Here is a 107,898-nt window from a genome sequence, read left to right on the forward strand (position 1 = left end):
AGTGATACTGCATATATTGATCCGCTTCCTCCTGATATTCCTACCACTATCTTCAATATTATCTCTCCTTATATGTACCTATAGGCGGTCAAAGACCGCCTAAAAATATATTATTTTACTTTGTTCTCTGGATCTCCTCCGCCTGTCCATGGATCTAGACCTTTTTCCCAAGCTTCTTTATATTCGTCGAAAGTCATCAACTTTGTGAATATACTTAAGTCTCTTAAACCATTCTCATGCATTTCTTGAGTCTTTGAGTGAATAGCATCAGTAAGTGAAATAACTTTATATGCCCTAGCTAAAGCATCTGTAGCAGTTGATCTTACACATACATTAGTCCAAGTACCGGTTACAACAACTGTATCTATATTTTCTTCTCTTAAATAAAGGTCTAAGTCAGTATAAGCAAATCCACTATGTCTTCTCTTCTTTACTATATATTCATCTCCCTCAGGCTTTAACTCAGTAACAAAATCTGATCCCCAAGTTCCATCTACTGCATGAACTGGTCTTACTTTAAAGTCTGCATCATTTTTTCTATGAGCCTCTTGAATATGAACTAATTGTACGTCATCTTTACCTTCAGCATTTCTTTCTCTTACCCATTTAAAAATCTCTTGTAGCTTTGGAGTTATTATTGCTGTTCCCTCACAAAATAAAGCTCCCTTTGGATTAGCAAAATCATTCAACATATCTATTATTAAAATCGCATGTCTTGGCATTGTTAAAACTCCCCCTATTTTTTTATTATTTTTCGTTTTTTATTAGAAAGTTATCTTTCTAGGTAAAATTTGTATGCTTTGTCTCTTAATAAATTGACCAAATCCTGGTTTTGCCTTTATTCCTTTAATTTCTCTTATATGCTTATCTATTACTTCTGGATGATTTATTCTATAGCTATTTTCATATTCTGCACTGTGTAAGTATGGATATTTACTAAATTCGTCAGCATATTTTTCATCTATTCCTTCTGGGAAATTATGAACTATCGTTTTCAATTCTTCGTCTGTTAATCCTGCTAGGACACTTTCTTCTATATCTTCGAATACTAAATGTCCACGTACTATAGTTTTTGCAACTTTACCTTTTAGTTTCATTCCTTCAAGTGGGGAATATCCGCACATTGAAGCTTGCTTCTTAGGCTCAATAACCCATTCCTTATCTAAGTCGATTATTGTAAAGTCTGCATCTGAACCTATGTGCATAGCACCCTTCTTTGGATATAATCCATAATGTATTGCTGCATTAGTTGATAATATTTCAACTAATTTGCTTAGAGATATTCTTCCTTTATTGTATCCTTCACTAACTATGATAGGTACCATTGTTTCTACACCTGGTATTCCTGGAAATGCTGTCCATATGTTCATTCCTTCTCTAGCTTTTTCACTTTCTATTTCATAAGGAGCATGGTCTGTAGCTATAAAGTCGATACTACCATTATTTATTCCTTCCCATTGCTCTTCATTATCTTTCTTAGTTCTTAATGGTGGAGCTATTTTAGCAAAAGCACCATATTTTGTCATAGATTCTTGATAATTTAAGGTTAAATAGTGAGGACAAGATTCAGATGTTACGTTTAACCCTCTTTTCTTTGCTTCCCCTACTAGTTTTGCTCCTATTCCAGTACTCATATGAACTATGTGAAGTCTAGCTCCTGCATCCTCTGCAAAAGATATACCTAATTCAATTGCAACTTTCTCTGCTAATTCCATCCTTGCTTCAGCCCAAGCTGGTCCGTCCATTCTACCTTGTTTTTGGAATTCCTTTACATAATAATCGCACATGGAATAATTTTCAGCATGGATTCCTACTGGAAGTCCAGTTTTAGCTACTGCTTTAAATGCTTCATACATTTCTGGATCTGTAACTCTTGGGAAAGTAGGAACTGATGGTGTCATATAAGCCTTAAAGGCAACAACTCCATAATCAGCTTGTTCTTGCACATGATCAAGCCATCCTTCTCTTACATCCTCACCTGTTACTCCACCCCATAAAGCAAAATCTACTAATGCTTGTGGTTGTATTAAATCAACTTTCAATTGCAATTGTTTTGCACTTCTTACTGATGGAACAGAACAGCAAGGCATATCAATAATTGTAGTTACTCCACCAGAAGCTGCAGCTGCTGTACCTGTTAGGAAATTTTCTCTGTGAGGAAATCCTTGATACATAAAGTGAGTATGTGAATCTATACAACCTGGTAATGTTAAATGTCCTTCTGCATCAATTATTTCCTTTGCCGCTATGCCCTCAATATTATCTAAAAATCCAGCTATCTTTTCATCTTTAACTAAAATATTAGTTATTATAGTATCGTCGCCTTGAGGAATCCTTGCATTTTTCACAATAATATCATACATACTTAGCTCTCCCCTTTTTAATTAAATTTGTACTAATAATAACATATTGTTTAAAAATATGCCTTGTTAGTTTACTATAAAAATACATCTTAAGATTAATTATTATGACAAATCTTTTGTATATTTTATATAATATTTTTGTATATTTTCCATATATCTTTTTTTGAATAACTAGTTATAATAGTGACTAAATAATATACATATATTTATATGATGTAGTAAATTATTTAAATAATATTGGGGAGGGAATTAAATGACATTAAAACTAATTGACCTATCTCAAGAGATTTATCAAGGCATGAGTGTTTTCCCAATGCATCAGAAAACATTTATAATGACTAATATGACACATGAAGAAAATATGAAAGCTACTGGAAGTAAAACCTTAGGATTTTCTGCAAGAAATCTACTTATTAGTGAACACGGTGGCACTCATAGTGATGGTGTATGGGAGTTTAATCCAGAAGGCCCAACTATAGACAATATGCCTTTAGAATACTTCTGGGGCTCAGCCATATGTCTTGATTTATCTCATATAAGATATCCGAACTATTTCGAACCAAAGGATTTGGAATCTGCCTTATCTCGTTCTGGACAGGAGATCCGACCAGGCGATATTGTTTTACTATATACTGGTCATCATGATAGAACCTTTGGTACAGATATGTTCCAAACTGATTATTCAGGATTAAGCTATGAAGCTGCAAAATGGCTAGCAGAAAAGGGTGTAGTAAATATAGGTGTAGATGCTCCTGCAATAGATTTAACTCCAGATGATACAAACTTTTCAGCCCATCTAGTTTGTGGAGAATACCATATAACCAATACTGAGAATTTGTGCAATTTAGACAAATTGATAAATAAAAGGTTTTTATATATTGGATTACCTTTAAAAATTAGAGACGGCACAGGTTCGCCAATCAGAGCAGTTGCATTATTAGAAGAATAGAAAAGCGCCAAGGGGCAGCCCCTTGGCTTATTATTTAGCTTTCTTTAATCGATGCTTGTTTATTTTCAACAACTAAACTTTTTATTATATTCATTTTCCCTGTATTTTTGTTTTTCTTAGAACTTTTTATAAGAAAGGATAAGGTACATAAACTTTTCCCATTTCATAATCACACTCAATTATTTCACCAGGCGAAATCTTTTCTACATATGTCAATGTTCTTATAACCATTCCATGACATACCATAATCACTTTATTATAATGAACATAATATTATATTTATAGCCTTCAAAATAGCTTCTTAACTTGAATATTTCAATGGTTTAAGGTATAGTATATTTAAATAAATATACTTGATAAAGGAGGATTAACATGAATAGATTGAGATTATCTATCCACTAGCGATAGAAAGAAAATCGAATGGCCTCTTTCTGTTGCTAGGCATTTAAACAGGAGGCTAAGAATGAATATAGTGAGCATCAACAAAATTATAACTTAATATATAATACATTTTTAGCTCCCAATAAATATTATTTGAATTGGCTATTCCAAATCATATATTAAGGGGGCAGCACTATGTACGAATCAATTCGTGTTAAAAATATTGATCTTGAATATAATGGTAAAAACATTCTTGATATAACCGAGCTAACTATTTACGAAGGAGAAAGAATAGGACTTATTGGAAGAAATGGTTCAGGTAAGACATCTCTTCTTAGAATCCTTTCAGGTAATCTAAAGCCAACTGGCTGTGAAGTTATTCATAATGGAAATGTTGTAATGATCCCTCAAATTCTCTCAGACCAAAATCAAAACATTAGTATCTCTAATTACTGGACTTCATTATGGCAAATTAATGCTAAAAGTACAACTGTTATGAGTGGTGGAGAAGAAACACGCTATAGAATTTCAAAAGCGTTTTCAGAGCAGGCAGTGTGTATCTTAGCAGATGAACCTACTTCCCACTTAGATCAAGAGGGAGTCGAACTTTTAATTCAACAACTCAATTACTATACAGGTGCACTTGTTATTGTAAGCCATGATCGTTACTTCTTAGATTCCACTGTCCATAAGATTTGGGAAATTAAAGATAATGGGATTTTGGAGTATTATGGTAATTACTCTGATTATTTGAATCAAATTGAGTTTGAACGTAAACAACAAGAAAAACAATATAATATATATGTAAATGAAAGCCAAAGGTTAATACGCTCGATAGAAACTATAAAGAATAAAGCAAACAAGCTACAAACTAAGCAAGTTGGAAAACCAATAAAAAATAATACTCAACAAGATGGTAGATTAAGCGGTCAAAGACCTATTGGAAGTAAAGAAAAAAGTATGAATAGGATAGCAAAAAGTATGGAAAGAAGATTAGAAGACTTGGAAGAAGTAAATGCTCCGTCAGTACAAAGCAAAATATCCTTCAGGCAAAGCGAAGCCGTTAAATTATATAATGACTTTCCAATCATGGGGGAAAATGTTTGTAAAAGTCTAGGAAATACGCATCTCTTTGATGAAGCATCATTTGTCATTCCATTAGGCAAAAAAATAGCCATTACTGGTGATAATGGTGCAGGCAAAACAACTTTTCTCAAAATGATTTTATCTAATGATGAAGGTTTAACAATTTCTAAAAAGGCCAAAATCGGATATTTTAAACAACAAAATTATAAGTCAACCAGCAATGAATCTTTACTCCAATTTCTATCTCACGACTCAGATTATAAGTCTCATGAGTTAATTGCGATGCTGGTACAAATTGGATTTGAAATTCAGGATATTAGAAAGTCATTAAGCCAGCTTAGTGGTGGTGAACTTACTAAGGTAATGCTTGTTAAGATGTTATCCGGACAATACAATATACTTTTAATGGATGAGCCTTCCACATTTCTTGATACACAGAGTGTTGAAGCATTAGAATCCATGATGATAGCATATCAGGGGACCATCGTATTTGTCTCTCATGATATAAGATTAATAGATAATGTAGCAGATATTATTTATAAAATAAGAGATAAAAAGCTGAATAAAATAAAGGGTTAAATATAAATTGAAATATAGCTAAAGCCAGAGAACCACTTCTCTGGCTTTAGCTTATTCTTTCATCCGATCTATTTTTTCTCTTATATTCTTATAATCATCATCCCTAATAATTAAAAAACCTCTTTTAGACTTTAAATCCTGTAGTCCTGCACATGCTATATGGCATCCATTTATCACTATAATAAAGTCATATTCCTCACTCTCTATAGCATAACTAAATTCAAATTCTTTATAATCAGATTTTATTTTGTCTACAATACTAGTACGGTCAAATCTTGAGTTACAGCCACCACAGTATTTTATACCTACCTTCACCTATTCACCACCATTTAAAATCTTTCTAGCAAAGGATAATAATTCCTCATCGACTTGATTAACTAGAATCACCTTATCTATTGAATCTCCTAGTTTTTCTTTTAATATACTTTCTACGATCTCCTCAGTAGTAATCTGAGCAGAGGGACACCCATGGCAATTGCCAGTTAATGTTATCCTCACTATTTTCCCAATAACAGAATTGACCTTTATATCTCCCCCGTGCAATTTAAGCTGCGGTCTAATAAATTTATCTACCACATCTTCTACCTCTTTTAATAAGATATCCTTCAAAGCTAAACCCTCCACTTAGATTATTCCTTTTTATTTATTAAATACTATTATTTATCCTTGCTAGTATCTACTTGTGCAATTTTTCTCGCCATTTCCTTCTTAGCCTCAAGATTTCCTTGTCGTGCAATCATTATTCTCTGAGCTTGCGGCGAACCAGCACCATGCATGGATTCAGTTCTATATCCAACTGCTGCAGTACCTAGTGTAATATTTTCTATCAACCTTAATACCCTCATACGATTTTCTGTTGAAGTTCCAGTTTTTCCGACTAAATATTTCTCAACATATTTTCCTATTTCTGGGTCTTTGAAATCCTTTTCTGATGGCATCGTAACCATCAATCCACCTGCTATATCCTCTGCTAACCTTGCTATTTCGTATGGGAAACGGGTTACATTTTGCTTACATACATTCGCTAATAATAAATCAATTAAATAATTTCCTGAAGCTGTTTTACTTCCCTCTGCTGAACAGGCAACAGCACATGCCCATAGGGTTTCATTTAAATGCATCATCTCTATTAGTTTATCTTTTATATGACTAGCCTTATTTGCACCATTATAATCTGCCGCCAAAGCTGCTGCACCTATTAATACATCACCTACACCTGTTTTACATGCATAGGATTGTCTATGATATCCAGCAAACCTTTCCACTAGCATACCAGCATATTTTGCCTCTTTACACATAAATATCCTATCATTCGGAACAAATACATCATTGAATATGACCAATGCCTCATGTCCGCCAAAATTAGCATTTCCAAGGTCAACATCTGCACCTTCTTCTAACTTTCTTGTATCACAGGATTGGCGACCATAAATCATTATTACTCCTTCTGCATCAGATGGAACTGCAAAGGATACTGCATAATCTTTGTCCTCTTCTTTTAATGCAATAGTAGGCATTATTAAATGTTCATGGGAATTTACAGCTCCTGTTTGATGAGCCTTTGCTCCTCTTACTACTATCCCGTCTTCTCTCACTTCAGTAATGCGAAGATATAAGTCAGGGTCTTCCTGTTGAGATGGAGAAAGTCCTCTGTCTCCCTTTGGATCTGTCATTGCTCCATCTACTGTATAATCATTTTCCTGAATGAATTTTAAGTAGTTTACAAATCTCTCATGATAGTTTGTTCCATATTCCTTATCCATTTCATAAGTAGTTGAATAGATTGCATTAAAAGCATCCATACCTACACATCTTTGAAAACAAGAAGCAGTTTTTTGCCCCAATAGTCTTTGCATCTTTATTTTTTTGATTAAATCTTCAGTACTTTGATGTATATGACAGAATCTATTAATTACTTCTCCTGTTAAATGTGACTTTGTAGTCATTAAATCTTTATATTCTTCTTGCTGAGCTAATTCATAGGTCATTGCTACTGAATTCATAGATGGTCTAATTATTGGATGGTCCACAGGGTTTTCAATAAGTTCTCCAAACATATATACCTTTAAATTCAACTTCCTTAAACTTTCTATATATTCCTCCCTAGTCATTAATGCCATTTAATACATCTCCTTTTAAATATATTTATACACCTTTTCTAATATGAGAGTTCATCGCTATCTTCTCATATTAGAACTTATCAGCAAATCTACCTTCCCATTCCTTTATAAGTTCATCTCTAAAATCTGGATGAGCTATATTGATCAAGGCCCTTCCTCTATCTTTTAGGGTCTTTCCCTTAAGATTTGCTACTCCATATTCAGTAACTATATAATGCACATCATTTCTTGAAGTAGTCACTGCTGCACCCTCATCTATTATAGATACTATTCTTGAAACTGTTCCCTTTGCAGCTGTAGAAGGCATTGCTATAATAGATTTTCCATCCTTTGCCATAGATGCACCACGAACAAAATCTACTTGCCCTCCTACCCCACTAAATTGTTTCTTTCCTACTGAATCCGAAACCACTTGCCCCATTAAATCCACTTGAATACATGAGTTAATGGACACCATTTTATAGTTTTTCATAATTACACAAGGATCATTTACATAATCTACAGGATGCATTTCTATATTTGGATTGTTGTTTACAAAATCATATAGTCTTTCTGTCCCCATCAAAAATGTAACTACCATTTTATCCTTATGCAAGGTTTTCATTTTATTTGTAATTACCCCTGCTTCATATAGTTCCAATACACCATCAGATATCATTTCTGAATGGATACCAAGATCCTTTTTATCCTTTAGGAAAAGCAGTACAGCATCTGGTATTGCTCCAATACCCAATTGTAAAGTTGAACCATCTTCAATTAAGGATGCACAATGTTTTCCTATTAAACGTTCAACATCTGATATCTTTGGCGGATTTAAGATTGGTAATAGACTATTAGCCTCTACAATATAATCTAAATTCTTTATATTGATAAAAGAATCTCCTAAAGTTCTTGGCATTTCTTCATTTATCTGAGCAATTGTTATCTTAGCACATTCTACCGCTGCCTTTGTGTAATCCACAGATGTACCTAGGCTACAATTTCCATTTCCATCTGGGGCACTAACAGTAACTAATGCAACGTCTACAGGCAACTTTCCTTCTCTAAATAGTTTTGGTACCTCATAGAAAAAACAAGGAGTATAATCTGCTCTACCTGAATTTATTGCCTCTCTAGTAGATCCACCTGCAAATAAAGCATTATGTCGAAAATGTTTTTCCATACCTTCTTTTATATATTCGCTTTTTCCCATTGGAACCATATGAACTATTTCCACATTCTCATATTCATCTTTATTTGCCACCATGGCTTCAATAAGTAAAGAAGGTTCTCCTACAGCATGACCTATAACTACTCTATTGCCAGATTTTATATGTTTTACTGCTTCTTCTTTAGATACTAGTCTTTTATTATATTCTAATCTCCAATCCATCTAATCACCCCTAATACAATCTAGCAAAAATACCTTTTATTTCGTCTCTTGATAACTCTGTATAGTTATTTGCTAATAATCGTTGTTGTTTCTCAAGTACCGATACTGTAAATTCCTCAATCTCCTCTTCCTTCATACCATATTCTTTAAGTGATTTTTTCGGTAATAAATTATTCAATATTTTCTCAAGCTCATCATATACATTTTCAACTGTAGTTCCGATTAAACCTCCTAACATCTTATTTACATCTTTGATTTTTCCATTTGGATTCAGTCTATTGTATGTCTTAAATACTTCTACAAAGAATTGATAATTCACTTCTCCATGAGGTACATGATAAGTTCCTCCTACTGGATAGGATAGAGCATGAACTGCTCCTACTCCAGTGTTTGCAAAAGCAATACCTGCATAATTACTTGCAATTAGGAAGTCCTCTATTATTTCTGTTCTATATTCTTCGCCCTTTTCAATAATTTCTAGGTAGCCCTTTAATATGATCTCAATTGCTTTTATACTAAATAGCTCAGTATAACAGTTAGACTTTGGTGATACTAAAGATTCTATTGCATGTATCAAGGCGTCTATAGAACTGGTTACAAAGAATTTATACGGTAATGTTTTTACCATTTCAGGTATCATTATTGCATAGTCCGCATATAACTCATCTATTGCTAATCCCATTTTTGTTCCTTTGGATTTTAATTCAGCTATAGAAATATTAGTAGCTTCACTACCAGTACCGCATGTAGTAGGAATTATTATTAGCTCCTTGTCTTTTATCATTGGGATGGTTTTTTCAAATAGTTCCAATGTATTTGCTGCATCTTTAATTACAAATAATTTTGCAATATCAATTACAGAGCCTCCGCCGATTGCAATTATTCTATTAAATTTAATATCTTTTATATCATTAAATATTCTATCTATCATTTCATCTGACGGTTCTCCTAAACCGTATTTTTCTTGGTATACAATATGACATGGTAAGTTTAAATGTCCAAAATAAGGCTGATAAATATACTCATTAGTCAGTACTAGGTCTTTTTCGGTTATTGGAAACGCCTTTATAAATTCAGTACAGCTATTAAACTTATATATTTCAGGTTTTACAACTAATTGTCTCATTTAATCCACTCCTTTTTGATATTTAAGCCCAAATCTCCTCATCTGTAGGTGCAGCTATTCCTGTTTTTACAAAGGCTACTCTAGATACATTTATTAGATGTTTATAGTTTAAGTTCTCTGATATACTATTGTTTCCCCAAGTTCCACAACCTAAAGTAGTAGTAGGTGATAAACTATTAAACAAAGAACCACCTGCTGTAGTAGATGATGGTGCATTTACTACTAATCTTGAAACAGTAAGATTTAATCCAGCATATCTTATATGCTCCTGGCTATTTGAGTGAATTGCAGTTGTATGTCCTTTCCCTTCTAATTCAAGGTTAGTTTGAGCGATTGCTACTGCCTCTTCAAATGTATTATATGGCAATACTATCATTACAGGGCACATCTTTTCTTTGCAAAGCAAATCTTCTTTTCCAATACCAGTTGGTTTTAACAATATTACTTTAGTTTCCTTTGGCACTTCAACGCCTGCTAAATTTGCAATAAATTGTACTGATTGCCCTACTATATCCCCATTTATCATTCCATTTTTAAATAAAACATCTCTAAATTTACTTACTGTTGCTTCATCTCCAGCATAGAATGCTCCATTTACTTCCATTGCTTTTACGATCTCTTCATATTTATCTTGAGGCACTATTATAGATTGCTCTCCTGAACAAATAATTCCATTATCAAATATTCTTCCTGCTATTACTTTTTGAGTAGCTTCTATGAAATCTATATCTCTATCTATGATTACTTGAACATTACCAGCACCTACTCCAAAGGATGGTTTTCCACTTGAATATGCTGATTTAACCATGGCCATTCCACCTGTAGCTAATACAACATCAGATTTTTGCATTAATTCATTGGTTAATTCAATTGATGGTTCTTCAATTATTTGAATTAAACTATCAGGTGCACCTAGTTTTTTAATTGCCTCATTCATCAACTCTACTGCATGGGCACTTGATTTTTTTGATCTTGGATGAGGAGCTACAATTATTGCATTTCCACCTTTTAACGCAAACATTGCATTACACATAGGTGTAACAATTGGGTTTGTAGTAGGGGTAACAGCACAAACTACTCCTATAGGTTTAGCTATAGAAATCAATCCATTTTCATAGTCTTCATCTATTATTCCTATGGATTTTTTACCCTTCAAGCTATTCCAAATGGTCTTAGATTTCCCCCTATTTTTCGCAACCTTATCTTCATATACTCCCATTCTTGTTTCTTCTACTGCTTCCTTTGCTAAAATCTCAGCGTTATCATAAATTACCTTACCCATTGCTTTTACAATATTATCTACTTGTTCTTGAGTAAATTTTTCAAATACTTTCTGAGCTTCTCTAGCCTTTTCTACCATTACATCCACAACTGTTTTATCCACTGAACCATCCCTCTTTTCTTATTTATTCTTAGTTATTTAATATTGCAAGAAATGTGCCATTACTAAAAAAAATATAATGTTTTTCCTTCACCGCTATCTCCCTCGTTAAATAATTAACTATTCTATGCAAAAAATATCCCCAGTTAGAACTGTTGCATTATTGCATCATCTTTATTGGGGATATTTGATATTTTTTTAACTATATTGGCTAAAATAAGAACTTTCCTTTTCTTTATGCAACTGATGCATTTTCGCAACTAATTGCATTTTCGCAACACTCATCTGTATTTCTGTCTCTTTCGTACAAAAGTAGCAGGGTCAATTTCTAATACCTTTGCAGCATCACGCACGTTACCATATGTATTAAAAGCAATTTCTAGCAGATGTTTTTCAACTTTATTTAGTGCTTGTTTTAATGGCACTATCTCATTTTCATTGATCACATTCTGTACTTTATCCCAAGCCAATATGGACTTAGGAAGATCAGGTTTACTAATTATATCTTTCTCTGACATTACCATTATTCTTTCAATAATATTTCTAAGTTCTCTTACATTCCCTTTCCATTCATAAGCATATAATATCTTGAGTGCTTCACTGGATATGGTTTTTTTAAACCTATATTTCTTATTTAATTTGTTTAAGAAATAATGTATAAGAGGTATGATATCATCTCGCCTATCTCTCAAAGGAGGTATTGTAATTGGCACTATATTTAATCTATAGTATAAATCCTCTCTAAATAACTTTTCTCTTACCATTTCCTCAAGATTTCTATTAGTTGCTGCCAGAATTCTCACATCTACAGTTATCTCTTCTACTCCACCAACTCTAGTAAATTGTCCATCTTGGAGCACTCTTAGAAGTTTTACCTGCATATCAAGGGGCAATTCTCCTATTTCATCTAAAAATATTGTCCCTCCATCAGCTACTTCAAACAACCCTATTTTCCCTTCCTTATTTGCTCCTGTAAATGCTCCTCTTTCATACCCAAATAATTCTGCTTCTATTAATGTTTTAGGTATGGATCCACAATTAACCTTTATAAATTGCTTAGTTTCCCTATTACTATTTTTATATATTAACTTTGCTATTTCTTCCTTACCTACGCCAGTTTCTCCTGTGATCAACACTGTTGTATCAATAGGTGCCACTCTGATTGCCATTTGAATGATATCTAACATCTTCTTATCCATAGCAATTAAGTCGTTATTCTTTAACAATTCTATTTTCATAGCTTCTAATTCTACAGAATATTTCTTTGTCAAGTTTTCTTTTTCATCTAGTTTTTCTTTTAATTCATAGAGTTCAGTAATATCCCTTACATTTGTAACTACCATAGTAATATCTCCTGCACTGTTAAATACTGGAGTAGATGTGACTAAGGCTTTTTTTCCAGTCTTAAAATTTTGTTCAATTGTATTTACCTTCCTATCTTTTAATACAAGTAGAGTTGCAGATTGAGATATATATCCTTCATTTACAAGATCATTCATATTACGCCCAATTAGCTCCTCGATTTTTATACCAGCAATCCTCTCATAAGCCTTATTTACCATTATTGTATTAGCTCTTCCATCAGTTATGTAAATTCCATCATATGATGAATCCAATATATCACTTATCCTTAAATGTAGACCTTCTTCAGCAAACAAAGCAATCACCCCTTTCTGCATTAATTATACTATATTTTAACATAAATACGAACTACCTTTAAGTAGGGAAAAAACATTAAAAAATAAATTGCTTAAAATATTTTAAGCAATTTATTTTTATAACGTATATAAAATCTCTCATTTAATTTTGATTTTTAAAATCTCTGACATAATTGGATTTCAAAAAGTTCTAATGATTTCATAGAAACTTTTTCTAATTCCCCTGTTTAATCTTACTAATATTTTTTATTATTATAGATATAGTTCCATCTGGATTATTTACAAACTCAATTATATTTCTATCTCTATAAATATCAACTGGTATATCCAGTTGGATACCATTATCCATCTTGATCTTGTGTACAGTTAATTTCTTTTCTGGTTTTTTCCCTTCTAAATCTACAACTTTATTGACTCCTGCCTCTTCAACTCTTTCTATATATTCCTTTTTTATATCAGGATTATTTCTAAACATTGCATTCGCAACATTTTCCACTTCAATACTACCGCTATCAAGATTATCATAAATTGCTTCTTTTATTTCAGATACCTTATCGAAATCGTCATCATAATATCTCTTAGTTATATCTTTAGCTACTTCTCTCATGACCTTGATACTTTCCTTAATAGAAAGATCTGTATCACAACTTAAAAACATCTTAGAAAAATATAATATCTTTTCTCCCTCAATATCATATTCTCTTTCGAATATCTTTAGAGATAAATCTTCTAAGTTGATTAATGCTGCTTCGATATTTTTCTGTGTTTCTGATGGAAACATTACTTTATTTACAACTATTTTATTTAATGTTCCAGAATCACCATAATCAACATAATGAGTATATCCTTCCTTATAGTTAAACTTTATGATAATGAGATAATTATGACCTTCAATATTTAAGGAGGCCATTAACAAGTCGCCGCTAGGTATTTCAATATATCTTAACATAAGTTCATATAATTTCTCTGCAATAGATATACTAGCATCAATGAAATCTTCATTGATATTTTTAATCAAATCTTTTATCTGTGAGTTTTCAATAAATTTTCCTGACTTAACAGCTTGATCATTAAATATCCTTTCAATGTGTTTTCCAATAAATCCTTGTATTTTTTCATCGTCTAACTCTAATTTCTCTTTAGAATAAACAGGTAGTGCAGAAGTAGAGTCGAGTATGTGAAGTATAGCATTGTTTATTTTTATTTCCAATAGTATTCACTCCTTGAAATTAATCACTCTCTATCTTATCACTTATTTCCTACAATTAAAATCACAAAATTAAAGGATATACCTAAGTAAAGGTATATCCTCTTGGCTTATCATTGCATCATTTTCCTAATAACTCTTTAATTTTAATGGCTATCTCTAGATTTAACCTATGATTTGGATCTTCCAAGTCCATTCCTGTTATTTCACTAATACGAGTAATCCTATATAAAACTGTATTATAATGTGTAAATAACTGTTCTGATATTCTAGTTAAATTTCCATTATTTTTGAAATATACATCTAAAGTCTTAACTAATTCTGTAGATTTTTTCTTATCATAATCAACTAATGGTTTTAGTGTAGAGTTGTAAAAATCTTCTAATTCGTCTACTAAACTATCCTGAGATAAGATTTTGAATATACCCAACTCATCAAAGGTTACTATCTCTTTATATGTAATAACCTTTCCTATCCTTACAGTTCTGACTGCATCTTGAAAACTCTTATCTACATTACCTAAACCCTTATATGTTCTTCCTACTCCTATCTTTACATCTAAATTATCACATTTATTAGATATACATTCAACGATTTTCTTATTGAAATCCTTGAGCCGATCTGAAATTTGTTTTTTATCTTGAAAACTTAATAGGATTTGAACTCCATTAGCTTTAGTAGATACTATCCCCCTTAAGTTTAAGTATTGCATTAATTCTTCTATGGTATGAACTACTGGGTTTATAAAATCCTGTATGTAATCAATTAATGTATCAGTTTCATTCGATTCATTTTTGTGCTTAAAACTCATTACTTCTATCACATAATAATCTTCAATCTGTAAATTAAAAAATCTCGCCCTATCTAATGCCTTTTTCTTTCTCTTTGAATCTATAGAAATTAAGTCTTCAAAAAATTCTGACCTATATCTAATTTCCACTTCCTTAACTGATAGCTCCTGTAATATTGAAAGTGCTATAGTAGTTGAAGCCGACTCAATTATAGCTAGGTCAAAGCCTCCCAAGGGCATATCTGTACCCCAGGTAAATAGATGTCCATATATATGGTCTCTTAGTACTATGGGCATAATCATTCTTTTAATATACTTTCCATTAATAAGGACCTTATCCTCAATTAACTTTTTTAATCTATTCTTTGTATTATTGGATTCATAAAATTCTTTTACTTCTTTAGTTAATTCCGAGCTATATGATTCATTTGTTCCATTAACACATTCAATTATTTCGTTTGAAAAGCTTAAGTGAAGGATTACAGGATTTTTAATATTTTCTTGAACTATTTGAGCTAAGTCTTCTAATCCATTGCCCTCTAGCATAGCACCCATTAATCGTTCATGAACCTTTTCAATTCTTTCTAGTAATGATGCTTGTTTATTAAATATCTCTTTAAAAGTAGACATCATTATATCTGATAAAGGAATAGATGAGTGTATATCTATTATAGGAAAACTTAAATCATTAGCTAAATCAAGAACCTCTGAAGAAAGTGTCTCTATGTAAGGAGATATCTTTATGCCAATACCTGCTAACTTCTTTGATGCACACTCTTTTATAAGTTCTATTTGAGCGTCTATATTATCCTGTTTAAAAGAATAAGCAGTTGTTAGTAAAAATTCACCTTCCGCTGTCCATTCTAATATATCTGGGTCTGCCATTATGTTTACTCTAGATATGGTATTTCTAGCCCCCCTAAATCCTGCAATCAAACTAGAGGATTTCATTACATCAAGCTTTAACATGTCCTCTATACTGATACCATTTTGTCTAGCCATAGATAACAACTCCTTTTTTCAAAGTAAAGCAGTATGGTGCCATAAAATCATGGACACAGGCGATTATTTTTGCTTGATTTTTACAATCCATAGGAAAGTCCTTTCTTAATTTTTCGCAAAAAGAACTTGACCTAAATGGATTTTAAAAGCTACCTATAATCCTTTGATGAAAGCTTTTTTTGTATGTTGAATTATAAATTGATAATCATTAATTACATAAATACTCTCTGGATATTAATCAAATGGTTTTTCAATCCTTCTTCCTTTTACATATCTTTCTACTATATACCTATCATCACCTATATAGATAAACTTCTGGAGCCTTTCTTCTATTGACAACTCATTTATATCTGATAAAGAACTATCATCAATTACTAGAGCATCAAATTCATAGCCCTTTTCGAAACTTCCTACCTTGCCAAAGAAACTTCCACCGCCCTTAGTTCCAAGGAAAAATCCTTCACTAAATGTAAGTGGTGCCAATTCCTTATTTGAATTTATCCAAGCCATTTTAGAAGCCTGAATAGTTCCTGCTATGATATTTGGTATGCTTAAACTATTTCCACCAGAAATATCTGAGCCTAATCCCACCGGTACTCCCTTGTTCAAAAATTTCCTAACTGGCATTATACCACTTGACAAATTATAGTTTGAATAAGGGCAATGTGCCGCATAGACCCCATTTTTAGCCATTAAATCAATCTCTTCATCAGTGTTATATATGCAATGTGCCATTATGGTACTAGTTTGACCAAATAGATTAAAGTCATCATAAACAGAAGCGTAATTTTCAGAATTAGGAAAAAGCTCTTTAACCCAAATGATTTCAGATTTATTCTCATTTAAGTGAGATTGAACAGGTATTTTATAATCAATAGCCAAGCCTGCTAAACTCTCAAGTAATTCTTCGGAACAAGTAGGGATAAACCTAGGTGTAACAATAGGTTTAACCCATGATGATTTATTCATATATTCTTTTATTATTTCTTCAGTATCAACTATAGATGCTCTTGTATTTTCTGTAAGATAAGGAGCAGTATTTCTATCCATATTTACTTTTCCTACATACGCTCCTAAACCAGATTCTATAAACATATCCAATAAGAGTTTAGTACTTTCTTTATGAATACTTGCAAAAACACCTGACCTAGTAGTTCCAACTCTCCATAGCTCATTTATAAGTCTAGAAAACACTTTTCTAGAATAATCTAAATCACTATATTTTCCTTCCTCAGGAAATGTGTAGGTTTCAAGCCAAGGAATAAGTTCCTTATCTAATCCTAAACCTCTGTTAGGATATTGAGGAGCATGAAGATGTAAATCAACAAATCCCGGTATAATTAATTTATCAGAAAAATCTTGAATTGTATAGTTTTTGTAAGATTTATCTAACTCGCTACAAATATCTACTACTTTTCCGTCTTCTACTATTATGTACGAATTCTTATGAATTTGGAATTTTTCTTTTGTTGGAGTAAAAGCTATATTACCCTTTAGTACTATTTTACTCATAATTCAACACCCCTTATATTATTATCTAGACTTTCAACGGATATTAACCAACATAACTTCTCATTTATATTATAATATTATCTAGATAACAATCCTATGTAGATATTATACAAATTCAATAAGTTATTCTACACTTTCCTAATATAACTTTTCCAAAATGTCTATCTCTTTATAACGACGGATTACTTCTATAACTTCTTCCATTGTCTTATCTATAATTTTATCTTTATGATATACAATACTAAAATTTCTCTCCCATTTAAATTCTGGATTGCTAATTAACTTCATTTCTCCATTTTTGATTTCTTCTTCTACCAGACGAACGGAAAGCACTCCTAAACATTGATGTTCTATTATTGCACTCCTCATAGCACCAGGACAATTAGTTTCCCATCGAGTTTTTATAGTAACACCATTATCCAGCAAATAATCTTCAAATAATTTTCTTGTACCACTACCTTTTTCTCTCATAACAAAATCCATATCTTGTAAATCATATAGATTAACTTCTTTTCTTTTGCTAAAAATATGATCTTTACTACAAACAAGAACTAAATAATCATCTACTGCTGGAATACAAATTAAATTAGGATTTGTAATCTTTCCTTCTACTAAGGCAATATCTAATTCTGATTTTAGAAGCCTTTCCTCTATGGTACTTGTATTATTTACATAAGCATATGGTTCAATTTTAGGATTATTTTCTTTGATTCTCTGAATTATATTAGAAAGAAGACAATTTCCTATAGTTATTGTTGCTCCTATGTATATCTTATTAACCCCACTTATTGAAAACATTTTTTCTTCTAAATCATCATATTGTTTTACTACTTTTCTAGCATAAGAAAGTAGTTTTTTACCTTCTGGAGTTATATGTAATCTTTTACAAAGACGTTCAAATAAAAGCACCTCATAATACTCTTCTAACTCTCTAATAGTTTGACTTACAGTAGGTTGAGAGATGAAAAGTTTTGATGCTGCAACACTCATTTTTCCACTATCTGCAACTTCAATAAAGATCCTTAAATGTCTTATTGTCATACTTATTCCCCTTTATTTATAAAGATTTATTATTATAAATCTAAAATGTTTATAGGTTTTACCTATGATTATGATTAGATAATATCACTTTATTAATAGTTAAACAAGTGATATTATAATACCATAACGATCGTTAAAAATACTACAAAGGAGTGAGGATTGTGAAAGTCCTTATCATCGGTGGTGTAGCTGCTGGAACTAAGGTGGCTGCAAAATTAAAACGTGAAAATCGGGACCTTGAAGTTACAATATTAACAGAAAGCAAAGATATTTCTTATGCAGGTTGTGGTCTACCTTACTATGTAGGTAATGTAATTCCTGATAAAGATAAATTGATTGTTAACACTCCAAAAAGTTTTTTTGAATTAACTGGATCTAATGTACTAACAGAGATGAAAGTAACTAAAGTTAATCCTAAAGAAAATACAATAGAAGCTTTAGATTTGAAAACAAATGAAACTTATACATACGAATATGATAAGTTAGTCATTGCTTCAGGTGCACAACCCATAAAACCTCCTCTAGAAGGTGTAGATTTAGATGGTGTCTTCTTTATGAGAACTCCAGAAGATGCAATTTCATTACGGGATGCTATTGAAGCAGATAAAATCAAACGTGCTGTTGTAGTTGGTGGTGGATTTATCGGACTGGAAGTTGCTGAGAACTTAGCACTCCAAGGAATTAATGTTACTGTAATCGATATGGCTGAAATGGTTCCACCAGGATTTGAACCTGAATTTACCGAATATATTGCAAATCATTTAGCAGAACATGGAATTATGGTTTTTACAGGAACTAAATTAGAAGCTATTATCGGTGAAAACAAAGTGGAAAAAATTAAAACAGATAAACGTGTTATGAAAGCAGATGCAGTTATTCTTTCAATAGGTATACGTGCTAATACAGGATTTTTAGCTGATACCGATATTGAACTAATGCCAAATAGAACTATAAAAGTAAATAATTCTTTCCAAACTAATTATGAAAATATTTATGCTATTGGTGACTGTGCTAGTGTAGCAAATAAAATAACGGGAGAACATGCTTGGTCTCCAATGGGATCTACTGCAAATATCACAGGCCGTATTTTAGCTAAAAACATTAATGATGAAGGGATTAATTATGGTGGAGTTCTTGGAACAGGGATTGCCAAATTGCCTGAACTTAATATTGGTAGAACAGGATTAACAGAAGCTGCCGCTAAATACGCAGGTTATGATGTAATAAGTGTGGTAACAGTTGTAGATGATAAAGCACATTACTATCCAGATGCATCTTTCTTTATAGTTAAGATGTTAGCAGATAGAAATACTAAAAAGCTGTTGGGTTTACAGGTTTTAGGAAAAGGTGCTGTAGATAAAATGATAGATATTGCTGTAACCGCAATTACCATGGAGGCGACTTTAGAGGATCTTGAAAATATGGATTTAGCATATGCTCCTCCGTTTTCAACTGCTATTCATCCTTTTGCACATACTGTAAATGTCTTATTGAATAAAATAAGTGGCAATTTTAATACTATTACACCTTATGATTTTGCAGCCGGTAAAGCAGAAGGATATAAAATAATTGATGCATCTATCGTTCCATCCCTAAAGGGCATTCCTTATGTTGATCTTTCTAAGGTAGATGGAGAATTACCTGAGTATGGTAAAGATGAAAGGTTATTATTAGTATGTTCCAAAGGTAAGAGGGCCTATATGCTACAAAATCGCTTAAAACACTTTGGCTATACTAATACATTAGTTCTTGAAGGTGGTTCGATTTTAAATCAAATATAAATATAAAAAAGTAGGGGGTAAATAAATTATGGCAAGTTTAACAATTAGTCCAGAAAATCAAAAAAAAGTAAAAGCATTAGGTTTTCTTGCTAACAAAGGTACTGATAATTTCTCTGGTAGAATTATTACTGTTAATGGAAAAATCACTGCAGCTCAAAACAAATGTTTATCAGAAGCAGCAGAGCTTTTCGGCAATGGTACTGTAACATTTACATCAAGACTAACAATAGAATGTCCTGGAATTCCTTATGACAAAATTGAAGACTTTAGAGCTTATATAGCTAAAGAAGGCTTAAGAACAGGTGGTACTGGTTCTAAGGTACGTCCAGTAGTTTCTTGTAAAGGTACAACTTGTCAATATGGTTTAATTGATACTTTTGATTTATCAGAAAAAATTCATGAAAAATTCTTCAATGGTTATGCTGATGTAAAATTGCCACATAAATTTAAAATTGGTGTAGGGGGATGTCCTAATAACTGTATGAAACCTAGTTTAAATGACCTAGGAATCGTTGGACAAATGGTACCTAATTATGATAGTGAATCATGTAATGGTTGTAGAGTATGTAGTGTAGAAAATACTTGTCCAGTTCACGCTACTAAAGTTATTAATGATGTTTTAGAAATTGATAAAGAAATATGTAATAACTGTGGACGTTGTATTGGTACTTGTCATTTTGATGCTATACCAAATGGCCAAGTAGGATATAAGATATATATAGGCGGTAGATGGGGTAAATTAGTAAATCACGGAATTCCTTTAAATAAGATATTTACATCCGAAGAAGAGGTTATGGATATAATTGAAAAAACTATACTCTTATTTAGAGAACAAGGTGAAACTGGAGAGCGTTTATCTCAAACAATAGAAAGAATCGGTTTTGAAAATGTTGAAGCTCAATTATTATCTAATGAACTTTTAGACAGAAAAGAAGAAATTTTAAGCTCTGAACTTCATTTAGCTGGCGGCGCTACTTGTTAGTTAAATAAAGAAATTATCCAAAAGAAAGTTTTCAATAAAACTTTCTTTTGGATAATAATTATTTTTTAAATTCACTCGTCTTTTTTTTCACATTGTTTGACATAATTTTTACATTGTTTTATAAGGGGGAGAAAAATGAATAGTAAAAAACTCTTTGGTATTATCCTTTGTATTGGAATTGCTATTTTAGCCACATTTATAGGTGGATTACAAAATATAGTCGGTGCTCCAATGATTGGCTTATTCATAGGTATGCTTATATTAAATATCATGCCATCCATAGATAAAGACCTTAAATCTGGTACGTCTTACGCTGGAAAGAAATTTCTAAAATGGGGGATTATCTTAGCTGGTGCAACTCTTAATTTTAATCAAGTCTTAGGCTATGGGGCTAAGGCATTACCGTTACTTCTCTTTAATATTTGTTTATCCTTTGCTGTAGCCTATTTTGTGGGTAAAAAATTGGAATTATCAACTAATACTTGTACATTAGTTGGTGGTGGTAGTTGTATTTGTGGTGGTACTGCAATTGCAACTTTGGCTTCAATTATTAAGGCCAAAGAAACTGAAATTGCATATGCTATGACTGCTATATTTTTATTTGATATCTTAGCTGCTTTACTTTATCCTTATTTAGCTGGATTTATGGGATTGACTCCTAACCAATTTGGATTTTTAGCGGGTGCAGCTATAAATGATACTTCAAGTGTTGCTGCAGCTGAAGCAACATACAATGTTTTAAATAATCTTGATTCAAGTTTAGCAATTACTATAAAGCTTGCAAGAACTAGTTTACTAATCCTTGTTTCCATTGTTGCTACAATTATAACTGTAAAAAATGAATCTAAAGCAAATAAAGATAGCGGAGGACATATATCTATCGGCCAAACTGTTATGAAGGTTTTCCCATGGTTTATAGTTGTTTTCTTAGGAATGGCTATATTAAATACTTTAGGAGTATTTAATATTATTCCGGGAGCTTCAAAATTCTTTAAAACTGGCTATAAATTCTTAATTACAGCAGCTTTAGCTGGTGTTGGATTTAAAATTCATTTTAAAGACCTTTTCACAAAAGGAACTAAACCTATTATCCTTGGTGGATGTACTTGGGCTGCAGTTGCTTTATCCTCATTATTGTTTATTACAATCTTTGCTAACTATGTAGGATAATTTTAATAAGACCTAAGAGATATTTATCTCTTAGGTCTTATTATCGATTACTATTCTTTAATTGATTTTAAAGACTCATAATTTGATTTTATGGTATATTCTAAATCTTCCTCTGTATGTTCTATAGATAAAAACATACATTCAAATTGAGCTGGTGGAAGCATTATTCCCCTATTTAGCATTTCTTTAAAATACTTTGCATAAAGTTCAGTATCACATTTTTGAACATCATCATAATTGTTAAATGGCCCTTTTCCAAAGAATAGAGTAAGCATATTTTTAAATCTAACTATGGTAGCATTTATACCTAATTTTTCAATATTTTCGGAAATACCTTTTTCTAATTTTATTGCCATTTTCTCCATATAATCATATATGCTTTTATCTCTTTGTAAAAGCTTTATATTCTTATATCCTATGTGCATAGCAAGGGGATTACCTGAAAGAGTTCCAGCTTGATATACTCCACCTAGAGGAGATACCATTTCCATTATCTCTTTTTTTCCTCCATAGGCTCCTACCGGAAATCCTCCTCCTATGATTTTCCCAAAACAAGCCATATCTGGCTCTATTCCATATACTTCACTAGCTCCACCATAAGCAATTCTAAAACCAGTGATTACTTCATCAAAGATTAAAACAGAATTATATTCTTTTGTTATTTCTCTTAATTCCTTTAAAAACTCTGGTGTAGCTGCAACTAATCCCATATTACCAGCTACTGGTTCTACGATTATAGCTGCTATATCTGAGCCATTCTCTTCAAAGGTTTTCTTTATATCATGTAAATCATTATATCTACATACTAAAGTGTTTCTTACAATTTCTTCTGGTACTCCTAAGCTCGTAGGAACTCCATATGTTATGGTTCCTGAGCCAGATTTTACAAGAAGGGAATCACTATGTCCATGGTAGCACCCTTCAAACTTTATTATTTTATTTTTATTAGTATATCCTCTGGCAACTCTTATAGCACTCATAGTTGCTTCAGTACCTGAGTTAACCATTCTTACCATATCTATAGCTGGATAAGATTCTACCATTAGTTTTGCCATATCTACTTCAATTTTTGTAGGTAAACCAAAACTTAGTCCATCTCTTATTATATCTTCTATTCCTTCCATAAGTTCTTCATTTGAATGTCCTAAGATGGCTGGTCCCCAAGAACCTATATAGTCTATATAAATATTCCCGTCCTCATCTTGTATTTTACTTTTGTAACCCTTAGAGATAAAAACAGGTGATGAATTAACAGATTTAAAGGCTCTAACAGGACTATTTACACCACCAGGAATATATTTTATACCTTCTTCATATATTTGTTTTGATTTTTCCAAATTCAAATTAATCTCCCCTTTACATTTTATTTAAGAGATTTTGCCACATCCTTAGCAAAGTATGAAATAATAATATCGGCTCCTGCTCTTTTTATTGAAGTCAAGACCTCCATTATTATTTCTTCCCCCATAATTCCGTTTTCTATTGCCATTTTTATCATAGAGTATTCTCCACTTACATTATAAGCTGCAATAGGCATATTAAAATTATCCTTAACCCTTCTTATTATATCTAAATAGGAAAGAGCAGGTTTTACCATTACTATATCCGCACCTTCTTCTATATCATACATTACTTCTCTTATGGCTTCATTAGAATTTGCCGGGTCCATTTGATAAGATTTTCTATCTCCCCAAGCAGGTGCAGAATCTGCTGCCTCTCTAAACGGACCATAAAATGACGATGAATACTTAGCACTATATGCCATTATTGGAATCATTTCAAATCCATTTTCATCTAATACCTTCCTTATATATCCAACTCTTCCATCCATCATGTCAGAAGGTGCTACCATATCTGCTCCTGCTTCTGCATGGCTAAGAGCGATTTTTCCTAAATAAGATAAAGTCTCATCATTATCTACATCGCCCTGCTCAGTTATAATGCCACAATGTCCATGAGATGTATATTCACACATACATACATCTGTAACTATATACATTTCAGGAAAATTTAATTTAATAGCTCGTATTGCTTTTTGAATAATCCCTTGAGTTGCATATCCTTCAGAACCTATATGGTCTTTTTTATCTGGTATTCCAAATAATATTATAGATTTTATACCTAAATCCATAATTTCCTTTATTTCTTCTAAAACCTTATCTACTGAAAAATGATAAACTCCCTTCATAGAGGAAATTTCTCTTTTTATATTTTCTCCTTCTACAATAAATAAAGGATATATAAAATCATATACTGATAACTTAGTTTCCCTTACCATACTCCTAATTGAAGGATTTTTTCTTAATCTTCTAGTTCTATTCATTTTATCTTTTCTCCTTCATAAGTAATTCTAACACTCCATCTACTGTATAGGTTTCAGCTTGTCTATATACCACATAACCTTCATCTTCAATAGTCTTTGTAGTAATTGGCCCAATGGATATTATCTTTCCTTTATCTAAAATTATTTTACTATCATTTCCAAGTATTTCAACAAAGTTTACAAATGTTGATGAAGATGTAAACAATAAATAGTAAGAATCTAAATCTTCTATTGCATTGATTATCTCATCTTTACTTTCTTTGCTTTTTACAGTATCGTAGATTACTAATTCATCTACTAAGGAAACTTTACCTAATTCTTCTACTAATTCTTGTCTGCCTAATTTTGCTCTTGGAATCAGTACTTTATCTTCTCTAGTTAGTACTTCCTTTAATTTATCTATTAAATCTTCTGCTACAAACTCCTCTGGTATTATATCTACTATTATTCCATATTTTCTAATGGCATTTGCCGTTTTAATTCCTACAGCAGCTATTTTAATTCCTGCTAAAGTTCTTATATCTTCTAATTCTAAAAGCTTTTTAAAGAAAATATCTACTCCTGTAACACTGGTAAATACTATATATGAATATTTACTTATATTTTTAATAGCTTCTTCTAACTCTTTGTTTGGAGTTATCTCTTCTAATTTTATAGTAGGAAAAGATATAACATTTCCTCCCAATTTTTCTATTTTTTTTATTGTATCTATTGCATGGGCTTTTTCCCTAGTGACTACTATATTTTCTCCTAATAAGGGCTTCTTTTCATAGAAATTTAATTTTTCTCTTAAACTTACTACATCTCCAATAGCTATTAAACTTGGTGGCTTTATTTTTTCTTTTAAGGCCTTTTCATATATATTAGAAAGATTTCCTTCTAATACTTGTTGCCTAGGAGTAGTTCCCCAATTTATAATGGCTGCAGGAGTCTCTTTGCTTTTTCCATGTTTTAATAAATTTTCTGTTATTTTTTGTAAGTTTGAAACACCCATTAGAAAAACTAAAGTACCCTTTAATACGGCCAACGCTTTCCAGTCTAATTCTTCATTTTCATCTTTTAGATGCCCAGTAATTACATGAAAGGATGTAGCTATTCCCCTATGTGTAATGGGTATTCCTGCATAGGCAAGTCCACCAATTGCAGAAGTAACACCTGGCACTACCTCAAAATCTATCCCTCTATCATAAAGGTATTCGGCCTCTTCCCCACCTCGTCCAAATACATAAGGGTCTCCTCCTTTGAGTCTTGCAACTATATTTCCCTTATTAGCCTCTTGAAATATTATTTCATTTATTTCATCCTGTGTTTTTGTATGATCTTTGGATGCCTTTCCTACATAGATTAGTCTACATCCTTCTTTAAGATCTTCTAATAATCTAGGACTAGCTAATCTATCATATACTACTGCATCTGCCTCTTTTAAGTATGAAGAGCCTTTTAATGTTATTAAACCTGGATCTCCTGGACCTGCTCCTATTAGATATACTTTCCCTTTCATGCTTTATTCATCTCCTTAACCATGTCTTTGGCTAAAACATATCCTATATCTTCTAATGAATCTAGATTTCCCTCTATAGATCTTCTTATTAAAACTTCTCCATCCATTGTACCTAAAAGTCCTTCTAAGTATATTTTGTCGCCTACGACTTCACAGTATGCTCCTACTGGAATATGGCAACTTCCCCCTACACCCTTCAGAAATGCTCTTTCCACTTTCCCTTGGATTTCTGTTTTTGTATGGGATATACTTTTTAGAATATTATCAAGTCTATTATCATTCTCTCTAATCTCAATAGCTAATATTCCTTGTGTAGGAGATGGTAATACTATATCTCTATCTAAGTGAACTACTCGTTCTCCTAAATTCAAACCTAATCTATTGATTCCTGCTGCTGCTAGTATTACTCCATCTAAATTTTCTTCTTCTATTTTCTTTATTCTAGTTTCTATATTTCCTCTTATTCCAACCATTTCCAAGTCTGGTCTACATTTTAATATTTGATATTTTCTTCTTTTACTACCTGTCCCTATTTTTCCACCAAGAGGTATATCATCAATACTATTTATGCCTTTCCTTAAAACTAATACATCTCTATAATCTTCTCTTTCTGGTGTAAAAGATAATTTTAATCCTTTTGGAAGTTCTCCAGGCATATCCTTCATACTATGTACAGCCATGTCAATAGTACCATCTAATAATTCTCTTTCTATTTCTTTCGTAAATATTTCTTTACCACCTATCTTGTCAATAGGAAGATCTTTGATAATATCCCCCTTTGTTTTTATTATCTTGACCTCACATTCAACATTTGGATGAGCTTTTTTTATAATATCTATGACCATATTTGTTTGCGTTAATGCCAAATTACTTCCCCTAGTGCCAACTATTATTTTCATATTACCAGTTCTCCTTATGTAAATTTAATCTTTTAACTTTATTAACAAATCCTTTAATTCATCTATATCTAAGCTTAAAGCATATTCCATCGCTTCTTTTGTTTTATCTCTATGTTTCTCTAATACCAAATATCTAACTTCCTCTAAAAGATTTAAATATTCTTTGTTAAATTTTTTATACTTTTCTTCCATATCCGTTCTTATTTTCTTACTTAAGTATGGAAAACTTCCCATTGTAGAAATAGAAATTGTTAAATTATCATTGCTTATAATAGAGGGGGTTATAAAATCAGAACTATCTCTATTGTCAACAATATTAGCTAATATACTTAAATCCTTACAATCATTTGAAATTTGCTGGTTTATTTCTTTAGAGGATGTTGCTGCTATTACTAAGAAAGCGTCGTGAATATATTTTTTATTATATTTATCATATATAAAATTTAACTTTTCTTTATACTTTTCTTTTAAGTCTCTAAATTTCTCAATATTATTTGGACTTAAAATCATTACTTTCCCGCCAAATTCTAGAAACTTTGCAGCCTTTCTATAGGCTACTTCTCCTCCACCAACGACTATAATTAATTTATTACTGATATTTATCATTATAGGATAAAACATAGTCCACCTCTATATTTGAAATAATCTTTTCATTATTTCTATATATTCTTCTGAATTTTCCTCATCCGCTTTTTTTAGAATCTTAATAGGTTCTCTTATAAACTTCTTCAAGGCAGACATGATCATCTTATCTATTATCTTTTTCTCTCTTTTATCTAATTCTACTTTTCTATTAATATAATTCATAGTGTCTTCCTTTATAGAAAAGCATCTTTTATTTAAAGATTCTATGACAGGATCAACGTCTAAGGTGGTTATCCAGTTTATGTATTTCCCTACATCTCCATTTATTATTTCTATAGCTTCTTCTGAAAGTTCTTTTCTTCTTAATAGATTTTCTTCTGACATTTTTTGCAAATCATCGTTATGATATAAAATTACATTTTCTTTTTCTCCAATTTTGGGGTCTACATCTCTAGGAAGGGCTAAATCCAATATGTATAATCTATTTGGTAACTTTTTTATATCCCTATGGGTTATAATTGTATGAGGCGCTCCTGTAGCAGTGATTAAAATATCTATATTTTCCAAGATATCATATCTTACATCATATTCTATGGGAGTTAATTTATCAAAATCCTTACATATCTCTTTCACTTTTTCATAGGTTCTATTAGTTACATATATTTGTTCTAGTTCTTCTTCATATAAATATTTAATAGCTAAGGTACCTATTTCTCCCGCTCCAATTATAAGAGCTTTTTTACCATTTAAAGAGCCTATTTCTTTCTTGAGAAGATTTATTCCAATATAGCTAGTAGATAAGGGTATTTCAGATATCTTTAATTTGCTTCTTATTTTTTTCCCCTCAAATATTGCATCCATAAACAATCGATTTAATACCTTTTTGCTAAATCCTAAGTTCATAGAAAATGTCATGGATTCTCTTATCTGTCCTAATATTTGATCTTCTCCTAATACCATTGAGTCAAGTCCTGCAGCTACCATATAAAGATGAACTACAGCATCCCTTCTTTTTTTAACAAAAATATAGTCTTCTGCTTGTGAAAACTTAAAGAATTCTTTATAAAACTCTTTGACCTCATCTATTGATAGATCAATATTATCACTTGCAACATATATCTCACTTCTGTTGCAAGTTGAAACAATGATTATTTCCTTCGTAGATTTATCTAATATCTGATCTGAACTTTCTATCTTCATAGATTCAGAAAAGAAAAACTTTTCCCGTACTTCAATTGGTGAATTATTGTGATTTATTCCAATTACTGCTACTTCCATTTTTGCCCTCCTATATAATGAAAACTCTCGTTAACGTCTATTATAAAACTTCAATATAATAACTAGTCTATACCCTAATGATATTTCATTATTAAATTTTTGACAAGCTTTTATATGGATATAATAGTTCAGTAATTTCAATATCAAACATAGTAAATCTTAATGAATATTCAATAAATACAAAAAGTGAAGTTATTATTCTTCCCAAGCAAGTGACCTTTCTACAGCTTTTTTCCAGCCATAATAGAGTTTATCTCTTTTTTCATTATCCATAACAGGGTAAAATTTTCTTTCTATATTCCATTTATCATTTATTTCCTTTTTATCTTTCCAAAAACCTACCGCAAGTCCTGCTAAATAAGCTGCTCCAAGGGCAGTAGTCTCTGTTATCTCTGGTCTCTCTACTGTTGTAGATAGTATATCAGATTGAAACTGCATAAGAAAATTATTCACTACTGCACCACCATCTACTTTAAGAGATTGAAGTTTAATATTTGAATCCTCTTGCATGGCCTCAAGTACATCCCTTGTTTGATATGCAATTGACTCAAGAGTAGCTCGTATTATATGTTCCGATTTAGTTCCTCTAGTAAGCCCCACTATAGCTCCCCTTGCATACATATCCCAATAAGGTGCCCCTAGACCTACGAAGGCAGGCACTACATATACACCGTTGGAATCTTCAACCTTTGTTGCATAATATTCGGATTCCTCGGCTGTTCTGATAAGTCTTAGTTCATCTCTTAACCATTGTATAGAAGCTCCTGCAACAAATATGCTTCCCTCCAATGCATATTCTATCTTACCATCTACACCCCAAGCAATTGTAGTTAACAAACCGTTTTTTGATGGTACAAAGTTCTCACCTGTATTCATAAGCATAAAGCATCCAGTTCCATAGGTATTTTTTGCCATTCCCGGTTCAAAACAATTCTGTCCAAACAATGCGGCCTGCTGATCACCTGCTATACCTGATATAGGTATCCTAGCACCACCAAAGGTTAGATCATCTGTATATCCATATATTTCAGAGGAAGACTTTACTTCTGGCAACATGCTAACAGGTATATCCAATGCTTTCAATAGTTTTTCGTCCCATTTAAACTCCTTAATATTATAAAGCATAGTTCTAGATGCGTTAGAATAATCCGTTATATGTACCTTCCCTCTGGTTAAATTCCATATAAGCCAAGTATCTACAGTACCAAATAATAGTTTGCCTTCATCGGCTAATTTTCTTGCCCCTTCCACATTATCTAGTATCCATTTAATTTTTGTGCCTGAAAAGTAAGCATCTAACACAAGACCTATATTATTTCTAATATATTCCTCCATTTCCATCTTTCTTAAACTGTTACAGATGTCTGCCGTACGTCTACATTGCCAAACTATTGCATTATATATTGGCTTCCCAGTATTTTTATCCCAAACTATTGTAGTTTCTCTTTGATTTGTAATACCTATAGAAGCTATTTCATCTGGTCTAATACCTGCTCTTTCCAAGGCTTCTCTAGCCACTCCTGATTGAGTCCCCCATATCTCCATAGGATCATGCTCTACCCAGCCAGCTTGAGGATAAATCTGATTAAACTCCTTCTGGGCCTTCCCTACAATTTTTCCATGTCTATCAAAGATAATAACACGAGAACTAGTAGTCCCCTGATCAAAGGCCATAATATATTTTTTATCCATGGACACACCTCTCTTATACTCTTTATTACATTATACCATCATTTAAACATTTTCCTCAAACTAATATAGAGAAGATTTTTAATCTAAATAAATACCCCTTTATAGATACCCCTTTGGTAATATTATGTAAACCTGCCATGTATTGAGGGTTTATTTACCCCTTGCACTAGTGATATACTTTTAAAAAATTCAATTTATTACAAATTGATTACAATTTATGAAAGGAGGCAAGTTAAGATAGTTAAATTTACTCAAAATTTCAAGGAGGACAAAAATATGTTTACAAAGAAAAGAAAAGTAATTTACTCATTAATAGCCGCCCTAATGCTTAGCTCATCTGCAGCTAATGCTGCAAGCTTTGATCTTGCAAATTTTGATTGTAATTCAATATTAAATAATTACATCAAAGAATACGGCATCAATTTCAATTATGACTCCAATAAAAATTCAAATACACAACAAGATACAACAGACAGCAGTTGTTCTAAATTTGATTTGACAGCTATTGTTAATAAACTAGGAAATTGTTTAACAAAATAAAGATATAGTTTTAAAAATTCTATTTATTATAAATTGATTACAATTTATAAAATCAAACTAATCAAAAAAAGTTAAGTTTATTCAGATTTTCAAGGAGGACAAAACATGTTTACAAAAAAAAGAAAAGTAATTTACTCATTAGTAGCAGCCACAATACTTAGTTCATCTGCAGCTAGTGCTGCAAGTTTCGATCTTACGAACTTTGACTATAACTCAATATTGAACAATTATAACAAAGGATACTCTCAAAATTATAACTATGATTGCGATAAAAATTCAAATACACAACAAAATACAACAAGTAAAAATTATCCTAATTACAATTGGACAATAATTACTAATAGACCAGGAAGCAAACCAGGAAATGTTATAACAATTCCTAAGCCAACTACACCAACAAACCCAGCACCAACTGAGCCAACAAAACCTAGTAACCCAGAGCCAACTACACCTACCGAACCAACAACACCTACTAATCCTAAACCAACTACACCACCTACAACTGAAACACCTTCAGTATCAGGATTATCAGCAATAGAAACTGAAGTAGTTAGATTAGTAAATATTGAAAGACAAAAAGAAGGTTTAAAACCGCTTGTAGCAAGTAGTGAACTTTCAAGTGTAGCTAGGAAGAAATCTGAGGATATGGCAAAAAACAATTATTTCAGCCACACTTCTCCTACTTACGGTTCACCTTTCGATATGATGAAACAATTCGGTATTAAATACAATACCGCAGGAGAAAATATTGCAAAGGGTCAACCTACTGCTCAATCTGTAGTCACTGCATGGATGAATTCATCAGGACATAGAGCAAACATAATGAATCCTAGCTTCAATAAAATAGGTGTTGGACATTATAAATCCTCTAATGGAACAAACTACTGGACTCAAATGTTCACTAATTAATTAGACAGTCAAAATATAATTTTTAATATATAGGATTTTGTGGTATAATAATAGTTAGCCTTCTCAAAAGAGAAGGCTAACTATTTTATTATGTAGGTGAGAAAATGAATAGAGAAAACGAAAGAAGAAAATTATTAGGTGAAGAACCCATTGGAAAATTACTAGTTAAATTTTCCCTACCTGCTATCACAGGAATGATAGTAAATGCATTATACAATATAGTAGATAGAATCTTTATAGGTAAAGGTGTAGGTGAACTTGCTATTGGAGGCTTATTTATTAGCTCACCTATTTCTTTGATTATCATGGCTTTTGGTATGTTAATAGGTATAGGAGGAAATACATTAGTATCTATCAAATTAGGTCAGGATCGTAAGGAAGAAGCCGAGAAAGTTACTGGAAATTCATTTGTTCTTTTGATACTAATATCCTTATGTATATCTGTTTTTGGTCTTATTTTTTTAAAACCTTTATTAAATGTTTTTGGTGCTTCTCCTTCAAACTATCAATATGCTTATGATTATATGAAGATAATATTAATCGGAGCACCACTTCAAGCTATTGGTTTTGGAATGAATAACTTTATTCGTGGTGAAGGCAGTCCAACTATTGCAATGAAAACCATGTTAATAGGTGCCATTTCAAATACTATATTAGATCCCATATTTATCTTTTGGTTTAATATGGGTGTAGAAGGTGCTGCTCTTGCAACTATTATTTCTCAAGGTTTATCAGCTCTATGGGTTATGAGATATTTCTTTGGCGGAAAGAGTATGTTGAACATTAAAAAGGAATATCTAAAATTAAAACTAGAACTTGCAAAAGATATAGTATTAATAGGCCTTGGACCTTTTAGTATGCAAATAGCTGGCAGTATGGTAACTGTTCTATTAAACAATAGCCTAAAGAGTTATGGCGGTGATTTGGCTAACTCAAGTATGGCTGTTATAAATAGCGTAGCTATGATGGTAATGATGCCTGTATTTGGTATCAACCAAGGTTCTCAGCCTATTATTGGATTTAACTATGGAGCTCAAAAATATGATAGAGTAAAAGAAACTCTAAAATATGCTACCATAGCTGCAACTGCAATAACTACCATGGGATTCTTATTAACTCAACTATTTCCTGCTCAGTTATATCAACTTTTCATCAGTAAAGAAGGAAATATCACAGAAATATTAAAAATCGGTATTCCAGGAATGAGAATATATCTAGCTATGTTTCCTATAGTAGGCTTTCAAGTTGTAAGCTCCAATTATTTTCAAGCCACAGGCAGACCGAAACACGCCATGCTACTTAGCTTATCAAGACAGGTGTTTGGTTAGCTGGACCTATTTCAGATCTTATAGCGTCTATAATCACTGTATATTTTGTAATTAAAAGTGTGAAAAACCTTGTTGATGAAAAGGATCCAAAATTTAACAATATAATAGAAGAAAATTAGGACCTAATAAATTTAGGTCCTTTAATTATATCTATAAGATTTTTAGTCATTCTCGCTGTAAATCCCCAAATAATATAATCCTTATAGTGATAAAACATAACAGAGTGTTTTCCGCTTCTCCAGTTATAATCTCTTCCTTTAGGTATTAAATTATAAGGGAATTCGTCATTTAATACTGTTTTTAGATCTAAATAATAAATATCCGGCTCATTTTCTAAGAAGAAGTCTAAGGGAACTGTGAATATATGATCCACTTCATGAGGATTGGGAACTATATTATCCACAATTAATCCAGAAATAGTGCCTAAAAAGCAATGAATAGTAATATTGGCATAGGAAACTAAATAATCTAATTCTCCAATTATGTTTATATTTTCTTCTTTTATGTTCAATTCTTCAATAGTTTCTCTTATGGCTGCCTCTTTAAAAGTTTCATTATCTTCCACTTCTCCCCCTGGGAAAGATATTTCACCAGGCTGATTATTTAGATTTTTAGATCTTAGTTCATATATTATTTCCAATCTATTATTGTTTTCAACTATTGGTATAAGTACTGAATAATTCCGTTTTATATCTATGGGCCTAGGAGTTCTGTTCCTAATTATTTCTCTAATTTCTTCTATATCCATCCTTTACACCTCTCTATCTGGTAAAATAAGTAACAAAAATGGTGCCAGGCACCAATTTTGTTACTTATTTTAAAAGGAGTCTTATTAGACTCCTTATCTTTAAAGTAAATTTTCCCCTTCTTCCCAATCTACTGGGCAAAGTCCACCAGTTTTTAGAGCTTTAAGTACTCTTAGAGTTTCATCAACTGATCTTCCTACATTTAAATCATGGACTACTGAATATCTAACTATTCCCTCTGGATCTATAATAAACAGCCCTCTTAAAGCAACACCCTCTTCTTCTATCAATATTCCATAGTCACTAGCAACTTTCTTTGTCATATCAGAAGCCATAGGGAAGTTTACTTTACCTAAGCTTGAATTAATCCATGCCTTATGTGAATGCTCACTATCTACAGATACAGCTAATACTTCTGCATCTTCTTTTTTGAAGTCATCTATTCTCTTACTATATCCTGTAATCTCTGTAGGGCATACAAAAGTAAAATCTAATGGGTAAAAGAACATAACTAACCATTTTCCTTTATAGTCTGATAGACGAACTTCTCCAAAGTTACATCCATCTCCATCACAAGTGTTCATTCTAAAATCTGGTGCTTGTTTTCCTACTATTCTATCCATTATATACCTCCATATTTTATCTTTTAGTTTTTGATTTATTTATCAATCATTTTATTTATATCCAATTTTATATAAAATAAACATTAAATTGATAATTATTATCATTTAGATGTAGCTCTTCTATATTCCAACAAAAAAGAGAGATTTACTCTCTCCTACTAAACATTATATCTGCTATATCAAGCAAAACTTCATCCTTATTAAGAATTGGAAGTATATCTACTTTTTCTATTAGTTTATCTAGCTTACCTATATCTTCTTTCTCTCTTATTATATTTTTGTCCTCTACCTTAGATAATAGTTCTTCAAAGGTATATATTTTAAACCTTTCTACATTAAGATATTCCGCCTTTTTCTCTAATAGATATACCAAATTCCTAAGTATAACTTTTATTTCTTTCTATACAACAACTATCGTAACACCATAGATGCCATAACTTATATATAAGTCAGAGGAACTCTTTTTCACTCATTTCATTAATTCATATGATTGAATTAATAAGATTAGTTTTTAAAGCGTTTGGCTTTTGAATGTTTTTGGTTTACTTTAGATGTAACAATTCCGTTCCTATTTTTAAGGTTAGGGGGGAAAAGAAAATGAAATTAACTAATCTTTTAATTGAATGCAAACAGGGGGATAAAAATGCATTACTAGACATTATATTAGAATTCATGCCACTCATAAATAAATATAATAGAAAATATTTTAAAGAAGATATTAGTTCAGAACTTATAATTTCAATGATTGAAGGGCTCGAAAAAATGGATATAGCAAATAATATTTCAGATGGTCAATTTGCAAACTACATTTCAACAGTTATAAGAAATAAATATATAGATATTGTACGAAAAAATATACGTTTTAATACTGAGATGCTAACAGATAATATCACTCGTTATCAAACTTTGACCACAAACATTGAATCTATCGAGAGTAAATTGAACTTTTATTACTTAATTAAACCATTAACTAAAAATCAAAAATGGGTTCTTGAACAAATTTTTATTCATCAAAAAACAGAAGTGGAAGTAGCCAAGGATAAAGGTGTAACAAAACAAGCTATTCACAATACAAAAAAACAGGCTTTTAAAAGAATAAAAGAAAACTTGGAAAGGGAAAAAATAAGATGGAATTAGAAGTGTTAAAAATTGCTGCTACTCAAGGAATATGGGCGATGTTAAGTATAAGTTTAATTTTTTATATTTTAAGAAATCAAGAAAAAAGGGATACCGCTCAAGAGTCTAGAGAAATTAAATATCAAGAAATTATATTTGTCTTAACAGACAAGTTAAATGTTATTGATGATATAAAAGACGATATTGTAGAAATTAAGAACAAAATAATTTAAATTCGTAGTTTACTTTAATGAAATCTATTTCGTTTATATATTATGAGAAACATTTAGCTAGTTAAAATTCTCAAAAGTTAAGAAGTAAAATTATGTATTTTATATTCTTTAGCTGCCTGTATTAAAAATAATTTTAGGAGGGAACAAAATGAGTTTAAGAAGAAAAAAAATATTTATCGACCCGGGACATGGTGGAACTAGTGCTGAAGGGAGAAGATTGTGCAATGGCTCTTATAATGTTGGGACAAGTGGTAACTTATCTGGAGATGAAAAAGATTCTGTATTAACAATAGGACTTGAACTTAAAGGATTATTAGAATCTGAAGGTGCAATTGTAGAAATAAGTAGAACTAGAGATATTCCTGTCTGTCTTGGAGAACGTGCTAGATTAGCAAACAGATGGGGAGCAGATGTTTTTATTTCTCTACACCATAATGGAAGTGATAATTCAAGAGCAAATGGAATTTCAGCTCATTGGTATAAAAGAATAAACAAGCCACTAGCCGAAGAAATGGCTAAAAGCATCCCTGAATGGACTGGACTAAATACATGGGGATCTACTGGTGTAAGAGAAGATAATTTTCAGGTATTAAGAGAAACAGAAATGCCTGCTGTATTATTAGAATTAGGATTTATGACAAACCCTGATAATGATGAATTCATTTCCCACTTTGAAGGAAAATTAGACTTTGTAAATGGAATATTTAAAGGTTTAGAGAATTACTTTTATTAAAATTCAAATAAACAAATACAATAATTGAATAAAAATAGTAAATAGAGTTAAAAAGATTTTTAACTCTATTTACTATTTTCAATATATTCAACAACTTCTTGTATTTTTTTATTTGAATTTGTAGCTTCCAAGGAATATTCGCTAGGATAATAAATAATTAATATATCATCTTCTATTGTATACTTATAATAATCATTATTAAATACTTCTTGAATTTGTTCTAATCCTTTATTTAAACTTTTTTCATCTTTAAAACAATATATAAGTAAAGTATCATCTAACAATTCATATATATCAGGCTTTAATTCATTTAGATTAAAGGAATCATCAACTAATTTAGACGATTGCGGTTTTAAAAATAATTCAAATTTATCAAAGGCATAAGTGATATTTTTTAATCTATCTATCTTTTCATAGCCAATATTTTTTTCAACATCTTTAGTGACATGTTGTTTTGAGTTGCCAAAAGAATTAATAAAACTTTCAAAAGTTAAGCGACTTGTTAGCTTTAAACCCAATAAAACTAAAATAATTAACGATACAGTAATAAGCTTTTTTTTCACCCTATTTAACACCTCCTATCTTCTAAAAAATATTACTTATATATTTTTTATTGTGAATTTGTCCATAAGCAGGTTTAGAATTAATAATTTATTTTTTATTTCTTTGCAAACTATAGATTATTAATTGGGGAGAGAGATTTACTCTCTCCTACTAAACATTGTATCTGCTATATCAAGCAAAACTTCATCCTTATTAAGAATTGGAAGTATATCTACTTTTTCTATTAGTTTATCTAACTTACCTGTCTCTTCTTTATCTCTTATTATATTTTTATCTTCTACTTCAGATAATAATTCTTCAAAAGTATATATTTTAAATCTTTCTATATTGAAATATTCTGCTTTTTTTTCTAATAGATATACTAGTAACTCCTCGTAACTACAAGATTTACCTACAGAAAGCATGGAACATATTTTAGGTATTATATGTTCTAGTAAAGATCTCCTATATGGAATTTCTGGAAGCTTTAATATTTCTTCCATCTTTCTTACTTCTTCTTCAGGTATACTGAGTAAAAAATTAAGATAATAATCCTTATCTTTTTCTGATACTATATAGTATCTATTCCCTTGAAGACCATTTAATGCCCTTAGTCCATCATAATATCCAAGTTCTATATTTGCCCTAGCCCTGTTGCTATCATATTCAAAGGATTTGCCTATACTATCAGATGGAGATATTACAATAGAGTTTGTGCCTTGTAAATCAAGTTTTTTTGTAAATCCCATGGCATGAGTTCTCACTAAAATTAAGTCCTTATACCCTCTATCTATGAGCATCTTAAAGGGAAGATTATCATAAAATCCTCCATCTAAATATAATTTACCTCCCAGTCTTTCAGATTTGAAAAAAGGCAGATAAGCACTTGCCATTAGATATTCTTTCAAATCTCCCTTCGGTATATCTTCTAAGTATACGTATAAAGGCTTAAATGGACTTAAATTTATGGTAACTATACCAAAATCCATACCAGACTTTCTAATCTTTTCCTCATCTATATACTCATCTAGTAGTTTTCTCAAAGGTGTTATATCAAATCCTTTAGTACTTATTATATTTTTTATTTTTTCTCGTAAAAAAGATAAGTCCTCTTTCACTAATTTTAATTGCATGATTTTATCTATTTCATCATCGTCTACATCAACAACCATAGAATAAGTAATTTCATTCCAAAGATCATAACACCTCTCATAATCATTTTGTACAATCATTGCTCCATTTAAAGCACCAATTGATGTTCCTGCAACTCCTTTTATCTCAATCCCCGATTCCATCAATGCTTTATAAACTCCCATATGATATGAACCTTTAGCTCCTCCGCCTTCTAATACTAGGCCATACATTTCCAATAACACCTCTTTACTACCGTTTTATTTTTATTATTCCATCTTTATCTATATTAGTCTTAAAATCTTTGGAAATTGTATTCATATATTTAATTTTCTCTTTTATCTCAACATCAGGTATAGGTCTTCCGCCTATTATTGTACAAGGTATAATCTGTATGCTATCTAAATCTTTATCTATGAGATTAATCTGACCAATTATAGTGTTTGAAGTTAGTTCATTTTTTGTGCCAAAAACAAAATTGCCTAAACTATAGAATATAGGCTTGCCATTGTAGATTTCAATGCCTTGTAATACATGGGGATGATGACCCATTACAACGTCTACACCTGCATCAACTAGTTTTTTAGCTAGTTCCATTTCTTGTTTTCTTGGGGTAGTACTAAGCTCTACTCCCCAGTGTATAGATAATATTAGAACATCTACATCTTTTTTCATTTCTTCCACTCTAGTCAATACTTCTTTTAAATGAGGATCATATGCACCTACTATGCCTGGTCTTTTATCTGTAGCATACCACTTTACATCAGGTACTACCCTAGTAAAAGATAACACTCCTACATTAATACCATTTCTTTCCACAATAGTACCTTCTATGGCCTCCTTTTTATTCTTGCCACCACCGGCCCTTTTTATTTCTGATTTATCTAAATGATTTAATGTATCTAGAAATCCATCATAACCATAATCTAAAGAATGATTGTTACCTAAGACAACTATATCTATGCCTGCATCTTCCATAGCTTTTAAATTCTTTGGATCAGATCTAAAATTAAATTGTTTATCAGGCCATGGAGTACCTCTAGTAGTAACGCTAGTCTCAAGGTTTCCTATAGTAATATCATCATTTTGAAAATAATCTTTTACCATTTCCCAAGGATACTCTACTCCATTTTTATTTATCCGTGCCCTCATACTGCCATCCATCAACATATCTCCCACTACAGATATAGTTGTTTTCTTTTTAATCTCTACATCTTTCTTTTCTACTATACTTATTTGTGCTCTTGGCCTTTCCTCAATCTTAAAAGGAAGTATATTTGAAAACATAGTCAAAACAAAAAATAGATATAATCCTCTATTCATTCAATCCCCCCATTTATTCAGTTCACAATTAACAATTCACTAGATGAACAAACCCTAAAGGACTACCAAATTATACCCTGCGGGGCAAATATCAGTAACTAAGTGATGAACACAAAATCAAAAACCATGATTTTTGTTCCCTACTTAAGTTAACAATTAAAAACCTTATAATCTTCTCAACATTAATTTGCTCCACAGTAAATAATGCTAGAGTTCATAAGATTATACTCAGTATGAGCAAATATATGTCATTCTGAGTATGATCGAAGAATCTTAATTTTTATCTTTTCATTGTTAGTTGTTCTCTGTTAATCGTTAATCACTAATTGTTCTTCGTTAATTATTGAAGTACAGTTTGGACATCTTGTTGCATCTATATGAATTTCTGTATAGCAGTATGGGCAAGCCTTTGTAGTAGGTACAGTTTCAACGACCTCTTCTTTTCTTTTTAATCTATTTAATTGTCTAATAACAATGAATATAGAAAAAGAAATAATTAAAAACTCAAGAATGGTATTAATAAATATTCCATAGTTTATAGTCGGAGCTCCTTGAGCTGCTGCCAATGATGGATAATAGTTCCCATCTAAGCTTATAAATAAATCTGTGAAATTTACATTTTTAATTAACAATCCAATTACTGGCATTATCATATCATTAACTAAAGATGTAACTATTTTACCAAAAGCTCCGCCTATGATTACCCCAACAGCTAAATCTATTACATTACCTTTTACTGCAAATTCTTTAAACTCTTTTAACATATCTTCTCCTCCTTTTATAATATTTAAATATACCCTTAAATATTATAATAAAAACTCTGATATTGTAAATCAGAGTTTTTATTATTAGATTATATTTATTATTACGTTATCTGTTTGCGAAAGTCCGTCTTTACATAAAACTCCTAATCCTTCTATAGTTTTCTCGATATTTGAACCTATTATACCAATATTTGGCTTGACTATTATATTTTCCAAGGCTAAATACGCAGCTAGTACAGCTTCACCGGCTGAAGTTGACAGTTTAAAAGAACAAGTTTCTTTGGCTCCATCGCATATCATACCCGTTAAATTTGATAGCATATTATTAGCAGCACCACTAATCTCCTGATCGTTTCCTCCTAACATCCAAGTGATACCTACGCTAGCGCCCACCCCTGCAGCTATGGCACATCCACACATGGCTGATAATTTTCCAGTATAAAGTTTTATATATTTGTTTACTACATGAGCAAAAAATACAGCCTTTAATAGCTTTTCTTCTTCAATGTTATTATCCTCGGCTACTGCAACTATCGGTAATACTACTCCCAGACCTTGATTTCCGCTTCCTGCACTTGTCATTATTGGGCAATTGCCACCACCCATTCTCATATCAGCAGATGCAGCCGTAAGAATTCTTGCTTTAGTAAATGCATCAATTTGCATTTTATTCTGCCCCTGTAATTTCTTTAAGGCAGCACCTAACTTTAATCCCTTATCTCCTTTTAATCCATCATAGGCAGCCTCTTTATTCATATTTATTCCATCTTTAATAAATAGAATTTCTTCTATAGAAAAACTTTCTACAATCTTTCTTATTTCTTCAAACGTCATTTCCCTTAAAGCCTCATATGAAAGGGCATCTTTTTCTTGTAAAACTCCTTTATATATTATCTTTCCATCTACTTTTACCATATCTATAAAATTATGACTATTTTTTAATATTACTTCTACTTTCTGTGATTTAGATATAAAGTGAATTTCTACATATACATCTGGACTTTTTTCTAGATATCCTACTGTGATTTTCCCTTCCTCTACTAATTTATGAGCTAAATCAATATAATGTCTATTAACATTTTTAAGTACCATTAATCCATCATCAGCATTTCCCGCAACTATTCCTAGGGCGGCTGCTAATTCTAGTCCCCATTCTTCTGTATTTGGTATTATTACAGATTTGCCATTTTTAAATATGTTTTTACTTACTAAAACTGCTATCTTCTCTATATGTGAATCTATATATTTTTTACCAAAAGAAGCAGCATAGGCTACAGCAACTGGTTCTGTACATCCTATGGCTGGCACTGTCTCTCTTTTTACCATATTCAATAGATATTTTTTCTTTTCTTCATTTATCATAAAATTAGCACCTCTCTTTTAAATCCCATTTAAAGTCAAGTTTACACCAGGTAAAAATAAGACTTTCCTATGGTTATAGAATAATCATTGCAAACTTTGTGCCAATCCTATGAATCAAATAAAAAACTCCTATAATTAGCTATAGGACCAGGTTTTAGATCTTTTTGTAGTTTATCCAATATATATTTCATTCGCATTGTTGCGAATAATTTTTAGATATATCAACTAAATATAGTGAAATATTCTTGGTTTACATCAATTTGCAATAATGCGAATAAATTTGCATTATTGCAAATTAAATTTTGTTAGTTTTCTATATAAAGTTGACAGATTAATATCTAGTATTTCAGCTATTAACTCCTTATCTTTAGTAGAATAACCATATTCTTCAAGATACCTTGCTAATATTTCTTTTTCATAACTATCAACCATATCCTTCAAAGTTCTTTTATGATTAAATTTTATGTCTTTTTCATTATTACAGAAATATTCTTTTATATTAGCAGGTAAATCATCATATGAAATTTCCTTTTCCTGAACCACATTGACTAAGTATTCTATTGTATTTTCTAGTTCTCTAATATTACCAGGCCAAGGATATTTGTGGAAAGCGTTCTTTATTTCTTGAGAATAATATTTCTTTTCTTTTTCTAGCTTCATACAATTTTTATTAAGTAAACTTTCACTTAATAAATCAAGATCTTCCTGTCTTTCTCTTAATGGAGGTATATTTATAGGTATTACATTTAATCTATAATATAAATCTTCCCTAAATTCTCCGCTTAAAACCATTCCTTCTAAGTTCCTATTGGTAGCTGCTATTAGCCTAAAGCTAATACTTATCAATTCCTTTCCTCCTACCCTAATAAATGCTTGTTCTTGCAATACTCTTAGCAGCTTAGGCTGGAGATGAATAGGTAAATCTCCTATTTCATCTAAAAATAAAGTACCTCCATTGGCTAATTCAAATTTACCCATTTTTCCTTCCCGTTTTGCTCCTGTAAATGCTCCTTCCTCATATCCAAATAATTCAGATTCTAAAAGATTATCTGGAATAGAAGCACAATTTATAGCTATGAAAGGAGCCTTATTTCTATCACTTTCATAATGAATAGCTCTAGCAAAGAGTTCTTTACCTGTACCACTTTCACCCTTTAGTAATACAGAAGATTCACTAGGAGCAATATTCTTTGCTATTGATTTAACCTCCAACATCTTGGGACTATCTCCCAATATATCTTTAAATGTTACTTTTCTTTCCCCTTCTATCAGTCTATAAGCACTTCTTACCATATCAAAAGTCTTCTGAATTTCTAAAATGCTACTAACTTTCTTTCCTTCTACCATCACAGGAATATTTCTTATAATAAAACTCTTTTTCTTATTACCTATTTTGATCTTTTTCTCTATAGAAAAGTCTTCTTCTCCCTTTTCCTTTAAATATGGAAATATCTTATCTATACTACTATCTATTAACTTATTTTTATCTTTCATAAGATAGCTTTCAATACTGGAATTAACAAACTTTATATTTCCGTCCTCATCAGTACATATAAGCCCTTTATCTAAGCTATCTATTATCATTCTTGTTTCTTCATGTTGAATAGTAATATTCTTTATAGTTTCATAATAATTAATATTTCCAACTATTAAATCTGATAGCCTACTTAAGAAAATTAAAAGATTTTCTTTTTGTTCTTGTATCTTCTTTTTTTGCTCATTCTTAAAAGCTATAAGTCCAATTACTCCTATTAACTTATTTTTATTTAATATAGGATATCCAAGGGTTGCCATTTCAGCACAACTCCCTTTTAGACTGCAATTAATACATTGCTTGCTTATATTTGGTTTATTTATTACTTGAGGTTTTTTAGTTTCAGCAACAACTTCAAAGGAACAGCTATTAGGAATTCTACTGCCTATAGAATCTCTATATTTTCCAGTAGCTGCAACTCTATACATATTTTCATCTATTATTGTTACATCTACGTTTAATACTGCTTCTATAGCCTCTGCTACCTCTTGAACAGAACTTTGTATCCTAAACAAACTCATTTTAACCACTCCCTTTCTACTATATACAGTATAATATATTTTTTGCTCTTTGTGGAAAAACAAATTCAATAAATTCTATTTTTATATGGTATAATATTAAATTAGAAAAATTGATGATAATTTATAAGGTTAGGAGGAGTAGAAAATGTCAGATAGAAAATCTTGGAAAGAGTATTTTATGGAGATTACTGAGTTAGTAGCAACTCGTTCTACTTGCGATAGAGCATTTGTAGGTTGTCTTCTAGTCAATGATGACAATAGAATAGTCTCTAGCGGTTACAATGGTTCTGTTTCTGGAAATCCCCACTGTGATGATGTAGGACACACTATGAGAGATGGTCATTGTATAGCAACTATTCATGCAGAAATAAATGCATTATTATATTGTGCTAAAGAGGGTATTTCTGTAAAAGGATGTACTGCTTATGTAACTCATTTCCCTTGTTTAAATTGTACCAAAGCATTGATACAATCTGGAATCAAACATATTTATTATAAGAATGATTATAGAATAGATGAGTATGCTATAGAATTACTTAATAAAAATGGAATTGGATTTGAAAAAATAGAATAAGTATCATTTTTGGTGCCAGGCACCAAAAATGATACTTATTGTTAAATAATTATAGCTTCTTTAGCTAGTTTATCTGCTTCTTCATTATATTCTATTCCTGAATGAGCCTTCACTTTTATAAATACTACATTTAATTTATCCTTTATAGAATCGTAGAATTCTTTATAGAACCTAGTCCCATCTTTGTTTGTCTTCCAGCTACCCTTAGCCCATTGTTCTATTCCTGTATAATCAAAATGAAGATATAGAGTGTCTTTTCCCTTTTCTATAGCCAAATCCATAGCTACCATAGCTCCTTTTATTTCTCCAGATACATTTCGCATCTCAGCTAACTCCTCATTATCTTCTCGACCACTATATGTTTCCTTACCATCAAGGGTGATAAATACAACTCCATAACTATATGTTGAGTTTCTTATATCAAAGCTTCCATCTACATAGGCTATTGCTTCATTTTCTTTTAACTGACTTTCATCTAATAATTTAATTTCTTCATTTCCACCATCTATAAAGGATAATGCTTCTTCATATGTTGAAAACTTTTTATATTCTGCTCCTGAATATCCCTTTACTTGTTCTTCACATTTCCCCCAAGTTTCATATATACCAGGAGTCTTTCCTTTCCTTACTGCATAGTAAAACTTCCCCATTATTCCACCTCTATTTATATAATAAAACAATTATATCATAAAAAGGATGTCCATAATCCTTAAACATCTATTAGAATGTCCAAATTTATGAATAATTAGGCTTTTTTATTAACACAGTATTACAAAAAATGATATAATATAATAGATAATATATCTGGGGAGGGATTTACTAATGGATATTAACTTAATTGGAGTACCATTAAAGTATGGTTGTGACAGAGATGGTGCTCAATTGGGACCTGCTACACTTAGGGAAAATGGAATTATAGATATTATTAAAAAGAATGGACACAATGTCCATGATATGGGTGATATATATATTCCTTATGTAGTATCTGAGGATAAATATAAGGATCATCCAAAAATGAAATACCTAAATACTGTGGCTGAAGTTAATAGTAATCTAGCTAATAACGTATACTGTTCTCTTAAGGGACAAAGTTTTCCATTTATTATAGGAGGCGATCATGCTTTAGGTGCAGGTAGTATTGCTGGTGCAAGTAAATTCTTTAAAAATATGGCTGTAATATGGATAGATGCCCACGGCGATATAAACACCTATGAAACTTCACCTTCCGGCAATATACATGGTATGCCATTAGCTGCTTCTATGAATGTGGGACATCCTGCTCTTACAAATATTTATTATGACGGAATAAAGGTAATTCCTCAAAATGTCTATATTCTTGGCGGCAGAGATATTGACTCAGGTGAGTTTGCTCTAGCTGATGAATTAAATCTCAATATGTATACTATGGATATAGTACGTGAAAGAGGTCTAGACAATGTGTTAGAAGAAATAGTTGAAAAAATTAAAGCTTCCAATGTAGATGGAGTTCATATAAGCTTTGATATAGATGTCCTTGATTCGTCCCTTGTGCCTGGTACTGGAACTCCTGTAGCTGGTGGATTTTCCATAGAGGAAGGCAAAGAAATATTCACCACTTTACTAGGTGAAAAATTCATTACTTCCATGGATTTTGTAGAATTAAATCCAAAAATTGATAATGAAGATAAGAGAACTACTAAAAACTGTATAGAAATGTTAGAACATATATTTAGTACAATGCACAATTAACAGTTAACAATGAAAATATTAGAATAAAAAAGTTTATAGACCCATTTTCTAATCTTTAGCATTTCAATCGTTATTTGTTCTTTGATAATCGTTAATTGCAAGCAAGGGAGATTTTTTATGGAAAACAAAACTTTTTTAATTTCACGATACCTGACTACCTTTATAATAATATTAGGAATAACATTTACTGAGATTGATAAGTTAAACTTCTTTGCTATTATATTGATCTTACTTTTCATTATAAATACTCAGTTACGTTATTTTTTATTCAGGGACATATCTGTCCCTGTTTTTATATCTATAATATTTGATTTTATATTTGGATATATTTTATATAAAAATTATAATGGTCTACTTTTGCCCTATTTTATCATAGGAATAATAGATAGTTTCTTTCTTATAGAGAATTTTAGCAAATATATTCTTGGTTCTTTAGGACTTTTGATTTTCTTATATGCAGGAAATGAGCTTCCACTGTATGAATTATTATCCTATATAACTGCAATCATAACCTTGGGATTGATTTCTTCCATTATAAAAAAAGAACAAAATCGAACATTAAAAGCAGAGGAATTATATCATAGGCTTAGAAAATCAGAAGATGAATTGATTAAAACCAATCACGAATTAGAAGCTTATGCAGATTCAATTAAAGAGTTATCTATTCTTAAAGAACGAAACAGAATATCTAGAGAAATACATGATAGTGTAGGTCATAGCCTATCTACCATTATAATTCAGTTAGGAGCCATTGAAAAAATTGCTAATGATAATGGGGAAGCTGCTTCCCTGATGGCATCAAACCTACGTGACTTTACGAAGAACGGTCTTGAAGAAATCAGAAAGGCTCTAAGAGAGCTTAAGCCTAAGGAATTTAAAGAATATGAGACATTATTAGCCATTGAAGGATTAATTAAAGATTTTAGCAAATTAACTGGAATTGATGTAAAGCTTGGATTTTCTAAAAACAAATGGCAGCTTGATGAAGAAACATCTTTAGTTTTATATAGAGTCGTTCAAGAATTTCTATCTAATTCTGCTAGACATGGGAAAGCTACTAAAATTAGTATATTTATGCATTTTAGTATCAGTGATTTGATTGTCACTATGCAAGATAATGGAATTGGAACAAATGAAATAACCCCCGGACTAGGACTAACTAGTATATCTGAGAGGGTGGGTGAACTTGGAGGAAATCTAAGTTATGAAAGCAAAGAAGGTAAGGGATTTTTACTTAGAGTAGTGCTTAAATCAATGTACTAGGTGAACAAACCCTAAAGGACTACCGAATTATACCCTGCGGGCAAATATCAGTAGCTAAGCGATGTACACAAAATTGAAAACCATAATTTTGGTCCCCTGCTTAAATGCACAATTATGAAAGTCATAATATGGAATCAAAAGACTACAAAAACCTGCCCTAGCAATTGTGAATTAAAAAAATTGTGAATTGTGAACTGTACATTGTGAATTGAAGGATTGGTGGTGTATTATGGATAAGATTAGGATTGCGATTATTGATGATGAAAAATTAATACGAGAGGGACTAAAAATTATTCTTTCAAGCTACAGTGATATAGATGTTATTGCAATGGGTGAAAGCGGGTATGATGCATTAGAGCTATGTACACTAAATGAAATTGATTTAGTTCTAATGGATATCAGAATGCCTATGTGTGACGGTGTACTAGGTACACAACTAATCAAGGACAAATTCCCAAATACTAAAGTCCTTATACTTACTACCTTTAAGGATATTGAATATATACAGGAAGCTCTTAAAAAAGGTGCCTCTGGCTATCTTCTAAAGGATAGCTCCTATGACCTTATTTATGAAGGCATCAAGGCTGCCGCCATGGGTAATATCGTCATTCATCCTGACGTTGCGACTAATATCTTGAACCTTACTCCCATGGAAACTGATTTAAATGAAATTTGTGAAAGATATGATTTAAACCATAAAGAACTTGATATTATAAAATATATCGCTGACGGTCTATCAAATAAAGAAATTGGAGAAAAGCTTTTCCTTTCTGAAGGAACTATAAAAAATAATGTAAGTACAATTTTATCAAAGCTTGAACTTCGTGATCGTACCCAAATAGTAGTCTTTGCATTCAAGAATAATCTTACTAAGTAGTGACTAAAGTCACTACTTTTTCATTACCTAGGGCAGTGTAAATTATTGATTGATTTTAATATAATAAAAATAGATACAGTGAATAGCTTTTGGTAAGGCTTTTAGGTCTTTTGATCTTTTAGTATTTTCAACTATTAACTATTCACTATTAGTTATTCACTAGATAAACAAACTCTAAAGGACTACTGAACAGTACCCTGCGGGGCAAATATTAGTAGCTAAGCGATGTACACAAAATTGAAAATCACAATTTTGGTACCCTGCTTATATTAGTTATTCGTTATTACTAACTCAAGGGGGGAATAAAGTAATGAATATCATAGAAGTAAAAAATATCAGTAAAAAGTTTGATGATAAACTTGTATTAGATAATATTTCTTTCTCTGTGGAAACGGGAGACATCTTTGGTCTAATTGGCCCAAATGGTGCTGGAAAATCTACACTAATCAATATAATGACTGGTCTATTGGATGCTAATAAAGGTAGTATCACTATTGGTGGCTTTGATATAAAAAAAGAATCCATCAAAGCAAAAGAATTTTTAGGACTTGTCCCGCAGGAATTGGCTTTAATGGAAACAGTGTCAGCTTATGATAATCTTGAATTTTTCGGTAGTCTTTATGGACTTAAGGGAAAACTTTTGAAGGAAAGAATCAATTATGCTCTAGATATCACAGGATTAACTGAGAAAAGAAAAGATAAAGTAAAGAAATTCTCGGGTGGTATGAAAAGAAGGTTAAACCTTGCCGCAGCTATAATGCACGAACCAAAGATACTAATCCTCGATGAACCCACAGTAGGCATTGATCCTCAATCAAGAAACCATATCTTTGAATTTATTAAAGGAATTAATAAAGAAAAAAATACTACTATCCTCTATACTTCTCACTATATGGAAGAGGTAGAATATCTTTGTAACAACATCTTTATAATAGATGAAGGTAAAGAAATTGCCTATGGTTCTAAAAAGACAGTTAAGTCTATGATTAGCAATAATAACAAAGTCAATTTAAGAATTGACAACATTAATAAAGACTTGATCAATAATATTAAACTAATCAGTGGTGTAGTAGACTGTGAAAACTCCCATGATGAAATCAATCTACTAGTTGAAGGAAATAGTTTCAAGCTTGAGCCATTACTAAAAGTGCTTGAGAGCAATAAGTCTGCAATAAAAAGTATAAATGTTGATGAACCTAATTTAGAGGAAGTCTTCTTGGCCTTAACTGGAAAAAAACTAAGGGATTAGAGGTGATATGATGAAACTATTAGCTTATTTAAAGTTATCCCTAAAAGGATTAATAAAGGAATTTCCAGCCTTTTTATTATCCTATGCCGTTTATCCAATAGTACTTTCATTGGTAATGGGCTATGTACAAAAAGATATGTTCACTCCAGTAGTAAATGACCCTATCTTTTCTATCATAATAGTAGATGAGGATAATACTAAAGAATCTCAAAACTTGGTATCATTTTTAAATAGTGAAGACATTTCTAAAATATTAACTATAAAATCAAATGATAGCGAAAAATTCGACTACACCCTTAGGATTCTAAAAGGTTATGAGGATAGTCTTCTTGGTAATAACTCTTCTTCAATAAAGGTGGAAGCAGAGGAAAACTCATCCACTACCATGGGCAATGTATTAGCTAATATAGTGGATAAATATAATAAGGAAATAAGCCAAGATTTAATTATCCGAAATAACATAGAGAATAACTCATTATCAAAAGAAGAAAAGAGCAAACTAGTCGAAGAAATCAATGCAATATTAACTAATATATATTCAACGGATTCTATTAAGACTAATATTCATGATGTACGAAAAAGCTTAAATTCCTATGAATATTTTTCTATATCCTTTCTAAACTATGCTTTTATTGTATTCGTTATGGCAGTTATTGCTTCTGATGCATTAGAAAAGGAAAATGGACTTTATAATAGAATTATGTCTACTTCCATAACAAAATTTCAATATTTTAATTATGGTGTTATGTCAAACTATTTAATGATGGTAGTTGTTAATTTAATCTATGTAGGTGCATATAAGATAAGCGGATTATCTTTTAAAGGCTCTTTACCTATTCTACTATTAATCGTCTTAGTACAAAGCTTTATGATAACAGTAATAGGCACTCTAATATCTACCATATTCAAGAAAAAATATGGTTTGCCCTTAGTACAGGTATTCTTAATTTTCCAATTAATACTTGGCGGAATGATAGGTCCTTTAGATAAATTGGGTAGTAATGCGATATTTACGTTTTTTGCTAAATATAAACCAGATATTTTAATTAGCAATACCTATAGAAACTATATAATCCATAATAATCTATCATCTATATCTAATTATCTATTGATTATGGTAGGTATATCTATGGTATTGTATTTAATCAATATCTTAGCTATCCAGATGAAATGGGGTGTAAGTAAATGAATCTAATTCAGTTAATTATTGTAAATATTAAAAGAATGTTAAAGGATCCTTTAAAGGTTGGACTTATGCTTATAATGCCTATTGCCGTTATTTTATTTGTTAATTTTCTTGAAGGTGGAGATAGTCATCAATCTAGTAAATTATCAAATGTTACTGTAGCTTATAATATTGAAGATGAAGGTGATCTATGGGAAACAATATATAGTTCTCCTTCTAAATCACAATGGATTTTCCAAAATGAAAAGGATAAAGCCTTAGAGTTACTAGAAAGCAATGAGGTAGCAGCAGTTTATAATATTCCATCAGATTTTACTGAAAAAATCAATAACTATGAAAAACCAATTATAGAATCCTATAAAAGAGAAGAAGGAAATATAACCATTCCATTAGAAATGGATATTAATAATAAAATAAATGAATTTATCAAGGAAAGGTTACTCATAGATAAGGGTATTATTTCGAACAAAGAGGATTTATATATACTTAAAACCGAGACCCTATTTGAAAGAAATCAGAAAATAGTAACGGGAGATTTGCATACGGCCACTATGCTACTAATATATTTTATCATACTTGGTGCCTCTCCTATCGTTACAGAATTAATGGAATTTAAGAAAAAAAATATTATATCAAGATCTATTGCAACACCTAACAAAAGCAGTGTAATTTTAGGAAGCATAGCCCTCTCCCTATTATTCTTTCAAGTTGCGGCAAATATTTTAGTTGTATTATTAGGTGCAAAAGTAACCGGATATAATATAGTTAATCTTCCTATTATTTTCATAAATTTCATATTAGCTAGCTTATTTTCCATTACTTTATCTTTAGCCATGACTAGGATATTTAATAGCGAAGGTTCAGCTTCTATGGTGACAGCTTTAGTTGCTATATTAACTTTATTTCTATCTATGTTTGCTCAGGATGGAATATATCAAAATGTCCCTGAATTTATAAAAAACCTAGGTAAGTTCACTCCACAATACTGGATGTTTGATAGTCTAGAAAAATCAATAATATTTCCTAATGTATTCATAGTACTTCTAATAGTTTTAGCATTATTTACAGCTGGTAGTTATAGATTAAAAGATTTTGTAAGAAAGTAAAAGATATGGAGCATATCATTGTGTGATATGCTCCATATCTTTCTATTCCTCTTCTCTAATACTTTCTAAAACCGAAGTCATTTGTTCATATGTCATAGCTCCTGGTACTCCCCCTAATAAAATACCTTCTTCATCTACAAAATAGGATGTAGGAAAACCACTTACTAAATATGTCTTAGTGATTTCTCCATCTTCATCTAATACTACTTCAAAATCATATTTACCATTATCAATATATTCTTTAACTACATCTTGCTTTTCCATTACATTTACTGCTAATACAACTAAATCATCATTTTCATCATCTAACTTTTGAAGATCTGGCATTTCCTTATCACACCAAGTACACCAAGTTGCCCAGAAATTTATTAAAACTATTTTTCCTCTATAGTCTGATAAGGAAACTTCTTCTCCATCTAAGTTTTTGAGAGTAAAATCTGGCGACTCCTTACCAACTGCTATATCAAATTCTTCTTCTACTTCTCCAACTGTTTCTGTGTTTTCCTCAGTCACTATATCCTCTGGAGATTGTTCTTCTATATTTTCATTAGATTTCTCTGGTGAAGATTTGCTGCAACCTGCACCTACAATTGCTAATACTAGAATCATTAATAAAATTTTTTTCATAGTTCCTCTCCCTCTACAATAAAAATCGACTTATATCTATTATCTTATTAAAGAATACAAGTAATCCAAAGATTATCATAATAAGACCACTAATTATAGGCATATATTTGAAAAACTTATCTGCTTTATTCATAAATCTAGTAAATGAATTTATAAATAAAGCTGTTAATATAAATGGTATTGCCATCCCTATTGAATATACCAATAATAGGTAAACTCCCTTTGAAATAGTGGCTGTTCCACCTGCATACATAAGTATAGATGCCAACACAGGTCCAAAGCAAGGTGTCCAACCAGCAGCAAATGCCATTCCCATTAGAATTGAACTAAACCAGTTAGTAATTTTTTTAGGTGCTTTAGTTCTTCTTTCGAAATTTAGAAATTTAAGCTTCAAAATCCCCATCATATTTAAACCAAATAAAATTATGATTCCACCGCTAATCTTTGAAAAGACTTCTTTATTTCTTATGAATAGCTTACCCAAAAAACTAGCAGAAGTGCCCATTATCATAAAGATAATTGTAAATCCTATTACAAATCCAATTGTTCTTGTTAGAGCAAATAGTCTCTTTTTTTCAAGTTCTTCTTCCATATTAACACCAGTAATATACATTATATAAGCTGGTATCAATGGAAGTATACATGGTGAAAAAAAAGATAAAAATCCAGCTCCAAAAGCTATTGGTATTGAAACATTCCCTAAATCCATAAAACCCTCTCCTAATATTTAATATCTATTTTAATATATTCATTTAGCATTTTTCTAATACTTTTACCCAGTTTTCTTTTTAAAAAATAGCCTAACCATATACCCCTATACCCTATTATGCACTATTTTTCGTTTGAAATCAATAACTAATTATAGTATGATTTATTTATTGAATTAACTTAAGGAGGCATATAAATGAATAAGGAGAGTATTATTTCTAAGTTTTTAGACTACGTAAGGATATCAAGCCCTAGTTACAGAGAAGGACATTTTGCTGAAATACTAAAAAAAGATATGAAAAAAATAGGCTTCGAAGTCGTGGTTGACGATGCTGGAAACAAGGCAGGTTCTGATACTGGCAATATTATAGGGTATTTAAGTGGAAATAAAGATATAGAACCTATTATGTTTTGTGCCCATATGGATACTGTGACTCCATGTGAAAATATTGAACCCATTATTGAAAATGGAATAATAAAATCTAAAGCAAATACTATTCTTTCTGCAGATGATAAGGCGGGAATAATTGCTATACTGGAAGGTATTAAACATATAAAAGAAAATAATATACCCCATGGCGATATAGAAGTTGTCTTTACAATTTGCGAAGAAGTTGGGCTATATGGCTCCAAATATTTAGATTACTCTAAAATAAAATCTAAAATGGCATTTGTCCTAGATGCTAGTGGAGATATTGGAGGAGTAAATGTACAAGGCCCTGCCCAAGCACAAATTCATGCTAAGTTTCATGGTAAAGCCGCTCATGCAGGTTTAAATCCTGAAAAGGGCATAAACGCCATACAAGTTGCATCACGAGCAATCGATAGAATGGCTTTACTTAGGATAGATGAAGAAACTACAGCAAATATAGGTATTATTAAAGGAGGTTCAGCCACAAATATTGTAGCTGATTATGCTGAAGTAGAATTTGAAGCCCGTAGTTTAAATGAAGAAAAGTTGAACAAACAAGTTAATCATATGGTAGAAGCTATGGAGCAAGCCGCTAAAGAGTTTAGCTCAAAGGTGGATATTAAAGTTGACAACTCCTATCCTACATTCAAGTTAGATAATAATGAACCTATATTAAAAATAATAGAAAATGCAATGAAAAAAGTAAATATTCCTTATATGCCAAAGCCTACAGGTGGTGGATCTGATACAAATATTTTCAATGGAAATGGACTTAAGGCAGCTACCCTCGGAATCGGTATGTTTGGTGCCCATAGTGTAGATGAATATATAGCTGAAGATGATATTGTTAAAACAGCGGAGTTAGTTGCAACAATAATTGAAAATGTATATATTCAAAAGCATAATAATTGATTATGTACAATAAGAATAAATAGAGGTGAAAGAGATGGATTTAAAAGAAGTAAGGAATATAGCAAGAGAGAAGTTGAAGGGATACTGTAGAGTATGTCCCATATGTAATGGTGTAGCTTGTGCAGGGGAAGTTCCTGGTATGGGTGGCCATTTAACGGGTTCCTCTTTCAAATCTAATGTTGAAGACTTAACTAAAGTAAAAATAAGGTTAAAAACTATTCATAATGCAAAAAATCCCGATTTAAAATTTAATTTTTTCGGTACACAACTAGAAATACCAATAATTAGCGCTCCAATTACTGGTACAGCTTTTAATATGGGTAGTGCATTAACGGAAGAACAATATATAAGCAGTATAGTAAATGGTAGTATAGATGCTGGTACTATTGCTATGATTGGCGACTCAGCTAATCCTGCTTTTTATGAAATTGGATTAGAAATTCTGAAAAAAGTAAATGGTAAAGGCGTCGGTATCCTCAAACCTAAAAAAAATAATCTTGTTATAGACTCTGTGAAGAAAGCCGAAAATATAAATGCCATTGCTGCTGGAATGGATATTGATGGTGCAGGATTAATTACAATGGCTTTACAGGGTGCCCCTGTTAGCCCAAAACCTGTGGATGAACTAAGGGAAATTACTTCTTCTACTAACCTCCCTTTCATTTTAAAAGGTATAATGACAAAGGAAGAGGCAATTCTAGCAGTGGAAGCTGGAGCTAAGGCTATAGTCGTATCAAATCATGGTGGAAGAGTACTAGACCATACGGAATCTACTGCAAAAGCACTTCCTGAAATAGTTGAAGCTGTTAAAGGAAAAATAATGATTCTCGTTGATGGTGGAATTCGTTCAGGAATAGACGTCTTCAAAATGATTGCTCTGGGAGCAGATGCAGTTCTAATAGGAAGACCAGTAATCTTTGGTGCCTATGGAGGTAGTAGTGAAGGAGTTTCATTGATAATTGAAAATATGAAGAATCAACTTCTTCAAACTATGATATTAACTGGTGCTAAGGATTTATCATCTATAAACAAATCTATGATTTCTATAGAATGGTAATCAAAAATAAGCTCCGATCGGAGCTTATTTTTTAATCCTATTTTTTACCAATGAACCTGCTAAATAAATCTAAAAACCTTTGGATGATAGTTTTATTGTTTTCATCATTGATTTCTACTTTTACTTTTTCACCCTCTATCTTAATAGTCGGTGTTTGCATAATAAATTGACAACTTGAATTTTCCTTATTTTTTTCATCTATAAATGAAGTATATAATTTGTCATCTTTAGCTTCATCCATAGTAAAATTCTCCAAGCCCTCTACAATTTTTTTAAATCCACTGTCATTTAATTCTTTTAAACCATCGGTCAATTCCTCTTGTCCTTCTACCATCTCAGTAATATCTTCTGGAATTTTCTTCGCATTTACATTTATTTCATTTCCACCATTAATAGCTACATCAAATCCTTGATTTAAAGATGTAAGCCCTTCTATTAACTGGCTATGACTTAAATACATATTATTAATCTCTTCAGGTAATTCCTTTATTTCATCCTTTAGCTGATTAAATCCTAAGGCTAAATTATTTAATCCTTTATTATATTCATTATACCCATAAAGTAATTTCTCTGAGTTTTCACCAATTGTATCCATACCTATTTTAGATTGATTTAGACCTTGGCTAAGTTCATCTATAGCCTTAGATTCATTAATAACTCCTTCTGCAAGAGCTTTTACTCTAGGGTCATCACTAGAAATTAGACTTTGGGCTAATTGAACTAAATTGCTATGACCATTATTTATTTCTCCTAAACCCCTATTGAGATTTTCTAAGCCCCCATTGATCTCTTTTATTCCATCATTTAACCCTGAAATGCCAGTTTCTATATTTCCACTTTCTAAATTTAATTTATTTATTCCACCGTTAACTTCCTCTACTCCTTTTACTACACCAGAAATATTTTCATTTAATGTACCTAATCCTAAATTAAATTGAGAAAATCCATTAATAAGAGTTTTTAAATTATTACCTATCTCTTTTAACCCATTGTAAAATTTTGATATTCCTCCACTTAAGGACACAAGTCCATCTTTTAATGCTTTCATGCCTTTACTTAGTTTTGTAGAACCATTTTCCAATTCTTTTGTTCCGTTATGCATCGCTTTAATTCCATCTGCAAATTCATCAAATTCTCCTGAAAGAGATATTTTGGCACTTGTGGAGGAGATTAATATTGGATTTAGCTCTATATTTTTACCTTCCGCCTTAATTGTAAAACTTTCATCTCCTAGGGGAAGATGTGTAAATACCACATTCATAGTTTTTCCTACTACAGAAGTAACTCCTTTTTGAGCTTCAATCCTTGTAAAAATATCTAAATCCAAAGGTACTTGAATTTGGGTAGTTAGACTCTTACTATTTTTAACATTTATCTTAATTTCTAAATCTCCCGACTTACCTGCTAAATCCTTCCCCTCTATCTTTGCTCCATCTATAAAATATTGAATTTCCAATTCCAGAGGAATTTTCTTTTCAAGTTTTCCCTCATAATATATATCTTTCTCACTTAATACCTTTGTATCCCATTTTATTGTTCCATTATCTATTATAGGATTTACACCTTCTGTTAGGACTCTTACATCCTCTAAATTTCCATAGTCCATATAATATTCATCTTTACTTTCTCCTGAAATATGAGTTACTGTCTTAATATTTCTAGTGTTACCATCGTGATCTAAATTTACATATACTGTTTCATGTCTGACAACTTCTGTAATACCAATAATTGAAAATGAAAATATAATTGTAAAAATTAAAATAAAGCTAACAATTTTTTTCACTTTTTTCCCCTCCATCAATTATTTATTTCTCTAGATAATCTTGAAGTAGTCTTTTTGATTAAACTATTAAATATAATTAGCAATGAAGGCAAGACTACAAGCACTAATATAAAGCTTATAATAGCTCCCCTTCCTATGAGTAATGTCAATTCTGCAGTATTTTTCATACTAGTGATTAGATAAACACTTAATGTTCCAGTAAATAATATTAGTGCTGATGTAAGTATTGGTCTTCCTGTATCTTTTATTGTCTTTATGGCAGCTTCTTTTTTATCCAACTGTTCAATATTTTCCAAGTATCTTGCGGTGTAAAGAATTGCATAGTCAACTGTAGCTCCTAATTGTATAGCCCCTATTATAATAAAACTAATAAAGTTTAAGCTTATACCTTGCATGTAAGGTATCGCCAGATTTATCCAAATCCCTAATTGAATAACAGATACCAATATAATAGGTATGATTAAGGATTTAAAAGCCAAAAGTATTATTATTCCTATTACTATAGTAGATATAATGGTTATATTTCTAAAATCCTGAGATGTAATCTTTTCTAGATCTGCATAAATCATTGATTCACCTGTAAGATACCATTCATCATATTCATTAAATAGAATACTTTTAATATTATTTAGTGTCTCCTTTGTAGATGCTCCTTCCATTGGAAGATTTAAATTTATATTTATTAAGGAATAATTTTCGCCTTGAAAGTTTTCGGTAACTTCTAGAGGTAAAAATTCCTCAGGTACTTCTATATCTACCATCCCATATAAACCTTTTATATCAACTACTCCGTTAACTGTCTCAAGTTTTCTTATCAACTCAGATTCTTTTAATTTATCTCCTTTGGGAATCATTAATGCTAATTGATTTTTATTTAAAAACAATTTGTCTATTTCTGTATTTGCAACATTTGATTTAAATGTCTTAGGAATCACTTTTTCATTAGCATAATAATATTTTACCTGTGATTGAGCCAGTGATGAGGGTATTGCTATTAAGATAGCTAATATTAAAAACACATAATGATATTTAACTATAATGTGTGAGGATTTTGCAAATCTAGGTAGATATATCTTATGTTGGTATTTTTCAATCCATTTATCAGATAGTAACACTAATATTGGTAACAAAGTAATAACTGAAATTAAACTAAATAATACTCCCTTAGCTAAAACTAGACCTATATCCTTTCCTATACCATATTTCATGACAATTAGTGCTAAGAAACCACCTACAGTTGTTAATGAAGAGGAAAGTACAGAAGTAAATGTTTTCCCAATGGCAGCTACCATGGCCCTATCATTATTTTCATGGTATTTCTTTTCTTCTATATATCTATGGATTAGGAATATAGAGTAATCCATGGAAACTGCCAATTGAATAATACTTGCTATAGAATCTGTATTAAAAGATACATTTGGAAATATTATGTTAGTTCCTTTATTTAATATAATTGCCACGCCTATGGCTATAAAAAATAGTATTGGTTCAATAAAAGACTCCATAGATAAAAACAAGACTATGAAAATTATTACAAATGCGATTACAGAGTAGTATAATATCTCTTTAGATGTGATTTTTTGCAGATCATGGGAAATTGATGCAGGGCCACCTATTATTCCAAAGTCATCTATATAAAGATGTATCTTTTCAACAGCATCTACAGTTTCCCTAGAGTCATTAGAGTCGGAAAACTGCACTTGCATTAGGTTAGCATTTCCATTCAAAAATTCTTTTTTAATACTTTCATCCATAAATTCTTCTGGTTTTAAAATATCTTCTGCTGACCCCAACCAGATTATATTTTCTATCCCTTGGATAGATTTAAGATCCTTCGCTATTTTATCTAAATCCTGAAAGGTTTTATCCTTTATCAATATATAACCTATACCTGAAATTCCAAATTCTTTTTCTAGTAGTTCTTTACCTTTTATAGAATTTATTTCTTTTGGTAAATATGTGCTTAAGTCATAATTAATATCTACAAATTGGCTAGTAATAATAGATAATATAATCATTAGTATATAGGTAAAAATTATAGCTTTCTTATGACTTACTATAAAATTTCCAAAACTCTCCACACAAATCCCCCCATAAAAAAATGTATTTAAACAATTGTTTTAAACAATTGTTTAAATACATTTTAATACTCACATACTAAAAAATCAATATCTATTTATCTAAAATAGATGTTACTAGATTTTTAATATATTTCATTCTTTCTTCTTCTAAACTAAAATCTATGAAAATCCCCTTCATCCCTGATATCATTGGTAATACTTGAAATATAATAGGTCCCAATACACCTGAGAATAATTGAATATATTTATAATTAAGAGTATCTATATCTTCTATTCCTGTAATCTTAGATATAATATCTTGTATCTTATCTTTTAATTCCACATCTCTAAAAAATTTGTTTATTATTTCAGGGTTATATTCTTTATCCTGCAAGATTAGACTGGATACCACAGTTATAAGTGCAGGCCATTTAAACATAAATTCCATTAAGTGATTTGCCCAAATAATCAGCTTATCTTCCAAAGTTGTGCTAGGATCATTTATGATTTCATTTTGTATATCATATAACATACTAGAATAGTGCTTCTCTACTGCTTTCATCAAATTATCTTTACTTTTAAAATGATAGTTAATAGCAGCTACATTTACTCCAGCTAAATTTGCTATCTCTCTTGTAGTCATATCTCCCTTGACTGGAAATAATTCTATTGCAGCTAAAAGTATCTTTTCTTCTGTATTCAAATCATTTTCTCTCATTAGATCACTCCTAAAATATCATACAATTTCACATCTCTATTTATAATATAGCAGACACCTTAGTTCTATCCTAGATACAAAATTGTATAGATTCCTTATTATGTATTTCTATCTATAAGTTAAACAAATATAAATACTTTGTCAATATACCTCTGTATTTTCAATGATAGGTAGAAATCTAAAATAAAAGAGATTTTTGATATCCTTCACTCAAAAATCTCTTTTATCTATTAATCTTTCCTAGAGTGAGCTATTCTACTAGCCGTTGCAGCTGCAATGGCAGCAACTAAATCATCTAAGAATGTATGAACTGCTATACCCTTCATTCCATCTATTTTCTTTATAATACCGATTTTCTCCTTATCTAAATATCCATAGTTTGTTAATCCTATAGTACCATAAACATTTACTATGGATAATGGAATAATCTCATCTATACCATATAATCCTTCATCCGACTCAACTATAGTTTGTAATGGTTCTGGTAATAGTTTCTTTTCTGCAATTTCATCTAAGGCTATTCCCGTTAAAATGGCATGGATTATTTCTCTTTTTGTAAGGACAGCCTTAATATTTTCTATACAAACCTCTAGTGTAAGATCAGGATAATACTTTCCCTGAAGGAATAAAACTAACTCTCCTATATCTTCTAAGGTTACCCCCCTTCTTTCAAGCATTTCTATAGTCATTTCGTGTAGCTCTTCCATATTATATTTTCCCATCTATATCCCTTCTTTCTTTTATTCTATTTTCTAATTTAATTATGATTTAATCCTCCACTGGATATTCATCTACTAATTCTCCTAAAGCAAAAAATCTTTTCCCTGTCTTTGACGAATAATAACAGGTCATAAGGGATATAATTGGTCTCCCTTGTTCCTCGGATCTTTTATTATCCAACATCTCCATAGCAGTATCTGGTACTACAACGGTATTATATATCTTATATTCATAAATAGTTTTTTTATCCGTTATATACACAGTAGTTCCAACTTCTATATCCATTAAAGAACCAAATAATAAATCCTTTTGTTTCATTCTATGACCTGCAAGGGGATAATTTCCTTCACCCATTTTCTGCTCAGGAACCATAGTAGTAGCCCCTGCTAATAGATTGGCATTGGTTACACCCTTTAATACTGGTAAGTTTATATCTAATTCTGGGATAATTAACTGACCTATCATAGATTTATTGTCAAAGTTAATTGACCCAATAATTGTAGATGTAATTCCAACATCTTCTATAGCTTCATAGTCAAATTCTGCATCAGTCTCTATATTCTCAGTTATTTCCTCATGGCTAATAGTATTTACTATTTCAGATTTCTTTTTAATATTATGCTTAATTATTTGATTTTTAATAGTAGGAGTTAAGATCAAAGCAATTCCTATTATTATCAATACTATAGATATAAACTTCTTCATTCCTAACCCTCCAAGAATAATACAAGAAATAAAAGAATTGTTATTAATTTTACTGCTTCTTTATATAGTTATTTAAAAAAAGTAATGATAAACATTATATTATGAATTGGCTAATATATACCCAAAAACTAGTCAAATATTTAGTAATTTTCATCTATAGTAATAAAAGATAAAACTCGAACAGAATAAACTATTCAAGTTTTATATCTATAGAAAATATCTAAACATTAAACCTAAATTCAATTATATCTCCATCATCAACAATATATTCCTTCCCTTCCAAGGTAACTAGACCCTTCTCTTTGGCCTTTACCATAGAACCATACTCTTTCAAGTCAACAAATTTACATACCTCTGCTCTTATAAATCCCTTTTCTATATCTGAATGTATCTTTCCAGCTGCTTCCTTTGCTTTAGTATCCTTTCTAATGGTCCAAGCCCTTACTTCATCTTTCCCTGCCGTAAGAAAAGAAATAAGTCCAAGATAATCATAGGCAGTTTTAGCTAATACATCTATACCTGATTCTATAATGCCTAAATCTTCTATAAACATTTCTCTATCTTCTAGATCTAGTTCTGATATCTCTAATTCTGTTTTGATGGAAAGTTCAATTAAAGGGGTATTTACAGATTTAGCAAAATCTATTAAACTCTTTCTCCCAGAATAATCCTTTTCCATTAATTGATTTTCATCTATATTGGCTACTAATATCATAGGTTTTTCTGATAGAAATGAAAATGTCTTTAAGATGTCCTTTTCTTCATCTGAGAGATCTATATTGTGTAGTAGTAGACCATTCTCTAATCCTTCTCTACATTTTTTAAGTACTTCTAGTTCTGCTAAATTCTCCTTAGTCACCTTCTTAGATGTTTCTATACGTTCAATTCGATTCTCTATAATGCCTAAATCAGCAAATAACAACTCAAGATTTATCGTCTCTATATCTCTCATAGGATCTATACTACCTTCAGCATGGATTACATTATCATTATCAAATACTCTCAGTACATGAACTAAAAGATCTGCTTTTCTAATATTATCTAGAAATTGATTGCCTACACCTTGACCTGTACTTGATCCCTTTACTAGACCTGGTACATCAATTACCTCTATTGTTGCATAGGTTGTTTTTCTAGATTGGTACATATTAGATAAGAAATCAATCCTCTCATCAGGTATCTTTGCGATACCTAAATGAGCCTCAACTTTCCCTTGAGAAAAACCTGTTATTCCAATGTCTGAACCTGTTAAAAGATTAAATAAACTAGTTTTACCTACTGTTGGTAATCCAATTAAACCTATTTTCATATTAGTACAGGATTTTATCCTGCTTTTCAACTCCTTCCTTATAATTATATTAATTAACTAGCCTTAGCAGAGGATAGTCCAAATAGGCTGCCTATAATGCCCAGAATACAACTCAATGACATGGTTAAAATAGTCAAGGAAGTTACTATTGCATCCTTAGGTGGCAATGGAATAAATGGAAGAGATCCTCCCATCTGGCTATATCCATAGTGTATTATCAAGGCTCCTAGACTTGAAGCTAATATACCTCCACCTACAGTCAAAAATAATCCTTCCAATAAAAATGGAAAACCTATAAAACTATCTGGAGCTCCTAATAATTTCAATGTATTAATTTGTTCTCTATTGTTATATATACCCTGTCTGATTATATGCGATACTACTACTAAAGTGGATATTCCTACGGCAGTTATAACTAATACTCCTAAAACTGTAAGTATTGTAATAATTTTTTGTAGACGATCTATTACCTCTTTGTTATCTCTGATATGCTGTATCCCATCTAATAAGTCTAATCTCTCTAAAACGAAATCTATCTCTTCTATCTGAATCTTAACCTCAATAAAAGAACTAAAGGGATTCTCTTCAAATAACTCTAATATACGAGATTCCTTACCCAGTATTTCAGTCATTCTATTATAAGATTCTTCTTCATTAACTAAACTCGCTTCTCTTACTCCATGTATCCTTCGTATACTTTGAATCAAATCATCAATTTCACTATCTCCTAGACTTTCATCAAAATAGACATTTATCTCTGCTTCCTTTTGCAAAACTTCAATAACTTCATTACTTATCCACCATCCAGAAAAAATCATTGAAAGAATAAAGAAAATCAATCCTATACTAAAAATGGAAAAAATATTTGAGAGAAAATCTACACGAAATATGGTATTAGACTCTTTTATAAAATAGCCTAAATTATAGAAAAAACTCTTCATTTAAGCTTCACCTCTACTTTCCAGGCTGACTTTCCCATTTTCTACTTTAATAAATTTTCCTTCTGTCAAATCTTCTATTAGATGTGTAGCATGGGTAGTTATGATTACAGATGTGTCCTTGTTCTTAAATGAAGTTAAAAGCTCTAATATATTGAGTGCATTGTCTATATCTAAATTACCTGTAGGTTCATCAGCGAGTATTATTGCTGGCTTCCTAGCTACTGCCCTAGCTATAGCTACCCTTTGAGTTTCTCCCCAGGAAAGATGCTCTACTAGAGAAAGCCTTTTGTGTTCAAGTCCTACTTTTATTAATGCATTATTTGATTCTTCTTTTATCTGTTTAGGCGGAATACCTAGAAATCTCATACCCATCATAACATTTTCTAAAGCAGTTCTTCCCTTTATTAACTTAAATTCTTGAAAAATTGGACCTATAATCCTTCTAAGCTTTCTAATATTTGCTGACTGTTCTTTGCTCATAGGAAGATCTAGTACTTTTAATTCTCCCGTGGTAGGATATTCTATTCCCATGAAAAGTTTTAGAAGGCTTGTTTTACCTGATCCACTAGGCCCTGTAATATATACAATATCTCCAGATTCAATCTTAATATTTACATCCTTTAATCCTACTGTTCCATCACTATATACTAGAGAAATATTCTTAGCTTCTATCATAAAATCTCCCCCATATTTTAAAATAGCTTTACGGTAACTAATAATTCCATATATCCATCCATAATTTCAACAGACCTTAAAATATTTTTACCTATCAGCGGCTCAAGGTTTAAAATAAAATATCCTTCTTCAAATAAATCCTCTATAGTTCCTTTTTCTAGGGGCATACCATAGAAACTACCTTTCTCTGCCTCAAATTTTATAATTTGGTCTCCTATAATAACAAATTTACCCTCAAGAGTAAGATTTTTTTCTGGTGCCTCCATCTCTATTTTTCCCGAAGAAAATTTAAATTCCATCTGAGGCAGACCCTTATGAGCTGCAATTATATCATTAAATGTCTTTTCTTCTATAATCCCCTTTACCCCTCGCAATGTAAGAGTTTCTTTCACTGCGTCTTGAGGAAAATTACCTTCCTCAATAATTTTAGCAAATTCCTTCGTGAAATCTGAAAATATTATCTTAAGTTCATTCATAATCATAGAAATATATTGTAAACGTTCTAGATATAATTCTTTATCTTCTGCAAGAGAATCTAGATATTCTTCTTGAGCTTTTACTAGTTCCTGTTTCTTTGTTAGGGTTTCTCCTAATGCCTCTTGCTTATCTTCTAATAATTTAAGCTTCTCAGCTAAATTAGATTTTTCAAGTATTAAACTCCCTTTAGATTCCTCTATTTTATCTAAAAGATTTCCTGTGTTTCTAGCTAAATCTCTAACTATGTTTATTCTTCTAATAAGATCTGTTAAATTATCTGAATTAAGTATTATATCTAAGAAAGATGCTGGCCCCATTCTTTGATAACTCTTTAAAATATTTTCTAATGCATTTAGATTGTGTTTATAGTTAGTCTCTTCTTTTTCAATCTTTTCTCCTAACCCCTCTATGCCTATCTTCATTGTATATATCTCTTGGCTTATCCTTTTATTCTCTCTTTCCATCTCCTCTATCTCTTGAAATTTTATAAAAAGATCTTCAAGAATCTGTTTTTCCTTTTCAGAAATATTATCTAACTTCTCCCTGATTTCAGAAATATTGCTTTCATTATCAGCTAATAAAGTTGAAGATGTAAATATCAGTATAACAGCTATAAATACAGACAATGAAATAAATATATTTTTCTTTCCCCTCAAGCCAATCCCCCCTGAATCATATTCAGACTTTGACTCAAATTATATCATCAATTAAAAAAAGCTTCTATAGTAAAATTAAAACATTCAATGAAGCTTTTTTGACTACTGCATAAGCAACTTGCACCAAACTAAATATTTCGGCAATCTGCTTAAAACTCATTTAAATAATAACAGGTTCTTAAAATAAAAAAGATAAAAATTAGAACTTTCCTATTGCTTATAAAAAAGAGTTAAAGAAATATTCTTCTTTAACTCTTAATTTTAATCAATTTCTATATTCAAAATGGGTTTATTTATCTACTTAAAAAAGCCTCTTAACATCTTTTGTATGCAAATATTTATCAACCCCAAATATTATTGCTAAAGATATTACTCCCAAAAGTATGTCCATAGTATTGGAACTGCTGATTAGCATCTTTCTTGCAATTGCATATAGTATTACTTCAAGGACATTTCCTGCAGAATGAGTGATTAGCATAAGTGCAAGTTCCAAACCAACTACTAATAATAGTATATGAGTTAGTAATCCCTGTAAAATTTCATAGGATGCACTAGCCTCTGTGACAAAAACAGTGTAAATAAGGACAACAATATCTTTTCCACTTATAAGAACCGTTATCATAATAAAAGTTGCCAATAAGATTTCTATCCACAGAATAAAGCTTTTCATCCATTTCTCTATCTTTTTTAATGGTCCTCCTGATTCACCGTGCACTTAATCAACTCCTTGTACTTTTTTATATTATATCCTATTCTGATAAAATTTTCACTAAAAAATAAAAAAATTTCTATTGAAATCTAAAAAACTTAAGGAAGCTTTTTAGAAACTCATAAACAAAAAAGTCTCATTAAATTCAAATTTCTTTTTATTAATCAGATAATTAGTATAAATCTATTTCTATTTAATATGATTTCCCTTGGGCTATAAATACGACAGGGAGATATATATCTCCCTGTCGCTTTTAGATTAAAATGAACATGGACTATATCCACAATCTTGACACTCTGCACATCCGCCACTATGCATCATAGTACCCCCACACATTGGGCAAATCTCTGGATTTTCTTTTATTTGTTCAGCAGCTAACTTATTTAACTCATTTTTCAATTCATCTATTTTATCTAGTCTGTTTTCTTTTGGCTTATCTGTAATAAGGATACCAGACCTTGCACAACCGTCGCGATAGATAGTAACTCCCTTTAAACCTCTTTCCCAAGCATATATATATAGTTCTTCAACTTCTTCAACTGTAAACTCATTAGGTACATTAACTGTAGATGAGATACTAGCATCAATGTATTGCTGCCATGCCGCTTGAACGTCAATTCTATCTTTATAATTTAAGTTTGAAGTTGTAATAAAGAAATCTGGTAAATCTTCTTCTTTAGATATATGATTTCTATCCATATAATCCTTAACAATAGGTGTAAATACCTTATAATATGTGTCAATATTATGAAGTGATTCTGACTTTCTAGTATAGGATACTTGGAATATTGGTTCTACTCCATTGCTGCATCCTATTAAAGTTGAAATACTTCCAGTAGGTGGTATAGTTAACAACTGGCTATTTCTAAGTCCATATTCTTTAATTAATCCTAATACTTCTTCAGTTGCATTTTCTAAAAGGAAAGGTGAGTTGAGTACTGCCTCCCTCTTATATCTTGGAAACGGACCATATTCTTTAGCCATTAAAGCTGATTGTCTTAAAGCTTCATTAATCATAGTATGCCCTACCTTATGGATTAAAGAGATAGATTCTTCACTTCCATATTTTATTCCTAATTTAATAAACATATCTGCTAATCCCATAATTCCAAGGCCAATTTGTCTTAGCTCTCTTGACATTTCCCTTTGTTCCTCTAAAGGATGTAGTTCCATATTTTCATCTAATACTTCATTTAAATAAATAACACCATCCCTTACCATTTGCCCAAATTTTTCATATTCAAAATATGCATACTTAGTAAATGGATTTTTTACAAATTCAGCTAAATTGATAGATGATAAGTTACAACTACCAAAAGCTGGAAGAGTCTCTTCAGCACATGGGTTAACTCCTGCAAATTCAAAATCCTTATCCTCACTCATTAGATGCCAAGAGTTTATCTTATCTTGAAACAATATTCCCGGTTCAGCCATATTCCAGTTGTTTCTAGATAATTTCTCAAATAATTCTCTAGCATTGACAATCTTTTTAATTTCTTCTCCAGTTGCTTCAACCTTAAAATACAAATCATATTCTTCATTATTTTTCACTGCATTCATAAATTTATCATCTATATTAACAGATATATTTGCATAGTTCACTTTAGATAAATCATTTTTGACATCAATAAAATCCTCTATGTCAGGGTGATTACAATCCATATTGAGCATTAAAGCACCACGTCTACCTCTCATACCAATTAATCCTGTAACCATAGAAAACAAATCCATGAAGGAAACAGCACCAGTTGTAGTATTTGCAGCATTATTTACTCTAGACCCCTTTGGTCTTAGCTTAGAAATAGTAAGTCCTACACCGCCACCATAGGAATAAGTTCTTGCTAGGTATTTTGCAGTATCAAATATGGATTCAATATTGTCCTCAACTTTTGGCATTACGTAACAATTTGATAAAGTGATTTTCCTACCAAATTTGTCTAGTCCTCTCCCAGCTAAGATACGGCCTGCTGGCATAAACTTTTTATCCTTTATAGCTTTTTTAATAGCATTATTACCACCACTGACTCTAGTTAAGAACCCATCAAAGGATTCATTCTCAAAGCGATACTTTTTTTCATAAATATCTCTCTGAAGATCTGACATTACCCATCCTTGTTCTCTTAATTTAGCTCTCTCTTCTCTATAAATAATATAAAGTCTAGCTACATCAGGACGTGATTTCATAAGTTCAACTTCTACAAAATCTTGAATCTTTTCTATATTTACTACTTCTAATTTACTAAAATCTATAAAAGCCTTATGGGCAATTTCTTGAGCCAGATCTTCATCGATGCCTAAATCCGTTTCTCCCATAGCTTTCTTAATTGCATTTACAATTTTCTCTTCCTCAAATACAACTATATTGCCATTTCGCTTTTCAACATGTAACATAATGCTCCCCCTTTATAATGAATCCTTAATAGTTAAAAATAGATTACAATCAACTATATATAGTGTTATATATGTTATTCGTATACTACATATACCCAATTTATCAAATATTAACTTGAAAATCAAGTATATTATATTATCTTAATATAACATCTGAATTAAAGGGGTCAATATACCTAGTACACCTCCTAAAAGTGCTCCTAACCAAGTAATAGCCTTTAGTTCCTTATTCGCAATATCTAAAATCAATTCCTCAGTAAAATCCACATCGAAGCTATTTACCTTATCTTCTACAATCTTTGATATATTAAACAATTCAATAATATGTGGCAATTCATGTATAGCAAATTCTTCAAATATAGTTCTAGCTATATTATAAATATTTGTAATCATATCCTTATTTATTTTTCCTGCCATAGAAGAAATAGGTCTGTTCAAAAATTGTTCTACTATAATTTGAGTAAAATTAGAGATACTCTCTTCTAATTTAGTTGAATTTAATATTATGTCTATATTAGTATTTAAGTAATTTATTATATTTTCCTTGTTATTTAATTCTGAAGCTTTTAGTTTATCCTGTATCAATTGTAACATAATATCATAATTTTTTTCATCAGAAATATAATTAATTAATACATCCGAAATTCTTGCTAGACTGTCATGACCAATAGTTTCCATTAGTCTTGGTACCACCTCTGAAGCCTTGGATTCTAGTAGTTTATCTATTGAAGCCTTAACAAGCATAACTATATTTTTATTTGCATCTTCACTATCTATATATTTTTCAATCATATGAAATACTTTATCAGAAATTAACTCTGGGCTAATAAAAGCAATAATTAATTTAGACATATTTTGAGAGATAAGCTCCGAAATGGAATCTTTAATTTTTCTTTGTATTTCAGGATCTTTGAAACTCGTCCTTATACTATATCCGATTTCATTTCCATTTTCATCAATATACTGATTTATAGCAGCCAATAACTCCTCTGGAATCAATTGTGACAGCATTCTTTCATCTTGAGCAAATTCATTTAGCTTTGAATCCAGGTGTCTGATTATTCCATTCTTTAGCTCTGAGGATTTTGATAATTCAATTAAAGATCCCCTCAACTTTTCATCTACTAATCCATAAATTTCTTCAGTATCAAAGCTATTTACTTTATCTTCAATAGCCTTAGATATTAACGTTTTAAATTGTTGACTCCTGATATGAGAAATTATTATATTCTTTAAATTTTCTTTTGCTTTCTTTATAAATCTATCATAATTTTCACCTAGCAAATTATCTAAAATCCCCTTCATAGATTGTTGGTTTTCTTTTAATTTGTTTAGTTTATCTTCTAACCACAATTTAATTTCTCTATCCGTTCTTTTATTGGCTAAAGCCTCAACTATAGTTTCTGGTGATAATAAATAGTTTCCTACTGTTTCCCCTATACTTTTAGCAATCCTCTCTCTCTCCTTCGGTATAAGGCCTGGAGTAAAGGGTATTTTTATATTCATTATTCTTTTCTCATGATGAGGTCTAAACAGCATCTTTATAGCAAGCCAATTTGTAAAATATCCTATGATTGCTCCAACTATAACTGGTACTAAAATTTTCATATTTTCTCCTTTCTAAAGCATTGAGATGAATGCATAGGCGGTTTTTTTGCTTTCCATGCAAAAAAACCGCCCCCTTTCACGCTACATAAGCTTACATATATTATTTGTAAATTCAATAGGGTCCTCTATAGGTAATCCTTCTATTAATAAGGCTTGATTATATAATAAGTTAGTATAAAGCTTTAGTTTATCCTTATCATTTTCAAAGGCAGATTTTAATGTGTCAAATACATGGTGATGTATATTAATTTCCAATATTTTATCAGCCTTTATACCCTGATTATCTGGCATTTGACTTAAGATTTTCTCCATTTCTATTGAAAGTTCCCCTTCACTAGATAGGCAAACAGGATAATTTTTAAGTCTCTTAGAAGGTTTTATTTCCTTTATTTTATCTGACAAGCTTTCCTTCATAAATGAAAATAGCTCCTTATTTTCTTCTATTTCCTTTTCATTATCCTTATCCTTTTCATCAGCTTCTATACCTAAATCACCTGACGATACAGATTTAAATTCCTTTTCCTTATATTGCATTAGCATTTTAATTGCAAATTCATCTATATCATCTGTGAAATATAAAATTTCGTAGCCTTTATCCTTTACTAATTCAGTTTGTGGCAATCTATCAATTCTCTCTACAGATTCGCCAGCTGCATAATAGATATATTTTTGCTCTTCTGGCATTCTACTTACATATTCCTCTAAGGTAACCATTTTCTTTTCCTTTGATGAATAGAAAATAAGCAGGTCTTGTAATACTTCTTTGTGCATTCCAAAATCACTATAAACTCCGAATTTCAATTGTTTTCCAAATCCTTTAAAGAATTCCTCATATTTTTCTCTTTCATTCTTTAGGATTAAAGTTAATTCATCTTTAATTTTATCTTCTATCTTCCTTGCAATCAACTTTAATTGTCTATCATGCTGTAATATCTCTCTAGATATATTTAAGGATAAATCTTCTGAATCTACAATTCCTTTTACAAAGCTAAAATAATCTGGAAGTAAATCAGCACACTTATTCATTATAAGTACCCCATTGGAATATAACTCAAGTCCCTTTTCGTACTCTTTTGTGTAAAAATCATAAGGAATTTGACTTGGTATAAATAATAAAGCATTATACCTTACGACACCATCTACAGATAGATGAATTGACTTTATAGGTTCATCAAATCCAAAATGCTTTTCTGTATAAAAATTCTTATAATCTTCTTCTGTTAATTCATTTTTATTTTTTCTCCATATTGGAACCATGCTATTTATTACTTGCTCTTCTTCATATTGTTCATATTCATCTTCAGAGCCTTCCTTTAATCTGCTCTTTGTAACATTCATTTTAATTGGATATCTAATAAAATCAGAATATTTTTTAATAATTCCCCTCAATCTATATTCTTCTAAAAATTCATCATAATTCTCGTCTTCTGTATTTTCCTTGATTGTAAGTATTATATCTGTCCCAACAGTATCTTTTTCTATAGGCTCTATTGTATATCCCTCAGCACCCTCAGACTCCCATTTATATCCTTCATTGGCTCCAAAGGTTTTACTTATAACTGTTACCTTGTCCGCTACCATGAATGCAGAATAAAATCCAACACCAAATTGGCCAATTATATCAAAGCCATCTTTTAATTCATTTTCATTTTTAAATGCAAAGGAACCACTATTTGCAATCACACCAAGATTCTCTTCTAATTCTTCCTTCGACATTCCAATTCCTGTATCTGATACGGTCAATGTATGATTTTCTTTATCTGCTATAATCTTAATGTAATAATCATCTTTATTAAAGCTTATGCTCTCATCAGTCAAAGCTTTATAATAAATCTTATCAATAGCATCAGATGAATTGGAAATCAGCTCTCTTAAAAATATCTCTTTATGTGTGTAAATTGAATTTACCATCAAATCAAGCAAACGCTTTGACTCTGCTCTAAATTCCTTTCTTTCCATAGATATCTTCCCTTTCCTTTTTTATATTATAATTTTATTAGCACTCTAAGTGTTAGAGTGCTAATAAGAAAAATGTACCATATTTATTTTTTTATGTCAAGAACAAGAAATATTAGTGATAGTTTTTATTTTAAGGTTTTAATACTACTTTAATACAATTATCAGCTTTTTTATCAAATATCTCATACCCATGTTTTCCTTCATCTAAGGATAATCTGTGAGTTATTATATCAGTAGCATCAAACTTTCCTTGATTAATAAGCTTAAGAATAGGTTCTACATAGGAATGTGCAGGACATTGGCCCATTTTTATAGTAATATTTCTTGAAAAGAAATCCCCTAAAGGAAACATATTATATCTAGCACCATATACCCCTACCATAGATATAGTTCCACCTTTTCTAACTGCTTGAGTAGATATTTCAATTGCAGATTTTGAGCCCCCTTGAAGTTTTAATGCAGTTTCCATCTTTTCAATAAACGACATCCTTCCATCCATTCCAACACAATCAATTACTACATCTGCTCCACCATTTGTTAATTCTTTTATATATTCTCCAGTATTATCATATTCTTCAAAATTTACTACTTCTACACCATTGTATCTTTTAGCATGCTCTAATCTATATCCAACTCTATCTACTGCTATTATTCGTTTAGCACCTTTAAATGCTGCCCATTTCATAGATAATAGTCCTACCGGTCCAGAACCTAGTACTACTACTGTGTCACCATTTTTTACTCCACCGTTTTCAACTCCCCAATAAGAAGTTGGTAATATATCCGTAAGAAATAGTACCTGCTCATCCGTTAGTTCTTCAGGTATAACTGTAGGACCTACATTTGCATAAGGTACTCTAAGATATTCTGCTTGACCTCCATCATACCCTCCATAGGTGTTGCTATATCCAAATATAGCTCCAGCCTCTCCATTATCATTGGAATTATCACATTGACTCCATAAATCATGCTCACAATACCAGCAATGTCCACACGCTATTGGAAAAGGAACAATAACCCTATCACCTTTTTTAACCTTATTTACACCTTTACCCACTTCTTCTACGATACCCATGGTTTCATGCCCTAAAATAAATCCCTTTGGCATATTAGGTACCATTCCATGAACTAAGTGCAAATCAGATCCACATATAGCTGTTGATGTTACCTTAACGATAATATCATCCTCATTTTGTATCTTTGGATCATCAACCTTTGCTACCCTCACATCATTTATTCCCTCATATACTATTGCCCTCATGAAATCCCTCCAATTAAGTTATAGGATTATCTTTTCCAAGTAAGGTATGAATATGCAATGATAGCCGAAAGTAGAAAAATAGAAAATAGTAGGAAATTATCCTACTATCCCTTATTAGCTTCTTTTTTCAATCTATAAAACATTATATTATTTTCTATATCTATATGCTGTAATAGGCCTATCTCTAATTCCTTCAGTCTATCGTAAGTATTTACATAAGTGGGACATCCTGTAGGTGGAACTAAGTAGTCATTTGTAATCTCTCGAATTTTCTTAACTAGCCCTTCTAATTCTTTATTATCCTTCTCAACATTCTCAATTTCCTCTACTATATTTTCTAACAGCTTTTGTGAAGGTTCCTTTTCATAGTCAATTATCATATAAAATAACTTTCTCTCTTCTTTAATGATATGAGATTCTAACACTGTCTTTAATCCTCCAAATAATCTATGAACCTTTTCAAGAACATCTCCAGAATCGTCAAAATGAACTTTAAATATTGTATATACTAATTTTTCTAATTCTGGTAATTCCTTTTTTAACGGAGTATGATGCTTCTTGAGGATATATTCTATTATCTGAGAGTATTTCTCAGTATTCAAATCTATTTCTTGGCTATGGAAATTTGTCATGGATATCTCTCCTTCTAATTTTTATTATAATCTTATTAATTATTTTATTTATTATTTGTTTGTTTTTTAGTGATACCCTATTATGACCTAGTTAATCCAACTATTTTTTATAGTAGTTAGAAGATATAACGTCTTATTTCTTATAAAGCTTTCTTTTTTTCATTGAACCTAAATTCTTTATAACCCATCAATACTACCCAAACATAGGCAAGAGTTTTTGGTATCATTAAGATTCCAATCCATGGAATTGTATTAGCCCATAGCACTACAGGTATATATAAAACGAAAGATAATACAATCGCCAGCCACATGAATTTAAAATTATTGTCATCACACTTCTTTGCTTCAGAATAAAAAATATAGATAATAATAGCACCCATAATAGCAAATGGAATATTTCTATATATTCCCCATGAAACAGGTGCATTATAGTTTAACCAATCATTCTGAGGAAAAACACATAATCCTATTCGTATAATACTCAAAGCATAAATTGAAAATGTAAGTCCCTTATTCCCCCTAATTCTGTAACGCTGTCTCCATATATGATATAAAATTACATAAAAGATGGTCATTGTAATAGATGTTATAAATTTTCCTATCCCAAGTGCAACAGCGTTGGCTTCTAATCCTGTTGTGAGTAAAGCATATGACCGAGGTATTAAATGAAATGAATCTCCTACCCCTAATACAACAGCCATAATACCAAATAACTTAAATTGCTTGTTGTTTCCACCCTTTAATATCATTATCATTCCTATTGTAATAACCCCTACTAAATAAACTGCATCAAATAAAGTTTCCATAATTGCCTGCATAATAATCACTCCTTAATTATATTGATGAACATTGTTCATTGATGTTCAAATTAAAAATCATACTGTAGTATGATTTTAATCTGACATTATTTTTTTTAGAATTGCTATAAAAAAACTTATATCTTCCTCTTCTTTTCTAAGCATAATAAGCATATTTTCAAAAATAAATTCTGCTGTTTTTTCTTTTGAGATTGCTTCTGACCATGAATACTGTCTTAATTCATTATCCATATCCATTAATATTTTAATCTTAGAATAGATTTTCTCAAAATATTCATTTTCCCTTTGTTTTCCAAGTATCTTTTCCTGTGTCTTTAGTAAAGCAAGCTGTTCTAGCCAGTTTTCTTTAAATTTGAGAAGATAATGATATAAAGTGCTATAAATCTTCCCTAAATTATCATAGAAGTTATTGTAAGAGAGATCTTGCCAATCAACATTCGCAAAAGCACCTTCCCAAAAATCTTCAATAATAGCTACTAGCAGATCTCCTTTTGAAGGAAAATAGTTATATACTGTACCTATGGCTATTCCACTATTCTTAGCAACAGCACGAATATTTATATTTGAAATACCTTCCTTCATAGCAATATCTTTAGCTTCTGATAAAATAATCTCTCTATAATTTTTATTATAGTTTTCCATGTCTTATTTCACCTCGTGAACGTTGTTCATGTTCATAATATAATAATAATTCCTTATTGTCAAGCTTTATTTTTCAAGTACAATAAATTGAACCTCTTATATATTTATTGACCTTGTATATCTATAACTACTATTTCTGGTGGATTGAATATTCTAGGTAATCTTGGATTAAATGACACCCCTCTACTTACAATGTGAGTATAACTTTCCTGCTCATACACTCCTCCAGCATATTTGAGAAAAAATCCTTGATTTGGTGCAAAAAGTCCATTTAATATAAATGGAATACGTACCTGTCCACCATGAGAGTGCCCCGAAAGTACCATATCAAAAGGTAAAGAGTTATAAAAATCAACAGCTTCTGGTCTATGAGATAATAACACCTTATATCCCGATACATCTTCTATATTAGAAAATGATTTATATATTTCTTCATTCCAATTAGACTGGGGTCTTTCATATTTGATTATATCTGGATCATCTACACCTGCCATAACTAACTCAACTCCGTTAATATCTACTTTCCTATAATCATTCTCTAATACAATTATATTAAAGGATTTAAAAACTTCCTTAATATAATCTACTTCACCTGTCCAAATTTCATGATTGCCTGTAACATAAAAGACAGGTGCAATATCCTTGATACCTTCTAAAAATAATTTAGCACCTTCTATAGGAACCATATCATCTGCAATATCACCAGCTAGAGCAATTATGTCGGGATTTTGCTTTTTTATTTTATTTATAATCTTACTTTGATTTTTACCATATACATGACTATGTAAATCTGATATAAGCACAATTCTTATAGAATGACTATCTAATATCTTATCGGTTCTTATCTTATAGTTCTTCACAATAAGTCCATTATAAAAAGCTGATAAAATAAAAATTATAAGTAGAACTTTCCTATTCGTTATAATAAATTTAGATTTTCGTTTTTCTTTAATCATATGTCCCCCAATATATATTTTAGTAAATCACAACTAAATTTTATATATATTATACCTAATTCAAGTGTTGAGTAAGTTACATATATGTTACAATGAAATTATAAATATAAATACTAAAATTACTATAAAGAAATAATTAATAGTAGGGATATGCTCCCTACTATTTGTTTTTGCCCTACTAAAGATATATGGGTTCTCTATCTTCTTTTATTATCACATTATTGTATCTAAGAATTTGCTTAGTTCTATCTCCATCTCCTAGAGAATCCAAATAAACAATTTCTTCTGGCACTATCTTTATAACTTTTATATCCTTTTCTTTCTCCATTACATACGAGTCAGAATATTGATCTTTGGCCTCTCCAAAAATTCCATTATCCATTAGACTAGTTACTGCTGTACCAAATATTTGTACCCCTCTAATTTGTCTATAGTTAATATAATCTGTATTAACTAATAAACAGACATTAGGATTTTCTGCTATTGCATTAAATTTTTCTCCACCTGCTGAAAGTATAAAAATATTCATATTATCCCCTACAAAATACTGAACAGGACTACTCCTTGGTATATTATTCATACATGTAGCAAGAGAACCCTCCTTATGTTCCTTGAGAAATTCAGCTATCATAATTTTCAACTCTTCTGCTGACACTTTTTTATTATTCACCAAACCACCTCCTATAATATTCTTAATGCTTGTATAACTTTACTTTTACTCTCTCATAGCTATTATTTTACTTTTTTTGTAAATTATTCTTTAAGATTATTAAAATAAAGAATATAATGATAATAATGATAACAATAAAGTTAATGTATAAATGCTAAGTTATATAAGGAGGTCGTAATGAATAATTTTGAACACAATCTAGAGAAATATGCTGAACTAGCTGTAAAAGTTGGTGTTAATCTAAAAGAAAAGGAAGGTCTTATAGTAACTGGTAATGCCGATACCTTACCCCTTGCAAGATTAATAGTAAAAAAAGCCTATGAAGTAGGAGCAAAGCATGTAGAGTTTCAGCTTGCTGATGATGAAATCAGCTTATTAAGGTTTAAATACGGAAAGGATTATGTATTTGACAACTTCCCAGAATGGAAAGTAAGCTCCTTAGAGGCTATGTATAAGGATAATTACCATCATATATTTATTCTTGCATCTGATCCTGAACTACTAAAAGATATTGACGGAGAAATAGTTGCTAAAAGTCAAAAATCAGCTTCACAAGCAATGGCTCCTGTAATGAAATACAGAATGACCGGGGTCACTAAATGGAATATAATTGCTATGCCGTCAGTTTCATGGGCAAAATCAGTATTCCCTGATTTAGATGAGGAAAATTCCATAGAAAAACTTTGGGAAAATATCTTTGCTGCTACTAGAGTTGATCAAGAAGATCCCGTAAAGGCGTGGGAAATACACGATAAAAATCTTAAAAAGTATAGAAACTTCTTAAATGAGAAACAATTTGAAAAGTTAATATTTAAAGGTCCTGGCACAGATTTAGAAGTGTATTTAGCCGATGAACATTATTGGATGGGTGGAGCTAAAGAAAGTCAAGCTGGACATTCTTATGTTGCCAACATTCCTACAGAAGAAGTATTTACTACACCTCATCGTTTAAAAGTCAATGGTACTTTAAAGGCTACAAAACCTCTTAGTGTAAATGGTAAAATTGTAGATAATTTTGGATTTATATTTAAAGATGGTAAAGTAGTAGACTTTTATGCAGAAAAAGGATATGACGTGTTAGAAAAGCTCTTAGAAAATGATGAAGGAGCTAGATACTTAGGCGAAGTTGCTTTAGTTCAAGATGATTCTCCTATATCCAATACTGGTATATTATTTAATGAAACTCTATTTGATGAAAATGCTTCCTGTCATTTTGCCTTAGGTCGTGCCTATGCTTATGCTATGAGAAATGGCTCCAATATGACTCAAGAAGAATTAACGGCTAAAGGTGCTAATTTTAGTTTAATCCATGTGGACTTTATGGTAGGTGGACCACAACTAAATATTACTGCATATGAAAAGAATGGAAATGTAGTTGAATTATTTAAAGATGGAAACTGGGTATTTTAGATAAATAAAAAATAAATTCTCATTTTGGGTAAGAATTAATCTATAATTCAAACTAGAAATGAGAATTTTATTTATCATTTTATTATTAAATACTTTTCCTTATGTTTTATTATTTCAATTTCACCATATATTTTAGTGAATACTTCTATAAGAAACTCTCTATCTACATTGGTAGTATAAAAATCAGCAAATTTTTTCTTATCTTTTAAAACTATTATTTTATCACAATAATTAAGTGCCATATTTGGATCATGTAAAGTAATCAATCCAGATTTATTCTCGTTTTTTATCACTTCTCTTATTTTAGATAAGACCATATGCCTATTGTTAAAATCAAGAGCACTATCTGGCTCGTCAAATAACATAATCTCTGAGTTTTGCATTAAATTTCTAGTTATTATAATAAGCTGTTTTTGCCCTTCACTTAAATGAAGAAAATTTTCCTCTGCAAATTTCTCTATTCCCATTTTTTTCAGCATATTGTAAGCCATTTCTCTGTGGTTCTTTGTAGGAGATTCAAATACTCCAAGATATGGAGTTACACCCATTAATACAACATCCAATACCTTTGTATCATAAACTATACTATGTCGTTGAGGCATGAAACTAATATGTTTTGCCCTTTGTTTCTCGCTAAACTCATAGATATCCATACCATTTATTAAACATTTACCACTCTTAGGTTTTAGTAATCCACAAATCACTTTTAGAAGGGTCGTCTTCCCTGTTCCATTTAAACCTAGAAGTGCAATAAACTCATCACTTTTCATAGTTAAATTAATATCATCAACTATTAACTCTTTATCATACCTTGCTCTTATATTTTCTACTTTCATCAAATCCATTATAATCCTCCTATTTCAAGCGAGTCATTAAATACGCCAGATATGGTGCTCCGATAAAGGTAGTCAATATACTAATAGGAATCTCACTGCCTGCCAAACTTCTTGCAAGACAGTCTGCTATAATTAAAATTATGCCTCCAATAAATCCACTTAAAATAGTCGTATGAAAATCATTTTTCTTTGTGATTATTCTTCCTATATGAGGAGCTATTAAACCTATAAAATATATTAAACCAGTAATACAAACAATACTAGCCACTACTAAAGTTGCAGCTATGATTACACCTAAACGTATCAATTCCACAGAAGTGCCTAAACTTTTCCCCTCTTCATCGCTCAGAGACAATACATTAATCTGCCATCTTAGTAAAATAAGTATTGTTATGCCTATTAGAAAAAATGGTAATATGGATATTACCTTTTCTTTTGTAACTCCTGCAAAACTTCCCATTGACCAAAATTCTATTGCTGCCAACTGACGCTCTGGATCTGCGAAAAATTTTAACATCATTATTAAACCTTGGGTTATAGAGCTAATTACAATTCCTGAAAGTACAAATGTTGAAATTCCTTTATCCTTTGATATCTTAGTAAGCCCTATTGCTGTAAATACTGCCACTATAGCACCTACAAAGGCAGATATAGCTATAGTGAAGGTTCCACCTGCAATAAAGATAATAGCTATGGCTGCTCCTAGATTTGCACCTGATGCAACTCCTATAATGTCTGGTGTTGCAAGGGGGTTTTTAAAAATAGTTTGATATACACTGCCAGCTATACTGAGCCCTATTCCTGCTATGGTAACCATAATGGTCCTAGGAAGACGAAGAGAGAAAAACACCATTTTTACAGTAGGTTCAACTTTACCACCAAAGATAATTTTTAAGATATCACTAATATTAATAGGATACTTACCTACTCCTATTGATATTAGAAAAACAGCCCCCAATAATGTGGAGGCTATTAAATATTGTATAAACTCTTTATTATGATTTCTTACCAATATTCTATCATTAACATTCATTACTTTATAATATCTTCCTTATTTATTTCTATATCATAAAACTCCTTATAAAAATCAGCCACATCTTGTTTAAAAGTATCATTTGAGTAGTCTTCTTCATGTAATATACTTGTCAGCCACATTGTGCCTAAAATACTCGATGGTATAGGCGCATCCCATGCTTCAAAGGAATCTGGCATTACATAAACTCGGCGGTTTTTCATTGCAGATATTGCAGATAATTTGTTGTTATTTATTATGTCATCCTTTGTATAATCAGCACTAGGTGCTATAATAATTACATCTGGATTATAAGCTAATAGCTGCTCATAGGAAATCGCAGCCCAATAGGTATCCTCTATATCAGAAGCAACGTTGATCCCCCCTGCTGTTTCTATCATATAGTTTTGATACATTTTCTTTGGTGCAGTAGAAAGAAAATCACTATTTCCTCCCAGATAAACCTTCTTTTGTTCTTTATCTTCAGTTATCTTCCCAATTTCTGAAATCTTTTCATCATAATAGGATATTAATTTTTTAGCTCTATCTTCAGTCCCTGTAGCTTTACCAATCATTATCAATGTTTCTTTTAATAAATCCATATCTTCAGGATTTACCGCTATTACATTTATACCTAGTCCCTCAAGGCTTTCTACTGCTTCTTTTAATTTAACAGGTAAAATTACAAGATCTGGCTCAAGAGCAATGCAACCTTCTAAATCAAATTCTTTTGCAGTACCTACATTTGGAAGCTCCAGAAACTCAGGTGCTGCTAATGCATAAATATTTCTTGATTTTGCCTTTGCTTCTATACCTACTACATTATCTTCTAGTCCTAAAGCTATCATCATGGATGTAGTTATGTAATAACCACTTACTATCTTTTCTGCACTTTTGTCAAGTATTATTTCTCTTCCAAGATGATCCGTAATAGTGATACTTCCACTTTCTTGCGATTGTTTCTCTATTTCTTCTATTTGTAGCGTTTCCGATACATCTCCTGTTCCTTCGTCTAATTTAGGCTCATCCTTTGGCTTACAACCTACCATGGATATAGTCAATACAATAGCTAATAAGATCAAAATTCCTCTTTTACAAAAACTCATTTTTATCTTCCACACCCTTTCCTAGTCAATTAATATACTGTTCTAGTTTCCTATATCTGTCCATCATCAACATATGTAAGGTATATCATATATAATTTTTCATGTCAATATTTTAACTATCCTTTTAAAATTATCTATAACTAATTTTCAAGTATAGATTATCCTAATTTAAAAAGATACTTTTTAAATGGTATAATCCTTTTTAAGATGAATTTTAGGAGGCATTTTATGGGTAAAATAATTTATATAAATCTTACAAACCGAAAGATTATTAAGAAGGAAAAGAATTTTCCCGACTATGGCAGAGGTCTTATTGCAAAAATTATAAATGAAGAAGTTTCTCCAGAGACAGAAAGATTAACAGATGAAAATGCAATAGTATTAGTTCCAGGGCTTTTCTCAGGAACTCTTGCACCTAGTACAGGAAGACTAATAGTAGGTACAAAGAGATCAAAAGATGAAGGTATTCAAATTTCAAATTTAGCAGGAACTATATCACAAAAATTAGCATCATTTAATATAGATGCTATTGTTATATTAGGGAGAAATACGAATAAAATCCCTTTAACTATAGTAATCGAAGAAGACAATATTGCTTTAAATACTATAGACAGCATTAAAGAAATGGAAGTCTCTCATACTATAGACATGATACATAATCTTTATGGAAGAAATTGTGGAATCATTGGCATAGGCCCTTCAGGAGAAAATTTATTACCAATATCAACCTTATTTAGTACATACCCAGAAGGTAATCCTTCATTCTATTGTGCTAGAAATAGTATTGGTGATGTATTTGGACATAAAGGTATAAAAACTATAGTTGCCAAGAATAAAGCTTATTTTAAATCCAATGTATTGGATAAAGAAAATATGAAACAAGCTTCAAAGTCCTTATCTAGAATCATAATAGAACATCCTATCTGTGGTAAGGCTCTACCCGGACTTGGCTCCATTACTTTAATGAAAATGTTAAAGCAAGGTAAAAATATTGATGTCAGTCAGGTAAGTTCTAAAGGAAATAACAAAGATACAGAATTTAAAATAAATAGAACATGTTCTCCTCTTTGTGTAGTGGGATGCTTAAATAGACATGCTAAAACAGGTGAAGATTATTATTCTGCTCCTACTGAAAGTGAAGCTTATGCAGCATTAAATACGTCATTTGGTATAGATGATAAGCACTATGTAAAAAACTTTACAAAAAGATGCTTTGAACTAGGGATAGATTGTATTGAATTTATATTTAGCTGTAATATTTATTTTAATCTTCAAGATATAAAAGGTACTACGGAAGAAATGGACAAAGCTCTAGAAGAAGTTAAAAATATGACATTAGCAGGTAGAGTACTAGGTAGCAAAACTTCAGGTATATATAATTTATTTAGAGAAAAAGAAAAGTATAAAGATATGGTAACAAGGCCCTCTATAACAGAAGAAGATAATTTTAATATAGATATCCAGTCAAATGCTGTTAAATTACTAGGATTGTCGGACTTAGACTATCTATACGCCTATATAATTGCTTTAGAGAATCTTGGTTTCTGCTTGTTTGCTTCCTTTGCTTTTATAGATAATGATGAAGCCTTAACTTTATTATCAGATATGTATTTCTACAAAACAGGAGTAAGAGCAAGTGAAAAAGATATTTTACAGTATGCACTTCAAACAATAAAAAATGAAAAAGAATACGAAAGAAAAGTAAAATTGACTAATGTGTCTAAGACCATTCCTGAATTTGTAAAAGTATTATATAGATATTTCCATAAAAACTAAGAATTATTCTACTAAAAAATAGAGGATAGCAACGCTATCCTCTATCATATTACAATATTATCTTCATAGCTAACCCAATCACTATATCCTCCTACATATAGCTTTGGCTTAAGTCCTACTTCTTCCATAAAAATACAATTTACTGTACCTGTGATACCAGATCCGCAATGTACAATTATTTCTTCATATTTCTCTAGGTCTTTAAAGTATTCAATTAACTCTTCCTTAGATTTTATCTTTCCATCTACTACTAAATTCATCCAAGGATAATTTAATGCGTTTGGAATATGACCTGCTATTTTATCTATAGGCTCTACTTCTCCCCTATATCTTTCAGCTGCCCTTGAATCGATTATTGCTATATTATCTGAATCTATAGCACCCCTTACATAATTTATATCTACTTCCATTGAAGAATCTATATTTAAGCTTAATGATTTAGATTCTTCAATTTCGGGAATTTCAGTTGTTATTTCTAACCCACTGTTACTCCAAGCCTTTATGCCTCCTTCTAAAATATAAACATTATTTTTTCCAGAGTATTTAAGCAGCCACCACAATCTTCCTGCCATTGCTAGATCCCCATCATCATATATAACTATTGTAGAATCATCATTGATGCCAAGTCTTTTCATATCTTCTATGAACTTCTCCATATCAGGTAATGGATGTCTGCCACCATGAGTACTGACTTTACCTGTCATAATATCTTCAACTGAAACAAATTGTGCTCCCTTTATATGACCATTTTTATATTCTACAATTCCATAATCAGGATTATCTAACTCAGCTCTAACATCTAGTATAATTAAATTATCTTTTAATATATTATTTATTAACCATTCTTGAGATACAGTATTTTTCATCATTACCTCCATATAATTTACTTATATTATTTATATCTATTGCTTAATTATATTCTATTATTTACCCATTTCTATCCTATATTAGACAATTATTTTATATTATGTTTTTCTTTCAATCATAAAATTTTTAAGATAAAGTATTAAAAATATTTATCCTTATATTCTTTATATTTCAAATACAACTCATAATTTCCACATTTATTAGACTACATATTAAATTATTTAGATAACTAAATTTGAGTCTAGACATATCACAAATTGCATCTTTAAATATAGATATAAATTTCTCGATTTGAATACAAAATATTAACATTTGTATATAGCATAATTCTTATGTCATTTTTATTTATGAGATAACTTTTATTTAATATAGATTAAAAATTTAAGCATATTTGTTTTTCAGAACATTACTAATTATTACTTCATTTTTACAGAACTCAAGTATTAGTTTAGAATTATAGCAATATCATATTTAATTATCAACAGTTAATTTAATCTTTTGTCATTATATTGTTATACTCTCAACTTTATGAAATGGCAACATAATATAATATAATATAATATATATGAGCTTATTTATATTGATTATAATATTCAAAATTGACTTATTTATGAAAGGAGCTACTTAGATATGAAGAATAATGAAACATACGGTAATAAAGATAATAATATTTCAAACATAAATCATATTAAGGACACATGTAATTCATGTTTCTTTTCCTTGCCTCCAAAACAATTTGCAATCTTAGCATCATTGATAGGCGTTCTATTGATTGATGGCTTAGATGCAAACCAACAAAATTCACTTGGAAATTTTATTGTAAGCATAGGTCAATCTATTTTAACAGCAGCAGCTCAAGAACAAGTTATTGAATCTAATGATGAAAAAAGCCAACATCTTCGTAAGCAAATAGATCTATTTAAAGAAGCAAATTAATGAACTTGAACTTCAATTAGATTAAAACTACGCTTTTTAAAAAGCGTAGTCTAATATTCATTTAAATAATATACCGTATTCTTTGAGCTTTATTTCATTTCCTATCCATACAGGTGTACCTTTATCAATTAGCTGATATAGTATTTCTACATCTTGATTATACATTCTAACACAACCTAAGGATACGTATTTTCCAATGCTTTCTTTATCAGAATTTCCATGTATACCATAGGACCCTCCACCTTTTATATTCAATCCCATCCATCTTTTGCCAAGAGGATTATTTGGTGCTCCTCCCTTTACAGGCTTATATTTTCCTGCTCCTCCCCAGTATGGATTCACATATTTCGTTACTATTGTAAATTTACCTTCTGGAGTATACTCAGGAGCTTTTCCAGTTGCTACAGGATATCTTTTTATTATTTCTTTTCCTGATAAATGATATAAGGTATTATTGCTTTTATTAATTATTATAAAATTCCCTCCAGGGATTTCAGTTGTAAATTCCAACTCTATTCCTGGAACACTTATCTTATTTAATTCCATATCTTCATTTATCTTTTGATATGTATTCTTACCAACTATACCATCAGATGTCAGTCCTTTTTCTCTTTGATATCTAGCTACTATCTCTTTTGTCTTACTATCATAATAATATCCTCCTACTATATCGACATATCCTTTCTTCTCTAAAAACCTCTTGAGTCTTACAACTTCTTCACTAGATATCCCTTCCTTTAATATCAACCCATCAACATTAAATTTTGTAATAATTTCTATTTTATTTTCTTCTTGGAATTCTTTCTGAGCTTCTTGCTGTATTTCTATTATAACCTCCTCCATATTTTTTTCTATTTGTTCATCTGTTACTTCTTCCTCAAACTCTTCTTCCATTAGTTCTTCCTCAATTTCTATATTTTCTACAATACTTGTGTCTATATGGCTTAAATCATTCTTTACTTGACCACCAACTATGACTTGCTGAAGTATCATAAACATTACTATAAACTTATTTAACTGCATTTCAAGCCTCCCCTTTCTACTAGATTTTATAATCTATATGTCTTCTTTTATTGTATTCTTTGTAGCGAAGGATTTATGAGTAAAATTAAAATACAATTAATTCCTAGTAAATTAGTCTATTTACTTTTTTAAACCACAAGTATATAATTATACTTACATTGATGATAATCATTATCAAGTGATAACTTTTTTCATATAAAGGAGGGTTTTTATGCCAAATAATTTACTTAGTATAAATAATTTAAAGGTAAATATAGAGGATAAGGAGATTTTGAAAGGACTTAATCTCCACATTGATCATGGTGAAATCCATATTATCATGGGGCCTAATGGTGGAGGAAAATCAACTCTGGCATATACTTTAATGGGACATCCAAAGTACGAAATTATAGATGGAGAAATAGAATTTGAGGGAGAGTTGATAAATGATTTAGCACCTGATAAGAGAGCTAGAAAAGGAATATTTCTATCCTTCCAATACCCAGAGGAAATTCCCGGTGTTACAGTAGAAGAATTTCTGCGAACTGCAAAGACATCTGTTTCAGGAGAAACTCAAAAGCTTATTCCTTTTAAAAAATTACTAAAGGAAAAAATGGAACAGCTAGAAATGAAAGATGAATATGCCTCTAGATATTTAAATTTAGGATTTTCAGGAGGAGAAAAGAAGAAAAATGAAATCCTTCAAATGTCCACTCTTGATCCCAAGCTTGCAATCCTAGATGAAACAGATTCCGGACTTGATGTAGATGCAATAAGGATAGTAGCTGAGGGTGTAAAGAATTTTAAAAACGAAAAGAATTCTATATTAGTAATAACTCACTATAATAAATTACTCGATTATCTTCAACCCGATTATATCCATATCTTACTTGATGGAAAAATCGTTAAAACTGGAGGAATAGAATTAGCCAAGGAAATTGATGAAAGAGGATACGAGAATATTAAAGCTGAGTTTTCCAGCAAATAGAGGTGAAAAATATGGAAAGAAAAAAAACATATATTGAAGATATTGACAGGGGAATCTATGATATCAAAAATGAATTTACCTACAAATATAAATCAGACAAAGGTTTAAGTCCTGAAATAATAAAAGAAATTTCAAGAGAAAAAAACGAGCCGCAATGGATGACTGATTTTAGATTGAAGTCATTAGAGATATATAACAGTAAACCTATGCCTGCTTGGGGAGCAGATTTATCAGATCTTGATATGGATGATATTATAACATACATCAGACCCAATTCTGATATGAAGAATAGTTGGGATGACGTGCCCGAAGATATAAAGAAAACCTTTGAATTATTAGGTCTTCCCCAAGCGGAAAGAGAAGCCCTAGCTGGAGTTGGAGCACAATATGATTCAGAAGTTGTCTATCACAATATCAAAAAGGACTTAGTAGAACAAGGTGTAGTATATACCGATATGGAAACTGCATTAGAAGAATATGAAGATATAGTTAAAGAATATTTTATGACTTTGATCCCTCCAAATGCCCATAAATTTGCTGCCCTCCATGGAGCTGTTTGGTCAGGAGGTTCTTTTGTATATGTCCCTGCTGGAATTCAAGTGGATATTCCCCTTCAATCATATTTCAGACTTAATGCACCAGGAGCAGGTCAATTTGAGCACACCTTAATAATTGTGGAAGAAGGAGCAAAACTCCACTTCATAGAAGGCTGTTCTGCTCCTAAATATAAAGTAAACAATCTTCATGCTGGCTGTGTTGAACTATTTGTAAGAGAAAATGCAACTTTGAGATACAGTACCATAGAAAACTGGTCCAAAAATATGTATAACTTAAATACAAAAAGGGCCTTAGTAGATAAAAATGGTACTATAGAATGGATCTCTGGCTCCTTTGGATCCAAAGTCACTATGCTTTATCCTATGAGTATATTGAGGGGAGAAGGTGCAAAATCAGAATTTACAGGAGTCACCTTCGCTGCAAAAGGACAGTATTTAGATACTGGTACAAAGGTTGTTCATGCAGCACCACATACAACATCAACGGTTAATTCCAAGTCTATTTCCAGAGATGGAGGTCATGCCTTTTATAGAGGACTCCTTAAGGTGGCTAAGGATTCCTATGGATGCAAATCATCAGTATCCTGTGAATCATTAATGCTTGATAATAAATCCAGATCAGATACTTTGCCTATAATAGAATTAAATAATGACAATATAGACATAGGCCATGAGGCTAAAATAGGTAGAATCAGTGATGAAGCTATCTTCTATCTTATGAGCAGAGGAATTAGCGAAGAAGAAGCCAAGGCAATGATAATCAGAGGTTTTGTGGAGCCAATAACTAAGGAGCTCCCACTTGAATATGCTGTTGAACTTAATAACTTGATTAATATAGAACTTGAAGGTTCTATTGGATAAGGAGGGATAAAATGCTTTGGAAAAGAATTGGTTTAGAGAATTTTCAGTTTCCTAATGTTTTGAATTACACAAAAGATTATATAAAAATTGAAGGAGAACTTCCTATTGGAGCAGAATTAAATAGAACAAATGAAGATATGGATAACTATTTTAATGCACCTAAAATTCAAGGGGTAGGAGATAGATTTGTTTCCTTTGTCAATAAATTTTATAACATCGGCATAGGCTTATCCCTTCCCCCGAATACTAAAATAAATAGTCCTATAAAAGTTGAATTTAATATGGATAATGATAATCCTATTGTTATAGATAAAAATATTATTATAGCTGAAACTGGAAGCCAAGCAACAATTGTTATTGATTACAGCTCCAATGAAGAAATAGAAGCTTTCCATAATGGACTTACAATTGTATATGCAAAAGAAAATTCAGTAATCAACATAATAAAACTGCAAAGGATGAACGATATATCTCGGAACTTCGATTCAAATATTGCCTTTGTGGAAGGACAAGGAAAGGTAAACTGGATATCTGTGGAGTTAGGATGCAGCATTAGCGGTTCTAGCTATTACACTGTTTTAGAGGGTGAAGCAAGTGAATCCAACCTTTCTTCCATATATCTAGGTGATGGCATACGCAAAATGGATTTGGAGTATTCCATGATTCACTGTGGTCCTAGAAGTATAAGTAATATCGAAACTAAGGGAGTTCTCAAAGATAAATCTAAAAAAGTATTTAGAGGAAATCTTGATTTTAAGAAAGGTGCCAGACACTCCAAAGGTTCTGAGGAAGAGTATGTAATATTACTTGATCCTACTGTAAAATCAGATTCCATACCAGCATTATTGTGCGGTGAAGATGACGTAGAAGGAGAACATGCAGCTAGTGCAGGACAAATTGATGAAAATAGGCTTTTTTATCTTATGAGCAGAGGATTGAGCGAGAGAGAAGCAAAAAAATTAATCGTAGAAGCATCCTTTAGACCGATAATCGATAAAATTCCTTTAAAAGACTTACGTGAATTAATTAGCAGTGAAGTTGAGAGGAGAATTATAGATGCTTAAACTAAATCCTCAAGAAATAAAAAAAGATTTTCCTATATTTAATCAAAAAATAAATAACAATAGGCTAGTATATTTAGACAATGGTGCTACAACACAGAAACCTATACAAGTCATTGACGCCATGAGTGACTATAACAAGGTCTCTCATGGAAATCCTCATAGAGGTGCTCATCAGCTTAGTATAAGGGCTACAGAGGAATATGATTTAGCTAAGGAAAAAGTAAGAGAGTTTATCAATGCTAAAGATATAGAAGAGATTATTTTTACTAGAAATACTACGGAGTCCATCAATCTAATTGCCTATTCCTATGGAAGGGAATTCGTTAAAGAAAATGACGAAATAGTATTAGCTATCTCAGAGCACCATAGCAATATCCTCCCTTGGCAAAGAATAGCAAAGGAGAAAAATGCAGTCTTGAAATACATGTATTTAAATGAAGAAGGAAGGATTTCTCTAGGAGAAATAAAGAAAAAGATAACCAATAAGACAAAGATTGTATCTATTGCTCAGATGTCTAATGTTCTGGGAGTTATTCACCCTCTTAGTGAAATAATAGACTACGCTCATAATAGAGGCTCTATAGTTATAATAGATGGAGCTCAAAGTACTCCACATATGTCAGTAGATGTTCAACATCTTGATGTAGATTTCTTTGTTTTTTCTGCCCATAAGATGTTAGGTCCTATGGGAATAGGAGTATTATATGGTAAAAAAGAATTGTTAGAAAGTATGCCTCCATCTTTAATGGGTGGAGATATGATAGAATATGTTTATGAACAGGAAGCTACCTTTGCCCCCCTTCCACATAAGTTTGAAGCTGGAACACAAAATGTAGAAGGAGCTGTAGGACTTAAAGCAGCAATTGATTATTTGCAAAATATAGGTCTAGATAATATCCATAAACATGAGAAAATCCTAGTAGAATATGCATTGGAAAAAATGCTGTCTATACCTTATGTGAATATTCAAGGTCCTAAAGACTTAAATATGAGAGGCGGCATAATATCCTTTACAATAGATGATATACATCCCCATGATATAGCGTCTATTTTAGACTCATATGGTGTAGCCCTTAGAGCAGGACATCACTGTTGTCAACCTTTGATGAGGTATCTTGATGTTCCTGCAACTTCAAGGATAAGCTTCTATCTCTATAATACAAAGGAAGATATAGACCAATTTATTGAAGGAATTAAAAATGTAAGGAAGTGGTTAGGTTATGGATCTTAACTCAATTTATACTCAGCTTATTATGGAACATAATAAAAGTGGACACAATAAGAAATCCTTATTAGATCCAGACATCACTGAAAGAGGGCATAATCCCAGCTGTGGTGATGATATTTCCTTGCACCTAAAGCTTGATGGAAATATAATAAAAGATGCTTCATTTACTGGAGTTGGATGTGCCATATCTCAAGCATCTACATCTATGATGATAGATTTAATAAAGGGCTTAACTATAGAGGAATCACTAAATTTAGTAGAAATCTTTATAGGTATGATTAAAAAAGAAATCACTGACGAAAATAAACTAGAGAAATTAGAAGATGCTATGGTTCTTCAAAATATTTCTAACATGCCTGCTAGAGTAAAATGTGCTGTTTTGGCATGGCATACATTAAGGGAAGCAATATCAAAATAAAGACGGTAAAAACCGTCTCTATTTTGATACTACTCTACACCTCTATCCACATAATCTCTTTTAATATATTCATTTTGAAGAATTGCCATATGAATTATATCGTGCCATTTCCCTTCTCTAAAAATGCTTTCTCGTGATCTTCCTTCATGTTGAAAACCTATTTTCTCATATAGTTTAATAGCTTTATTATTAAAAGAAAAGACCCTTAGATACACTCTATGCAGATTCATTTCAAGAAAGCTATAATTAAGAAGCAATTTCATCGCTTCTGTTCCATAGCCTTTTCCCCATGATGTCTTATCTCCAATATCAATAATACATTCAGCATTACGATTTTTATAATCAATATTAATTAGTGAAGTAATTCCTACAGGTTTATTAGACTCCCTTTCCACTATTATATAGCTCCTTGAAGATTCAGAACCTAAAATTACTTGACTAACGAACTCTTTAGTATCATCAATATGATAAATATCTAAAAATAGAGAAGTGGATTTCATAACCTCTATGTCATTTCTCCATATATGATATAACTCTATGTCTTGTAATGTCATCTTTCTTAAAATAATTTTAGAAGACTCAAATAACATAATAACACTCCTTTACTATTCTATAATTGGACAAAGCATTTTTCTCAATGTAAAAAATAAAATATCAATTTGCTCATTTACCTTAGTCACTTCTATACCTAAATTAAATGTATCTAGCATTAACCCATCTATGAAGGAAATAATATATAGAGCAATTGACCCTGAAGGCATACAAGGTTTGAATTCTTCTTTTTTAACACCTTCTTCAATAAACCCCTTTATTGAAGAAGCTAGCTCCTTATATCGCTCTATTACATAGGGATTACTTGTCTTATTGGAATTACGATATGTTGTTAAAAAGAATTCCGTCTTGCAGAGTAAAAGGGATTGATTAATAGATTCAATATTTTTTTGCTGCATTTTAATCCAGTTTATTAACTGTTGCCAAAAAGAAGATTTCTCCTCTTTTTCAAAATAAAGAATATCCATTTCATCTTCTAATTTGAGAAGTTCCTCAAATACATGCTGAATATTATTAAAATAGGAATATAAAGCACCTCTTGATATACCTGCTTCATCAATAATATCCTGCATTGTTGCTTGTATATACCCCTTCTGTATAAACACTCTTTTGGCAGCTTCCAATAATTCTTTCCTTTTATTTATTTTATATTGATTACTTACCTTTGGAGACATATTCTCTTTCCTCTCTTTTATTGTAGTACTTTAACAAATTCTGATTCTGCAAAGCAATTTGTTTATTCCAAACACAAAATAGACATTGATGTCGTTTTAATTTGATTATAAACGACATCAATGTCTATGTCAATATCTTATAACATCTCTGGGGAAAACAATTCACTTTTATTGGCATTCATGGTATAATGTTTTGATAAAAATAACTTTAATATTTATTAGATATAGTGTTATACATGATATGGAAGGGGGAAATTAGATATGAGCATTAATGGAAAGAGTTATTATGGACTTTTTATATTTTTGTTTTTATTAATAATATCTTTTTTTGTGACTTTGCTTGACTCTATTATCTTGCTTATTCCTCCTGTTATTTACTTGTTGATAATTTGTTGGAATATACTTTTTCCAGAATACAAAATTGGATATATTGCTATCGTACGTTCCGTGTGTAAAATAGAATAAACACTCCTTTGACTTAAAAAAATTAAATCAAAGGAGTGTTTGTTAATGAAAAAAACATTGTGGCTTAAAAATGAACTTGTTTTGCCATATGCCGAATTTGTGAAACAAGTAAAGGATTTTTGTTGGAGAAATACTTCTGATCAGGAACTAAAAGAACAATTGAGATTTTGTTCTCTTCAAGCTGTCAGTCTTGGTACAGCTAAACTATACAGCATTTTAAAAGAAATTGTTTTTCGCTGTATGGGAATTACACTTTTTGACTCCCAACTTGCAGCTGCATATTCTATGCAGTGTGGTCGTATTGCAGAGCTGCCCACTGGCGAGGGGAAAACTCTTGCAGCAGTCCTAGCCGCAATATGCTTCGCTTTACAAGGAAAATCCGTCCACATTCTAGTTTTTAACGATTATCTTGCAAAGCGTGACTGTATTTCCAATCAATCAATTTTTAATTTTTGCGGCCTATCTTCCAGCTATATTGATCAGACAACAAAATCTCCAGAGCGAAAAAAAGCCTATGGATGTAATATTGTTTATCTTTCTGCAAAAGAAGCTGGTTTTGATTTTTTGAGAGACTTTTTATGCACAAAAAAAGAGGATTTGCTTTTTCCAGGATTCCAAGTTGCTATTGTTGATGAAGCAGACTCCATTTTAATTGATGAATCACGTATTCCACTAGTATTAGCAGGAGATGCTCCAAAATCCCAAACTCATGCAGTTCACATCCATAATGCTGTCTCAACTTTATCTCAAAAGGATATCTCCATTGAAAAAAGTAAAAATCAAGTTTGGCTTACTGATCTAGGCATTGCTCATATTGAGCAGTTCCTTCATCTAGAAAACTTATATAGTGAAGAGAATGCTAATATCCTTGGAATGGTGAGTGCCACCCTAGAAGCACGATTACTTTTGAAAAAAGATAAAGACTATATTGTGAAAGACAATGCCATTCAAGTAATTGACGAATCAACAGGACGTGTAGCAGTAAATCGTAAATTCCCTGACCTTCTTCACCATGCAGTAGAAGTCAAAGAGCAAATTACTGGAGAATCATGTACCATGGTTTATAATTCCATGACACTACAGTCCTTTTTGCTGCAATATAAGATTCTGTGCGGAATGACTGGAACTATATATAGCTCCGCAAAAGAACTGAAATCAATGTACGGTTTAGAGGCAGACGTAATCCCACCACATATCCCCTGTATTCGTATAGACCATGAAGATGAAATTTTCAACAATAAGAAAGGCAAAATAAAAGCTATTGTCAGTGAAATTCAGCGTGCATACGAAAAGGGTCAGCCCGTATTGTTAGGCACACAAAGCGTAGAGGAATCAGAGGAATATTCTGAGTTACTTACAGCACAAAATATCCCTCATTCCATTATTAACGCTCGAAATGATGAAAGGGAGGCAGAAATTATTTCACGTGCTGGAGAACCTTATCGAATTACAGTTTCCACGAATATGGCTGGTCGAGGTGTAGATATCAAACTAGGTGGCAAAGATGAAGAAAGAAAAGATTTTGTACGGACAGTAGGTGGACTTTATGTACTCAGTACAGGAATTAATAGAAGTATTCGTATCGATAACCAACTTCGGGGACGTGCAGGCCGCCAAGGTGATCCTGGTGAAAGCAAATTTTTTATCAGTATGGAAGATTCCTTACTCACCACTTACTTCTCTGATGATGAATTAATCGAAATACAAAATAATGTAAACATCTATAACAAAAAACGCCTATCTAAACTAGTACGTCGAGTACAAAAAAGAGAAGAAGGTAAGGATGCTGAGGCACACTATATGCTGGAACGGTATGCATATATTTTAGAACAGCAAAGAAATCTAATTGCCTCATATCGCACTGAAATTCTTCTAGAAGAACTTGAATTAACCACTTTCCAAGAACAGGAACCAGACATCTATCAAAAGTATGTAGAAACAGCAGGTAAACGTGGAGTAAAATGTGCAGAAAGCCAATTAACTTTATATTACATCAATCAACATTGGGCTGATTTTCTGATGACTATGGAGAATGTTCGAAACGGAATTCATCTGATGATAATTGGAGGAAAAAGTCCGCTGGATGAATATCACCGAATTTCTATAGCCGCATTTGATGAAATGATTGAAGATATTAAAAAGGATGTTATTTCTTCTATGAAAAAATACAAAATTACATCAGACGGTATTGACATGGAGGAAGCAGGTCTTAGTGGAGCAACGACCACATGGACATACATGATTGACGAAAGTAACAGTCAGTTCCGCCGTATTCCTCAATTGATGAAAACAGTTTCTAATACAATAAATGGAACAGTTTTTACTTTACAGCAGATATTTTCCAAATTTAAGAAGAAGTAATGCTTTGAATAATAAGAGTACTTTCTACAACAGTGCGTCAGTTTTGGCGCACTGTTGCTTCTTGTTCCTAGCAATTTAAGTTCATCAACCTTATTATATTTTCAGCAACCTTTTCCATATTCTCTTGTCCTTTCTCTAATGCTTCTTCCAATGTGGTTATATCTCTTGTTATACTAAAAATAGAATCAATCCCCATAGTATATAGGATTTCTATATTAGGTCCTACTCTTCCTGCCAATGCTATTACTGGTTTATTATATCGTTTTGCGACCTTAGCAACACCAAGAGGAGTTTTCCCAAATTTAGTCTGAAAATCAATTGACCCTTCACCAGTCCACACCATATCAGCAAGAGATAATTTTTCTTCAAGTTTTGAATACTTAATTACCATATCAATGCCTTTATTTAATTTACCATTTAAAAATGCCATAAGTCCCGCACCAAGTCCTCCAGCTGCACCTGCACCAGATACATGTAAAATATCTATTCCTAATTGTCTTTTTATTATCTCAGAATAGTGTCTCAAATTATTATCCAATATTCCCATCATTTCAGGTGTTGCCCCTTTTTGTGCCCCAAATACATAAGAAGCTCCCTGTTCTCCACATAAATGATTGTCAACGTCACAAGCAACCTCTACAATAACATCCTTTAAACGATTATCAAAATTAGATAAATCAATGGTAACTAATTTATCTAATTCTTTTCCTCCAAATCCTAATTCCTCGCCTTCTTTATCAAGAAACTTACCGCCTAATGCTTGTACAACTCCTATGCCACCATCGTTGGTTGCACTTCCACCTATACCTATTAATAATTTTTTCACACCATGATTTAAACAAGCCTTTATAAGTTGTCCTGTACCATAAGTAGTAGTTATTAAAGGATTTCTTTTTTCTGGTGGCACTAAATGGATGCCGCTGGCACTTGCCATCTCAAGTATACCAGTTTCTCCATCTCCTAAAATGCCATAACTTGCTTCTACTTCATCTCCTAATGGTCCTATTACACTTATTGTATATATTTTTCCATTTGTAGCATCTATTAAAGACTGCATTGTTCCTTCCCCACCATCGGCCATTGGTACATGTATACAGCTAATACTACTATTAGCTTTCTTAATTCCTCTTTCCATGGCCTCACAAGCCTCTTTAGCAGTCATACTTTCTTTAAATGAATCAGGTGCTAATAGAATAACAAAATCTTTTTTCATTTCTCCCCTCCGAACATTATTCAGAAATCTTTAACTTCAGTAATGACTAATTCACTACATTGATTGGATTACCTTCTATGAATGATCTTAAATTTTTTACTGCAATATCCATAAGTCTTTGTCTACTTTCCCTTGGTGCCCATGCAATATGAGGAGTGATAATTATATTTTTAGCATCAAGGAGTGCATTATCTAATTGAATAGGTTCTATTGATACTACATCACATGCTGCCCCTGCTATCTTTCCACTGTTTAAAGCATCTCTTAAATCTTCTTCTACAATTAACTGACCACGAGAGGTGTTAATTATCATAACTCCATCCTTCATCTTTCCAATCGTATTCTTATTAATTATGCCCCTTGTTTCTGGAAAAAGTGGGCAGTGTAAAGAAATCACATCTGATTTCGCCAAAAGTTCCTCTAAGTCAACATATTTACAAGTCTCTGTTTCAAACTCTGGCCTTCTATTGTTACTTAGTGCTAAAATATTCATCCCTAATGCCTGTGCAATTTTAGCAGTTCTTTGACCAATTCTGCCAAATCCTATGATTCCCATAGTTTTACCATCAAGTTCAACCATTGGGTGATTCCAAAAACACCAATCAATATTATTTGTCCAATCTCCTTCTTTTACTGCATCTGAATGTGCACCAACATGATGACAAAGCTCTAATAATAGAGCAATTGTAAATTGAGCGACTGCGTTAGTCCCATAAGTTGGAACATTGCATACAGGAATGTTCTTATTTTTTGCAGTTATAATATCTATATTGTTATACCCCGTCGCCAACTCACCAATGAATTTTATATTAGGACATAGATCCAGAATCTCTTTTGTAATGGGAGTTTTGTTGGTATAAACAATATCTGCATCTCCAATTCTTTCTACAACCTTATCTATTGGAGTCCTATCATATACTGTTAGTTCTCCTAAGGTTTCTAGCTCGTCCCAGCTCAAATCTCCAGGATTTAAAGTATATCCATCTAAAACTACTATTTTCATAATATACACCTCATTAAATTAGATTTATATAAATATAAGCAAAGAGAACTACCTTTACACATGCTCTTAGGGCATCCCATTGCTTCCGCTTTCTAGTCATACAGTTATTATATTCTATATTTGACCCGATATCCATATTAATATATATATGGATATTATACTATATTTTACATATGCAATTTTTGGTATATTGGATTTTTGGGTTTGCATAATAAAAATCTTCTTATATAATATCCATATTGCATGCCATTATAACTGCTGAATCCTAAAAATTATAGGTACGGAGGAACCATTTAAGGGGTTAATCCACATTTCTGTGGTAGGGAGCCTTCTATCCCGAACCCGTCAGCTAACTTCGGAAGCCTTATTACGGAAGGAGTGTGTATGTCAATGAAAGGAAAAAGAATATTATCAATTTTAATAGTTTTAATATTATTATTGGTACCAATAACTGGAGTATTTGCAAGTGAAAATTATACAACATTGAAATTTAGCAGTAAAGGAAATGAAGTTTCTAGGCTTCAGCAGAAATTGCAAAATTATGGATACTATACAATCTCTATAGATGGTATCTATGGAAAAGTGACAGAGAAAGCTGTCATTAACTTTCAGAAGGATAATAAATTAATTATTGATGGTATTGCAGGAAAACAAACTCAAACAGCACTATATGGTAAAACTACCACTGTCTCAAGAGGGACAAGCTCTTCTAGAAGTTCTGTAAAAAGCTATAGTGATGCTGATTTATTATGGTTAGCTAGAATTATTGAAGCAGAAGCAAGTGGAGAGCCATATAATGGAAAAGTAGCAGTTGGAAATGTAATTCTTAACAGAGTTAACTCTAAAGAATTTCCTAATACTATATATGGTGTAATTTTCGAGTATTATGGCAGTATTCCTCAGTTTAGTCCAGTTGCTGAAGGAACAATATATAATACTCCATCAAAAGAAAGTATAAATGCAGCTAAAGATGCTCTAAATGGAGCAAGACCAGTAGGAAATTCAACATATTTTTTCAATCCAGCTAAAGCAGCAGGAACTTGGATTGTAAAGAATAAGACCTATGTAACAAAAATAGGTGGACATAGTTTTTATGCATAACTATTTACTTTAAAAGGGGTAGACATCTGTCTACCCTTTTTAAAATTCAATAAAAACACATAAGAGAAAAAAATCGTTATCAATTTTATTTGTCAAGATTTCTTCATTCCTTTATTTTATCTACAAATTTATATAATAACACCTCTACATATATTTCTTTAAACATTTTGCCCTATTTCATACCAAAGAATAGCTACAAGACGCTATGCTTCAACCTTTAGACCTATATTTTCATTTTTAATTATCAATTCATCCATTCTTTGTCCCATATGTGCTTAATATGCGTTAAAAAAATTTATCGAATCTTCCTTCTCCGTTGCACTCCACTATATCATTCATCAACACTCCTAGGGGTATAAACAAGTAGTTCAATATCAAAGCTGCCCCTATGGTTCCAGTATCATTAAATAAGAAGATAGCTATACCACCCAAGAGAGTTATAATAAATCCTTTAAATAAGTTCGGATAATTTTCACGGATTTTCACTAAAATTTCACTTTTCCATCTATACAATAAAATAGATAAAATCACTTGTGAAAATAAAATGACATTCCATGAAGCATTAATTAAATTCCAGAAAACTTGTTTTAACTTGTAACTAATTATTTCAAAAAACTTACTAAAACCGCCTGTTATTAGAGATTCTAATGCCTTTCCCGCATGAGTAGGATTTGGATTAAATAAGACATCTAATGCGGCCAATAGTAATATTCCTACAATAACTCCAATAACTATAATCATTATCTTTTTAAAAGAAAACTTTTTATCAAAAACTATTAGTAGAATTAACAAAGCAATCAGCATAGCAGACAATGTGCCACCCATATTAGCTCCAAAGAAAGGGCTAAGACCCACTATCACTAAAATCATATAAGAAGTTATAAATACTGCCATAGTAGGTTTCTTAATTTTATATAGATGAAATAATGAGAAAAAGCCTAATAAAGTAGAGCCCAGCAATATACCCATATAGTCATTACCTATGCCGTAAAACCTACCACCTGCAATAGCATCAGATCCTAATGGAGAAATAATCATTAGCTTTTTCACAAAGAAAATATCTATCAATAGAAATACACTGGTTGTTAATCCTAAAGTAGCGATGGTGATCCATTTTTTATTAAAAATTTTATTTAAAATATAGGATATAATAAAGGCACCGCCAAATACATAGAACAAATCAAAACCTATGTATTTATAGCCAAATAGTGAAACTGTCATCATTGTTAGAGGAACTGCCATTATTGTCAAGCTTAAATAATTAAGTATCTTATTAGGCAGTACTTTCCATTTTATAAATCTAGGTAAGTAAAATCCTACTAAAGCAATACCTACCAAAACAATAAAAGCCTGATGAAAAACACTGCGATACTTCCTTAAATATAAACTTTGTGCCTGATTTCTAAGTAAAACCTCAGTAGGATTTTCATTGCTTATTACTTGCATTGGTTCTCCGATAAAACTTCTAGGCTCGGCAACTCCAAAAAAATCAAGGATAGTAGGCCCAAAATCAAAATTAGTAACCAATCCCTCCCTACGAGTTGTATTGGATATTAGTAATCCTTTTTCAGTGTTAGCACTTGACATAATTATAGGAGTTAAACCAAAATTCCCTTGATTAACCACTTCCTTTGAAGGATTAGGGGTTATAACCATAAATAAAGTTTTTTCCTGATCAACTTTCTTCATAACCTGACCAAGGAATGAATCAGCTCGTTCGATAGCTTTGATTTTTTGTTCTTCCTTAATATCATCCGTAGTTAATCGATTTGTTTTCTGTACTCTTACAGTATCTCCATAATCTATAAATAACATATTTACATGAGGCAAAATACGTTCTACTTCTTCTAATAGCCTTTCTTGATTTAACTTGATTCCTCCTAATACATTAGCATCAGTCATTAATAAATCAGATTCTATAGAACCAAAAGGAATTATGCCATTTTCATCCATAGCCAACATAGTAACTTCTCTAGCAGGGACATCTAAGTCACTATTTCCTACTACTCCAGTTACAAGACCTTTTTCTTTGGCTATTTTCCCCAAAAGTCCTACCTGATTGTTAGGAGTAATATCTAAAGCAGTTCTTTCTATATCTCTAATAGCTATATTTATAATCTCACCATCTGGAGGAGTTTTTCCTGTATACAATTTATAAATATCGCTGACTGTAACATATTCCGATACTAAGTTATAATCTGAAAGAGGATACATTTGATTTCTTGGGAAGGCTAATCCACCTTTAGTAGATGCCAAAGTTCTTACTCCCATACCTAAACTAAGATAGGTACTCCCTCTATTAGACAAACTTGACCTTGCTCTTATATTCATAAAGCCCATAGCGCCATTTTCCAACAATAGATCTATATTTGGAGTCTGGCTATTTAGTACATCTTCTAAGCTGATCTCATCCAATACCAATATAATTGCCTTTTTGTCTTCGATTTTATCAGAAGTAGCTACTGATTTAGAAATTGGCATACCTAAAACTATACACATGGCCAAAGCCAGGTTCATTATATTTTTGAAAATTTTTCTCAATTTAATGTTCCTCCCTTAAAGTAATTTCCATAAAACGACCTAATGGATTAACATAAAAGTTAAATGACAGTCATCGGATAAATCTTGGAGCATTTATGAATCTATTAAAATATTAATCATTGCTCTATAGATTATTGCCTTTAAACTCATTTAATTTTCAATTTTATTATATTAAAATAAAAAAATATCTTGAATTCTAATCAATCAAGACATCCGCTTTCGCTTTATAATCTTCAAGAATCATTTAAAGGACTTAAATATAAACTTATACTAGCACAAAGTGATTTAGATTTCAACTTATTATTTATAATTAAAGCTTCTCTATTATTTAATAAAGTTAAAAGTCAATCCACAAAAACTCCCCTAGACTCATGGTCTAGAGGATTAAAAACCTACATATATCCTTATGTTCTTAATCATGAAATAATGATGTGGTAAATAGCTGGCATTTATTTAATCCGAAAAATAATTTTAAAAGCATCTTTGTTGTTTCTAAGATTGTATTCATTTATTGATTTATTAATATTTAAAATATCGATGAGAAATACAACTTTTCTACTATAAGTACACTTAGCTGTGCATGATTAATATATAGACATTTACTAAAATTGTATACTATATATCAAACCAATACACTTCATCTTGCTTTATGAATTTAAAGCCTGCTTTTTCTGCCAATCTTTGCGATGGAGAATTAGATTCCATGCAATCCCATTGAACAGTCACGCCTATTTTTATACACTCATTCACAAGCTCTCTAGTCAATATTAACCCTAAACCTTTATTTCTATGCTCTTCTTCAACGTATATATCAATGGGAATAATATTATTGAATCTTCCAGTTCCCACAATTACAGCAATAATTTTATTTAAATGCATTATACAAAATCCTAAGCTTTTTCTAATAAAAGTATCAAAGCTTTCCCATGATTCTAGTATTCTCTCAGTCACTAAAATTCCATTTTGAATATTTCTTTCATTTATTAAATTCCAAAGCTCATAATCAACCTTACATAACCTATATTTGTCTGTCAGACTAAATAATTCAGTAATTTTATCGTTTTTCCTAAATTTATATTCATTTTCTTTTTGTATTTCTCTATCATAAAACATCTTCAGTATATATCTTTTTAAACTATCATTTTCAATGGAAAATTCAAAACAATCAATTCCTTTTGTTTTTAATATTATAAACAGTTCATTCTTAATAAATGCTTCAATTCTTTTATATTCTTCTTTAGATTGAATATCCCCTAATAATGCAAAACTTCCCACTGCATAAGACTCTGCAATTGCAATATTTGGATTTTCAATATTATCAACCCATAAATTTCCCTTACATTCACCAGAAACTATCCCTGAAAAACTTGGACTCCAATCATTTGTTACTTTCTTATAATTTATAATCTTCGAGCCATCTACCTTAATCATACCTATAAATACCTCCTATGTGATTCAAATTTTATTTATCATAGGGCATTTCTCTTATCCATAATTGTCATCAGTAGGATTGTAAAAGATTACTGCTCCAAGAGATGATTTTATCATAATATAAGACCAAGTCAGTCTCATCCATTGCAGTTAACTTTTTTCTATCTATACAAATGTTCAATATCTCTTTATCTATCCCATCTAAATGTTTTTCCAAATCTATCTTGCTGCCTATGTATTGGTTTGTTTCATAAAAATACTTGGCTTGCAAAATAAAAAATGCTGACTTGTAAAGCACTGATAAAATTTCAGAGCTATTTTCATAGATAAAATTATGGGAGCATCCATGATATAGATTACACGCACCTATTTTTATAGCACGCTTAATATCCCCTTTGTCAATCAGTGGCAACAAATAGTCTATACTACCATAGATTGGCTGCGTATCATAGTAAAATTGAAATAGATCGGATTTTTCCCAACTTAAAATTTCATTTTGCCCAGAAATAAATCCGCAGGCTTTTTCTCCATAAGGCATTTTGGATATTATCTCCCGATATCTTTTCAAATCCTCCATAGTCAGTTCATTTAGGATAACTACAATATCTATATCACTGTTATCACCAGCTTCTTTACGTTTATAACTTCCCTGTAGACCAATAAAAATCACATTATCTCCACATTCCTTTTTTATTTTTGAAACAAGTTCATTTATCCAATCATCTATAAAGAAAGTCATATTCTCACCTCGTAAATTCTATTTCCTTATAATTACATTATAAGCACTTATGGAATCTTTTACAATAACTCTGCAAAATTGCAGATACTCGATATAATCTTTAAAAAACTATTATTCTCCTAGACTGTTATACACTGTCAATGCATCGCTAATATTGAACTGTTCAGATCTGTTATCTCCCTTCGCACCAGCTGTAATCAGAATGTATTCTTCCTCACCTACTTTGGCAAGACTTGCTAGACATAAGCCAGCCATATCTGTATATCCAGTTTTTCCGCCTAGAATTTTCCCATCCATAACATTTGGTGTATCAAGGTTTTTAAACATTGTACTATAAAATGTAATTCCATCAGGATGTTTGTTCGTAGACTGGGATGTATGGCGAGAAGAAGTGAAAATCTCTCGGAATGTATCGTTCTCAAGGGCATGATTAAGAAGGATAGCCAAATCTTTGACTGTTGTATAGTGATCTTCATCGTGGAGTCCAGTCGTATTTTCAAAATGGGTGTTATTCATACCGAGATCTGCCGCCTTTTGATTCATTAGTCCTGTAAATTTCTGCTCTGATCCTGCAATTTCATCGGCAAGTCCAATGCAACACTCTGCACCACTTGGAAGCATAACTCCATATAATAAGTCAATTGCCCTAACCTTCTCATCTGCTTGGAAACCGGCCATTGAAGCGTTTGCACTATACAGATTCTTAAACATAGAATTGCTAAGTTTGACTTTTTCCTGCAAATTTGGCAAATTCTCTATTGCAACGATCGCTGTCATTATTTTAGTCAAAGAAGCTGGATAGATCTTTTCCTCGCTCTTTTTTTCCATCATAACGGTATGGTCGTCTAAACGAATCAGAATGGCATGAGTACTTTGTAGGCTGTCAGAAGGTATAGAAACAGAATTATAGAATGGAACCGGCGCAGTTTTGTCATCACTGTTTTTATCAGATAAACTCCAAGCTCTAGGGATAAAGATGAGTTTGTAAATAAGAACAGCAATGATAACCATCGACGGAAACATCAGAATCATTTTCATTTTTGATTTTTTCTTTCTTTTTTTTGATACCATAATAAAACAGCTCCTTCTTTTGTGATGATTTTATTTAATCACATAATAAGGAGTCATGTTAGAATTTTTTCTTACGAATATCTTACGAATATCTTAATATTCTCTTATGACGGAAGACTTACAGTAAATATTATATGTTCCTCTTTACTTTTTGCTATAATCGTCCCCTACGTGCTGTGACGATTTCTTTAGCGATTGCTAGACTCAACCAAGTTCACCGATGTTTATTGATCTAGCAGAATCCAAAGGATAAACCGTTGTATCAAGGCAGTCAATAAATCCTTTTTCTAATTATCATAAAAGGCTATTTACAGAGTTTTGTTCACACAGCCACTACAACTTCTTAATACTTGGGTTGTTAAAGTTTGCCCATACAAAATTGCTATCAATGCATCTAACCATTCTATAAGCTATTGGCCTAAATCCGCACTTGGGCCAAAATGTTGAAGAGGCAAGGTTGGTTATTCTCCAATCTGTTATTATATTATTATATCCCTTTTCTTTCACAATCCTGCTGCCTTCATTCATTAATTTTTTACCAACACCACTTCTCATTTGGGAAGGGTAAATGCCCGCAATACTTAACTCTACTCCATCGTCAGGTGCCATCAAATCTGAAGTAATAGGCTCATATACTTGAAATCCTAATTCCTTCATGTCTTTTTCTGCAATAATGATCATTGCTTCATCATCCTCTACTATCCTTTTGTACCCCTCCTTTATCTTCACTACAACTTCAGGTAAGACAGGTTCAAATACAGGTGCTGAATTTTGATGTGAGTAGATTATGCTAGACATTCTACCCATTGCTTCACTATCCATTTTATTGGCAAGTCTAATATCTGCATCAGATACATTTTCAAAAGGCTTGTAATCTTCAATATTCATTATCCCATGTACTTGTTGGATAAAAAAGCTTAATTGCAGGAAGGCCTCATAGTACACCTGATTTCCAAGAGGTATTAAAGTATAGTGACTAAAGCAGCCTTGTTCGAGCCACAGAATGGAAACCTTTGCATATAGATTCCTTATCAACTCTGAGGGTTGATCCTTTCTTATTGCAATCCCCTCATAGGGTAACCAGATATGCCTGCCTCTTCCATTATCAATCTTTATCTTTCCTATTATATAACCTACCAGTTCATCATTAGCAAATGCACCTATCCCAATTACTTTACTATTAATGAACAATTTTTCAAGCAAATCCGTGATATGTTTTGTATTGAGGCAGCTATTTTTCAGGAATGGGAGCATCTTACTCTCAAGATTTTGCCTACATATTAACAGATCAACCATTGCAGGTACATCACCAATGTCAATTGGCCTGAATTCACATATTTTCATTTCTATCCCCCCATGCTAAATTTACGTTATATCGCGTACTCCAGCGAAACTTACCACCCGTTCTGGCCGGAGCTTTTCACCTAATCGAAGTAAAACGATATTTGATTTCAGCTTAACATAAACTACTATTTTAGGCAATAATAATACGTATTTTGATAATCACCTTCTTTTATATTCCTAAATACTTTAAGAATTAATCATATTTCGGTATATCAATTTTCTCCGAAAATGTCCTGCCTTCAACTCATCCAATTTAAATTACTTTTATCCGCTATTAGTAGCCAATCTATCAATGTGAGAATTGGGATGAGGTGAGGAATACAAAAAAACCAGACGGACACCCACTATCCCCTTGGCGGCTGAATATGTTTTTAAAAAGCAGCTAATTATGATAGATGTGCCATACATAAAAAATCTTGATATTGTTCTCATTCCTTTCTTTCTGTTTTTGGGCATAAAAAAGGCTAAGTCTATAGATTATTAGTTAATCAAAAAAACTTAGCCTCTTTATCTCCTATACAATTTATTTATTTTCATTATATAGTCTCAAAATTTATAACACAAAACTTATCGTGAAGCCTATTTGATAAATAATTATCTCTCAAATCAACTTTAACTGTTTCGAAGTGTTTGTCTAGCAAATCCATTAAATACATATTACTTTTCTTATTTGAAGTTATAATTCGTATGCTACACCATAAATTTTTCCCTATCTATACTTATATACTAACATCAAATCTATTTTCTACTTCGATGCAATTTATCTATTTTGTTTTGCTCTTTCATAAGCTTCGAATACATATCATTGACTAATCTTTTCCTTTCATCTGACACTCCTATTAAAAAGTATTGAAATACCTTTAACCATTGCTCATAACTTAAATAAGTCGGACTATCTGTCATTTTAAAACCTATATCATTAGATAGCCGCTTAATCTGTTTATAAGAAAATATATATTTACATCTAGATTTAATATCATTTCCAGTGTTGCTAAAGATATATGCAATAAAATCAGAATATAAATCTTCTTTATCTTTCCTTATTAGCGTATTCTCTCTTTTTTCAATGTGTAAAAATACACTATCAACACTAGGAACTGGAGTGAAATCTGTTCTTTTAAGATTTCTTATAATTTCAAAATCAAAATGTGGTTTTAGAAGTAATGAACGCATACTTTCTCCACCGTAAGGCTTACCAGCATATTTTTCTGCTGCTTCCTTTTGAAGGATAATATATATATCTTCAGGAGGATTGTCAGCAAATGTTAATTTTGATAAAATAGCCGCAGTAATATTATAGGGAATACTGGAAAAAATCTTATATTTGTATTCCTTTGGCAATTCAAATTCTAAGAAATCTCCATAGATTATTTTAATATTATTTATATTATAGAATTTATCCTTTAAATTTTTATATAAACTAAAATCATATTCTATAACATATACCTCCTTACATATTTCTATCAATTGTTCTGTAATAACCCCTCTCCCCCCTCCGATCTCTATAACAATATCATCTTTACATATATTACTTTCATCTATTAAATCAGATATCAATTTTTTGTTGTGTAAAAAATTTTGTGTATCTTTTAATTTTATATGAACATCTTTATTAAACATTAAATCCACCACCTTAAAAATATTTGATGTGGATTCATGTATACTGAATTGTCCATGACAATAAAAACAAAAAAAGCTATAAATGAATAACCTATCGTAAGCGATTAATAATATCATGTATAAATAGCATAGCAACGGCGACCTTTCAG

At 31.2% G+C, this 107,898-nt stretch carries 96 protein-coding genes and 1 riboswitch; of the genes, 30 read left to right on the forward strand and 66 right to left on the reverse strand.

All coding sequences use genetic code 11. The annotated features are described in order from the left end of the window. Positions 1-110 precede the first annotated feature (110 nt). Together RDK80_RS06535 and RDK80_RS06540 are read right to left on the reverse strand one after the other, a co-directional pair. Positions 111-722 carry a cysteine hydrolase family protein gene (locus RDK80_RS06535; protein WP_094904054.1) on the reverse strand — a complete coding sequence of 204 codons (612 nt, stop codon included), beginning with the start codon at positions 720-722 and terminating at the stop codon, positions 111-113. A 42-nt stretch (positions 723-764) separates the two neighbouring features. After that, positions 765-2,363, reverse strand: a complete 1,599-nt coding sequence (locus RDK80_RS06540; RefSeq protein WP_094904053.1) for a dihydroorotase family protein — start codon at positions 2,361-2,363, stop codon at positions 765-767. Between the two features lie 253 nt (positions 2,364-2,616). On the opposite strand from RDK80_RS06540, the gene RDK80_RS06545 reads away from it, so the two are divergent. Together RDK80_RS06545 and abc-f are read left to right on the forward strand one after the other, a co-directional pair. Next, on the forward strand, positions 2,617-3,312 hold the full coding sequence (locus RDK80_RS06545; protein WP_308523806.1) for a cyclase family protein: 696 nt from the start codon (positions 2,617-2,619) through the stop codon (positions 3,310-3,312). 576 nt (positions 3,313-3,888) lie between these two features. Continuing rightward, positions 3,889-5,358 carry a ribosomal protection-like ABC-F family protein gene (abc-f, locus tag RDK80_RS06550; RefSeq protein ID WP_308523807.1) on the forward strand — a complete coding sequence of 490 codons (1,470 nt, stop codon included), beginning with the start codon at positions 3,889-3,891 and terminating at the stop codon, positions 5,356-5,358. Positions 5,359-5,409: 51 nt separating this feature from the next. Here abc-f and RDK80_RS06555 read toward each other — a convergent pair whose 3' ends face one another. The 11 genes from RDK80_RS06555 to RDK80_RS06605 all read right to left on the reverse strand — a co-directional run bounded on the left by RDK80_RS06555 (position 5,410) and on the right by RDK80_RS06605 (position 18,567). Continuing rightward, the gene (locus tag RDK80_RS06555; protein WP_094904050.1) at positions 5,410-5,673 is read right to left on the reverse strand and encodes a hypothetical protein; all 264 of its coding nucleotides are present in this window, start codon (positions 5,671-5,673) and stop codon (positions 5,410-5,412) included. Beyond that, positions 5,674-5,967 (reverse strand): NifU family protein, encoded by a 294-nt coding sequence (locus tag RDK80_RS06560; protein ID WP_158220179.1) that lies wholly within the window; start codon positions 5,965-5,967, stop codon positions 5,674-5,676. It abuts the gene before it with no gap. A 47-nt stretch (positions 5,968-6,014) separates the two neighbouring features. Beyond that, the gene (locus RDK80_RS06565) at positions 6,015-7,478 is read right to left on the reverse strand and encodes a 4-hydroxyphenylacetate 3-hydroxylase family protein (protein WP_094904048.1); all 1,464 of its coding nucleotides are present in this window, start codon (positions 7,476-7,478) and stop codon (positions 6,015-6,017) included. Positions 7,479-7,548: 70 nt separating this feature from the next. Then, positions 7,549-8,850, reverse strand: coding sequence for an acetyl-CoA hydrolase/transferase C-terminal domain-containing protein (locus RDK80_RS06570; RefSeq protein WP_308523808.1), 1,302 nt, complete (start codon positions 8,848-8,850; stop codon positions 7,549-7,551). A 10-nt stretch (positions 8,851-8,860) separates the two neighbouring features. Next, complete coding sequence (locus tag RDK80_RS06575) at positions 8,861-9,976, reverse strand: 4-hydroxybutyrate dehydrogenase (RefSeq protein WP_216562671.1); 1,116 nt, start codon at positions 9,974-9,976, stop codon at positions 8,861-8,863. Positions 9,977-9,998: 22 nt separating this feature from the next. Further along, positions 9,999-11,360, reverse strand: coding sequence for an aldehyde dehydrogenase family protein (locus tag RDK80_RS06580; RefSeq protein ID WP_308523809.1), 1,362 nt, complete (start codon positions 11,358-11,360; stop codon positions 9,999-10,001). A gap of 278 nt (positions 11,361-11,638) precedes the next feature. Next, positions 11,639-13,015 (reverse strand): sigma 54-interacting transcriptional regulator, encoded by a 1,377-nt coding sequence (locus tag RDK80_RS06585; protein WP_308523810.1) that lies wholly within the window; start codon positions 13,013-13,015, stop codon positions 11,639-11,641. A gap of 214 nt (positions 13,016-13,229) precedes the next feature. Further along, the gene (locus tag RDK80_RS06590; protein WP_308523811.1) at positions 13,230-14,225 is read right to left on the reverse strand and encodes a nucleoid-associated protein; all 996 of its coding nucleotides are present in this window, start codon (positions 14,223-14,225) and stop codon (positions 13,230-13,232) included. Between the two features lie 118 nt (positions 14,226-14,343). Beyond that, positions 14,344-16,014: a PucR family transcriptional regulator gene (locus RDK80_RS06595; protein WP_216562705.1), complete on the reverse strand. Its 1,671-nt coding sequence runs from the start codon at positions 16,012-16,014 to the stop codon at positions 14,344-14,346. 234 nt (positions 16,015-16,248) lie between these two features. After that, positions 16,249-17,526 (reverse strand): guanine deaminase, encoded by a 1,278-nt coding sequence (guaD, locus tag RDK80_RS06600; RefSeq protein ID WP_308523812.1) that lies wholly within the window; start codon positions 17,524-17,526, stop codon positions 16,249-16,251. 138 nt (positions 17,527-17,664) lie between these two features. After that, positions 17,665-18,567, reverse strand: coding sequence for a LysR family transcriptional regulator (locus RDK80_RS06605; RefSeq protein WP_094904041.1), 903 nt, complete (start codon positions 18,565-18,567; stop codon positions 17,665-17,667). Positions 18,568-18,728: 161 nt separating this feature from the next. On the opposite strand from RDK80_RS06605, the gene RDK80_RS06610 reads away from it, so the two are divergent. The 3 genes from RDK80_RS06610 (at position 18,729) to RDK80_RS06620 (ending at position 22,500) form a co-directional block, all read left to right on the forward strand. Next, entirely contained in the window at positions 18,729-20,348 is a 1,620-nt protein-coding gene (locus RDK80_RS06610; RefSeq protein ID WP_308523813.1) for an FAD-dependent oxidoreductase, read from the forward strand. 28 nt (positions 20,349-20,376) lie between these two features. After that, the gene (locus tag RDK80_RS06615) at positions 20,377-21,330 is read left to right on the forward strand and encodes a (4Fe-4S)-binding protein (RefSeq protein ID WP_094904039.1); all 954 of its coding nucleotides are present in this window, start codon (positions 20,377-20,379) and stop codon (positions 21,328-21,330) included. 135 nt (positions 21,331-21,465) lie between these two features. Then, the gene (locus tag RDK80_RS06620) at positions 21,466-22,500 is read left to right on the forward strand and encodes a YeiH family protein (protein ID WP_094904038.1); all 1,035 of its coding nucleotides are present in this window, start codon (positions 21,466-21,468) and stop codon (positions 22,498-22,500) included. Positions 22,501-22,550: 50 nt separating this feature from the next. Here the strand turns inward: RDK80_RS06620 and hemL are convergent, their stop codons facing one another. The 7 genes from hemL to glpK form a co-directional block, all read right to left on the reverse strand. Continuing rightward, the gene (gene hemL / locus RDK80_RS06625; protein WP_308523814.1) at positions 22,551-23,843 is read right to left on the reverse strand and encodes a glutamate-1-semialdehyde 2,1-aminomutase; all 1,293 of its coding nucleotides are present in this window, start codon (positions 23,841-23,843) and stop codon (positions 22,551-22,553) included. A 20-nt stretch (positions 23,844-23,863) separates the two neighbouring features. Then, the gene (hemB, locus tag RDK80_RS06630) at positions 23,864-24,823 is read right to left on the reverse strand and encodes a porphobilinogen synthase (protein ID WP_308523815.1); all 960 of its coding nucleotides are present in this window, start codon (positions 24,821-24,823) and stop codon (positions 23,864-23,866) included. 1 nt (position 24,824) lies between these two features. Beyond that, the gene (gene cobA, locus RDK80_RS06635; protein ID WP_308523816.1) at positions 24,825-26,324 is read right to left on the reverse strand and encodes a uroporphyrinogen-III C-methyltransferase; all 1,500 of its coding nucleotides are present in this window, start codon (positions 26,322-26,324) and stop codon (positions 24,825-24,827) included. Then, positions 26,321-27,223 (reverse strand): hydroxymethylbilane synthase, encoded by a 903-nt coding sequence (gene hemC, locus RDK80_RS06640; RefSeq protein WP_308523817.1) that lies wholly within the window; start codon positions 27,221-27,223, stop codon positions 26,321-26,323. Before hemC ends, cobA begins: the two co-directional genes overlap by 4 nt. 24 nt (positions 27,224-27,247) lie before the next feature. Next, positions 27,248-27,844: a bifunctional precorrin-2 dehydrogenase/sirohydrochlorin ferrochelatase gene (locus tag RDK80_RS06645; RefSeq protein WP_308523818.1), complete on the reverse strand. Its 597-nt coding sequence runs from the start codon at positions 27,842-27,844 to the stop codon at positions 27,248-27,250. 9 nt (positions 27,845-27,853) lie between these two features. Continuing rightward, a complete protein-coding gene (gene hemA / locus RDK80_RS06650; RefSeq protein ID WP_094904033.1) occupies positions 27,854-29,086 on the reverse strand; it encodes a glutamyl-tRNA reductase in 1,233 nt (410 codons plus the stop codon). Between the two features lie 195 nt (positions 29,087-29,281). Then, positions 29,282-30,778 carry a glycerol kinase GlpK gene (glpK, locus tag RDK80_RS06655; RefSeq protein WP_308523819.1) on the reverse strand — a complete coding sequence of 499 codons (1,497 nt, stop codon included), beginning with the start codon at positions 30,776-30,778 and terminating at the stop codon, positions 29,282-29,284. A 276-nt stretch (positions 30,779-31,054) separates the two neighbouring features. On the opposite strand from glpK, the gene RDK80_RS06660 reads away from it, so the two are divergent. The 3 genes from RDK80_RS06660 to RDK80_RS06670 all read left to right on the forward strand — a co-directional run bounded on the left by RDK80_RS06660 (position 31,055) and on the right by RDK80_RS06670 (position 33,555). Next, entirely contained in the window at positions 31,055-31,318 is a 264-nt protein-coding gene (locus tag RDK80_RS06660) for a hypothetical protein (protein WP_216562697.1), read from the forward strand. 105 nt (positions 31,319-31,423) lie between these two features. After that, positions 31,424-32,227 (forward strand): CAP domain-containing protein, encoded by an 804-nt coding sequence (locus RDK80_RS06665; RefSeq protein ID WP_256311287.1) that lies wholly within the window; start codon positions 31,424-31,426, stop codon positions 32,225-32,227. Positions 32,228-32,331: 104 nt separating this feature from the next. Further along, positions 32,332-33,555: an MATE family efflux transporter gene (locus RDK80_RS06670; protein WP_308523820.1), complete on the forward strand. Its 1,224-nt coding sequence runs from the start codon at positions 32,332-32,334 to the stop codon at positions 33,553-33,555. Positions 33,556-33,670: 115 nt separating this feature from the next. Here the strand turns inward: RDK80_RS06670 and RDK80_RS06675 are convergent, their stop codons facing one another. From RDK80_RS06675 to RDK80_RS06685, 3 genes are all read right to left on the reverse strand, one after another. Beyond that, a complete protein-coding gene (locus RDK80_RS06675) occupies positions 33,671-34,303 on the reverse strand; it encodes a CoA pyrophosphatase (protein WP_216556642.1) in 633 nt (210 codons plus the stop codon). A 99-nt stretch (positions 34,304-34,402) separates the two neighbouring features. Continuing rightward, positions 34,403-34,924 carry a peroxiredoxin gene (locus RDK80_RS06680; RefSeq protein WP_276536564.1) on the reverse strand — a complete coding sequence of 174 codons (522 nt, stop codon included), beginning with the start codon at positions 34,922-34,924 and terminating at the stop codon, positions 34,403-34,405. Positions 34,925-35,069: 145 nt separating this feature from the next. Then, positions 35,070-35,297 carry a hypothetical protein gene (locus RDK80_RS06685; RefSeq protein ID WP_216556644.1) on the reverse strand — a complete coding sequence of 76 codons (228 nt, stop codon included), beginning with the start codon at positions 35,295-35,297 and terminating at the stop codon, positions 35,070-35,072. 224 nt (positions 35,298-35,521) lie between these two features. Here RDK80_RS06685 and RDK80_RS06690 point away from each other — a divergent pair, with 224 nt between their 5' ends. The 3 genes from RDK80_RS06690 (at position 35,522) to RDK80_RS06700 (ending at position 37,006) form a co-directional block, all read left to right on the forward strand. Next, positions 35,522-36,061 carry a sigma-70 family RNA polymerase sigma factor gene (locus RDK80_RS06690; RefSeq protein ID WP_308523821.1) on the forward strand — a complete coding sequence of 180 codons (540 nt, stop codon included), beginning with the start codon at positions 35,522-35,524 and terminating at the stop codon, positions 36,059-36,061. Next, positions 36,052-36,273: a BhlA/UviB family holin-like peptide gene (locus tag RDK80_RS06695; protein WP_308523822.1), complete on the forward strand. Its 222-nt coding sequence runs from the start codon at positions 36,052-36,054 to the stop codon at positions 36,271-36,273. Before RDK80_RS06690 ends, RDK80_RS06695 begins: the two co-directional genes overlap by 10 nt. A 148-nt stretch (positions 36,274-36,421) precedes the next feature. Next, positions 36,422-37,006 (forward strand): N-acetylmuramoyl-L-alanine amidase, encoded by a 585-nt coding sequence (locus RDK80_RS06700; protein WP_308523823.1) that lies wholly within the window; start codon positions 36,422-36,424, stop codon positions 37,004-37,006. A gap of 65 nt (positions 37,007-37,071) precedes the next feature. Here the strand turns inward: RDK80_RS06700 and RDK80_RS06705 are convergent, their stop codons facing one another. The 6 genes from RDK80_RS06705 to RDK80_RS06730 form a co-directional block, all read right to left on the reverse strand. After that, complete coding sequence (locus RDK80_RS06705; protein ID WP_094904506.1) at positions 37,072-37,569, reverse strand: hypothetical protein; 498 nt, start codon at positions 37,567-37,569, stop codon at positions 37,072-37,074. Positions 37,570-37,707: 138 nt separating this feature from the next. After that, positions 37,708-38,913 carry a patatin-like phospholipase family protein gene (locus tag RDK80_RS06710; RefSeq protein ID WP_308523824.1) on the reverse strand — a complete coding sequence of 402 codons (1,206 nt, stop codon included), beginning with the start codon at positions 38,911-38,913 and terminating at the stop codon, positions 37,708-37,710. A gap of 19 nt (positions 38,914-38,932) precedes the next feature. After that, entirely contained in the window at positions 38,933-40,003 is a 1,071-nt protein-coding gene (locus RDK80_RS06715) for a CapA family protein (RefSeq protein WP_216556651.1), read from the reverse strand. Positions 40,004-40,311: 308 nt separating this feature from the next. Then, on the reverse strand, positions 40,312-40,767 hold the full coding sequence (gene mscL / locus RDK80_RS06720) for a large-conductance mechanosensitive channel protein MscL (RefSeq protein ID WP_216556654.1): 456 nt from the start codon (positions 40,765-40,767) through the stop codon (positions 40,312-40,314). An 84-nt stretch (positions 40,768-40,851) separates the two neighbouring features. Next, positions 40,852-42,129, reverse strand: a complete 1,278-nt coding sequence (locus RDK80_RS06725; RefSeq protein WP_256311288.1) for a serine dehydratase subunit alpha family protein — start codon at positions 42,127-42,129, stop codon at positions 40,852-40,854. Positions 42,130-42,414: 285 nt separating this feature from the next. Next, positions 42,415-44,184, reverse strand: a complete 1,770-nt coding sequence (locus RDK80_RS06730) for a sigma 54-interacting transcriptional regulator (RefSeq protein WP_256311289.1) — start codon at positions 44,182-44,184, stop codon at positions 42,415-42,417. Between the two features lie 145 nt (positions 44,185-44,329). Here RDK80_RS06730 and RDK80_RS06735 point away from each other — a divergent pair, with 145 nt between their 5' ends. Next, the gene (locus RDK80_RS06735) at positions 44,330-44,758 is read left to right on the forward strand and encodes a cytidine/deoxycytidylate deaminase family protein (RefSeq protein WP_094903702.1); all 429 of its coding nucleotides are present in this window, start codon (positions 44,330-44,332) and stop codon (positions 44,756-44,758) included. A gap of 41 nt (positions 44,759-44,799) precedes the next feature. On the opposite strand, the gene RDK80_RS06740 is transcribed toward RDK80_RS06735, so the two are convergent. Continuing rightward, positions 44,800-45,408, reverse strand: coding sequence for a ribonuclease H family protein (locus RDK80_RS06740; RefSeq protein WP_308523825.1), 609 nt, complete (start codon positions 45,406-45,408; stop codon positions 44,800-44,802). A gap of 172 nt (positions 45,409-45,580) precedes the next feature. On the opposite strand from RDK80_RS06740, the gene rocF reads away from it, so the two are divergent. The 6 genes from rocF to RDK80_RS06770 all read left to right on the forward strand — a co-directional run bounded on the left by rocF (position 45,581) and on the right by RDK80_RS06770 (position 52,167). Further along, on the forward strand, positions 45,581-46,486 hold the full coding sequence (rocF, locus tag RDK80_RS06745) for an arginase (RefSeq protein ID WP_216556662.1): 906 nt from the start codon (positions 45,581-45,583) through the stop codon (positions 46,484-46,486). A 117-nt stretch (positions 46,487-46,603) separates the two neighbouring features. Continuing rightward, the gene (locus RDK80_RS06750) at positions 46,604-47,749 is read left to right on the forward strand and encodes a sensor histidine kinase (protein ID WP_308523826.1); all 1,146 of its coding nucleotides are present in this window, start codon (positions 46,604-46,606) and stop codon (positions 47,747-47,749) included. Between the two features lie 229 nt (positions 47,750-47,978). Then, entirely contained in the window at positions 47,979-48,626 is a 648-nt protein-coding gene (locus tag RDK80_RS06755) for a response regulator transcription factor (protein WP_094903694.1), read from the forward strand. Positions 48,627-48,936: 310 nt separating this feature from the next. Beyond that, positions 48,937-49,875, forward strand: a complete 939-nt coding sequence (locus tag RDK80_RS06760; protein WP_094903692.1) for an ABC transporter ATP-binding protein — start codon at positions 48,937-48,939, stop codon at positions 49,873-49,875. 10 nt (positions 49,876-49,885) lie between these two features. Further along, positions 49,886-51,064, forward strand: coding sequence for an ABC transporter permease (locus RDK80_RS06765; RefSeq protein WP_308523827.1), 1,179 nt, complete (start codon positions 49,886-49,888; stop codon positions 51,062-51,064). Then, positions 51,061-52,167 (forward strand): ABC transporter permease, encoded by a 1,107-nt coding sequence (locus tag RDK80_RS06770; protein WP_308523828.1) that lies wholly within the window; start codon positions 51,061-51,063, stop codon positions 52,165-52,167. The genes RDK80_RS06765 and RDK80_RS06770 overlap by 4 nt, the downstream gene beginning before the upstream one ends. A gap of 42 nt (positions 52,168-52,209) precedes the next feature. Here the strand turns inward: RDK80_RS06770 and RDK80_RS06775 are convergent, their stop codons facing one another. Together RDK80_RS06775 and RDK80_RS06780 are read right to left on the reverse strand one after the other, a co-directional pair. Further along, entirely contained in the window at positions 52,210-52,794 is a 585-nt protein-coding gene (locus tag RDK80_RS06775) for a TlpA disulfide reductase family protein (RefSeq protein ID WP_216556673.1), read from the reverse strand. 13 nt (positions 52,795-52,807) lie between these two features. After that, positions 52,808-53,503 carry a cytochrome c biogenesis CcdA family protein gene (locus RDK80_RS06780; RefSeq protein ID WP_256311297.1) on the reverse strand — a complete coding sequence of 232 codons (696 nt, stop codon included), beginning with the start codon at positions 53,501-53,503 and terminating at the stop codon, positions 52,808-52,810. A 195-nt stretch (positions 53,504-53,698) separates the two neighbouring features. Between RDK80_RS06780 and RDK80_RS06785 the strand changes: the two genes are divergently transcribed. After that, a complete protein-coding gene (locus RDK80_RS06785) occupies positions 53,699-54,826 on the forward strand; it encodes a M20/M25/M40 family metallo-hydrolase (protein WP_308523829.1) in 1,128 nt (375 codons plus the stop codon). Between the two features lie 34 nt (positions 54,827-54,860). Beyond that, positions 54,861-55,883, forward strand: a complete 1,023-nt coding sequence (locus RDK80_RS06790) for an alpha-hydroxy-acid oxidizing protein (protein WP_308523830.1) — start codon at positions 54,861-54,863, stop codon at positions 55,881-55,883. Positions 55,884-55,920: 37 nt separating this feature from the next. On the opposite strand, the gene RDK80_RS06795 is transcribed toward RDK80_RS06790, so the two are convergent. From RDK80_RS06795 to RDK80_RS06885, 19 genes are all read right to left on the reverse strand, one after another. Continuing rightward, on the reverse strand, positions 55,921-57,666 hold the full coding sequence (locus RDK80_RS06795) for a hypothetical protein (protein ID WP_308523831.1): 1,746 nt from the start codon (positions 57,664-57,666) through the stop codon (positions 55,921-55,923). 14 nt (positions 57,667-57,680) lie between these two features. Continuing rightward, positions 57,681-59,747 (reverse strand): MMPL family transporter, encoded by a 2,067-nt coding sequence (locus tag RDK80_RS06800; protein ID WP_308523832.1) that lies wholly within the window; start codon positions 59,745-59,747, stop codon positions 57,681-57,683. 91 nt (positions 59,748-59,838) lie between these two features. Next, positions 59,839-60,444 (reverse strand): TetR/AcrR family transcriptional regulator, encoded by a 606-nt coding sequence (locus RDK80_RS06805; RefSeq protein ID WP_256311302.1) that lies wholly within the window; start codon positions 60,442-60,444, stop codon positions 59,839-59,841. 230 nt (positions 60,445-60,674) lie between these two features. Continuing rightward, entirely contained in the window at positions 60,675-61,166 is a 492-nt protein-coding gene (locus RDK80_RS06810) for a phosphatidylglycerophosphatase A (protein ID WP_094903672.1), read from the reverse strand. Positions 61,167-61,212: 46 nt separating this feature from the next. Beyond that, positions 61,213-61,869, reverse strand: a complete 657-nt coding sequence (locus RDK80_RS06815) for a class A sortase (protein WP_308523833.1) — start codon at positions 61,867-61,869, stop codon at positions 61,213-61,215. Positions 61,870-62,089: 220 nt separating this feature from the next. Beyond that, positions 62,090-63,208, reverse strand: a complete 1,119-nt coding sequence (gene ychF, locus RDK80_RS06820) for a redox-regulated ATPase YchF (protein WP_308523834.1) — start codon at positions 63,206-63,208, stop codon at positions 62,090-62,092. 23 nt (positions 63,209-63,231) lie between these two features. Then, positions 63,232-64,119 (reverse strand): permease-like cell division protein FtsX, encoded by an 888-nt coding sequence (locus RDK80_RS06825; protein WP_308523835.1) that lies wholly within the window; start codon positions 64,117-64,119, stop codon positions 63,232-63,234. Next, positions 64,120-64,794: a cell division ATP-binding protein FtsE gene (locus RDK80_RS06830; RefSeq protein WP_094903666.1), complete on the reverse strand. Its 675-nt coding sequence runs from the start codon at positions 64,792-64,794 to the stop codon at positions 64,120-64,122. A 17-nt stretch (positions 64,795-64,811) separates the two neighbouring features. Then, the gene (locus RDK80_RS06835) at positions 64,812-65,927 is read right to left on the reverse strand and encodes a hypothetical protein (RefSeq protein ID WP_094903664.1); all 1,116 of its coding nucleotides are present in this window, start codon (positions 65,925-65,927) and stop codon (positions 64,812-64,814) included. A gap of 301 nt (positions 65,928-66,228) precedes the next feature. Next, positions 66,229-66,642 (reverse strand): hypothetical protein, encoded by a 414-nt coding sequence (locus tag RDK80_RS06840; RefSeq protein ID WP_235601401.1) that lies wholly within the window; start codon positions 66,640-66,642, stop codon positions 66,229-66,231. A 252-nt stretch (positions 66,643-66,894) separates the two neighbouring features. Continuing rightward, positions 66,895-69,027 (reverse strand): adenosylcobalamin-dependent ribonucleoside-diphosphate reductase, encoded by a 2,133-nt coding sequence (locus RDK80_RS06845; RefSeq protein ID WP_094903662.1) that lies wholly within the window; start codon positions 69,025-69,027, stop codon positions 66,895-66,897. A gap of 141 nt (positions 69,028-69,168) precedes the next feature. Continuing rightward, positions 69,169-70,635, reverse strand: a complete 1,467-nt coding sequence (locus RDK80_RS06850) for a DUF445 family protein (protein ID WP_308523836.1) — start codon at positions 70,633-70,635, stop codon at positions 69,169-69,171. An 81-nt stretch (positions 70,636-70,716) separates the two neighbouring features. Further along, a complete protein-coding gene (htpG, locus tag RDK80_RS06855) occupies positions 70,717-72,594 on the reverse strand; it encodes a molecular chaperone HtpG (RefSeq protein WP_308523837.1) in 1,878 nt (625 codons plus the stop codon). A gap of 130 nt (positions 72,595-72,724) precedes the next feature. Beyond that, entirely contained in the window at positions 72,725-73,855 is a 1,131-nt protein-coding gene (locus RDK80_RS06860; protein WP_094903658.1) for a zinc-dependent alcohol dehydrogenase, read from the reverse strand. Between the two features lie 104 nt (positions 73,856-73,959). Next, the gene (locus tag RDK80_RS06865) at positions 73,960-74,487 is read right to left on the reverse strand and encodes a hemerythrin domain-containing protein (RefSeq protein WP_308523838.1); all 528 of its coding nucleotides are present in this window, start codon (positions 74,485-74,487) and stop codon (positions 73,960-73,962) included. Between the two features lie 140 nt (positions 74,488-74,627). After that, on the reverse strand, positions 74,628-75,305 hold the full coding sequence (locus tag RDK80_RS06870; RefSeq protein ID WP_308523839.1) for a hypothetical protein: 678 nt from the start codon (positions 75,303-75,305) through the stop codon (positions 74,628-74,630). Between the two features lie 75 nt (positions 75,306-75,380). Continuing rightward, the gene (locus RDK80_RS06875) at positions 75,381-75,947 is read right to left on the reverse strand and encodes a TetR/AcrR family transcriptional regulator (protein ID WP_308523840.1); all 567 of its coding nucleotides are present in this window, start codon (positions 75,945-75,947) and stop codon (positions 75,381-75,383) included. Positions 75,948-76,051: 104 nt separating this feature from the next. Further along, complete coding sequence (locus tag RDK80_RS06880) at positions 76,052-76,903, reverse strand: metallophosphoesterase (protein ID WP_308523841.1); 852 nt, start codon at positions 76,901-76,903, stop codon at positions 76,052-76,054. A gap of 178 nt (positions 76,904-77,081) precedes the next feature. Then, positions 77,082-77,573: a pyridoxamine 5'-phosphate oxidase family protein gene (locus RDK80_RS06885; RefSeq protein WP_216557264.1), complete on the reverse strand. Its 492-nt coding sequence runs from the start codon at positions 77,571-77,573 to the stop codon at positions 77,082-77,084. A gap of 177 nt (positions 77,574-77,750) precedes the next feature. Here RDK80_RS06885 and RDK80_RS06890 point away from each other — a divergent pair, with 177 nt between their 5' ends. Continuing rightward, on the forward strand, positions 77,751-78,983 hold the full coding sequence (locus RDK80_RS06890) for an aminopeptidase (RefSeq protein ID WP_308523842.1): 1,233 nt from the start codon (positions 77,751-77,753) through the stop codon (positions 78,981-78,983). A gap of 74 nt (positions 78,984-79,057) precedes the next feature. Here RDK80_RS06890 and RDK80_RS06895 read toward each other — a convergent pair whose 3' ends face one another. Genes RDK80_RS06895 through RDK80_RS06905 form a run of 3 tightly spaced genes read right to left on the reverse strand, consistent with a single transcriptional unit; the run spans position 79,058 to position 81,937 of the window. Continuing rightward, on the reverse strand, positions 79,058-79,828 hold the full coding sequence (locus RDK80_RS06895; RefSeq protein WP_256311313.1) for an ABC transporter ATP-binding protein: 771 nt from the start codon (positions 79,826-79,828) through the stop codon (positions 79,058-79,060). 10 nt (positions 79,829-79,838) lie between these two features. Next, positions 79,839-80,852, reverse strand: a complete 1,014-nt coding sequence (locus tag RDK80_RS06900; protein ID WP_308523843.1) for an iron ABC transporter permease — start codon at positions 80,850-80,852, stop codon at positions 79,839-79,841. Continuing rightward, the gene (locus tag RDK80_RS06905) at positions 80,852-81,937 is read right to left on the reverse strand and encodes an ABC transporter substrate-binding protein (RefSeq protein WP_308523844.1); all 1,086 of its coding nucleotides are present in this window, start codon (positions 81,935-81,937) and stop codon (positions 80,852-80,854) included. Before RDK80_RS06905 ends, RDK80_RS06900 begins: the two co-directional genes overlap by 1 nt. A 228-nt stretch (positions 81,938-82,165) precedes the next feature. On the opposite strand from RDK80_RS06905, the gene RDK80_RS06910 reads away from it, so the two are divergent. Continuing rightward, entirely contained in the window at positions 82,166-83,713 is a 1,548-nt protein-coding gene (locus tag RDK80_RS06910) for an aldehyde ferredoxin oxidoreductase N-terminal domain-containing protein (protein ID WP_308523845.1), read from the forward strand. A 44-nt stretch (positions 83,714-83,757) separates the two neighbouring features. Here RDK80_RS06910 and RDK80_RS06915 read toward each other — a convergent pair whose 3' ends face one another. Beyond that, a complete protein-coding gene (locus RDK80_RS06915) occupies positions 83,758-84,579 on the reverse strand; it encodes a sulfurtransferase (RefSeq protein ID WP_308523846.1) in 822 nt (273 codons plus the stop codon). 631 nt (positions 84,580-85,210) lie between these two features. On the opposite strand from RDK80_RS06915, the gene RDK80_RS06920 reads away from it, so the two are divergent. Further along, positions 85,211-85,516 (forward strand): hypothetical protein, encoded by a 306-nt coding sequence (locus tag RDK80_RS06920; RefSeq protein ID WP_308523847.1) that lies wholly within the window; start codon positions 85,211-85,213, stop codon positions 85,514-85,516. Between the two features lie 57 nt (positions 85,517-85,573). Here RDK80_RS06920 and RDK80_RS06925 read toward each other — a convergent pair whose 3' ends face one another. Continuing rightward, on the reverse strand, positions 85,574-86,539 hold the full coding sequence (locus RDK80_RS06925; RefSeq protein ID WP_308523848.1) for a L,D-transpeptidase family protein: 966 nt from the start codon (positions 86,537-86,539) through the stop codon (positions 85,574-85,576). A 211-nt stretch (positions 86,540-86,750) separates the two neighbouring features. Here RDK80_RS06925 and sufC point away from each other — a divergent pair, with 211 nt between their 5' ends. From sufC to sufU, 5 genes are read left to right on the forward strand one after another with little or no spacing between them, the layout of a single operon-like run. Then, a complete protein-coding gene (gene sufC / locus RDK80_RS06930; RefSeq protein WP_256311320.1) occupies positions 86,751-87,506 on the forward strand; it encodes a Fe-S cluster assembly ATPase SufC in 756 nt (251 codons plus the stop codon). Positions 87,507-87,517: 11 nt separating this feature from the next. Further along, on the forward strand, positions 87,518-88,924 hold the full coding sequence (gene sufB / locus RDK80_RS06935; protein WP_308523849.1) for a Fe-S cluster assembly protein SufB: 1,407 nt from the start codon (positions 87,518-87,520) through the stop codon (positions 88,922-88,924). Positions 88,925-88,935: 11 nt separating this feature from the next. Beyond that, positions 88,936-89,988, forward strand: a complete 1,053-nt coding sequence (gene sufD / locus RDK80_RS06940) for a Fe-S cluster assembly protein SufD (protein ID WP_308523850.1) — start codon at positions 88,936-88,938, stop codon at positions 89,986-89,988. Continuing rightward, complete coding sequence (locus RDK80_RS06945) at positions 89,981-91,219, forward strand: cysteine desulfurase (RefSeq protein ID WP_308523851.1); 1,239 nt, start codon at positions 89,981-89,983, stop codon at positions 91,217-91,219. Before sufD ends, RDK80_RS06945 begins: the two co-directional genes overlap by 8 nt. Beyond that, positions 91,209-91,634 carry a Fe-S cluster assembly sulfur transfer protein SufU gene (sufU, locus tag RDK80_RS06950; protein WP_308523852.1) on the forward strand — a complete coding sequence of 142 codons (426 nt, stop codon included), beginning with the start codon at positions 91,209-91,211 and terminating at the stop codon, positions 91,632-91,634. Before RDK80_RS06945 ends, sufU begins: the two co-directional genes overlap by 11 nt. Before the next feature lie 29 nt (positions 91,635-91,663). On the opposite strand, the gene RDK80_RS06955 is transcribed toward sufU, so the two are convergent. Both RDK80_RS06955 and RDK80_RS06960 read right to left on the reverse strand, forming a co-directional pair. Next, positions 91,664-92,224: a GNAT family protein gene (locus tag RDK80_RS06955; protein ID WP_308523853.1), complete on the reverse strand. Its 561-nt coding sequence runs from the start codon at positions 92,222-92,224 to the stop codon at positions 91,664-91,666. 15 nt (positions 92,225-92,239) lie between these two features. Then, a complete protein-coding gene (locus RDK80_RS06960; RefSeq protein WP_256311326.1) occupies positions 92,240-92,860 on the reverse strand; it encodes a TetR family transcriptional regulator in 621 nt (206 codons plus the stop codon). Positions 92,861-93,370: 510 nt separating this feature from the next. On the opposite strand from RDK80_RS06960, the gene RDK80_RS06965 reads away from it, so the two are divergent. Beyond that, complete coding sequence (locus RDK80_RS06965) at positions 93,371-95,686, forward strand: DEAD/DEAH box helicase (protein WP_308523854.1); 2,316 nt, start codon at positions 93,371-93,373, stop codon at positions 95,684-95,686. A gap of 67 nt (positions 95,687-95,753) precedes the next feature. Here the strand turns inward: RDK80_RS06965 and RDK80_RS06970 are convergent, their stop codons facing one another. Further along, a complete protein-coding gene (locus RDK80_RS06970; RefSeq protein ID WP_256311328.1) occupies positions 95,754-96,899 on the reverse strand; it encodes a glycerate kinase in 1,146 nt (381 codons plus the stop codon). A gap of 46 nt (positions 96,900-96,945) precedes the next feature. Then, positions 96,946-97,902, reverse strand: coding sequence for a D-2-hydroxyacid dehydrogenase (locus tag RDK80_RS06975; protein ID WP_308523855.1), 957 nt, complete (start codon positions 97,900-97,902; stop codon positions 96,946-96,948). A gap of 246 nt (positions 97,903-98,148) precedes the next feature. Then, positions 98,149-98,283: riboswitch (cyclic di-AMP (ydaO/yuaA leader) on the forward strand. Between the two features lie 9 nt (positions 98,284-98,292). Here RDK80_RS06975 and RDK80_RS06980 point away from each other — a divergent pair. Then, positions 98,293-99,003, forward strand: a complete 711-nt coding sequence (locus RDK80_RS06980; RefSeq protein ID WP_256311330.1) for a cell wall hydrolase — start codon at positions 98,293-98,295, stop codon at positions 99,001-99,003. Between the two features lie 285 nt (positions 99,004-99,288). On the opposite strand, the gene RDK80_RS06985 is transcribed toward RDK80_RS06980, so the two are convergent. The 6 genes from RDK80_RS06985 to erm form a co-directional block, all read right to left on the reverse strand. Then, positions 99,289-101,544: a hypothetical protein gene (locus RDK80_RS06985; protein WP_308523856.1), complete on the reverse strand. Its 2,256-nt coding sequence runs from the start codon at positions 101,542-101,544 to the stop codon at positions 99,289-99,291. A 615-nt stretch (positions 101,545-102,159) separates the two neighbouring features. Further along, a complete protein-coding gene (locus tag RDK80_RS06990; RefSeq protein ID WP_308523857.1) occupies positions 102,160-102,975 on the reverse strand; it encodes a GNAT family N-acetyltransferase in 816 nt (271 codons plus the stop codon). A 70-nt stretch (positions 102,976-103,045) separates the two neighbouring features. Further along, positions 103,046-103,714: a nucleotidyltransferase domain-containing protein gene (locus RDK80_RS06995; RefSeq protein WP_308523858.1), complete on the reverse strand. Its 669-nt coding sequence runs from the start codon at positions 103,712-103,714 to the stop codon at positions 103,046-103,048. 111 nt (positions 103,715-103,825) lie between these two features. Continuing rightward, on the reverse strand, positions 103,826-104,785 hold the full coding sequence (locus RDK80_RS07000) for a D-alanyl-D-alanine carboxypeptidase (protein WP_308523859.1): 960 nt from the start codon (positions 104,783-104,785) through the stop codon (positions 103,826-103,828). A 333-nt stretch (positions 104,786-105,118) separates the two neighbouring features. Beyond that, on the reverse strand, positions 105,119-106,129 hold the full coding sequence (locus RDK80_RS07005; RefSeq protein WP_308523860.1) for a hypothetical protein: 1,011 nt from the start codon (positions 106,127-106,129) through the stop codon (positions 105,119-105,121). Positions 106,130-106,867: 738 nt separating this feature from the next. Beyond that, complete coding sequence (gene erm, locus RDK80_RS07010) at positions 106,868-107,749, reverse strand: 23S ribosomal RNA methyltransferase Erm (protein ID WP_308523861.1); 882 nt, start codon at positions 107,747-107,749, stop codon at positions 106,868-106,870. Positions 107,750-107,898: the final 149 nt, after the last annotated feature.

Origin of the sequence: uncultured Tissierella sp. (assembly GCF_902479755.1) — a bacterium.
Lineage (GTDB): Bacteria > Bacillota > Clostridia > Tissierellales > Tissierellaceae > Tissierella > Tissierella carlieri.

Excerpts from the sequence above, each read along its gene's own strand:
- RDK80_RS06760 (WP_094903692.1), top strand. The coding sequence starts at position 48,937 with ATGAATATCATAGAAGTAAAAAATATCAGTAAAAAGTTTGATGATAAA.
- RDK80_RS06755 (WP_094903694.1), top strand. The coding sequence starts at position 47,979 with ATGGATAAGATTAGGATTGCGATTATTGATGATGAAAAATTAATACGA.
- htpG (WP_308523837.1), bottom strand. The coding sequence starts at position 72,594 with ATGGAAAGAAAGGAATTTAGAGCAGAGTCAAAGCGTTTGCTTGATTTG.
- RDK80_RS07000 (WP_308523859.1), bottom strand. The coding sequence starts at position 104,785 with ATGGTATCAAAAAAAAGAAAGAAAAAATCAAAAATGAAAATGATTCTG.
- RDK80_RS06620 (WP_094904038.1), top strand. The coding sequence starts at position 21,466 with ATGAATAGTAAAAAACTCTTTGGTATTATCCTTTGTATTGGAATTGCT.
- RDK80_RS06680 (WP_276536564.1), bottom strand. The coding sequence starts at position 34,924 with ATGGATAGAATAGTAGGAAAACAAGCACCAGATTTTAGAATGAACACT.
- RDK80_RS06605 (WP_094904041.1), bottom strand. The coding sequence starts at position 18,567 with ATGACAATAAGACATTTAAGGATCTTTATTGAAGTTGCAGATAGTGGA.
- sufU (WP_308523852.1), top strand. The coding sequence starts at position 91,209 with ATGGATCTTAACTCAATTTATACTCAGCTTATTATGGAACATAATAAA.
- RDK80_RS06535 (WP_094904054.1), bottom strand. The coding sequence starts at position 722 with ATGCCAAGACATGCGATTTTAATAATAGATATGTTGAATGATTTTGCT.
- RDK80_RS06920 (WP_308523847.1), top strand. The coding sequence starts at position 85,211 with ATGAAGAATAATGAAACATACGGTAATAAAGATAATAATATTTCAAAC.
- RDK80_RS06770 (WP_308523828.1), top strand. The coding sequence starts at position 51,061 with ATGAATCTAATTCAGTTAATTATTGTAAATATTAAAAGAATGTTAAAG.
- RDK80_RS06900 (WP_308523843.1), bottom strand. The coding sequence starts at position 80,852 with ATGAATGTTAATGATAGAATATTGGTAAGAAATCATAATAAAGAGTTT.
- RDK80_RS06880 (WP_308523841.1), bottom strand. The coding sequence starts at position 76,903 with ATGATTAAAGAAAAACGAAAATCTAAATTTATTATAACGAATAGGAAA.
- RDK80_RS06735 (WP_094903702.1), top strand. The coding sequence starts at position 44,330 with ATGTCAGATAGAAAATCTTGGAAAGAGTATTTTATGGAGATTACTGAG.
- RDK80_RS06850 (WP_308523836.1), bottom strand. The coding sequence starts at position 70,635 with ATGAAAATTTTAGTACCAGTTATAGTTGGAGCAATCATAGGATATTTT.
- RDK80_RS06905 (WP_308523844.1), bottom strand. The coding sequence starts at position 81,937 with ATGAGTTTTTGTAAAAGAGGAATTTTGATCTTATTAGCTATTGTATTG.
- mscL (WP_216556654.1), bottom strand. The coding sequence starts at position 40,767 with ATGTTAAAAGAGTTTAAAGAATTTGCAGTAAAAGGTAATGTAATAGAT.
- RDK80_RS06790 (WP_308523830.1), top strand. The coding sequence starts at position 54,861 with ATGGATTTAAAAGAAGTAAGGAATATAGCAAGAGAGAAGTTGAAGGGA.
- RDK80_RS06740 (WP_308523825.1), bottom strand. The coding sequence starts at position 45,408 with ATGGGGAAGTTTTACTATGCAGTAAGGAAAGGAAAGACTCCTGGTATA.
- sufD (WP_308523850.1), top strand. The coding sequence starts at position 88,936 with ATGCTTTGGAAAAGAATTGGTTTAGAGAATTTTCAGTTTCCTAATGTT.
- RDK80_RS06675 (WP_216556642.1), bottom strand. The coding sequence starts at position 34,303 with ATGGATATAGAAGAAATTAGAGAAATAATTAGGAACAGAACTCCTAGG.
- RDK80_RS06725 (WP_256311288.1), bottom strand. The coding sequence starts at position 42,129 with ATGATAAATGAAGAAAAGAAAAAATATCTATTGAATATGGTAAAAAGA.
- RDK80_RS06645 (WP_308523818.1), bottom strand. The coding sequence starts at position 27,844 with ATGTTTTATCCTATAATGATAAATATCAGTAATAAATTAATTATAGTC.
- sufC (WP_256311320.1), top strand. The coding sequence starts at position 86,751 with ATGCCAAATAATTTACTTAGTATAAATAATTTAAAGGTAAATATAGAG.
- RDK80_RS06925 (WP_308523848.1), bottom strand. The coding sequence starts at position 86,539 with ATGCAGTTAAATAAGTTTATAGTAATGTTTATGATACTTCAGCAAGTC.
- RDK80_RS06970 (WP_256311328.1), bottom strand. The coding sequence starts at position 96,899 with ATGAAAAAAGATTTTGTTATTCTATTAGCACCTGATTCATTTAAAGAA.
- hemA (WP_094904033.1), bottom strand. The coding sequence starts at position 29,086 with ATGGAAGTAGCAGTAATTGGAATAAATCACAATAATTCACCAATTGAA.
- RDK80_RS06690 (WP_308523821.1), top strand. The coding sequence starts at position 35,522 with ATGAAATTAACTAATCTTTTAATTGAATGCAAACAGGGGGATAAAAAT.
- RDK80_RS06780 (WP_256311297.1), bottom strand. The coding sequence starts at position 53,503 with ATGGATTTAGGGAATGTTTCAATACCAATAGCTTTTGGAGCTGGATTT.
- RDK80_RS06545 (WP_308523806.1), top strand. The coding sequence starts at position 2,617 with ATGACATTAAAACTAATTGACCTATCTCAAGAGATTTATCAAGGCATG.
- RDK80_RS06715 (WP_216556651.1), bottom strand. The coding sequence starts at position 40,003 with ATGAATAGAGGATTATATCTATTTTTTGTTTTGACTATGTTTTCAAAT.
- RDK80_RS06815 (WP_308523833.1), bottom strand. The coding sequence starts at position 61,869 with ATGAAGAAGTTTATATCTATAGTATTGATAATAATAGGAATTGCTTTG.
- hemB (WP_308523815.1), bottom strand. The coding sequence starts at position 24,823 with ATGAATAGAACTAGAAGATTAAGAAAAAATCCTTCAATTAGGAGTATG.
- cobA (WP_308523816.1), bottom strand. The coding sequence starts at position 26,324 with ATGAAAGGGAAAGTATATCTAATAGGAGCAGGTCCAGGAGATCCAGGT.
- RDK80_RS06845 (WP_094903662.1), bottom strand. The coding sequence starts at position 69,027 with ATGTTACATGTTGAAAAGCGAAATGGCAATATAGTTGTATTTGAGGAA.
- RDK80_RS06915 (WP_308523846.1), bottom strand. The coding sequence starts at position 84,579 with ATGAAAAATACTGTATCTCAAGAATGGTTAATAAATAATATATTAAAA.
- RDK80_RS06960 (WP_256311326.1), bottom strand. The coding sequence starts at position 92,860 with ATGTCTCCAAAGGTAAGTAATCAATATAAAATAAATAAAAGGAAAGAA.
- RDK80_RS06965 (WP_308523854.1), top strand. The coding sequence starts at position 93,371 with ATGAAAAAAACATTGTGGCTTAAAAATGAACTTGTTTTGCCATATGCC.
- hemC (WP_308523817.1), bottom strand. The coding sequence starts at position 27,223 with ATGAAAATAATAGTTGGCACTAGGGGAAGTAATTTGGCATTAACGCAA.
- RDK80_RS06830 (WP_094903666.1), bottom strand. The coding sequence starts at position 64,794 with ATGATAGAAGCTAAGAATATTTCTCTAGTATATAGTGATGGAACAGTA.
- RDK80_RS06670 (WP_308523820.1), top strand. The coding sequence starts at position 32,332 with ATGAATAGAGAAAACGAAAGAAGAAAATTATTAGGTGAAGAACCCATT.
- RDK80_RS06895 (WP_256311313.1), bottom strand. The coding sequence starts at position 79,828 with ATGGATTTGATGAAAGTAGAAAATATAAGAGCAAGGTATGATAAAGAG.
- RDK80_RS06700 (WP_308523823.1), top strand. The coding sequence starts at position 36,422 with ATGAGTTTAAGAAGAAAAAAAATATTTATCGACCCGGGACATGGTGGA.
- RDK80_RS06660 (WP_216562697.1), top strand. The coding sequence starts at position 31,055 with ATGTTTACAAAGAAAAGAAAAGTAATTTACTCATTAATAGCCGCCCTA.
- RDK80_RS06750 (WP_308523826.1), top strand. The coding sequence starts at position 46,604 with ATGGAAAACAAAACTTTTTTAATTTCACGATACCTGACTACCTTTATA.
- RDK80_RS06825 (WP_308523835.1), bottom strand. The coding sequence starts at position 64,119 with ATGAAGAGTTTTTTCTATAATTTAGGCTATTTTATAAAAGAGTCTAAT.
- RDK80_RS06955 (WP_308523853.1), bottom strand. The coding sequence starts at position 92,224 with ATGTTATTTGAGTCTTCTAAAATTATTTTAAGAAAGATGACATTACAA.
- RDK80_RS06615 (WP_094904039.1), top strand. The coding sequence starts at position 20,377 with ATGGCAAGTTTAACAATTAGTCCAGAAAATCAAAAAAAAGTAAAAGCA.
- RDK80_RS06910 (WP_308523845.1), top strand. The coding sequence starts at position 82,166 with ATGGGTAAAATAATTTATATAAATCTTACAAACCGAAAGATTATTAAG.
- guaD (WP_308523812.1), bottom strand. The coding sequence starts at position 17,526 with ATGAGTAAAATAGTACTAAAGGGTAATATAGCTTTTACTCCAACAAAA.
- erm (WP_308523861.1), bottom strand. The coding sequence starts at position 107,749 with ATGTTTAATAAAGATGTTCATATAAAATTAAAAGATACACAAAATTTT.
- RDK80_RS06665 (WP_256311287.1), top strand. The coding sequence starts at position 31,424 with ATGTTTACAAAAAAAAGAAAAGTAATTTACTCATTAGTAGCAGCCACA.
- RDK80_RS06990 (WP_308523857.1), bottom strand. The coding sequence starts at position 102,975 with ATGATTAAGGTAGATGGCTCGAAGATTATAAATTATAAGAAAGTAACA.
- RDK80_RS06865 (WP_308523838.1), bottom strand. The coding sequence starts at position 74,487 with ATGACAAATTTCCATAGCCAAGAAATAGATTTGAATACTGAGAAATAC.
- RDK80_RS06975 (WP_308523855.1), bottom strand. The coding sequence starts at position 97,902 with ATGAAAATAGTAGTTTTAGATGGATATACTTTAAATCCTGGAGATTTG.
- abc-f (WP_308523807.1), top strand. The coding sequence starts at position 3,889 with ATGTACGAATCAATTCGTGTTAAAAATATTGATCTTGAATATAATGGT.
- RDK80_RS06540 (WP_094904053.1), bottom strand. The coding sequence starts at position 2,363 with ATGTATGATATTATTGTGAAAAATGCAAGGATTCCTCAAGGCGACGAT.
- glpK (WP_308523819.1), bottom strand. The coding sequence starts at position 30,778 with ATGGATAAAAAATATATTATGGCCTTTGATCAGGGGACTACTAGTTCT.
- RDK80_RS06860 (WP_094903658.1), bottom strand. The coding sequence starts at position 73,855 with ATGAGGGCAATAGTATATGAGGGAATAAATGATGTGAGGGTAGCAAAG.
- RDK80_RS06870 (WP_308523839.1), bottom strand. The coding sequence starts at position 75,305 with ATGCAGGCAATTATGGAAACTTTATTTGATGCAGTTTATTTAGTAGGG.
- RDK80_RS06695 (WP_308523822.1), top strand. The coding sequence starts at position 36,052 with ATGGAATTAGAAGTGTTAAAAATTGCTGCTACTCAAGGAATATGGGCG.
- RDK80_RS06765 (WP_308523827.1), top strand. The coding sequence starts at position 49,886 with ATGAAACTATTAGCTTATTTAAAGTTATCCCTAAAAGGATTAATAAAG.
- RDK80_RS06570 (WP_308523808.1), bottom strand. The coding sequence starts at position 8,850 with ATGGATTGGAGATTAGAATATAATAAAAGACTAGTATCTAAAGAAGAA.
- RDK80_RS06775 (WP_216556673.1), bottom strand. The coding sequence starts at position 52,794 with ATGAAAAAAATTTTATTAATGATTCTAGTATTAGCAATTGTAGGTGCA.
- RDK80_RS06875 (WP_308523840.1), bottom strand. The coding sequence starts at position 75,947 with ATGGAAAACTATAATAAAAATTATAGAGAGATTATTTTATCAGAAGCT.
- RDK80_RS06710 (WP_308523824.1), bottom strand. The coding sequence starts at position 38,913 with ATGTATGGCCTAGTATTAGAAGGCGGAGGAGCTAAAGGTTCATATCAT.
- RDK80_RS06980 (WP_256311330.1), top strand. The coding sequence starts at position 98,293 with ATGAAAGGAAAAAGAATATTATCAATTTTAATAGTTTTAATATTATTA.
- RDK80_RS06595 (WP_216562705.1), bottom strand. The coding sequence starts at position 16,014 with ATGGCTAGACAAAATGGTATCAGTATAGAGGACATGTTAAAGCTTGAT.
- sufB (WP_308523849.1), top strand. The coding sequence starts at position 87,518 with ATGGAAAGAAAAAAAACATATATTGAAGATATTGACAGGGGAATCTAT.
- RDK80_RS07005 (WP_308523860.1), bottom strand. The coding sequence starts at position 106,129 with ATGAAAATATGTGAATTCAGGCCAATTGACATTGGTGATGTACCTGCA.
- RDK80_RS06730 (WP_256311289.1), bottom strand. The coding sequence starts at position 44,184 with ATGAGTTTGTTTAGGATACAAAGTTCTGTTCAAGAGGTAGCAGAGGCT.
- RDK80_RS06810 (WP_094903672.1), bottom strand. The coding sequence starts at position 61,166 with ATGGGAAAATATAATATGGAAGAGCTACACGAAATGACTATAGAAATG.
- RDK80_RS06565 (WP_094904048.1), bottom strand. The coding sequence starts at position 7,478 with ATGGCATTAATGACTAGGGAGGAATATATAGAAAGTTTAAGGAAGTTG.
- RDK80_RS06785 (WP_308523829.1), top strand. The coding sequence starts at position 53,699 with ATGAATAAGGAGAGTATTATTTCTAAGTTTTTAGACTACGTAAGGATA.
- RDK80_RS06805 (WP_256311302.1), bottom strand. The coding sequence starts at position 60,444 with ATGAGAGAAAATGATTTGAATACAGAAGAAAAGATACTTTTAGCTGCA.
- rocF (WP_216556662.1), top strand. The coding sequence starts at position 45,581 with ATGGATATTAACTTAATTGGAGTACCATTAAAGTATGGTTGTGACAGA.
- RDK80_RS06945 (WP_308523851.1), top strand. The coding sequence starts at position 89,981 with ATGCTTAAACTAAATCCTCAAGAAATAAAAAAAGATTTTCCTATATTT.
- RDK80_RS06575 (WP_216562671.1), bottom strand. The coding sequence starts at position 9,976 with ATGAGACAATTAGTTGTAAAACCTGAAATATATAAGTTTAATAGCTGT.
- RDK80_RS06890 (WP_308523842.1), top strand. The coding sequence starts at position 77,751 with ATGAATAATTTTGAACACAATCTAGAGAAATATGCTGAACTAGCTGTA.
- RDK80_RS06995 (WP_308523858.1), bottom strand. The coding sequence starts at position 103,714 with ATGACTTTCTTTATAGATGATTGGATAAATGAACTTGTTTCAAAAATA.